Source organism: Parafannyhessea sp. LCP19S3_B1, assembly GCF_052121955.1.
Lineage (GTDB): Bacteria > Actinomycetota > Coriobacteriia > Coriobacteriales > Atopobiaceae > Parafannyhessea.
In genome coordinates this window covers 53,325-141,323 of the sequence record NZ_JBQKDH010000008.1, presented here as the reverse complement: position 1 = coordinate 141,323, position 87,999 = coordinate 53,325, and the positions used below count along the sequence as shown (strand labels likewise).

The 87,999-nt window shown below is 66.8% G+C and carries 69 protein-coding genes and 1 riboswitch (1 of these 70 cut by a window edge); of the genes, 41 read left to right on the top strand and 28 right to left on the bottom strand.

Going from position 1 to position 87,999, the window contains the following annotated elements; all coding sequences use genetic code 11:
- Nucleotides 1-223: 223 nt before the first annotated feature.
- From ACTQWE_RS05930 to ACTQWE_RS05905, 6 genes are all read left to right on the top strand, one after another.
- Nucleotides 224-1,837: a peptide chain release factor 3 gene (locus ACTQWE_RS05930; protein ID WP_170103713.1), complete on the top strand. Its 1,614-nt coding sequence runs from the start codon at nucleotides 224-226 to the stop codon at nucleotides 1,835-1,837.
- A 57-nt stretch (nucleotides 1,838-1,894) separates the two neighbouring features.
- Entirely contained in the window at nucleotides 1,895-2,932 is a 1,038-nt protein-coding gene (locus ACTQWE_RS05925; RefSeq protein WP_441857227.1) for a D-2-hydroxyacid dehydrogenase, read from the top strand.
- Between the two features lie 339 nt (nucleotides 2,933-3,271).
- Nucleotides 3,272-4,459 carry an iron-containing alcohol dehydrogenase gene (locus tag ACTQWE_RS05920; RefSeq protein WP_441857229.1) on the top strand — a complete coding sequence of 396 codons (1,188 nt, stop codon included), beginning with the start codon at nucleotides 3,272-3,274 and terminating at the stop codon, nucleotides 4,457-4,459.
- 149 nt (nucleotides 4,460-4,608) lie between these two features.
- The gene (gene larB, locus ACTQWE_RS05915; protein WP_441857231.1) at nucleotides 4,609-5,403 is read left to right on the top strand and encodes a nickel pincer cofactor biosynthesis protein LarB; all 795 of its coding nucleotides are present in this window, start codon (nucleotides 4,609-4,611) and stop codon (nucleotides 5,401-5,403) included.
- A 2-nt stretch (nucleotides 5,404-5,405) separates the two neighbouring features.
- Complete coding sequence (gene larC / locus ACTQWE_RS05910; protein ID WP_441921416.1) at nucleotides 5,406-6,749, top strand: nickel pincer cofactor biosynthesis protein LarC; 1,344 nt, start codon at nucleotides 5,406-5,408, stop codon at nucleotides 6,747-6,749.
- A 2-nt stretch (nucleotides 6,750-6,751) separates the two neighbouring features.
- Nucleotides 6,752-7,429: a class I SAM-dependent methyltransferase gene (locus ACTQWE_RS05905; RefSeq protein ID WP_441856510.1), complete on the top strand. Its 678-nt coding sequence runs from the start codon at nucleotides 6,752-6,754 to the stop codon at nucleotides 7,427-7,429.
- A gap of 135 nt (nucleotides 7,430-7,564) precedes the next feature.
- Here the strand turns inward: ACTQWE_RS05905 and ACTQWE_RS05900 are convergent, their stop codons facing one another.
- Both ACTQWE_RS05900 and ACTQWE_RS05895 read right to left on the bottom strand, forming a co-directional pair.
- Nucleotides 7,565-8,071, bottom strand: coding sequence for a nitroreductase family protein (locus ACTQWE_RS05900; RefSeq protein ID WP_441856508.1), 507 nt, complete (start codon nucleotides 8,069-8,071; stop codon nucleotides 7,565-7,567).
- Between the two features lies 1 nt (nucleotide 8,072).
- Nucleotides 8,073-9,230: a CobW family GTP-binding protein gene (locus tag ACTQWE_RS05895; protein ID WP_441856506.1), complete on the bottom strand. Its 1,158-nt coding sequence runs from the start codon at nucleotides 9,228-9,230 to the stop codon at nucleotides 8,073-8,075.
- Nucleotides 9,231-9,455: 225 nt separating this feature from the next.
- Here ACTQWE_RS05895 and ACTQWE_RS05890 point away from each other — a divergent pair, with 225 nt between their 5' ends.
- The 4 genes from ACTQWE_RS05890 to ACTQWE_RS05875 all read left to right on the top strand — a co-directional run bounded on the left by ACTQWE_RS05890 (nucleotide 9,456) and on the right by ACTQWE_RS05875 (nucleotide 13,728).
- Nucleotides 9,456-11,588, top strand: coding sequence for a cation:proton antiporter (locus tag ACTQWE_RS05890; RefSeq protein ID WP_441921414.1), 2,133 nt, complete (start codon nucleotides 9,456-9,458; stop codon nucleotides 11,586-11,588).
- A gap of 11 nt (nucleotides 11,589-11,599) precedes the next feature.
- Nucleotides 11,600-12,115 (top strand): nitroreductase family protein, encoded by a 516-nt coding sequence (locus ACTQWE_RS05885; protein WP_441856502.1) that lies wholly within the window; start codon nucleotides 11,600-11,602, stop codon nucleotides 12,113-12,115.
- Nucleotides 12,116-12,216: 101 nt separating this feature from the next.
- Nucleotides 12,217-12,975 carry a lysoplasmalogenase family protein gene (locus ACTQWE_RS05880; protein ID WP_441856501.1) on the top strand — a complete coding sequence of 253 codons (759 nt, stop codon included), beginning with the start codon at nucleotides 12,217-12,219 and terminating at the stop codon, nucleotides 12,973-12,975.
- 57 nt (nucleotides 12,976-13,032) lie between these two features.
- Nucleotides 13,033-13,728, top strand: coding sequence for a 2-phosphosulfolactate phosphatase (locus ACTQWE_RS05875; protein ID WP_441856499.1), 696 nt, complete (start codon nucleotides 13,033-13,035; stop codon nucleotides 13,726-13,728).
- A gap of 911 nt (nucleotides 13,729-14,639) precedes the next feature.
- Here ACTQWE_RS05875 and ACTQWE_RS05870 read toward each other — a convergent pair.
- The 5 genes from ACTQWE_RS05870 to ACTQWE_RS05850 form a co-directional block, all read right to left on the bottom strand.
- A complete protein-coding gene (locus ACTQWE_RS05870) occupies nucleotides 14,640-15,278 on the bottom strand; it encodes an SOS response-associated peptidase family protein (protein WP_441856497.1) in 639 nt (212 codons plus the stop codon).
- Between the two features lie 7 nt (nucleotides 15,279-15,285).
- On the bottom strand, nucleotides 15,286-16,122 hold the full coding sequence (locus ACTQWE_RS05865; protein WP_441856496.1) for a putative ABC transporter permease: 837 nt from the start codon (nucleotides 16,120-16,122) through the stop codon (nucleotides 15,286-15,288).
- Nucleotides 16,123-16,130: 8 nt separating this feature from the next.
- Nucleotides 16,131-16,712 (bottom strand): NUDIX hydrolase, encoded by a 582-nt coding sequence (locus ACTQWE_RS05860; RefSeq protein ID WP_441856494.1) that lies wholly within the window; start codon nucleotides 16,710-16,712, stop codon nucleotides 16,131-16,133.
- A gap of 153 nt (nucleotides 16,713-16,865) precedes the next feature.
- The gene (locus tag ACTQWE_RS05855) at nucleotides 16,866-18,044 is read right to left on the bottom strand and encodes a phosphoribosylaminoimidazolecarboxamide formyltransferase (protein ID WP_441856492.1); all 1,179 of its coding nucleotides are present in this window, start codon (nucleotides 18,042-18,044) and stop codon (nucleotides 16,866-16,868) included.
- Nucleotides 18,045-18,126: 82 nt separating this feature from the next.
- On the bottom strand, nucleotides 18,127-18,777 hold the full coding sequence (locus tag ACTQWE_RS05850) for an IMP cyclohydrolase (RefSeq protein WP_441856490.1): 651 nt from the start codon (nucleotides 18,775-18,777) through the stop codon (nucleotides 18,127-18,129).
- A 74-nt stretch (nucleotides 18,778-18,851) separates the two neighbouring features.
- A riboswitch (ZMP/ZTP riboswitch) is annotated at nucleotides 18,852-18,936 on the bottom strand.
- A 596-nt stretch (nucleotides 18,937-19,532) separates the two neighbouring features.
- On the opposite strand from ACTQWE_RS05850, the gene ACTQWE_RS05845 reads away from it, so the two are divergent.
- The 3 genes from ACTQWE_RS05845 (at nucleotide 19,533) to ACTQWE_RS05835 (ending at nucleotide 25,799) form a co-directional block, all read left to right on the top strand.
- A complete protein-coding gene (locus ACTQWE_RS05845) occupies nucleotides 19,533-22,196 on the top strand; it encodes a DUF7601 domain-containing protein (RefSeq protein ID WP_441856488.1) in 2,664 nt (887 codons plus the stop codon).
- A complete protein-coding gene (locus tag ACTQWE_RS05840) occupies nucleotides 22,183-23,865 on the top strand; it encodes an isopeptide-forming domain-containing fimbrial protein (protein ID WP_441856486.1) in 1,683 nt (560 codons plus the stop codon). The genes ACTQWE_RS05845 and ACTQWE_RS05840 overlap by 14 nt, the downstream gene beginning before the upstream one ends.
- Before the next feature lie 122 nt (nucleotides 23,866-23,987).
- The gene (locus ACTQWE_RS05835) at nucleotides 23,988-25,799 is read left to right on the top strand and encodes a SpaA isopeptide-forming pilin-related protein (RefSeq protein WP_441856484.1); all 1,812 of its coding nucleotides are present in this window, start codon (nucleotides 23,988-23,990) and stop codon (nucleotides 25,797-25,799) included.
- 356 nt (nucleotides 25,800-26,155) lie between these two features.
- On the opposite strand, the gene ACTQWE_RS05830 is transcribed toward ACTQWE_RS05835, so the two are convergent.
- On the bottom strand, nucleotides 26,156-28,762 hold the full coding sequence (locus ACTQWE_RS05830) for a hypothetical protein (RefSeq protein ID WP_441856482.1): 2,607 nt from the start codon (nucleotides 28,760-28,762) through the stop codon (nucleotides 26,156-26,158).
- An 82-nt stretch (nucleotides 28,763-28,844) separates the two neighbouring features.
- A complete protein-coding gene (locus ACTQWE_RS05825; RefSeq protein ID WP_441856480.1) occupies nucleotides 28,845-30,956 on the bottom strand; it encodes an efflux RND transporter permease subunit in 2,112 nt (703 codons plus the stop codon).
- A 247-nt stretch (nucleotides 30,957-31,203) separates the two neighbouring features.
- Between ACTQWE_RS05825 and ACTQWE_RS05820 the strand changes: the two genes are divergently transcribed.
- Together ACTQWE_RS05820 and ACTQWE_RS05815 are read left to right on the top strand one after the other, a co-directional pair.
- Nucleotides 31,204-31,818, top strand: coding sequence for a TetR/AcrR family transcriptional regulator (locus tag ACTQWE_RS05820; protein WP_170103733.1), 615 nt, complete (start codon nucleotides 31,204-31,206; stop codon nucleotides 31,816-31,818).
- 2 nt (nucleotides 31,819-31,820) lie between these two features.
- A complete protein-coding gene (locus tag ACTQWE_RS05815; protein ID WP_441856477.1) occupies nucleotides 31,821-34,169 on the top strand; it encodes a glycoside hydrolase family 3 C-terminal domain-containing protein in 2,349 nt (782 codons plus the stop codon).
- A 26-nt stretch (nucleotides 34,170-34,195) separates the two neighbouring features.
- Here the strand turns inward: ACTQWE_RS05815 and ACTQWE_RS05810 are convergent, their stop codons facing one another.
- On the bottom strand, nucleotides 34,196-34,843 hold the full coding sequence (locus ACTQWE_RS05810) for an HAD family hydrolase (RefSeq protein WP_441856475.1): 648 nt from the start codon (nucleotides 34,841-34,843) through the stop codon (nucleotides 34,196-34,198).
- Between the two features lie 203 nt (nucleotides 34,844-35,046).
- On the opposite strand from ACTQWE_RS05810, the gene ACTQWE_RS05805 reads away from it, so the two are divergent.
- On the top strand, nucleotides 35,047-35,949 hold the full coding sequence (locus tag ACTQWE_RS05805) for an alpha/beta hydrolase (RefSeq protein WP_441856473.1): 903 nt from the start codon (nucleotides 35,047-35,049) through the stop codon (nucleotides 35,947-35,949).
- Between the two features lie 43 nt (nucleotides 35,950-35,992).
- On the opposite strand, the gene ACTQWE_RS05800 is transcribed toward ACTQWE_RS05805, so the two are convergent.
- Entirely contained in the window at nucleotides 35,993-36,568 is a 576-nt protein-coding gene (locus ACTQWE_RS05800; RefSeq protein WP_441921411.1) for a cysteine hydrolase family protein, read from the bottom strand.
- 148 nt (nucleotides 36,569-36,716) lie between these two features.
- On the opposite strand from ACTQWE_RS05800, the gene pepI reads away from it, so the two are divergent.
- Nucleotides 36,717-37,643 (top strand): proline iminopeptidase, encoded by a 927-nt coding sequence (pepI, locus tag ACTQWE_RS05795; RefSeq protein WP_441856470.1) that lies wholly within the window; start codon nucleotides 36,717-36,719, stop codon nucleotides 37,641-37,643.
- A gap of 67 nt (nucleotides 37,644-37,710) precedes the next feature.
- On the opposite strand, the gene glgB is transcribed toward pepI, so the two are convergent.
- The 3 genes from glgB to ACTQWE_RS05780 form a co-directional block, all read right to left on the bottom strand.
- Nucleotides 37,711-39,582: a 1,4-alpha-glucan branching protein GlgB gene (gene glgB, locus ACTQWE_RS05790; protein ID WP_441856468.1), complete on the bottom strand. Its 1,872-nt coding sequence runs from the start codon at nucleotides 39,580-39,582 to the stop codon at nucleotides 37,711-37,713.
- Between the two features lie 59 nt (nucleotides 39,583-39,641).
- On the bottom strand, nucleotides 39,642-40,586 hold the full coding sequence (locus ACTQWE_RS05785) for a DUF434 domain-containing protein (RefSeq protein ID WP_441856466.1): 945 nt from the start codon (nucleotides 40,584-40,586) through the stop codon (nucleotides 39,642-39,644).
- Nucleotides 40,587-40,726: 140 nt separating this feature from the next.
- Nucleotides 40,727-41,431: a tRNA (cytidine(34)-2'-O)-methyltransferase gene (locus ACTQWE_RS05780; RefSeq protein ID WP_441856464.1), complete on the bottom strand. Its 705-nt coding sequence runs from the start codon at nucleotides 41,429-41,431 to the stop codon at nucleotides 40,727-40,729.
- A gap of 104 nt (nucleotides 41,432-41,535) precedes the next feature.
- Between ACTQWE_RS05780 and ACTQWE_RS05775 the strand changes: the two genes are divergently transcribed.
- From ACTQWE_RS05775 to ACTQWE_RS05750, 6 genes are all read left to right on the top strand, one after another.
- Complete coding sequence (locus tag ACTQWE_RS05775; protein ID WP_441856462.1) at nucleotides 41,536-42,384, top strand: HAD family hydrolase; 849 nt, start codon at nucleotides 41,536-41,538, stop codon at nucleotides 42,382-42,384.
- A gap of 81 nt (nucleotides 42,385-42,465) precedes the next feature.
- Nucleotides 42,466-42,885 carry a peptide deformylase gene (locus tag ACTQWE_RS05770; protein WP_441856460.1) on the top strand — a complete coding sequence of 140 codons (420 nt, stop codon included), beginning with the start codon at nucleotides 42,466-42,468 and terminating at the stop codon, nucleotides 42,883-42,885.
- Nucleotides 42,886-42,938: 53 nt separating this feature from the next.
- On the top strand, nucleotides 42,939-43,727 hold the full coding sequence (locus tag ACTQWE_RS05765; protein WP_441856457.1) for a winged helix-turn-helix domain-containing protein: 789 nt from the start codon (nucleotides 42,939-42,941) through the stop codon (nucleotides 43,725-43,727).
- A gap of 68 nt (nucleotides 43,728-43,795) precedes the next feature.
- Complete coding sequence (locus ACTQWE_RS05760) at nucleotides 43,796-44,299, top strand: pyridoxamine 5'-phosphate oxidase family protein (RefSeq protein ID WP_441856455.1); 504 nt, start codon at nucleotides 43,796-43,798, stop codon at nucleotides 44,297-44,299.
- A 344-nt stretch (nucleotides 44,300-44,643) separates the two neighbouring features.
- Nucleotides 44,644-44,913: a hypothetical protein gene (locus ACTQWE_RS05755; RefSeq protein WP_441856453.1), complete on the top strand. Its 270-nt coding sequence runs from the start codon at nucleotides 44,644-44,646 to the stop codon at nucleotides 44,911-44,913.
- A 177-nt stretch (nucleotides 44,914-45,090) separates the two neighbouring features.
- Nucleotides 45,091-46,671 (top strand): aminotransferase class I/II-fold pyridoxal phosphate-dependent enzyme, encoded by a 1,581-nt coding sequence (locus tag ACTQWE_RS05750; RefSeq protein WP_441856452.1) that lies wholly within the window; start codon nucleotides 45,091-45,093, stop codon nucleotides 46,669-46,671.
- A gap of 247 nt (nucleotides 46,672-46,918) precedes the next feature.
- On the opposite strand, the gene ACTQWE_RS05745 is transcribed toward ACTQWE_RS05750, so the two are convergent.
- The 3 genes from ACTQWE_RS05745 to ACTQWE_RS05735 all read right to left on the bottom strand — a co-directional run bounded on the left by ACTQWE_RS05745 (nucleotide 46,919) and on the right by ACTQWE_RS05735 (nucleotide 51,285).
- The gene (locus tag ACTQWE_RS05745; RefSeq protein ID WP_441856451.1) at nucleotides 46,919-47,878 is read right to left on the bottom strand and encodes a PfkB family carbohydrate kinase; all 960 of its coding nucleotides are present in this window, start codon (nucleotides 47,876-47,878) and stop codon (nucleotides 46,919-46,921) included.
- A 111-nt stretch (nucleotides 47,879-47,989) separates the two neighbouring features.
- Nucleotides 47,990-49,942 (bottom strand): glucose PTS transporter subunit IIA, encoded by a 1,953-nt coding sequence (locus ACTQWE_RS05740; RefSeq protein WP_441856449.1) that lies wholly within the window; start codon nucleotides 49,940-49,942, stop codon nucleotides 47,990-47,992.
- Nucleotides 49,943-50,301: 359 nt separating this feature from the next.
- On the bottom strand, nucleotides 50,302-51,285 hold the full coding sequence (locus ACTQWE_RS05735; RefSeq protein ID WP_441856448.1) for a LacI family DNA-binding transcriptional regulator: 984 nt from the start codon (nucleotides 51,283-51,285) through the stop codon (nucleotides 50,302-50,304).
- Between the two features lie 148 nt (nucleotides 51,286-51,433).
- On the opposite strand from ACTQWE_RS05735, the gene ACTQWE_RS05730 reads away from it, so the two are divergent.
- The gene (locus tag ACTQWE_RS05730; protein ID WP_441856446.1) at nucleotides 51,434-52,885 is read left to right on the top strand and encodes a glycoside hydrolase family 32 protein; all 1,452 of its coding nucleotides are present in this window, start codon (nucleotides 51,434-51,436) and stop codon (nucleotides 52,883-52,885) included.
- Nucleotides 52,886-53,017: 132 nt separating this feature from the next.
- Here the strand turns inward: ACTQWE_RS05730 and ACTQWE_RS05725 are convergent, their stop codons facing one another.
- Nucleotides 53,018-53,845 (bottom strand): hypothetical protein, encoded by an 828-nt coding sequence (locus tag ACTQWE_RS05725; protein ID WP_206109792.1) that lies wholly within the window; start codon nucleotides 53,843-53,845, stop codon nucleotides 53,018-53,020.
- A gap of 232 nt (nucleotides 53,846-54,077) precedes the next feature.
- Here ACTQWE_RS05725 and ACTQWE_RS05720 point away from each other — a divergent pair, with 232 nt between their 5' ends.
- Both ACTQWE_RS05720 and ACTQWE_RS05715 read left to right on the top strand, forming a co-directional pair.
- On the top strand, nucleotides 54,078-54,389 hold the full coding sequence (locus ACTQWE_RS05720) for a glutaredoxin family protein (RefSeq protein WP_170103746.1): 312 nt from the start codon (nucleotides 54,078-54,080) through the stop codon (nucleotides 54,387-54,389).
- Between the two features lie 687 nt (nucleotides 54,390-55,076).
- Nucleotides 55,077-55,790, top strand: a complete 714-nt coding sequence (locus ACTQWE_RS05715; protein WP_441856443.1) for a hypothetical protein — start codon at nucleotides 55,077-55,079, stop codon at nucleotides 55,788-55,790.
- Between the two features lie 503 nt (nucleotides 55,791-56,293).
- Here ACTQWE_RS05715 and ACTQWE_RS05710 read toward each other — a convergent pair.
- A complete protein-coding gene (locus ACTQWE_RS05710; RefSeq protein WP_441856441.1) occupies nucleotides 56,294-57,409 on the bottom strand; it encodes an aldo/keto reductase in 1,116 nt (371 codons plus the stop codon).
- Nucleotides 57,410-57,558: 149 nt separating this feature from the next.
- The gene (locus ACTQWE_RS05705) at nucleotides 57,559-58,497 is read right to left on the bottom strand and encodes an HAD hydrolase family protein (protein WP_441856439.1); all 939 of its coding nucleotides are present in this window, start codon (nucleotides 58,495-58,497) and stop codon (nucleotides 57,559-57,561) included.
- 228 nt (nucleotides 58,498-58,725) lie between these two features.
- On the opposite strand from ACTQWE_RS05705, the gene ACTQWE_RS05700 reads away from it, so the two are divergent.
- Nucleotides 58,726-60,285 (top strand): alpha/beta hydrolase-fold protein, encoded by a 1,560-nt coding sequence (locus ACTQWE_RS05700; RefSeq protein ID WP_441856438.1) that lies wholly within the window; start codon nucleotides 58,726-58,728, stop codon nucleotides 60,283-60,285.
- Nucleotides 60,286-60,402: 117 nt separating this feature from the next.
- Here ACTQWE_RS05700 and ACTQWE_RS05695 read toward each other — a convergent pair whose 3' ends face one another.
- Nucleotides 60,403-61,335: an AEC family transporter gene (locus tag ACTQWE_RS05695; RefSeq protein ID WP_441856437.1), complete on the bottom strand. Its 933-nt coding sequence runs from the start codon at nucleotides 61,333-61,335 to the stop codon at nucleotides 60,403-60,405.
- 324 nt (nucleotides 61,336-61,659) lie between these two features.
- Between ACTQWE_RS05695 and ACTQWE_RS05690 the strand changes: the two genes are divergently transcribed.
- The 3 genes from ACTQWE_RS05690 to ACTQWE_RS05680 all read left to right on the top strand — a co-directional run bounded on the left by ACTQWE_RS05690 (nucleotide 61,660) and on the right by ACTQWE_RS05680 (nucleotide 63,128).
- Nucleotides 61,660-61,890, top strand: a complete 231-nt coding sequence (locus ACTQWE_RS05690) for a hypothetical protein (protein ID WP_441856435.1) — start codon at nucleotides 61,660-61,662, stop codon at nucleotides 61,888-61,890.
- Between the two features lie 161 nt (nucleotides 61,891-62,051).
- Nucleotides 62,052-62,531 (top strand): deoxycytidylate deaminase, encoded by a 480-nt coding sequence (locus ACTQWE_RS05685; RefSeq protein ID WP_441856434.1) that lies wholly within the window; start codon nucleotides 62,052-62,054, stop codon nucleotides 62,529-62,531.
- 30 nt (nucleotides 62,532-62,561) lie between these two features.
- The gene (locus ACTQWE_RS05680; RefSeq protein ID WP_441856432.1) at nucleotides 62,562-63,128 is read left to right on the top strand and encodes an SGNH/GDSL hydrolase family protein; all 567 of its coding nucleotides are present in this window, start codon (nucleotides 62,562-62,564) and stop codon (nucleotides 63,126-63,128) included.
- 62 nt (nucleotides 63,129-63,190) lie between these two features.
- On the opposite strand, the gene eno is transcribed toward ACTQWE_RS05680, so the two are convergent.
- A complete protein-coding gene (gene eno, locus ACTQWE_RS05675; protein ID WP_441921409.1) occupies nucleotides 63,191-64,480 on the bottom strand; it encodes a phosphopyruvate hydratase in 1,290 nt (429 codons plus the stop codon).
- Between the two features lie 1,278 nt (nucleotides 64,481-65,758).
- Here eno and ACTQWE_RS05670 point away from each other — a divergent pair.
- The 4 genes from ACTQWE_RS05670 (at nucleotide 65,759) to ACTQWE_RS05655 (ending at nucleotide 73,013) form a co-directional block, all read left to right on the top strand.
- Nucleotides 65,759-68,416: a Spy0128 family protein gene (locus ACTQWE_RS05670; RefSeq protein ID WP_441856428.1), complete on the top strand. Its 2,658-nt coding sequence runs from the start codon at nucleotides 65,759-65,761 to the stop codon at nucleotides 68,414-68,416.
- Between the two features lie 2 nt (nucleotides 68,417-68,418).
- Nucleotides 68,419-70,029 (top strand): isopeptide-forming domain-containing fimbrial protein, encoded by a 1,611-nt coding sequence (locus tag ACTQWE_RS05665; protein ID WP_441856426.1) that lies wholly within the window; start codon nucleotides 68,419-68,421, stop codon nucleotides 70,027-70,029.
- Between the two features lie 128 nt (nucleotides 70,030-70,157).
- The gene (locus tag ACTQWE_RS05660; protein WP_441856424.1) at nucleotides 70,158-71,927 is read left to right on the top strand and encodes a SpaA isopeptide-forming pilin-related protein; all 1,770 of its coding nucleotides are present in this window, start codon (nucleotides 70,158-70,160) and stop codon (nucleotides 71,925-71,927) included.
- Nucleotides 71,928-72,077: 150 nt separating this feature from the next.
- On the top strand, nucleotides 72,078-73,013 hold the full coding sequence (locus ACTQWE_RS05655; RefSeq protein WP_441856422.1) for a class C sortase: 936 nt from the start codon (nucleotides 72,078-72,080) through the stop codon (nucleotides 73,011-73,013).
- Between the two features lie 4 nt (nucleotides 73,014-73,017).
- Here the strand turns inward: ACTQWE_RS05655 and ACTQWE_RS05650 are convergent, their stop codons facing one another.
- The 4 genes from ACTQWE_RS05650 to ACTQWE_RS05635 all read right to left on the bottom strand — a co-directional run bounded on the left by ACTQWE_RS05650 (nucleotide 73,018) and on the right by ACTQWE_RS05635 (nucleotide 80,694).
- Nucleotides 73,018-74,412, bottom strand: a complete 1,395-nt coding sequence (locus ACTQWE_RS05650; protein ID WP_441856420.1) for an ATP-binding protein — start codon at nucleotides 74,410-74,412, stop codon at nucleotides 73,018-73,020.
- Between the two features lie 109 nt (nucleotides 74,413-74,521).
- On the bottom strand, nucleotides 74,522-76,348 hold the full coding sequence (locus ACTQWE_RS05645) for an acyl-CoA dehydratase activase (RefSeq protein ID WP_441856418.1): 1,827 nt from the start codon (nucleotides 76,346-76,348) through the stop codon (nucleotides 74,522-74,524).
- Nucleotides 76,345-77,652 carry a 2-hydroxyacyl-CoA dehydratase subunit D gene (locus ACTQWE_RS05640; protein ID WP_441921407.1) on the bottom strand — a complete coding sequence of 436 codons (1,308 nt, stop codon included), beginning with the start codon at nucleotides 77,650-77,652 and terminating at the stop codon, nucleotides 76,345-76,347. The genes ACTQWE_RS05645 and ACTQWE_RS05640 overlap by 4 nt, the downstream gene beginning before the upstream one ends.
- 3 nt (nucleotides 77,653-77,655) lie before the next feature.
- Nucleotides 77,656-80,694: an insulinase family protein gene (locus tag ACTQWE_RS05635; RefSeq protein ID WP_441921405.1), complete on the bottom strand. Its 3,039-nt coding sequence runs from the start codon at nucleotides 80,692-80,694 to the stop codon at nucleotides 77,656-77,658.
- Between the two features lie 169 nt (nucleotides 80,695-80,863).
- Between ACTQWE_RS05635 and ACTQWE_RS05630 the strand changes: the two genes are divergently transcribed.
- On the top strand, nucleotides 80,864-81,865 hold the full coding sequence (locus ACTQWE_RS05630) for a DMT family transporter (RefSeq protein WP_441856413.1): 1,002 nt from the start codon (nucleotides 80,864-80,866) through the stop codon (nucleotides 81,863-81,865).
- A gap of 122 nt (nucleotides 81,866-81,987) precedes the next feature.
- On the opposite strand, the gene ACTQWE_RS05625 is transcribed toward ACTQWE_RS05630, so the two are convergent.
- Nucleotides 81,988-83,124, bottom strand: a complete 1,137-nt coding sequence (locus ACTQWE_RS05625) for a coiled-coil domain-containing protein (RefSeq protein WP_441856411.1) — start codon at nucleotides 83,122-83,124, stop codon at nucleotides 81,988-81,990.
- Nucleotides 83,125-83,407: 283 nt separating this feature from the next.
- Complete coding sequence (locus tag ACTQWE_RS05620; RefSeq protein WP_373576180.1) at nucleotides 83,408-83,860, bottom strand: universal stress protein; 453 nt, start codon at nucleotides 83,858-83,860, stop codon at nucleotides 83,408-83,410.
- A gap of 285 nt (nucleotides 83,861-84,145) precedes the next feature.
- Here ACTQWE_RS05620 and ACTQWE_RS05615 point away from each other — a divergent pair, with 285 nt between their 5' ends.
- The 6 genes from ACTQWE_RS05615 to ACTQWE_RS05590 form a co-directional block, all read left to right on the top strand.
- Complete coding sequence (locus tag ACTQWE_RS05615) at nucleotides 84,146-85,081, top strand: undecaprenyl-diphosphate phosphatase (RefSeq protein ID WP_441856409.1); 936 nt, start codon at nucleotides 84,146-84,148, stop codon at nucleotides 85,079-85,081.
- A gap of 647 nt (nucleotides 85,082-85,728) precedes the next feature.
- Nucleotides 85,729-86,811, top strand: coding sequence for a hypothetical protein (locus tag ACTQWE_RS05610; RefSeq protein ID WP_441856408.1), 1,083 nt, complete (start codon nucleotides 85,729-85,731; stop codon nucleotides 86,809-86,811).
- Complete coding sequence (locus tag ACTQWE_RS05605) at nucleotides 86,811-87,074, top strand: hypothetical protein (protein ID WP_441856407.1); 264 nt, start codon at nucleotides 86,811-86,813, stop codon at nucleotides 87,072-87,074. Before ACTQWE_RS05610 ends, ACTQWE_RS05605 begins: the two co-directional genes overlap by 1 nt.
- 11 nt (nucleotides 87,075-87,085) lie before the next feature.
- Entirely contained in the window at nucleotides 87,086-87,385 is a 300-nt protein-coding gene (locus ACTQWE_RS05600; RefSeq protein WP_090847160.1) for a BMC domain-containing protein, read from the top strand.
- An 11-nt stretch (nucleotides 87,386-87,396) separates the two neighbouring features.
- Nucleotides 87,397-87,708 (top strand): BMC domain-containing protein, encoded by a 312-nt coding sequence (locus ACTQWE_RS05595; RefSeq protein ID WP_090847162.1) that lies wholly within the window; start codon nucleotides 87,397-87,399, stop codon nucleotides 87,706-87,708.
- A gap of 11 nt (nucleotides 87,709-87,719) precedes the next feature.
- Nucleotides 87,720-87,999: the start of an aldehyde dehydrogenase gene (locus ACTQWE_RS05590; RefSeq protein ID WP_441856405.1), read on the top strand. Its footprint extends 1,256 nt past the window's final position; 280 of the gene's 1,536 nt are visible here — the first part of the coding sequence; it begins with the start codon at nucleotides 87,720-87,722; its stop codon lies beyond the right edge, outside the window.

The window sequence follows — 87,999 nt, the reverse complement described above, 5'->3', positions numbered from 1 at the left end:
GGATTCGTCGGCAGCGTCAGATGTGTATAAGAGACAGCCCTGGCGGCGTGGGGCTTTGGCTGGGTGGTGCCGGCCGCGGCGGGGCTCGCCGTGGGGCTCGCGCTGCACGTGGCGCGTGCGCGCGGCCGCGGCAACGTGCCGTCATTGTGAGAGGCCCGGCTTTCGGGCGGCGGGGGCGGCTCTTCTCGTACAATACGATGGTTACGCCATCTAAGGAGAATGCATGCCAAGCCTGTCCGACCAGATCGCATCGCGGCGAACGTTCGCCATCATCAGTCACCCCGACGCGGGCAAGACCACCCTCACCGAGAAGCTGCTGCTGTACACCGGCAGCATTCAGACCGCAGGCTCGGTGAAGGGCAAGGCGAGCGCGCGCCACGCCGTGTCCGACTGGATGGACATCGAGAAGGAGCGCGGCATCTCGGTCACGTCGTCCGTGCTGCAGTTCACGTACGAGGGCAAATGCGTGAACATTCTTGACACCCCCGGCCACCAGGACTTCTCTGAGGACACGTACCGCACGCTCATGGCGGCGGACGCCGCGGTCATGGTGATCGACGGCGCAAAGGGCGTCGAGGCCCAGACGAAGAAGCTCTTCAAGGTCTGCACGCTGCGCCACATCCCCATCTTCACGTTCATAAACAAGCTGGACCACGACACCCGCGACCCCTTCGACCTCACGGAGGAGATCGAGACGGTGCTGGGCATCGGCACGTACCCCATGAACTGGCCCATCGGCAGCGGCCGCAACTTCCGCGGCGTGTTCGACCGCAACTCTCGCCGCGTGATCGCGTTCGAGGGCGACGGCCACGCCAACGCCACGAAGAAGGTGAGCGAGATCGAGGCCGAGCTGGGCGATCCCGCGCTGGACGAGCTCATCGGCGAGGAGAACCACCGCACCCTGATGGACGACATCGAGCTCTTGGACGGTGCCGACAACGAGTTCGACCTCGAGGCCGTCCGCACCGGCCGCCTGACGCCCGTGTTCTTTGGGTCGGCGCTCACGAACTTTGGCGTGGAGCCGTTCCTGAAGGACTTCCTGCGCCTTGCACCGGAGCCCCTGGCGTACACGGACGTCCTTACGGGCGAGAAGGTCGAGCCCTCCCGGCCCGAGTTCAGCGGCTTCGTGTTCAAGATCCAGGCGAACATGGACCGCCACCACCGCGACCGCATTGCGTTCGTGCGCATCTGCTCTGGCAAGTTCGAGCGCGGCATGAGCGCCTACCACGTGCAGGGCGACCGCACCATCAAGCTCGCGACCGGCACCTCGATGATGGCGGACGACCGCGCCATCGTGGACGAGGCGTACGCCGGCGACATCGTGGGCCTGTTCGACCCGGGCATCTTCTCCATTGGCGACACCGTGTGCGCCGGGAAGCCCCACGTGCAGTTTCCCCAGATCCCCACGTTCGCGCCGGAGCACTTCGCGCGCATCACGCAGGTCGACACCCTCAAGCGCAAGCAGTTCATCAAGGGCGTGGAGGAGCTTGCCCAGGAGGGCGCCATCCAGATCTTCCGCGAGCTTGGCATGGGAATGGAGAGCGTGATCGTCGGCGTCGTGGGCGTGCTGCAGCTCGACGTGCTGGAGCGCCGCCTGAAGAGCGAGTACGGCGTCGCCGTGAGCCGCCACCCGCTGCCGTACCACGAGATCCGCTGGATCATGAACAAGCCGGACGAGCTGGACATGGCGAGCCTGAACCTCTCGCGCGACACCGGTCGCGTGGAGGACATGCGCGGCGGCCGCCTGCTGCTGTTCACGAACGAGTTCAACGTGAACTGGGCGGAGGAGCGCAATCCCGAGCTCAAGCTGTCCGAGTTTGGAAACGTCACGTTCTAGGGGCGCCTGGCGGCCGCGCCGCCCGCGTCCTTCTCGCCCACGTCGTAAGGAGCCGCCATGCCAAGCCTGCTGGTCCTCGTACCGTTTTGCGACGAGCACGTCGCGGCGCTTAGGCGCGCGGCGGGTCCCGGCTGGACGGTGGAGCGCCACGGCCCGGCGGACGCGTCCACGCCGACGGCCGCATGCTCCGGCCGCTACGACCTTTCGGACGACGCGCTGGTGGAAGCCCTCGTGCGGGCGGACGTCGTGATAGGCGAGCCCGCGCCCGCCCTGCTGCGCCGCGCGGCGGACGCCGGCTCGCGCCTGCGCCTGGTGCAGATGACGTGGGCCGGGACGGACAAGTACACCAGGAGCGACGTCGCCTTTCCGGCCGGCGTGAGCCTGTGCTGTGCCGTCGGCGGCTTTGGCCAGCTCATATCGCAGTACGTCGTGGCGCAGGTGCTTGGCCTCATGCAGAACCTGCCGGCGTACCGCGACGAGCAGCGCCTGCACCGCTGGCGCGACCTTGGGCCCGTCGGCTCGCTCGACGGCGCCCGCGTCCTCGTGTTTGGCGCGGGGAACATCGGCGGCTGGGTCGCGCGGCGCCTGCGCGGCTTCGACTGCGAGGTCACCGGCGTCTGCCGCGACGCGTCGCGCCCGCGTCCGGGCTTCGACCGCCTGGTCACGCTCGACGCGGCCGAGGGGGAGCTCGCGAGGGCCGACGTGGTGGTGGGCGCGCTTCCCAACAACGACGCCACGGCAGGCTGGCTGGACGGGCGTCGCCTGCGCCTGATGCGCCCGGGCGCCGTGCTCGTGAACGTGGGCCGCGGCAACTTCGTCGACTGCGACGCCCTTGCCGGCGTGCTCGCGGCCGGGGGCATCCGCGGCGCCGCGCTCGATGTCACGTCGCCGGAGCCGCTGCCCGCGGACCATCCGCTCTGGTCGGAGCCCCGCTGCGCCATCACGCCGCACGTGTCCGGCGGCTCGTTCGGCCGCCACCGCCAGACGGAGGACAACATCTGCGCCATCTGCTGCGACAACCTGCGCGCGCTGCGCACGGGCGCCGCGCTCAGGAACCTGGTGCCCGCATCCGCGTTCGACATCGAGCCACGCTAGTGCCGTGCCGGGGCGGCGCACCGGCCGACCCCACTTCCGGCCAATCCCATTTCGCATATCGCGTTATGCGACGTGGGGTCGATTTGCGTTTGCGCAGGTAGGAGCGTTTTGCTGCCCATCGCATAACGCGATATGCGATCGCGTGTGCCACGGAGGCGCGTGGCCAGCGGCCTTGGCAGCGCCGTCCTCGCGTCACAACTCGAAACACCACAACAAGCTGCCCGAAACCTCGCGTGTCACCTTACGCAACCACGCGCGCCTAGAATGGCCGCAAAAGACGCGCCCGCGCCCCGCCTCGCCCGCGCGCGGCCCCGCACACGCAAGGAAGGACCTGACGCCATGCCCCTGGACAGCTTTAGCCTCTACGCACCCACCCGCGTCCTGTTTGGCCCCGGCCAGCTCGCTCACCTGCACGAGCAGGCCATGCCGGGCAAGACGGCCATGCTCGTCATATCCAACGGCCGCTCCACGCGCGCGAACGGCTACCTCGACCGAACGGCGCACGAGCTCGCGGAGGCCGGCGTGAAGACGGTGCTGTTCGACCGCGTCGGCGCGAACCCCACCAAGGAGGTGGTGGAGGAGGGCGCGGCGCTCGCCCGCAGGTGCCAGGTCGACTTCGTGGTCGCGCTCGGCGGCGGGTCGGTGATGGACGCCGCGAAGGTGATGGCGCTCCTTGCACCGCAGCCCTCCGGCGACCTGTGGGACTACGCCACGGGAAGCACCGGCCGGCACCTGCCGCTCGAGCGGCCCTGCCTGCCGTGGGTCGCCGTCACCACAACGGCGGGCACGGGGTCCGAGGTCGACGCCATCGGCGTGGTGTCCAAGCTGGATACGCACGAGAAGATCGGCATCGGCGCGCCTGACAACTTCGCCCGGATCGCGGTCGTCGACCCTGAGCTCATGCTGAGCGTGCCGCCCAAGTTCACGGCGTACCAGGGCTTCGACGCGCTGTTCCACAACATGGAGGGCTACATCAGCACCAAGACCAACCTGTTTGGCCAGATGGTGCAGCTCGAGGCCATCAGGAGCATCGGCGCGTGGCTGCCCGCGGCCGTGCGCGACGGCGCAAACCTCGAGGCGCGCACGCACGTGGCGTACGCCAACACCATGGGCGGCTACTCCATGGTGGTCTCGTCCAACTGCTCGCAGCACTCCATGGAGCACGCCATGAGCGCCTTCCACCCAAGGCTCCCGCACGGCGCCGGCCTCACCATGCTGAGCCTGGCGTACTTTGGCTTTTGGGCCGAGCGCCACGTGTGCGACGACCGCCTGGTGGCGATGGCGCGCGCCCTGGGCCGCACGGACGCCACGCGCCCGGAGGAGCTTGTGGACGCCCTGCACGACCTGCAGGTGGCGTGCGGCGTGGACGACCTGCGCATGAGCGACTACGGCTTTGCGGGCACGCACGACGAGGCCCTGCTGCTTGCCCGCACCGCGCGCGAGACCATGGCCAGGCTCTTCATGGCAGACCCCGCCCCCACGACGGACGAGGACATCGCATCCATATATATGAAGAGCTTCCGCTAGGGGGCTCCCGCCGGGCGTGCTCCCGTCGGGCAGGCTCCCACCGGGCGAGAAGTGCCTCCGCCGCGGCCGATGCCGCCCCCCGCGCGGCGCCGCCCGCGGGCCCCAAGGGCTATCATGGGACGCGACGACATCGACGAAGAGGTGGCTTTTTGGAGCGAGAAGAGCTGAGGTCGCTGCTTGCGGCCGTGGCGGCGGGCGGTCTGTCCGTGGACGACGCGTGCGCGCGCCTGGGCGAGGCGCAGCTGGCGGGCCCCGGGTTCCGGGACCTGGGCTTTGCGAAGCCGGACGTGGGCCGTGGCGTGCGCCAGGGCGTGTCCGAGGTGATCTACGGCGCCGGCAAGACGGCGGGGCAGATCGCGGGCATCATGCGCGAGCTCGTGCGCTCCGGACAAAAGCGCGTGATCGTGACGCGCCTGGACCCGCAGAAGAGCGACGACCTGCGCGCGCTCCTCATGGCGCAGGGGCTGCGGATGGTGACGGGCTACCGCTACCACGAGGTCGCGCGCATGGGCACGTGGGGCGAGCCGCCCGCGCCCAGCGGCCACGGCTACGTGCTCGTGGCGTGCGCCGGCACCAGCGACCTCTACTGCGCGGAGGAGGCGGCCCTCACGGCAACGATGCTGGGCAGCGAGGTGCGCCGCGCCTACGACGTGGGCGTCGCGGGCATCCACCGCCTGCTCGCCCAGGCGGACCTCATCCAGCGGGCGTCCGTGATCGTGGCCGTCGCCGGCATGGAGGGCGCGCTTGCGAGCGTGGTGGGCGGCCTTGCGGCGTGCCCCGTGATCGCGTGCCCCACGAGCGTGGGCTACGGCGCGTCGCTCGGCGGCGTCTCCGCCCTGCTCAGCATGCTCAACTCCTGCGCAAGCGGCGTGTCCGTCGTGAACATCGATAACGGCTTTGGGGCCGGCTACCAGGCCAGCCTCATCAACCACGTGGGGAGGTAGCGATGCCAAAGTCTCCCATCGCGCCGCGCGGCGCCACGGCGCCTGCCGCGCAGACCCTGTACCTGGAGTGCGAAAGCGGCATAAGCGGCGACATGGTGGTCGCCGCCCTGCTTGACCTTGGCGCGGACGAGAAGGCCATGCGCTCCGCGCTCGCGAGCCTGCCCCTGGACGGCTACAAGATCCGCGTGACGCGCAAGGTGGCGAACGGGATAGACTGCTGCGACTTCGACGTGGTGCTGGATGCGGCCCACGAGAACCACGACCACGACATGGCGTACCTGTACGGCGACCTGGACGGCGCGCACGAGCGCGGGCACGTGCACGGCGAGCACCACCACGAGCACCACCACGAGCACCGCACGCTCGCGGACGTGCTGCGCGTGGTGGACGCCGGCAGCCTGACGCCGGGCGCGAGCGCCATCGCGCATCGCACGTTCGACATCCTGGCCGCGGCGGAGGCGAAGGCGCACGGCGTGCCAGAAGGCGAGGTCCACTTTCACGAGGTGGGCGCCGTCGACTCCATCGTGGACGTCGTGGCCGCGGCCGTGTGCATGGACTCGCTGGGGCCGGCAGACGTCGTGGTGGGGCCGCTGGCAGAGGGGCACGGCCGCGTGCGCACGCAGCACGGTGTGCTGCCCGTGCCGGTGCCGGCCGTGGTGAACATAGCCGCGGCGTGCGGCCTGACGCTCGCGCCGCGCGACGCAAAGGGCGAGCTCGTGACGCCCACGGGCGCGGCGATCGCGGCGGCCGCCCGCACGGCGGGGGCGCTGCCTGCGGCGTATGCCGTGCGGTCCGTGGGCTACGGCTGCGGCAAGCGCGCGTACGAGCCGCGCAGCATGGTGCGGGCGATGCTTCTGGAGGCGCGCGACGCCGCGCCCGCTGCGGCCGGCGGCATGCCGGCGGGTGCGGGCGTGCTCGTGAAGCTCGAGACCGAGGTGGACGACTGCACGGGCGAGGCTCTCGGCAACGCGCTGGGCATGCTCTTCTCGGCCGGCGCGCGCGAGGCCCACTACGTGCCCGTGTACATGAAGAAGAACCGCCCGGCGTACCAGGTGGAGGTGCTGTGCACGCAGGATTTGGTGCCCGCGATGGAGCGCATCCTGTTTGAGCAGACCACCACCATCGGCGTGCGCCGGCACCCGGTGGAGCGCACGGCCCTGCCGCGTCGCATGGCAGAGGTGCAGACGCCGCTGGGGACGGCGCGCGTCAAGGTCGTGACGCTGCCCTCGGGCGCGGAGCGCGCCTACCCGGAGCACGACTCCGTCGTGGCGCTTGCGGAGGCCGCCGGCGTGCCGTACCAAGAGGCGTATCGCGTGGTGCTCGCGGCCGCGCCGGCGGGGGAGTAGCGATGGCGCTCGACCTTCCGGACGGCCTTGCGCTCGAGCGCGTGGACGGCGCGCTGACCCTGGTGGCAACAGACGGCCTTTCCATGTGCGGCGACTTCACGCGCGAGCTCAGGCGCCTGCGCCCGGCGAACGTGTCGCGCGAGCTGCTGGTGCGCGCCGCGCGCGTGCGAGGCTGCGACCACCCGCGCGCCGTGGACGCCACGGCCGGCATGGGCGAGGACTCGCTGCTTTTGGCCGCGGCGGGCTTCGACGTGACGCTGTACGAGCACGACGCCGTGATCGCCGCGCTGCTTGCGGACGCCCTGGAGCGCGCGGCCGCCGTGCCGGAGCTTTCGCCCGTGGTGGCGCGCATGACGCTGGTTCGCGGCGACAGCGTGGCGGCGTTGCGCGCGCTTGCGGACGCGGACGCCTCCGCCCGCCCGGACGTGGTGCTGCTTGACCCCATGTTCCCCGAGCGCCGTAAGAGCGCCTCCGTAAAGAAGAAGGCCCAACTGCTGCAGCGGCTGCAGACGCCCGAGAAGGACGAGGCGTCCATGCTCCGGGCGGCCATTGGGGCGCGGCCGCGCAAGGTGGTCGTGAAGCGCCCGCTCAAGGGTCCGTTCTTGGCCGGGGTAAAGCCGGCGTACCAGATTGCGGGAAAGGCCGTGCGCTACGACGTTCTGGTGCCGGCTCAGCTGTAGGTCGCGCCAAAGAAGCCTCGTGGACTTCGCAACGATGCAAAAGAGAAGGCCATCCCACGCGGATCGCAGCCGTGGGATGGCCTTTGAGGTTGGGGATCGTGAGGGCGGTGCCCGCTCGGGGGTGGGAGGGACCTCCTACACGGCGTGTATGCGCTTCTCGTCGTAGCGCTCCGCGCAGTGGGGTGTGACCGTGCCGTCCGGATGCCCCACCGCGACCATGCAGAACGGCGTGAGGTCCTGCGGCAGATCAAGCGCGGCAGCGACCTTCTCCTCGCGCTCGCGCACGGGGTGGACGCCCATCCACACGGCGCCAAGCCCCAGGTCGACGGCCTCGAGCAGCAGGTTCTGCACCGCGGCGGCCATGTCGAGCGGCGCGCACTCTGGGAAGCGCACGTTCTGCCTGAAGCACGGCACGATCACGAGTGGCGCGCCGGCTGCGGGTGCGGCGTACGGAGAGGCCTGCGCAAGGGACGCGCGGACGTCCTCGCTTGATACGAGGTAGAACTCCCACGGCTGCTGGTTGCCTGCCGAGGGCGCCGCCATCGCGGCGTGGAGAAGAGCCTCCGCCTCGAACGACGTGACCTTCTCGCCCGTGAAGCGCCTGACGCTCGCGCGCCGGTACATGGTGTCGAGGGCGCCCACGCTACTCTCCGTCCTCGGGGTAGTCGTCGTCCTCCGGGACGTAGTCCGTCAGGCACGCGTCCAGCTTTGCGACGATGTCGTCCTTGTCCATGTGGCGGCCGATGATGCAGAGCTTGTTCTCGCGGTCGCCCACCTCGGGGTCCCAGCCGTCCATAATCTCCGGGCTTTCAGCGATGATGCGCTTGAACTCCTCCTCCGGGGCCGTGGCGACCCAGAGGCCGCTCTCGTTCAGGCGAACCTGGTGGCCGGCCTGCTCGAACACGTAGCACATGTCGGGGTTCTGCTGCGCCCAGAACGTGCCCTTCGTGCGGATGATCTCGTCCGGGAAGTTCTGCAGCAGCTCGTTGAACTTGTCCACGTCAAACGGCTTGCGGCGGTGGTACACGAACGTCTCGATGTCGTACTCCAGGACCTCCGGGTCCTCGTGCTCCTCCGGGTGCTCCATCGCGTCGATCCACGCGGCCGAGCCGTAGGCGCGCTCGAAGCTGAAGCGGCCGGTGTTGAGGATCTGGTCCATGGGGACCTCGCCGTTTTCCGCCTCGACGATGACGGCGTCCTTCTGCAGGCTGCGGACGATGGCCTTGAGCTCCGCGATCTGGTCGGGGTTCACGAGGTCGGTCTTGTTGAGGACCAGCGTGGAGCAGAACTCGATCTGCTGGATGAGCAGCGACTCGATGTCGTCCTCGTCGATGTCGTCCTCGAGCAGGTCCTTGCCGCCGTTGAACTCGTCGTACATGCGCGCGCAGTCGACGACGGCCACGATGTTGTCCAGGTCGAGCGGGGCGTTGCCCTCGTACTTGGACTGGTCGCAGAACGCGCTGATGGTGTAGGCGATGGGGATGGGCTCGCAGATTCCGGACGCCTCGATGATGATGTAGTCGAAGTCGCCGGAGGCCGCGATGCCGCCCAGCTGCTTCGCGAGGTCGTCGGAAAGCGTGCAGCAGATGCAGCCGTTCGTGAGCGGGATGAGGCTGTCGGTCTGGTTGAGGCCGCCCTCCTTGATGAGGCTCGCGTCCACGTTGACCTCGCCGATGTCGTTCACGATCACGGCGGCGCGGATGCCCTGGTCGTTTGCCAGGATGTTGTTGAGCATGGTGGTCTTGCCGGCGCCCAGGTAGCCGGTGAGCATCACGATCTTGACGGGTTTGGACTGGGGCATGTGCCCTCCTCGCTTGGGCCCGGCGGCGCCGGGCGGTTTGTTGTCGGTTGCAGTCTAGGGGTTCGTACCCAAAAGGGCGGCCTCGCATGGTGGTTTCACGTTCAATACACGTAACCACCTGCGCCGCGCGCGTGGGCGCCGGCCCGCCTCGTATATAGTTTCCTCAACGGCAGGGCGGCGGGCCGTCCTTCTTCCGGCATGCCGACAAAACGCGTGGGAGGTCCCTTGGAGCAGTTCGAGTTCATATTGGTGGTGCTTGCGTGCGTGGGGCTGTCCTCGGTCCTGGACCACGTGGTGGAGAAGGTCTCGCTTCCCGTGCTGCAGGTGATCTTGAGCCTGGCCGCGTCCGTGCTGGTGCCCGGCGTGCGCGAGGCGCGGGTGGAGTCCGAGCTCTTCCTGGTGCTGTTCATAGCGCCGTTGCTGTTTAACGAGACCCGCGAGGTGGACCCGCGCCGCCTGTGGCAGAGCCGCGGCGACATACTGTCGCTCGCGGTGGGGCTGGTGGTGGCGAGCGTGCTCGCGGTGGGTTACGTGCTGCACTGGCTGGTGCCGAGCATCCCGCTTGCCGCGGCGTTCGCCCTGGGCGGGGCCCTGGGCCCCACGGACGCCGCTGCGGTGACGGCGCTGAAGTCTTCCGTGAACCTGAGCGACCGGCAGACGACGCTCCTCTCGGGCGAGTCGCTCATAAACGACGCGTCCGGCGTCGTCGCGTTCCAGTTTGCCGTCGCGGCCGCGGTGACCGGGTCCTTCTCGCTCGCGAGCGCCGCCGGGACGTTTCTGGTGCTGTTTGCGGGCGGCATCGCGGCGGGCGCGCTGCTTGGGGTGGCGCTCTCTGCCGTCATCAGGCTGCTGGAGGACCTTGGCCTGGAGGACGTGACGTCGCACGCGCTGTACGAGCTGCTGGCGCCGTTTCTGGTGTACCTGGTGGCGGAGGCGCTGCACGTGAGCGGGATACTGGCAGTGGTGGCCGCCGGCATCGTTATGGCTGCGTCGCGTCCGCGCTTTCACTCCACGTTCGAGGCGCGCAGGTCGCTGGTGTCCGGCTCGCTGTGGTCCGTCGTGTCGTTCCTTATAAACGGCACCGTCTTCGTGCTGCTGGGCATGCAGCTGCCGCACGTGGCGGCGCCGGGCCTTGCGGACGGGCTTGTTCCCGCGCAGGTGCTGGGCGTGATCCTGGCCGTCGCGGCCACGAGCGTGCTGTGCCGCCTGCTATGGGTGTACGCGCTTGAGGTTGCGCACCGCAGGCGCGGCGAAAGCCTGTGCGGCCGCAGCGGGTCCGCGCTGCACGACGCGCTGGTGACGACCGTCGCGGGCGCGAAGGGCGCCGTGACGCTCTCCATTGCGATGACGCTGCCTGCGACCGTGGAGGGCGGCGCGCCGTTTGTGGGACGCGACCTTCTGGTGACGCTTGCGGCCGGCGTGATCCTTGTGACGCTTCTGGCCGCGGACGCCGCGCTGCCGCGCCTGGCCCCGCAGCCGGCGGACGACGGCTCGCTTGGGCGGGAGCGCAGGCGCGCCACCATGGCTGTGCTTGAGGGGACCGCGGCGGAGCTCGCGCGCATGCTGGAGGAGGAGCCGGACGCCGACCACGCACCGGCCGTGCGCTTCGTGCTCGACCGCTACCAGATGCGCATGGCGACGGAGCGGCTGGAAGACGCGGACGTGGCGGACGCGAACCGCGCCGTGGAGCGCGAGGAGTTTCGCCGGCAGGCGCAGACGCTCAACCGGCTGCACGCGCGCCACGTGCGGACGCGCTCAGAGCAGGACTGGAAGGAGCACGTACGCTGGCTGCGCTTCGTGCGGCACCTGGTTGGCTACCAGGGGCGCATGGAGGGCGTGGTGCCGCGTGGGCACGCGCTGGGCGCGGCCGCGGCGACGCTCGTGCGGCGATCCGCGCACGTGGCGCGTCCGGACGGGCGTCCGGACGACGAGGAGTTCGCGCGCGTGTTTGGCCAGGCCTGCATCTATGCGATTGAGCTGGAGTACGCGAGCCTGGACTACTTTGACGAGGTGATTGCCACGGGCGACGCGGCGCAGGCAAAGGCGGCGCGCATTCGCAGGGACACGCACGAGCAGCTGCTGCGCTCGCTGTGGAGCTGGCTCAACTACGGTCGCGACGTGCCCGTGGACTCCGACGAGGCGTACGCGCTGCCGTACAATCTGCTTACGCACGAGTTTGCGCCGCGCTTTGGCGAGCACCTTGCGAAGGCCCGCGAGTACGCCCGCGACGTGGACGCGACGGCGCTGAGGATAGAGCTGGACGTGATAGCACGCCTTCAGGCGGAGGGGCAGGTGTCCCGGCACGTGGCGGGCGAGCTGCGCGAGGACGTGTACCTGCTGCAGATGAGCGAGGAATAGGGGAGAAGGGCATGGCGTTTGCGGATCTGGCGCTTCGGCGCTGCAGCATAAGGAAGTACTCGGAGCGACCGGTGGAGCAGGGCAAGCTCGACCAGGTTCTGGAGGCGGCGCGCGTGGCGCCCACCGCGAAGAACCTGCAGCCGTGGCGCGTGCACGCGCTGCGGAGCCCGGAGGCGCTTGCCGCGTTTGACGAGCTGACGACCATGCGCTTTGGCGCGCCCGTGGTGCTGGTCTTCACCTACGACGTGGACGAGGACTGGAAGAACCCCCTGGAGGAGGGCATCCACTCTGGTCAGCAGGACGTGAGCATAGCGGCGACGTACGCCATGCTGCAGGCGACGGAGCTGGGGCTGGGTACGTGCTGGTGCAACTACCTGCCAAACGCGCGCGTCGCCGCGATGCTGGGACTGCCGAAGTCGGAGCGCGTGGTGCTTGCGCTGGACGTGGGCTATCCCGCGGCGGAGGCGCACCCGGCGCACCTGCACTGGAAGCGGAAGCCCCTGGAAGACCTGGTGGACTACCGATAGGGTGCAGCCCCGTCCTTTAGGGTGCCGTCCCGGTGTCGAGCGGGCGCCGATGGCGGAGGCCGTTCTTCTCGCCGGGGCGACGGCCGTTTTTGGGGGATGACGTGACGATCTTGCTGGCTTTTGCCCTGGTGGCGACCGGTGCCGTGCTTCAGGCGCTGTTTGTGCGGGCGGACCGTGCGGGCGCGTATGGGCGCGCCGCGGTGCTTAAGGGCTGTGCGGCGCTGGCGTTTGTGCTGGTGGGCGGCCTGGGACTGAGGGCCGAGCTCGCGCTCGCCGGCCGCGATGCGGCGCGCGTGGCGCCGGCCGCGTCCATGTGCCTGGGGCTTGCGCTGGGCGCGGTGGGCGACGTGCTGCATGCGCTGCGCTTTGTGCTGCCGTCGCGCAAGAGGCTGCTGTTCAACGTGGGCGCGGTGACGTTCTTGCTCGGCCACCTTGCATACCTGGCGGCCGTGGTGCCGGCGTGCGGCTGCCGCACGTGGGGCGCGGCGGCCTCCGTGGCTCTTGCGTTTGCGGTGGACGCGGCCGTGCTGCCAAGGATCCGCGTGCAGAGCGCGGCGGAGCTTGCGGCGGGCGGCGCATACCTTGCGGTGACGTCCGCCGTGGTGGGCTTTACCGCGGCGGGGGCGGTCGCCGGCGTCCCTGGTGGGGCGACGGCCGCGGTGGGCGCGGCTGCGTGGCCGGGTACCGCCGCATCGTGGCTGGCGCTTGCCGTGGGGACGGCGGCGTTTCTCGCCTCCGACGTGATGCTGGCCGTGAACACGTTTGGCGGCCTGGACAGCCCTCGCCTGCGCGCGACGAGCTTGGGCACGTACTACGCGGGGCAGTCGCTCATCGCGCTGAGCCTGGTGCTTGCGGCGTAGCGCACCCGGCGCGGTTGCGCTACAGTACGCTGTGGCAATGGCATGGAGGTGGCCGCAATGGACGTGAGGGTTCTGGAGCTTGTGGACGGCGCGCGTAAGGCGCGGGGGCTCACGGTGGTGATCGACGTGTTCCGCGCGTTCACGCTGGAGTGCTACCTGTTTGCGCAGGGTGCTAAGAAGATCTATCCCATCGGGTCCGTGGAAGAGGCGCGCGCCCTGAAGGCGGCGCACCCCGACTGGCTGTGCTTTGGCGAGCGCGGCGGCTGGCAGGTGGAGGGATTCGACTTTGGCAACTCTCCATCGCAGGTGGCGGGCGTGGACCTGACGGGCAGGACGTGCATCCACACCACGAGCGCCGGCACGCAGGGCATCGTGAACGCGACGGGTGCGGACGAGATCGTGACGGGGAGCCTTGCGAACGCGCGCGCCGTCGCCACGTACATCGGGCGCCGCGACCCGCGCGAGGTCTCCATCGTGGCGATGGGGACGGCTGGCGTCACGAGCGCGGACGAGGACGTGCTGTGCGCACGCTACATAGAGGAGCTGCTGAAGGGGCAGGGCGACGGCTTCGATGTCGCGGCGAAGGCCGCGGCGCTGCGCGACGGCGCGGGCGCGAAGTTCTTCGACCCCGAGCAGCCCCAGTACCCCGCGGCGGACTTTCCGTACTGCGTGGACTGCGACCGCTTTGACTTTGTGATCCGCGTGGGCAAGGACGGCGACGGCCGGCTGGTGAACACGCGGCTTGACCTGTAGGGGCGGGCGCCGGCGTGCGGCGCGGCGTCGGTGCTGGTGCTGCCGGCGGCGCGGGCGGCGGCCGTCGGTGCACGTGAGCCCCGAGTCGACACGCCCGTACACGTCGCGGCCGAGTTTCCTGGGAGCGTGCAAGCTCGCGGCAGACGTGTACCGGGCCGGTACACATGGGCGCGCTTTTGACGAGAATTCGCAAACTCGGGTCAGACGAGTGCCATCATTTGTTGAACCATGTCAGGAACTGTCAGACGTGTACCGGGTCGTTCGTTAAGACTTTGATCGCGCAGCTCATCTACCTCATGTTATGTGGGATTAGACTAATTCCTCATGGTACACGTCTGGCCCGAGTTTGCATTTTCCGGTACACATGGGCGAGTTCCTGCCATGGTTTGATTTCTTATGGCACACGTCGGCCGCGAGTTTGCGGGATCCCGTGCGTTTCTGCCACACGTGTACCGGCGGGGCGTGCCCCCCGTACACATGAGGCCCGAGTTTGCAGGCCTCCCGCGAACTCGGGCCAGGCGTGTACCGCGGGGGCACCTTCCGGTACTCGTCTGGCCCGAGTTTCGTGCAACCGTGCAAACTCGGCACAGGTGTGTACCGGCTCTGGGCGCCACTCGTACTCGTGAGGCCCGAGTTTACGGACCCGCTGCAAACTCGCGGTAGAAGTGTACCGGCTCCGGGCGCCGCCCGTACTCGTGGGGCCCGAGTTTACGCCGCCCCTGCAAACTCGGCCCAGGAGTGTACCGGCGCCGGGCGCCCCGGCACATGTGGGAACCTATGCTGTTGGCCGTGTTCTCTGCCTCGTCATCCCATGGGCGGAAAACCCTCGCGCGATTTCTTTGCGAGCAGCTGGGGAATGCGACCGGTCGCATCTCACTTGCTGGTCAATCGCTCCGACTCCCCGTCCGAAGCTATTCGCACGGCTCGCGATCGAGCCGGATGGCGCTACGGTCGGCAAGGCTCGGCCAATCGCCGCCCAGCCAGACGCTCGACTCGCCAGGCCCCAGCACGAGTGGCATGCGGTTGTGCACGGACGCGACGCTTGCGTTTGGCTCCGTCGTGACCACGGAGAAGCGCTCGCCCTGCCGCACGCACGCGATGAGGAAGATGCGATGCCCGGCCAGCCGGAACGCCACCTGCGGGCGGCGGCCGCGCCTGCCCGGAGCGTCGCCATCCGCGCTGGTACGCGGGGCACCTGGCTGGGTCCACCACTCAAAGAACGCGCGAACGGGCACGATGCAGCGTCCGTGCTCGATGGGCTCCGCCCACATGCCACGTCCGTCCGTCGCCTGACGTAGCGCCGTCTCTATCCGGGTGTTGAACACCGTGCGTCCGCCTTGTGCGGGGGAGGGAAAGCCCCACGTCAGCTGTGCGGCAGAAAGAGACCCGTCGTCGCTGGGGACGAAGAGCGGAACCTGCGAGCCGGGGTACGCGTCCGGCACCACGATGGAGGGGTCGCGCCGCGGTACGTGCGCGCGGCCTGTGACCTGCATGTACTTGAGTCCCTCCTGCAGCTCGCGCAAAAGCAGCGGGGACATCCTGTGGCACATGGCGAGCCTACCTGTCGCCGTGGGTAGGCGTGTTGACTGCGCCGTCCGCGTTGCCCGCGTGCCTGCGGGCGCGGCGCTCGCTCTCGACGCGCGCGACGGCACGGCGCAGGCGCGCGGCCCCCTCCTCGCGGCGCTCGTTGGTGTAGCTGCGGATGCTCTTGAGCGTGCGGCGCTGCACCAGCGACATTTCCTCCGCGGTGCGGTGCGCGGCCGCCTCCAGATCGGCGCCCAGCGGGCGGCGGCCAGAGGCAAGGTCGTCCACGGCCGTCTCCATCACGGCGTCGAAGTCCGCGCGGCTGCGCTCCACGCGCTGCGTCACGTCCGTGAGGGCAGAGAGCGTCAGCGCGAGGTCCGCGCTCATGAGGCCCACGGTGAGAAGAGCGAGGACCTCCCAGGCCGTAAGTGGCAGCGAGACCGAGGCGCCTCCCAGCAGCGGGCACACGAAGTAGTACAGCAGCGTGCCCACAGCGCCGAAGCAGAGCGCGAACGGCAGACAAATGCGGCCGTTGAGGTTGAGCGGAACGTTGGAGTAGTCCCACCAGCGCGCGTGGAAGCACTTCTCCAGCACGTAGGAGGTGGTGTACTCCAGCACGGCGCTGCCGACGGTGGCACATAGGAACACCTGCCACCACGGCACGTTGGAGCTCGTCACGCCAGAGGAGCCAAGGGCCTGCGCCACGATGAGAAGCGCCGAAACGCCAAAGCCGTAGATGGGGCACACCGGCCCAAAGAGGAACCCGCGGTTGTCCCAGCGCTTGGTGCGGATGGCGCAGTAGGTGCACTCGTACACCCAGCCCAGGACGCTGAACAGGCCAAACCATGCCACGTAGCTGCAGATGTCCATGCGGCCCCCTAGGAGCGGTCCTCGGGCGCGGCGGGCGCGGTGGCCGGTGCGCCAAGCGGGGCGGGCGCGGGGGCGCCGTGGGCCTCGGCCGAAAGCGCCTGGCGCAGGCGCTCGTAGTGCAGGAACACGCCCTGGCGCGCAAGCTCGTCCACCTCGGCGCGGGTGGCCAGGCGGCAACCTATGGCCTCGCGCTGCTGCAGGCGTACGTCCCCCTCGTCAAAGTCCAGGTGGAAGTGGTAGATGTCCACGATGTAGTTGTCGCCGCGCGTGAGGTCCACGTTGCGGTAGCGCCACACGGGCGCGAGCGGCTCCGCGGAAACGTCGAGTCCCGTCTCCTCGCGCACCTCGCGCACGACGGCCGCGGCCGATGCCTCGCCGGCCATCACGCCGCCGCCGGTGACCTCCCACCAGCCGGCCGCCCAGCGCTTGTCGCGCGCACGCTGCGTGATGAGGTAGCGACCGGACGCGTTCTCGATGATGGCGAGCACGTACAGCATGTACTCGCCCTCGTGCAGGAACGACCCCTTGCGCGCCATGGTGCGGCCGGTGGGCCTTCCGTCCTCGTCGTAGATGTCGATACGCTCTTCCACGCTCTTCTCGCCTTCGCCGTGCGTTGCCCGTGGCCGGCCGCGCGGGCGGCCACGCCTGTCTGACCAGACATTCTACACTGCGGACGCGCGACGCACGCGGGCAAGAAGCGCACGCGGGCGAGAAGGACGCGCCCTTCTCGCCCGTGGCGTCGCCTAGTGGTGGAACAGCCTCATGTGGGTGAAGCACATGGCCATGCCGTACTTGTCGGCCGTCTCGATCACGTTGTCGTCGCGGATGGAGCCACCGGGCTCCGCGATGTAGCTGACGCCGGACTTGTGCGCGCGCTCCACGTTGTCGCCAAACGGGAAGAACGCGTCGGAGCCCAGGGTCACGCCGGTCTGCGTGGCGATCCAGGCGGCCTTCTCCTCGCGGGTCAGGACCTCCGGCTTCTTGGCAAACCACTTCTGCCACTCGCCCTCGGCCAGGACGTCGTCGTGCTCGTCGCTTATGTAGACGTCGATCGCGTTATCGCGGTTGGCGCGGCGGATGCCGTCCACAAACTTGAGGCCCAGGACCTTGGGGTGCTGGCGCAGGTACCAGGTGTCTGCCTTGTTGCCGGCAAGGCGCGTGCAGTGGACGCGGCTCTGCTGGCCGGCGCCCACGCCGATGGCCTGGCCGTCCTTCACGTAGCACACGGAGTTGGACTGCGTGTACTTAAGGGTGATGAGGCTCACGATCATGTCGATCTTCGCGTCCTCGGGGATGTCCCTGTTCTTGGTGACGACGTCCGTGAGCAGGTCCTTGTTGATGTGGAAGAAGTTGTGGCCCTGCTCGAAGGTGATGCCGAAGACGTCCTTCGTCTCGGTGGGGGCGCACTCGTAGGTGGGGTCGATCTGGACCACGTTGTAGGTGCCCTTCTTCTTCTGGGCAAGGATCTCGAGCGCCTCGGGGCTGTAGCCCGGCGCGATGATGCCGTCGGACACCTCGTGCTTGATGTAGCGCGCCGTGCGGGCGTCGCACGGCTCGGAAAGCGCCGCCCAGTCGCCGTACGAGCTCATGCGGTCCGCGCCGCGTGCGCGGATGTACGCGCACGCGATGGGCGAGAGCTCGCCCTCGTCGTCCACGAAGTAGATCTTCTTGTCGGTCTCGGAAAGCGGCTTGCCCACGGCGGCGCCGGCGGGGCTCACGTGCTTGAACGACGCGGCGGCCGGCATGCCGGTCTCGCGCGAGAGCTCGCGCACCAGCTGCCAAGAGTTGAGCGCGTCCAGGAAGTTGATGTAGCCGGGGCGGCCCTGCAGCACCTTGACGGGCAGGTCCGAGCCGTCCTTCATGAAGATGCGCGCGGGCTTCTGGTTGGGGTTCATGCCGTACTTGAGCTGCAGCTCGTTCATGGTGTTCCTCTCGTTGTGGGGTTGTGCGCCGGCAGGCGCGGGTGCGTCCGGCCGGGCGCGGTGCGGGCCTTGCGTGCGGGGGCTAGTCGCCTAGGTTCTTGTTGAACAGGCGGACGTCGCCGCCCACGTTTGTGTACAGGCTCACCTTGTTGTCCGCGTTCAACGCGGCCCAGACCTCGTCCGGCTCTGGCATGGTCACCTCGACGGGCTCGCCGGCAAAGCTGGGCAGCGGATTGCCGTCGCCCTGGTACGTGCTGATGAAGTAGCCGCGGCCCTCGTCGGCGCCCTCGTACGAGAAGAACTCGCGCACGCAGCGGCCGCCGTCTGCGCTGCCGTGGTCCTCCGCCTTCAGGATGGACAGCTCGAAGCTGCCGTTCGCGTTCACGATGCAGCTGATGCGCGGGGTGAAGTTGGGACCGTCCGGCTCGAACTTGCGCGCCATGCATCCGTCGCGGAAGCTGTTCTTCTCCACTATGGTGTCCGTCTGGTCGCCGTTGGTGACCACCAGCGCGTCGCCCATGGTGCGCACGGGGTGGTAGATGATGAGGCTGGGGTCCTCGAGCTTCGAGGGGTCGTGCGCCTCGGTCATGATGCCGTCGTCGGTCTTGGTGAAGACGCGGTTGCGGCTGTTGGAGCTGCGCCCCATGATCCAGTAGTAGACGCGGCCCTTGCCCACGACGATGCCGCGGCCGGGGTAGGGGTTGTTGCGCAAAAGCTCGAGCAGGTCCTGCATGGTCTCCCTTTCTCTTGGCGCAGTCCAAGGGAGCCAGCCCCAAAACGCACAAGGGCAAGGCACCCCTTTCGGAATGCGCTTGCCCAGACGGTCGGCGGTTTTGTCTCACGCTGCTTCCCCGTGGTAGCCCACGATTATCCGTCAGTAACAGCGCGTTCTTGCCCACTACTGTAGCACGGTGCCGCGGGGGTTGCGCCGCCGGGCTTGCCGTCGCCTGCGATGTCCCGCGGTTTTTCACGAGGGTGGCGACGCCGCCCGGGTCGCCCCTGCCGGTGATTCCCACTATCTGACAGAAGTGCGATCTGTCAGATAGTGACGCCCCGGGAGGCCCTTTTCCCACGTTTTGTCCCACTTGCGCCGCCACTTTCTGACAGAAGTGCAATCTGTCAGAAAGTGGTTCACACATTGATTCTCTAAAGCGAGAAGGGCGAATCGTCGCGCTGTGCTGACTCAGTCCTTGGTGTGCCAAAAAGAGCTGTCGGTGCGCAAATATCAGCTTTATGGATGCCCTGTGCAAAGCAAAGAGTGTTACAGAAAGACAAAAAAGATGACCAAACGCAAAATAACCGATACATACGCACACGTTTAGCCTACGTTCGCAAATTCTATGCACATTTGTGGCAATTTGAAGCAAACGATGTAAAAGCTGAATGTTTCGCGTCTGAAAAGCGAGCTCGAAAGTCACCAACCACCTCCTGTAAAGTACAAAACAAAAATGATTCTTGTTAAGTGTCAATTAGGTGACGGGGCGTGAGATGAAGCGAAGCAGAAGAAGGCTCCTGGCAGTGCTGGCCATCGCGGCAGTGGCGCTCGTTCTGGTTGCGGCGCGCATCGTGCCGGCAGCGGCGCTCGAGACCTCCGGTGCGGACGTCGCGGCCCAGTCTGAGGCCGGCGAAGCGCTCGGCACGGACGGCCCGGCGACGGGTGCCGCGGGGGATGCCGCGGGCGAGAAGGACGAGGCGGCCGTTGCCGACGCCCAAGGCCAGGAAGACAGCTCCTCCTCAGACGGGGACGCATCCGATGGCCAGGGTGACGCAGCCTCCTCTGCGGGTGCGGGCGCGCTGCTGACGGACCTTGCTGCGACGGATCCCGCGGCTGGCGTCCTGCTGGAGCGCATCCAATACGACCCCAAAACCGATATCCACTGGACATATAGCGTGCCGAATGATGACACTTCAAGGCGAATCATCCTTTATTGCATGAACAACCTGTCCCACTGGCCGCACGATACGGGCTCCTTTACGGCGCCTGACTACTACCAGGGCTACCTCACGAAAGACAAGTTCAAGTCAGAGGCGGAGTACGAGGCCTGCATGAACAAACTGCTGGCCATTCTCTATGCGGGCTATCCGTACAACGGTCTCAACATGTATGAAGTCGTGTCCCAGGCAAAGGGCATCTCGGTGGAGGAGTTCAATGCTCTGTTGGACCCGCCCGCATGGCTGCGGTCCGATTTCGCCAGCAGCCTTGGAGACGCGGTCTTCTCGTACAGCGACTATACGAACAACAACACCGTGAACATCAACAGGCTAATCACGTTCATACAGGACGAATTCGACTATTACCGCACGGGTAGAAAAACTCCGTCAGGCCATACGTCGAATGACATCAGATCCCTTTCGTTCTACCAGGCCGCCCTGTGTCTCGCGTGGGCCGACACATACCAAACAACCCCGCTCGGGATGTATGACTCAGAGCACTCAGGCGAGTACTACGTAACGGAAAAGCAGGCATACGATGCGACACAGTATGCCGTGTGGGCGGTGCTTGGCGACTATGGCATCGAGAACAATAACCTCAAGAGCGACAGTTCTGATGTGCTGGGCAAAAGACTTGCGCTCAAGCTCCTGAACTATGCGACGGCGGACCAGGTCCTGCGCGCCGAGCCCGATGCCGGCGTCGTCAGCATATCCGGCGACGTCGGGTTTGCGTACGACCCGCAGACCGACAAGTGGAAGACCGGGGCCCTCGTGGTGAGCGAGGGGGCAAACTTCAACGGCCGCTATGCGATCACCGTGCCTGCCGGCATCTCCGCGCAGACGGCGAACGGCACACCCGCGTCCGTCGTGACGGCGGGTACGGAGTTCTACCTTGTGGCCGACGCGTATCCCACAAAGGACGTCATGGTCACGGCAAAGGCGACCCTCACGTGGCTGGAGGAGTACCGTCAATACACGCCGAACCCCGAGAACGGCACGGCGTCCGACGGCAAGAAGTTCCAGCACATGATCGGCGCGGTCATCGACACGACGAACGTCTCTGCGTCGACAACCGCGAGGCGCGCGAAGGAGGGCACGCTCGAGGTCAAGAAGACGGTCAAGGGCGAGAAGAACCCCTCCGCGAGCTTCGAGTTCACCGTGACGCTCACGGGCGCTGGCGCGAAGCTCAACGGCACGTACGGCGACATGACATTCAACGACGGCGTGGCGACCTTCTCGCTCGCGGATGGCGCGACAAAGACCGCGCTCCACCTTCCCAACGACACCACGTACGACGTGACGGAAGAGGCGTATGACAACTATGCCGCTGCCAAGGAAGGCGACACCGGGACCATCGAGACTGACAAGACCTCAACTGCGACGTTCACGAACACCAGGCTGTATGGCCTGACGGTGCAGAAGACGGTCGTGGGGAAAGCCGCAGACAAGGACAAGAAGTTCCCCGTCACCATCACGCTGAAGGAGGCGGACGGCAAAGCGGCCTCCGGAAGCTACAAGTACACGGGCTCCGTCGCAAGCGACGCGACCGGCGTGCAGGCGCCTGCGAGCGGCACGCTCAAGTTCGAGGACGGCACCGCAACGGTCAAGCTCGCACACGGTCAGCGCATCACGGTCGCGGGCGTCCCGTCCGGCTACAAATACACAGTGGCCGAGGGTGAGCACGATGGCTACGACGTTTCGTATGGGAGCGAGTCCGGCACACTCGACCATGACGGCGCGAGCGCGACGGTCACGAACAAGCTCCGCACGGGCTCGCTCAAGATTACGAAGCGCGTCAACGGCGAGAAGCACGACCCCAGCCGCAAGTTCACCTTCACGGTGAAGCTCACGGGCGCGGGCGAGAAGATCAACGGCACGTATGGCGACCTCACCTTCAAGGACGGCGTCGCCACGGTGCAGCTGGGCAAGGACGAAAGTGCGACCGCCACGGACCTGCCCGAGGGCACGGGCTACACCGTGACCGAGGAGGTGGCGTCCGGCTACGAGTCCAGCTTTAAGAACGCGACCGGCGCCATCGAGCACAACAAGACCGCCGAGGTCACGTTCACGAACACGCTGCGAACCATCACGCTGCCGCTCACCGGCGAGGGCGGCGTGGGCGCCACGTATGCGATAGGCGCGACGCTGCTTGCGCTTGCGGCCGGATACCTGCACGTTCGCAGGGTGGCCGCCGGGAAGGGGGGCGATGGCCGTGACTAGGAGGATGACTCGTGCGGCCGTGGTCATGCTGGCTGCCCTGGTGGCCGCGACCTTCTCGCTCGCGGCGCCCGGACGGGCGCTTGCGGCAGGGCAGACCGGAAGCCTCGAGGTGAGCGCGACGGACGGCGCGTCGACGGCGCTGAGGGCGTACCAGCTGTTTGACGCGGACGTGAGTGACGGGGCAGACGGCAAGGTGGTCTCGAACGTCGCGTGGGCGAGCGCCGACGCGAAGGCGGCCGTCGAGGGCGCCATTGCGTCCGCGGACGCGTCCTATGCCGGAGCCACCGCCCAGGACGCGGCCGACTGGCTGCACGACCACGTGACGGGCGACGCCGGCGCGGTGCCCTCCGCGGGAAGCGTGCCGGCCGTCGTGGCGGCCAGGCTTGCCGCTGCCGGCGCGGACTTTAGCCCCGTCACGGCGGGCAAGAGCGCGAGGCTTGCCGCGGGCTACTGGCTGGTGATGGGTGACCCCGAAGCTGTGGGCGCCGGCCAGGCCGCCTCCGCCGCGATCCTGGTGGCGGTGGGCGGCGGCAAGGCGACCGCCACCACGAAGGCCGCGGTTCCCACCGTCGAGAAGAGCGTGCTTGAGGACTCGGACGACGTCTGGGGCAAGGTGGCGGACGCCACGGTGGGAGACGCGCTCGACTGGCGCCTGGAGGCGCACGTGCCGGCCATCGCGTTGGCGTACGACAGCTACCACGTGACGTTTCACGACACTCTGGCCGCAGGCATCAGCAAGCCGGAGGACGTGCGCGTCTATGTTGCGTCGTCGGGCGCCGAGGCGTGGCGCAAGGGCGCGGAGCCTGGCGCCGCAAGCGGTTGGGCGAGGCTGGACGCGGGCGAGTTCGCCTGCGACTACGTCGCGGCTGCCGACGGCGCGGCCACGCTGGACGTGAGGGTGACAGACGTGCTGGGCTCTGCGGCGAGGCACGGCGTGAGCGCGGACGGTGGGCTTTCCGTGTTCGTGACGTACGACGCGCCGCTGGACTCCGACGCCGGGCACGGCGCGGCGGGCGGCAACCTGAACGTCACGACCCTGCACTACCCGAGCTCCCCGCATGCGGAGGGGGAGGGCGAGACCACGGAGGCGCGTGCCATCGCGTACTGCTGGGACGTTCGGCTAGTGAAGCGCGACTCCGCGAGCGGCAGGGCGCTTTCCGGCGCGGTGCTGCGCGTGATGGATGACCGCGGACGGCACCTGACCCAGGACGGCACGTGGACCATGGACGACGCGACCGTCACGACGGGAAGCGACGGCACGGTCACGGCCTCCGGCGTGGACGGCGGGACGTTTGCGGTAGAGGAGGTGTCCGCTCCCAAGGGGCACACGCCCTTCTCGGGTATGCGAAGGCTGGTGCTGAAGGTGACGGGCCTCGACGTGGATCAGGTTACCAGCGCACACCCCGTGCTGACCGTGAGCGCACAGAACCCGCTGCGCGCGGACGGCGTTGCGGAGGACACGTCGCTTGCGACCGTGTCCGTGCTGAACGACGGCGTGCCCGGCACGACTGGCGGCAGCACGAATGGCGGCCGCACGATCGGTGGTTTGCTTGGGCTGCCGAAGACCGGCGACACCGCTCCGCTTGCTCTGGCGGCGGCCTTTGCCGTGGCGGGCGTGGCCCTTGTTGCGGCGTCACGCCGGCGCGGAAGGCGCGGGGATCGCAAGTGACGCCGTACACAAATCAGAAGTGAAACCTTGCGGGTGAGAGGCGTCGCCTTCGCCCGCGTGTGAAAGCAGGAAAGCCGACGTTCGACAAAAAACGACGGGCGTCTGACGACAAGGAGAAAAGCATGAACAAGCACACCATCGCACGCGCCGCGGCCTCCGCGGGACTCGCCGTCGCAATGACCCTGGGCTCCGTCGCGCCTGCGACCATGGCGTGGGCGGCCGACGGGGGCACCACGACGACTGCCCCGAAAGACAGCATCACCATCAAGAACGCTACCGGCAACACCACGAGCTTCAAGGGCTACAAGATCTTCGCCGCTACCGTGACCGATGACTCCACGTCTGGAACCGGGAAGAAGGAGTCCGATATCTCCTGGGCCAGCACCGAAATGCAGACCGCGGTCGTGAACTACCTGAATACCCTGAAGGACTCGGATGGCAAAGTCATCTACACGGGGAAGACCGCCCAGGATGCGGCGGACTTCATCTCCAACCACATCACGAGTGACAGCGCCTCGAGCGTCGCTGCCGGCACCGGCACCCGAGTGGACTCCACGACCTTCGCAAACGGCCTCGCCAAGGCCATCGAGGCGGCCGGGCTGACCGCCGACGTTACCGTCTCGCCCAACACGGCAACTACTCCTGCCAGAGGAAACGGCTACTACCTCTTCGTGACCGACCAAGACACCGTGAACGAGGAAACCACCAAGGGCGAGGACGCAACGTCGCCGATCTTTGCCGTGGTTGGCGGCTCCGCGGTGACCGTCACGGAGAAGACCAGCGTCCCCACCGTCGACAAGAAGATTGTCTCCGACGCAACAGGCAAAGAGGGCGACGTGGCAGACTCCCAGCTGGGTCAGAACGTAACCTACAAGCTGTACGGCACCGTGGCCGACAACGTCGCGACGTACGACACCTACTACTACGAGTTCAGCGATAGCATCACCAAGGGCCTTGACCTCAATACGACTTCGGGTTCCACGACCGACAGCCCGAAGTACGACGTCCACGTGACTTTGTACGACAGCACGACCGATGCCCAGAGTGGCACCAACGGAACCGATGTGACTGGCAAGTTCACCACTGCCTACGCCGCGGATGCCGACGCGAGCAACCCGAACGGCCACGTCCTCACTGTGAAGATTGGCAACCTCAAGGGCATGAAGGACTCCGACGGCAACCCCATCAACATCACCAAGGACTCTTGCATCGTCGTGTCCTACACCGCGCATATCAACTCCAGCGCAGTCATCGGCAGCACCGGCAACCCCAACACCGTCAAGCTGGTCTACTCCAGCAACCCGCACACGGAGGACCACGGCGAGACCACGCCCGACACCGTCCGCGACTACACCTACAAGCTCGTGCTCCACAAGGTCGACCGCACGACCGAGAAGGACCTCAAGGGCGCCAAGTTCACCATCCAGGCGACCACGCCCGACGACACCGCGTCCGCGAACAAGTACGTCCAGGAGAACGGCTCCCTGGGCGACACGGCCTACGAGTTTACCACGGACGAAAACGGCCAGATAAGCGTCGAGGGCCTGGACGCCGGCACCTACACCGTGAAAGAGACTACCGCACCGACTGGCTACTCGAAGACCGACGACTTCACCTTCCAGATCAAGCCGACCTACGGCGGCACCGACGGCCAGGAGCTCACGAAGCTCGAGAACGTGCTGACCGCGACCGACTCCGCCATTGCCGGCGACACTGATGGCGACACCTCCGACAACGTTCTTAGGGCAGGTGGTAAGAACGCCGCAGACGCCAACACCGGCACCGTCAAGGTCACCATCGGCGACGTGAAGTCCGTCGGCCTGCCGCTGACCGGCCAGGCGGGCATCGGCGTGACGCTCGCGGCGGGAGGCGCCGTCCTCGCGCTCGGCGTGTACCGCGTCGTGCGCAGCCGCAGGGAGCAGGACGCCGAGTAGCGCGGTCCTGCCACGCCTGTGATTGACGAGATAGGCTCGTCGTATCGCATGTAGGGATGCCTCACAATCTGACGGAATGCATTCGTGTCAGATTGTGGGGCGCTTTCTTGTAGGAGCGGTCATCTGGGAGTCTCCGAGTTGCTCACTTTCCGACAGGAGTGCGACCTGTCAGATAGTGGTGACTCAGAACTTCTCACTATCTGACAGGAACGCGACCTGTCAGATAGTGATTCAACTAGTGATGCACCTACGCAGAAGGGCGGGCCACCGTTTACGCGATGACCCGCCGTGTGCTCTCTGGTTCCTCTCAGCGGACTGAAGGTGCGCCCGCGATTGCGCTGGCAGGCGAGTGCCGCTCACTCGCCCTTGCGCTTGCCTGCCGAGAAGAGCGCGCCCAGCCGGTCGACGAACGACCCGCTCTTCGTGGCGCTGTCGCCCTTGGAGCTCTTGGACTCGGACTTCGAGCCGCCCTTGGAGCCGCCGCTCTTCTCGCCCGTGGACTTCGCCTCCTTCACGCCATCCACCACGTAGACAAACTGCACCTCGCTCACGTTGGTGTTCGACGGGTCCACAAACGAGTGCAGCTGGTAGTCCTGGCCAAGCTTCTGCCTGATGGTCTCCTCGAGCTTGTCGATGACCTTCTGGTCGATGCCGTCGGTGGAGGACCTCAGCGTGTCGAGGCCATCCGCGAGCGTGGCCGAGCCGTCCTGCGCCTTCGACGCGCCGCTCGCAAGCGTCTTCAGGCCGCCGTCGAGCGTGCGCGCGCCGGAGGCAAGTTGCGCGGCGCCGCCGTCGAGCTTCGTGGCGCCGGAGTCCAGCGTGTCGAGGCCGCCCTTGAGCTGCGACGCTCCTCCCGCGACCTGGCTCGCGCCGGATGCCGCGGCCGCCGCGCCACCGTCCAGCTGGCCGGCACCGCTCGCGATGCCAGACACCGCGCCGCCGATAGTGGAGGTGCCGCTCGTGGCCTTGAGCGAACCCACGAGCGTGCTCACGCCGGAGGATACCTGCGCCGCGCCGTCGGCCAGCTGCTTGAGCTGGCCAAGGTCGATGGCGCCCAGCTGCTGCTGTGTCTTGCCCACAAGGGCCTGCGAGCCATCGAGAGCCTTCTGCGAGCTGGCCAGCACGTCCGCGGACTCGCCGGTGACGTCCTTGATGCCGCCTTGCATCTGCGAGAGCGTGCCCTTGAGCGCCTCGGCGTCCTTCTGGAGCTTTGCGCCCGTCGCCTGCATGCCTTGCAGAGAAGTGCCAAGGCCCTTGATCGTGGTAAGAGCGCTGCCGGAATCGTCCGCCGCCTTGCCGGCGTACGTCGATGCTTTGGCGGCGTAGCCCGATGCCGTGGTCGCGCCCTTCTCGGCGGCCTTTGCCTGATCGTCTGCGGCCTGGACCTTCGCGCGCTGGTCGGGGGTGAGCGAGGCGTCCGCCAGGAGCGCGTCCAGCTGCTGGCTTGCGGAGCCCGCGCTTGCCGCGGCCTCGTCCGCGAACTGCTTTGCGCCGCCCGCCGCCTGCTTGGAGCCCGTGGCCTCTGCCTGCGCGGTGCCGGCGGACGTGCCCGCCTGCTGCAGCGCGGTCGTGAGGCCGCCCGTGCCCTGCTCGATGGTCGTGAGGTCGCTCTTTACGGCCTCCGCCTGGCCGATGGCGGCCTGCGCCGCGGTGGACATGGAGCCCGCCTGAGACTTGATGCCCTCGAGCTTCTGCTGAATGCCGTCGAGCGTGGCGCGCGTCTGGCTGAGGCCTTGGTTGACGGTGAGGAGCTGCTGGGGCAGGGTGGCGGAAAGCGCCTGGTAGAGCTGCTGCGTGCCGCCGGAGACCTGCTTTGCGCCGGAGTCGAGCCTGTCGAACGTGCCGCTCTGGCTGCGCAGGGTGTCGCGCAGGGCGCCGGCGCCCTGGCTAAGCTGCCGTGCACCCGCGGCCAGCCTCGCGTTGCCGCTGCTGAGGCTCGCACTGCCAGACGCGAGCGTTCCCGCGCCGGCGGCAAGCCTGCCGGTGCCCGCTTTTGCCGCTCTGGTGCCCGCGGCAAGCTGGTCGGCGCCCGTGGAGAGCGCGCCCGCGCCCGCGGCCGCCTGTCCGGCGCCGTTGGAGAGAAGCCCCAGGGCGTCGCGCAGCCTTGCACCGCCGGCGTCCAGCCGGCCAATGCCGTCCTGCAGCCTGGCCGTGGCGTTCGTGAGCCCGGACGTGTCGATCTTGCTGGTGTCGAGGCTCAGGTCAAGCGGCATCGCGGCGATCTGCCAGCCGCTGTACGTGAAGTCGTGCGCGTCGCCGGTGATGTGCCAGTCGCCGTTCTGTCCCGGGATGAGCACGTACGTCAGCACGGTGTTGCTGCCGCTGGTGGCGATGGTGGCGTTGGTCGCGCTGTCCAGCTTGAAGTTCTGGTTGGGGAACGTGCCCTGCGCCTGCAGCAGGAAGCTCTTGGCGAAGTCTGCCGTGGCGGAGTCGTCGCCAAGACCGTCCACCTTGAGCTCGATGTCGAGCCTGCCGTCCTTTCCGGCAAGCTCGCTGGGCTTCACGACCTTGCCATCCAGCCTGTACGTTATCTGCACCGTCCAGGGGAGCTTGGTGTCCTTGCTCAGGTTGCCCTGGTAGTAGAACGGCTCTCCCGCCACGGTCGTGAGGTCGACGGAGCCGTCCCTCTGCTCCAGCTTCTTGGAGGAGGTGAGGTTCGTGACCTTCTGGTACGTGCCGGGGTCCTTTATGTCCACCTTGTCCGGCGTCTCGAACGCGTTCACCACGTACGAGCCGCTGGAGGCGCCCGTGGCGTCGGTCTTCGTGTACACCACCTCGCGCTTTGCCGTAGAGGCGGTGCTGGCACCGTGCGCCACGCTCTTCTCGCCCGTGGCGCCGGATTCGGCCGCGATGGCCTGCGTGGCGCCAAACGGGATGGTCATGCTGAAGCTGAGCACCGCGCCGATGGCGCCTGCCGCGACCCTCTTTGCGAGGGGGATGGTTGATGCGTTCGTCTTGCTCATGTCTGTCACTCCGTTCGTGAGGATGTGCGTTGGATGCGCGCCGTGGCCGTTACGCCGTGCGGCGTTGGTACCGCTGCGGCCGCTAGGCGGTCTGGCCCTGCCCGCCGTCCGCGGGCTGCGGATCGCCGCGATAGAAGCCGATCTTGTAGCTGGTGACGCGCACGAAGCCGTCAAGCAGCGTGAAGAGCAGCGGCAGCACGAAGAAGATCAGGATGACGCTGATGAGGGCGCCACGTGCGATGAGCATGCCCACCTGCTGGATCATGGGGCTGGACACGCTGAAGTAGATGCCGAGGCACGCCAGGATCAGGATGGAGCTCGACGTCATGATGGGCTGCGCGGTCTTCTCGATGGACTGGATGGACGCGTCCGCCTTGGGCATGCGCCTGCGGCGCGCCAGGTACTCCTCCGTGAAGATGATGGCGTAGTCCACAGCGGCGCCCAGCTGCACGGCGTCTATCACGAGGAACGCGACGAAGTTGATGGTCTGTCCCATGAGGTAGGGGACGGCCTCGTTCATCCAGATGGAGACCTCGATCGCCAGGATGAGTATGACGGGGATCGAGACGGACCTGAACATCACGAGCAGCACGGCGCCGATGGCCAGGATCGAGGCGAGCTTCACCGTGGTGGAGTCCACGGACGTGACCGCCTTGATGTCCGCGTAGCTCACGGCGTTGCCCACGAGGCGATACCTGTTGCCGTAGCGCGCCCTGCACAGGCCGCGCACCCTCTTCACCAGGTCGAACGCCTGCCGGGACTCGTCCGGGATGCGCGACGTCAGCACGATGCGACTGTACCCGCCGCTGAAGAGCTGCTTAATCTGGCTCTTGTCCGCCAGCTGGCGGGGCAGGGCCGAGCTCGCGATGGTGGAGTACGAGAGCACGCTCTTGGTGGTGGGGAGCTTCTGCAAGTCTTCCACCAGGGCGTTCTCGTCTCCCCAGTGCTCCGCGGGCACCATGATGGCCCAGGTCTGCGACTTGCCAAACGCCTTGTCGATCACGTCGCCGTCCAGCTTGACCTGCGAGGTGGGCGACATGTTCGCCGCGGACCCGTACGTGAAGCTCACGGACTGCGATGCCAAAAGCGCCGGCACGGCCAGCACCGCCGCGATCACGAGCGCGGGCACGGCCCCGGCGTGGCACACCTTCGCCATGCGGTGGAACCCGCGGAAGAACGGCTTGTGCATGGTCTTTTCCACGAGCCCGCGCATGTTGTACAGGATGCACGGCATGAGGAGCGTGATGGAGAAGAACGAGCACACGATGCCCTTGGCCAGTGCTATGCCCATGTCCGCGCCGATCAGGAACTGCATGGCGCCGAGAGAGAGGAAGCCGAAGAACGTGACGGCCGCGGAGCTGAGGATGACGGGGAACGACTTCGTCATGGCAGCCACCATGGCCTCGAACTGGTCGTCGGTCTCCTGCTGCGCGCGGCCGAAGTTCGTGAGCAGCACGATGGAGTAGTCCATGGAGACCGCGAGCTGCAGCACGCTTGCCACGAGCTGCGTGATGGAGGATATGGTGCCGCGGAAGATGTTCGTGCCCATGTTGAGCACGATCGCGACGCCAATGGTGAGCAGCATCACGATGGGGTGCAGGTAGCTGGTGGTGTTGAGCGCGACCACCACGAGCACCACCACGACGGCGATCGTCATGATCTTGCCCATGTCCGTGTTGATGGTAGCCATGTTGGCCGCGTCGTCCGCGGCGGACCCGTCGATCGCGACCTTCCTCGCGCCGGGCACCGCCTTCGCGAGCGCGCGGATGTGGTCTATCTGGCTCTGCTTCACGCCGGACTTCAGCACGGCCTGGAACAGGTAGCCCTTGCCGTCGTACCAGTCGGCTATCGTGTCCGCGTCCTGGGTCTCGAGCGGCTGGTCCACGTCCACCTCATCGCCGAGCCACGTGACCGAGATGACGTCCTTCTCGCCCTTCAGGCGCCTGTCGAGCGCCTTGGCCTGCGGCAGGCTGATCCCCGTGACGTAGACGCGCGCGTTTGCGATGTCGTTGCCGTAGATGCGCTTCATGGCGTCCAGGTCCTGCGACGACTTTGCCGTGGGCGGCAGGTAGTCGCTCATGTTCGCATCTATCTTTACCTGCGGGACCAGGCATGCGCAGACGGCGGCCAGCACCACGAACACGCCGATGACCACCCTGCGGTGCCTGAGGACCCCGCGAAACAGCCTCTCCATCCTCCCAGGCGCTCCTTTCGATCGCGTTCGCCGGCACGTCGCGCCGCTCCGGTCGAACATCCGTCCTAAGACGCTCACATGTGGTAGAACATACACATGTTGAAAAATACCCAAGCACCTGGTGGGCACACGGCAGACGGGCTTTTTGGACAGCATTTCGAATCATGTTTAAAACCCGACAGAGCGCCGCACAGGTGTGCGAGAGGAACGTGGCGCCGTCTTGGCGTCGAGGCACGTGGGAGGTAGCGTGGAAGCCATCAGAAACCGCAACGCGCAGAGGTCCGTCCGCCTTCTTGAGGAGGCCCTGACCCTGCTCATCGCCGAGAAGCCGTACGACAAGATCACCGTATCTGACATCACGCGCCGCGCAGACCTCAACCGCGGCACGTTCTACGCGCACTTCGACAGCGTGGACCAGCTGATGCGCCAGACGATGGACGACCTGACCGAGAAGGTCTCCGCCTCCATAGACCCGCTGGTCACGAACTCGTTCTTCCAGGACCCCATGCCGTTTCTGCGCCAGATAAGCGACTTTGTGTGCGACAACCTGGCACTGACCCGCAAGCTCGTGGACAACGACCGCCTGGGGCCGTTCCTGGGCGCGCTCATGGACCGCATAGAGCGCCACCTGCACGACATCGCCCGCAGCGAGGACCCGGAAGGCGGCAACTTCCCGCTCGAGACGGTGGACTTCCTCTTGGGCGGCATCCGCAACGCCTACGCGTCGTGGCTGGAGGGCGCGTACGGGAACGAGGGGATAGAGGACCTCAACCAGAGCCTGTGCGCGTTCATCAAGGCGGTCGGCGTGGTGCTGGAGCGGCGCAGGCGCGAGCGCGCCGGCGGCGAGGGCGGGGAGGACTAGCGATGGATGCGAGGTACGCGGACGCGGCCGAGAAGATCGTGGCCAAGCTTGACCGCGACCGCCTGCTTGACCTGGGCGTCGGCGCGGACTTCTGGCACACGAGGGCGTACCCCGAGGCGGGCGTGCCGGCGCTTGCCGTGAGCGACGGGCCGTCGGGGCTGCGCCACCAGAGGCCTGGCGCGCGGGACATGGCGGACTCCGAGCCCGCCACGTGCTTCCCGGCGCTGGCGACGGCGGCGGCCACGTGGGACCCGGAGCTCGTGGAGCGGATGGGCGCCGCCATCGGGAGCGAGGCCCGCGCGCAGGGCGTGGGCGTGGTGCTGGGGCCGGGGCTCAACATCAAGAGGAGCCCGCTCTGCGGCCGAAACTTCGAGTACTTCTCGGAGGACCCCCTGCTTGCGGGCACCCTCGCCACGAGCCACGTGCGCGGCGTGCAGTCCACGGGCACGGGCTCGTGCATCAAGCACTTTGCCGTGAACTCGCAGGAGTACAGGCGCTTCAGCAACGACAGCGTCGTGGACGAGCGCACCCTGCGCGAGATATACCTGCGCGCCTTCGAGATGGTGGTGCGCGACGCGAGGCCGCAGATGGTGATGAGCGCCTACGTGATGCTGAACGGCGTCTATTGCAGCGACAACCGCCACCTCCTGCGCGATATCCTGCGCGACGAGTGGGGCTTCGACGGCGTGGTGGTGACGGACTGGGGCGGCATGCACGACCGCGCGGCCGCGTACGAGGCCGGCTGCGACCTGGCCATGCCGGGTGGCGGCAAGCACCTGCAGAGGCAGGCGGCGACGGCGCTGGATTCCGGCACGCTGCGCGAGGGGCGCGTGCGCGAGAGCGCCTGCAGGCTCGTGGCCCTTGCGATGGCGCATGCCGGCAGAGCCGAGCCCGCCGCAACGGACGTCGCGGCAAACCGCGAGGTCGCGCGGCACGTGGCCGCCGAGGGCCACGTGCTTCTGGCCAACGACGGCACGCTGCCGCTTGCGGCGGGCGCCCGCGTGGCGCTCATTGGCCAGATGGCGGAGCGGCCCCGCTACCAGGGAGGCGGCTCCAGCCACATCAACGCGCGGCGCGTCGCGACCATGCGCGGGCTGCGTCCCGGCTGGGCGTACGCCGCCGGCTACGACGCGCGCACCGGCAGGACCACGCGGGCGCGCGTGGAGGAGGCCGTGCGCGTGGCGCGCGAGGCGGACGTGGCCGTGGTGGTCGTGGGGCTTCCCGAGGCCATCGAGTCCGAGGGCTACGACCGCGCGGACATGCGCCTGCCAGGGGGCATGAACCGCCTGGTGGCCGCCGTGGCCCAGGCAAACCCGCGCACCGTGGTGGTGCTGCAGTGCGGAAGCCCCGTAGAGCTGCCATGGGAGAAGGACGTGGCTGCGGTGCTGTGCGCGGGCCTTGGCGGCGAGGCCGGCGCCGAGGCGACGGTCGACGTGCTGGAGGGCGCGGTCAACCCATCGGGAAAGCTGCCGGAGACCTGGCCGCTGCACGCCGAGGACGCGCCGTGCGCGGGGTGCTGGGGCGAGCCGCACCGTCAGTCGCAGTACCGCGAGGGTGTCTTCGTGGGATACCGCTACTACCAGACGGCGGGCGTGCCGGTGGCGCACTGCTTTGGGCACGGGCTTTCCTACACCAGCTTCGCGTACGGCGCGCTTGCGGTGGATGCGCCCAGCCGTACGGTGAGCTTCGACGTCACAAACGTGGGTGGCGTCGCGGGCGCGGAGGTGGCCCAGGTGTACGTGGAGCCGCCCGCCGGCGGGCTTCCGCACCCGCGCGTGCAGCTTGCCGGCTTCGCGCGCGTGGAGCTTGCCCCCGGCGAGACGCGTCGCGTGAGCGTGGCGCTGGACGAGAAGAGCCTCTCCGCGTGGGACGGCGCGTGGAAGCTTGTGGGCGGCACCTACCAGGTGCTCGTGGGCTCCTCGGTGGAGGACGTGCGCCTGCGCGGCACGCTGGACGTTGCCGGCAAGGGCATCGCCGCGCCTGGCAAGTTCGCGGGCACGTGGTACCGCTCGCTGGAGGGAAGGCCCACGGAGCAGGACTTCCGCGCCCTTCTCGGCAGGCCCGTCCCCCCGGAGGCGCACCACGCCAGGGGGACGTACGACGAGACGGACTCGCTGCTAGAGATGGCACAGACCTCCGCCGCGTGCCGCTTCGTGGCAAACCGAATCAAGGGCTCGGTGGAGCGGCAGTACGGCGACCCGATGGACCCGCAGTGCCGCATGTCGATTGCGTCGAGCGTGGGCTGCGCGCTGTTTGGCCTGGTGAACTGCTCTGGCGGCGCCTTGCCCGCAGGCGTTGCGCGGGCGCTCCTCAACCTTGCGAACGGCCGCGCGCCGTGGCACCGGGACTGACGGGGCGCCGGGGCTGACGCGTGGCGCTAGAGCTGCAGCAGCTCGAAGGACGAGAAGAGCTCGTCCGCGGCAGAGAGGTCCTGCGGGACGCTCGATCCCGTGTACCCAAGCGTGTGGACGCCAGCGGCCTGCGCGGACGCCACGCCGGAGGGGGAGTCCTCGAACGCGACGGCCTCGCGCGCCGCCGTGCCAAGCGCCTCGAGCGCACGGGCGTACGGCTCTGGGTGCGGCTTGTGGCGCGCGACGTCGTCGCCGCCCACGACGAGGTCCACCAGGTCAAGAAGGCCTATGCGCCGCAGCGCCGTCACGACGAGGCGGTGCTGCGTGGTCGAGACGACGGCCACGCGCGTGCCGCCCGCGCGCAGGCTCCCCATGAGCTCGCGGGCGCCGGGCGACGCCTCCAGCGGCATCTCCTCGTAGATCACGTCGCTGGGACGTCGGTGCGCGAAGAACTCCTGCGCGCTCACGTCCATGCCGTGTGCCCGGAAGAGGGCCGGGATCGACTCCAGGCCGTCGGTCCCGGCGAGCGAGTTCTTCTCGCCCTGCGTGGGCGTGATGCCAAAGTGGGCGTAGGCCTCCTCGTCGAGCTCGATGCCAAAGCGCTCCGTGTCCGCGAGCGTGCCGTCGAAGTCGAAGAGCGCCGCCCGGATGCGCGACGGCCGTGGTGTTGCCATGGTGCCTCCCGTGGGTGTGGTGCCGATGTGGTGGCGTCCATTGTAGCGTGGCGACGAGTTTTGCTTGGGAGTGGCAAGTCGTGATGCGTGCGCTCTATATTTCGACTTATGGATTAAGTCGAAATATAGATAGCTCATAATTTGAGTTGTGTCGTAAGTCATGACATAAGGGGTAGCGGCGTCGCCGCGAGTGAGGAGGGGCAGTGCCCAGCGAGTACGCAGAGCTCATGAACGCGATATTCAGGGACAGGCCGTGGGACGCGTCCCCAGAGGCGCACGTGCACGACGGCGATGGCGACGCCCGCGCCAGGCGGCTGCCGCGCACGCCCAAGGGCGTGACGGTTGGGGAGGTCGACCTCAATGGGCTGGGAGGCGAGTGCCTGACGAAGCGGGGCAACGCGGGCTGGGTGCTCTACGTGCACGGCGGCGGGTACATGTCCGGGTCTGCGCGCGAGCGCCGCGAGGTGTGCCAGCACATCGCGGACGTGCACGGCCGCAACGTGATGAGCTGCAACTACCGCCTTGCCCCCGAGCACCTGTGGCCCGCGCAAATCGACGACACGCTCGCGGCGTGGGAGGGCGTGCTCGCGCGGGGCATCGACCCCGCGGACGTGATCGTTGCCGGGGAGTCCGCGGGCGGCACGCTGGCCCTCTCGCTTGCCTTCGTGCTCAAGGGGCGCGGCATGGCGCAGCCGGGCGGCATCATGGCGCTGTCGCCCTCCGTCACGCAGGCGGAGAGCCTCCCGTCGCACTCCGCAAACGTCGCCACGGACTACCTGCTGCGCGACGCGGTCGAGAAGGGCGCCCTCCGCATGGTGTACGGCGGACCCGCCTGCACGGAGGGGTTCCTGCGCGACCCGGTGGTGTCGCCGCTGTACGGCGACTTCTCTGACCTGCCGCCGGTCTTTCTCTCCGCGTCTGACACGGAGTGCCTGGTGGACGACGCGCGCGTGCTCTACCAGCGGCTTCGCGAGGCGGGACACCCCGCGGCGCTCGACATCCAGCACGGGTGCCCCCACGCCTTCCAGATGTTTCCCCGCATGCCCGAGGCGCGCGACGCCCTTGCCGCCGGCTTTGCGTTCTTCGCGCGGCAGGCGCGGGCGTAGCGTCTTCGGGCGCGCCGCGAGCAGAGCGCCTGCCGCGGGGCGGCTACAGGCCCTGGATCTGGCAGGAGCGCATGGTCTCGAGCGCGGCCTCGTGCTTCTGCGGCGCGACGCCGGCGCAGCATGCGGGGTCGACGGAGACGCGGACCTCCGGCAGCACGGCCTTCAGCAAGAGCGCGTTCGACACGACACAGATGTCCGTGCACAGGCCCACGAGCTCCACCTCGAGCTCGTCCTCCTCGGCCATCTGCCGCACGGCGCGCGCGAGGTCCGTCGAGCCAAACGTGGGCTTGTCGAACACGTGGTCCGCCGACACGAGCTCCGCGACCTCAGGGCGCAGCCGCCAGCCGTCCGTCCCCTTGATGCAGTGGGGGACGGGCAGGTACGTGCCCTCCTGCGTGGAGAGGTAGTCCGCGGGGTGCGTGTCGCGCGTGGCGAACACGTCGCGCGCCGGGTACGAGCGGATCTTCCGCACGACGGCCGGGACAATGGCCCGCGCCTCCGGCGTGCCGAGCGCGCCGTCGATGAAGTCGTTCTGCATGTCGATCACGATCAGGATCTTGCGCATGGTGCCTCCCTCTGCGAGCGGGCCGCCGTGGCCCGCGCCCGTTCCCACCTGCATGCTACCGCGTATCGCGCGGCCGCGTGCCGCACGGCCGCGGCGCCGGGGCTTCTCGGCCGCGCCGGCCGTGACGCCGGGCCGGCAGGCGGCTACAATTGCCTCGCGCGGGCGTTCATGGGGGGCGCCGCGACGGCGTGAGGGGGCTGGCGTGTCTGACGATGTTGCCGCAAGGGCGGACGTGAAGGTGAGCGAGGGCTACATGCCCTTTGGCGAGTGGCGGACGTACTATCGCATCGCGGGCGACGTGCAGGCGGGGCTTGCCGCGGGCAAGGCGCCGCTCGTGTGCCTGCACGGGGGCCCGGGCTCCACGCACAACTACATGGAGCTGCTTGACCCGCTGGCCACGGACGGCCGCGCCGTCATTAGCTACGACCAGCTGGGCTGCGGCAACTCGTACGTGGAGGGGCACCCGGAGCTGTGGCACGCGAAGACCTGGGTGGACGAGCTCGAGGCGCTCGTGGCGTACCTGGGGCTCGCGCGCTTCCACCTGCTGGGGCAGTCTTGGGGCGGCATGCTCGAGATAACGTACCTGGTGGAGCGCCAGCCCGCCGGCGTGCTGAGCGCCACGCTCAGCAGCACGCTGCCGTCCTCGCAGCTGTGGGGGCGCGAGCAGCACCGCATGGCGCGGATGCTTCCCGAGCCAGAGTGGCGCGCGCTCGAGCGCGCGGAGGAGACCGGCGACTTCCGGGGCGAGGCCTACCAGCGCGCGATCGACCACTACATGCAGCTGCACTGCGCGGACCTCACGTTTGGGCCGGACGCGCCGGAGTGCCTGCGCCGCCCGAAGCGCAGCGGCACGGAGTCGTACGTGACGGCGTGGGGCCCCAACGAGCTCACGCCCGCCGGCACGCTGCGCGACTGGGACTACACGGACCGTCTGGGCCAGATCCACGTGCCCACCCTGGTGGTGAGCGGCACGGACGACCTGTGCACGCCGCTCGTGGCCAAGACCATGGCGGACGGCATCCCCGGCGCGCGCTGGGAGCTGTTCGAGGGGTGCCGCCACATGTGTTATGCGGACGACACCCCTCGCTACCTGCGCATGATGCGCTCGTGGCTTGCCACAAACGACTAGCGGCCCAAAGCACGCGGCCGCGCGCCTTGGGCCTGAGTGAGGCCGCCGGCCGCGGCAGCGCCGCGCGCTACTCCACGCGCAGGATCACGGTCGCGAACGGCGGCAGCGTGCACGTGAGCACGTGCGTGCCCGCGTCCAGCGCCACGGCCTCGTCGCCGCGCGGCGTGGTGCCGGCGTACACGTCCCAGTCGCTGTCGAGAAGGACCTCGGCCCTCGTCGCGCCGGGCACCTCGACCTCGTAGTCCTCCTGGGTCGCGCCGGAGAGGTTCAGCACCGCGACGATGCGCTCGCCCGCGGCCGGCTGCGCGGACGCGCCCGCGTCCTTCTCGCCCGCGGGCGCCTGCGCGCCGTCGTCCGCCGCGGCGGAGCGGCGCTCGATGGCATAGGTGCAGCGCTCCGTGGAGGCGACGTCCAGCCACTGGAAGCCGTGCTCGGCGTAGTCCTCCTGCCACAGGGCCGGGTGGTCCAGGTACAGGTGGTTGAGGTCCGTGCAGAAGCGGTAGAACGCGTCGTGCTTGGGGAACTTGCGCATGAACCAGTCCTGCTCGCGGCGCTCGTCCCACTCGCGCAGCTGCGCCACCTCCGATCCCATGAAGTTGAGCTTCTTGCCGGGGTGAACCATCATGTAGCAGTACAGCGAGCGCGCCTGCGGGAACTTGAGGTCGCCCTCGCCCCACATCTTCTGGGCGATGGTGGCCTTGCCGTGCACCACCTCGTCGTGCGAGAGCGGCAGCAGATAGCGCTCGTTTCTGAAGTACATCATGCTGAAGCTGAGCTTGTGGTAGTTGCCGCTGCGGAAGTACGGGTCAAGCTGGAAGTAGCTCAGCGTGTCATGCATCCAGCCCATGTCCCACTTGTAGTCGAAGCCCAGGCCGCCCTGCTCCACGGGGCGCGTGGTGCCCTCGTAGTCCGTGGAGTCCTCCGCGATGGTGAACGTGCCCGGGTTGAGCGACTTCACGCCGGAGTTCAGGCGCTTCATGAACTCGACGTTCTGGTTGTTCACGCCGCGCTTCTCGTCACCCTGCCAGTAGATGATGCGGCTGATGGCGTCCATGCGCACCGCGTCGAAGTGGTAGCAGCCGAGCCAGAAGTTCACGGACGACTGCATGAAGCTGCACGACTCGCCGCGGCTGTACATGAAGTTGTGGCTGCCCCACTCGCTCACGCCCACGGCCTCGTTGGGGTACTCGAACAGCGGCGTGCCGTCGTAGTCCGCAAGGCCCCATGCGTCCGTGGCAAAGTGCACGGGCACCACGTCCAGGATGCAGCCGATGCCGGCCTGGTGCAGCGCGTCCACCAGGCGCATGAGCTGCTGCGGCGTGCCGTAGCGGCTGGTGGGGCTGAAGAAGCCCGTCGGCTGGTAGCCCCACGAGCCGTCGAACGGGTACTCGCACAGCGGCATGAACTCCACGTAGTTGTAGCCGGTCTTCGTGAGGTACTCCACCAGCGGCTCGGCCAGCTCCTCGTAGGTGTACCAATCCGCCGGGTCGTCCGAGGGCTCGTCGCCGGAGCGCTTGCGCCACGACCCCACGTGCATCTCGTACACGTTCAGCGGGCCGTCCAGCTGGCGGTTGCGCCGCGCGTGGCCGGCCACCCACTCGGCATCGCCCCACTCGTAGGAGAGGTCCCACACGATGGAGCGGTGGTCTGGCCTCAGCTCGGACGCGAACGCGTACGGGTCCGCATGGTCCACGTAGCCGCCGCCGTGGTAGATGCGGTACTCGTAGTGGTCGCCCGCCTTGGCGCCCGGGACCTCCGCCTCCCAGAAGTTGCCGTCCTGCGCACGGTGCATCTCGTGCGGGCCGTCGTCCATAAGCACCACGATGCCGTCCGCCGCGGGCGCGAACGTCCGGAAGGTGACGCCTTCGGGCGTGGTGTGCGCGCCCAGGTGGTCCTGCGCATAGAACTCAGTGCCGCGATAGAAGTTCTGGATGTCCATGCTCTTCCTTCCTTACGGGGCCCCATGCAAGGGGGCGTGTCTTGTGGCGGGCGCGTCTCTTACGAGAGGAACGTGTCTCCCGGGTCCTGGACGCTTATGGGGATCGTCGGTATGCGGCTTGCGGGGCCCTTGTCGTCGGCCGCGGCGCTCGTGCCGAAGGTGGAAGCGTCCGCCTCCAGGATGTCGCGCGCGGGGTCCGGGTACAGCGGGTCCTCGTCCGGCGCGATGGCGTCCAGCACCCACGCGTCGTCCACGCGGTCGAGCGCCGCGGCGTCCAGGCTCACCCAGCTCTGGCAGTGGTCGATCACCGCGCTGTCGTTCGTGGCCACGTACGCGCGGCCCGCAAGCTCGTTGTCCACGTTGTCCACAAGGGCCGCCTGCACCTTGGGCAGGCTGGGCTGGATGTTCGCCAGGGCGCGCACGTAGTCCGCTATCGTCTTCGCAAGGCGGCCGGAGTTGCGCACCGGGCGGTCAAAGTAGAACGTGGCCGATGCCACCTGCGCCTCGGTCAGCAGGTCAAGCACCAGGTCGATCGCCTGCATCGTCTGCTCCACGGAGCGGTACGTGCCGTTGATGCCCGCAAGGTCGCGAATGGCGCCGTCCTGCGCGCGGATGAGCGGGGAGCGCACGAGCGCCACCTCGAGCGGCACGATCACGTTGAAGCCATCTATGCACACGTCGCGGCCGCGCAGGTCCTCGAGCTTCAGGTGCTTCGCGGCGCGCGCGGCCCGCTTCGCCTCGCCGCTCACGCCGCGGTTCAGAAACAGGCGCTGCCGCGTGGTGAACTGGTAGCGGTTGCCCACGAACTCCACGGCCGTCTCGCGCGGGTAGTCGCGGTCGAGCAGGAACGACAGCTCGGCCGCCGCGCGTTGCAGGGTCTCCATCGACTTCGTGCCAAAGTCCTTCTCGTCCGAGGGCTGGTACCCGCGGCGAGGCGCGGCCGCACCGTCCGTCAGGGTGCCGTCGCTTGCGTTTTCGTTGCTATGGGTGATGTCGTAAGACATGGGATGCTCCTTGGTTTGCCGGCGTTTCGCACGGATACCCCTAGTCTACCCATCGTGCGCCCGCGCGTGTGCCATGGCGCAACATCTCACACGCCGCCCGGCGGGCGTCCGCGCCTGGCGCGAACCGCCGCGAGCGCCGCCTACGCGCCGCCGCCCATGCCCGCAAATCCCGTCTGCCGCAGCGCCTCGTACAGCACGACGGCGACCGCGTTCGAGAGGTTGAGCGCGCTTATGCGCCAGTCGTCCACGTTCACGAAGTTGCCGCAGATGTCCGGCCGCAGAAGGGGAGAGGCGCCGGCCCCCGCGCTTGCGGCCGCGTCGCCCAGCGACTCCTCGTGCGCGGCCCACGCGTCGCGGTTGGAAAGCGACGCCGCGTCCGGCAGCATGGGGATGCGCTCGCAGCTTGCGGGGTGCGCGGCGAGCACTTGCTCTGGTATGCCGGTGCTCTCGGAGCCAAACACCAGGTAGTCGCCGTCGCGGTACGTGGACTCCGAGTACGTGCGCCGCGCCTTCTTCGTCAGCAGGTGCAGCCGGGGCGCGCCCGCCGCGCCTGCCAGGCCGTTCTGCCGCAGGAACTCCTCCCAGCCGGCGTAGCGCGTCACGTCCAGGTTTGGCCAGAAGCCAAGGCCGGCGCGGCGCAGCATGCGGTCGTCCAGGCTAAACCCCAGGGGCTCCACCAGGTGCAGGCGCGATCCCGTGAGCACGCACGTGCGCCCTATGTTTCCCGTGTTCGCCGGGATCTCCGGCGCGTACAGCACGATGTTGAACACCTGCGATGCCTCCCGTCCCCCGCGGAGCGCCAAGCCCGGCGCGCCCGCGACCATGCCCGTGGGTCCGTGGCCCACGCGTCCGCCCCAGCATCATAGGCCCATCTTGCCCCCGGCGCGCCCGCGGCGCCGCAGTGGTATCGTGACGTGACGGCAGTGGCCTGCGCGGCAGGGGAGGCACCATGATCAGGCTCTTCGCATCGGACCTCGACGGCACCCTCCTCAACGCGCTGCACCGCACGGACCCGGTGGTGCTGCGCTCGATCGCCCTCGTGCGCCATGCGGGCCTCAACTTCTCGCTCGCCACGGGACGCACGCTCAGGAGCGGGCGTCAGATGGGCTTTGCGGGCAACGTGTGCGTGGTGTGCGCAAACGGCGCCATCGTACTGGACGAGTGCGGCGCCCCCATACGCACCCGCAGCCTCGACCCCGCGTTCGTGCAGGAGCTCGCCGCGGCGTTTCCCACGGCGCCGCTCGAGTTCGTGACGGTCCGCCACACCTACCACCTGCAGAGCCTGGAGCAGCACCGCGCGTCGTTCGGCAACGCGCCGCTCGTCCGGCGCATGCTCATGCGCGCACCGGGGCTCGTCGGACCTCCGGAGCACGTGTACGACGTCACGCCCGCGCAGCTCGCGTCGCTCGACGTGCTGAAGGTGAACGCCCACCTCCAGGGGCCGGGCCTCGCCCAGGACGTCCACGCGTTTCTCGCCCGGCACGCCGACGTGGCTACCAACGCCCCGTTCGACCCGTGTATGTTCGAGATCACGGCCGCCGGTGTCAACAAGGGGGAGGCCCTCGCGTGGCTGGCCGCGCGCCTGGGCATCGCGGAGGACGAGGTGGCCGTCTACGGCGACGGCGGAAACGACGTGGTTATGCTGGGGCGCTTCTCGCACGCGTACGCCACGGCAAACGGCTCGCCCGCGGCCAAGCGCGCCGCCGGCACCGTCATCGGGCCGTGCGCCGCGTACGCCGTGCCGCGCCACGTGGTGCGGACGCTTCGTGCGCAGGGCTCGCTTCGCGCCGCCCGCTAGCGCCAACGGATATACTGTCGGGACGTACACGGCGCCGCACGGGCGCCTTGGGGCCGCGGACGCGGCCGGGAAGGAGCCCACATGATCAAGGAACTCTGCAAGGACGAAGCGATCCTCTCCAAGAGGTGCGAGCGCGCCACGGCGCAGGACGCGCCCATCGCGCAGGACCTCGTCGACACCATGCACTCGCTCGAGGACTGCGGCTGCCTCGCCGCAAACCAGATCGGCGTCACGAAGGCCGTCGTCGTGTTCCAGGACGATTCCGGCGCGGACCACGTGATGTACAACCCCCGCATCATGATGGGCCTGCGCGCCGCGAAGATGGTCGAGGGCTGCATGACGCGCGACGAGCCGTCCAAGGTCACGCGCTACCAGAAGGTGAAGGTCAGCTTCGACGAGCTGGTCGACGGCGAGCTCAAGCCGCGCCGCCGCGACTACACGGGCTTCGAGGCCCAGATGATCCAGCACATGTGCGACCACTGCCAGGGCAAGCTGGTCTAGCGGTCCGCACGGGGCCGTCCCACGGGCCCCGCAAAGCGCCAAGGGAGAAGAACGTGCCATCCTCAGTCGCGGACGCCAACGAGCGTGCGATCTACTCGCTCATCTGCAGCGAGGACGGCGTGAGGGCGCGCGACGTGGCCCGCAGGCTCGGCATCGACCGCACGACGGTCAACCGCTACCTGTACGCGTCGCCGTTCGTGCGGGACCTCTGCTATCGCGACGACGCCTACCTGTGGTACGGCCTCATCGGGCAGACGGTCCCGCACCACGGCCTGGGCGAGTTCTGCGGCTGGTACGGCACGGTGGGGGAGTTCCTCGCGCAGGACCTCGACGCGTGGCTTGGGGAGCTCAAGCGCGGCTGCGCGCGCATCGGGCGCAACCTCAACGACACGCGCGGCCTCTTCCACTCGTTTCTGGACACGCACGACGCCATGGCCTCGCTCTTCTCGGACCTTCGCCAGCTGGGGGCGCCGGACCCCACCGACTGGGAGCTCTGCTTCGAGCTGCGCATACGTCGCGCGCGCCACGTGCGCATCTACGCGGATGTGCTGCTGCTGGTGCCGCCGGCGCCCGCGCCCGCGCGGCCGGGCTACGCGTTCAGCCTGGAGTTCAAGATGAAGGACGCCATCGACCAGGCGGAGGTTGACCAGGCAGCAAAGTACGTGCCGTACCTAGAGGTGGTGCTGGGCCCCACGTTCAACGTCGTCGCGGCGCTCGTGCTCACGTCTGCCCGCGACCTGTACACCCATGCGCGCATCTCGCGCAGCACGGCGGAGGTGTCCGTCGCCTCCGGTGATATGCTGTTCAATGTGCTCGACGAGTACCTGGGCTTCCTGTCCTAGGTCCCAGGCGCGTGCAGTCGCCGGGCAGCGTCTGTCGCAACCACGTCAAGAGTCACCGGGAGGTTCCCATGCAGGCAATGCGCAGGAAAGACCGCTTGGTCACCGACCCTGTCAAGATCGAGCGCATCCTTATGGAGGCGCGCATCGTGCACCTGGGCCTTGTGGATGACGGCCGCCCGTACGTGGTGCCGCTGCACTACTGCTACGAGTACGCGGGCGCGGACCTCACGCTGTACATGCACTCTGCGCTGAGCGGCCGCAAGATAGACGTGATAGGCGGGGGCGCCCCGTGCTTTGTCGAGCTCGAGTGCGACGTCAATCTGGACGACGGCGGTAGCACCCCCTACAAGCTGGCCTGCAAGTACGGCTCGTTCTACTCCAGCGTCATGGGCGAGGGCACGGCCTCCCTGGTCACGGACGCGGACGAGAAGGTCCATGCCCTCAAGCTCCTCATGCGCCAGCAGACGGGTCGCGACTTCCCGATCACCCGGCTCATGGCCAAGCCCGTCGCTGTCATTCGCGTGCGCGTACGCGCAGGCTCGCTCACCGCAAAGGCCCACATGCGCAAGTAGGCGCTCGCCGGACCAGACAACAACCGGCGAGAAGAGCAGCAACCATAATCGAACCATCGTGCGGTCTGGCTGTCGCCAGCCGCTTGCGGCTCCGCAGCTGCCGTTGGCGGCTGCGGAGCAGGCTGTCCATGCCTGGAAAAGCAAGGTCGGTGGCTTTTGCCATCCCATATCAGCAGGTCAGGGCGGCGAGTCGGCGCGTGTATGCAAGCATTTAAAAGATATATATATGACATAGAATAATAAGATACGAAAGTTCTAAACTGTTTTCAGTATTTGCCTGCGCGAGGCACAATTTCGTCGACGTAGTCCTAGCTTTGAATCGACATACATTGGAAGTGAATGCCATGAGTGACGGTCTAGGGAAGCAAGGCTCGAATGACACCGCGGAACGCAAGCTCAACGCGTTGTTCTGGGTCGCGGCCATAGCCGGGTCGGCAGTGTGGTCCTTCCAGGAGGTGCTGTCCTGGAACGTGTGCTTCGTCGTGAGCGGCCTGCTCGACGCAGTGATGTGGGTCACGATCCTCGTGCATCACCCCTCATCCAAGAAGGGGAAAATCGCCATCGCCGCGGTCGTCCTCGCGTTCTCGATACTCACCGCCCTTCCAATGTCCTGACGGAGCGGGGAGTTGCGCATCTCCTTCGGAATGCCACCCTTCAAATCTGACGGCATCGTGTCAATAAAATTGAACCCATGAGTTCAAAATCGTTGTGCTAGAGTGTCCGTAGTTCAATTTGCAAATTGAACTACGGACATCTGAGTTAGATTGAAATTGAACTACGAAAGGTCGGACATGTCCCAGAACCTCTTCAGCGACCGGCTTGCGGAAGCGATGGAGAAGAGCGACCTCCGCCAGTCGGACCTCATCCGCATCGCGGCGGAGCAGGGCCACAAGCTCGGCAAGAGCCAGCTGAGCCAGTACCTCAGCGGCAAGGTGACACCTCGGGCCCAGGCGGTGGTCATTCTCGCCCAGGCGCTGGGCGTGAGCGAGGAGTGGCTCGCGGAGGGCGAGGTTGCGTCGCAGCGGGATGGTTCCGCTCCGGCCGAAGTCCAGCCGGCACCATGTGAGGATGCGGGAAGCGAGCAAGACTCGGGCTCGAAGGGTACCAACGCTATGAGGAAGGGCACTGCCACCGGCAGGCAAGGGGAAGGAAGCTCCATGCGCCAGTTCACGAAGTCTCACAAGCTCGACAACGTCCTGTACGACATCCGCGGGCCCGTCCTGGACGAGGCCTACCGCATGGAGGACCAGGGCATCCACGTGCTGAAGCTCAACATCGGCAACCCCGCGCCGTTTGGCTTCCGCACGCCGGACGAGGTCGTGAAGGACATGCAGGATCAGCTGACGGAGTGCGAGGGCTACTCCAACAGCCGCGGCCTGTTCGCGGCGCGCAAGGCCATCATGCAGTATGACCAGCTCAAGGGCATCCCCAACGTGGACGTGGAAGACATCTACACCGGCAACGGCGCGTCCGAGCTCATCCAGCTCGCGATGAACGCGTTCATGGACGAGGGTGACGAGATCCTGGTCCCGAGCCCGGACTACCCGCTGTGGACCGCGTGCGCCACCCTCGCCGGCGGCACCGCCGTGCACTACGTCTGCGACGAGAAGGCAAACTGGTACCCCGACATCGACGACATCAAAAGCAAGGTCACGCCGCGCACCAAGGGCATCGTCGTGATCAACCCCAACAACCCCACGGGCGCCCTGTACCCGCGCGAGGTGCTGCAAGAGATTGTGGACGTGGCGCGCGAGCACCAGCTGGTGATCTTCGCCGATGAGATCTACGACCGCCTGGTTATGGACGGCAAGCAGCACGTCTCCATCGCGAGCCTCGCGCCCGACCTGTTCTGCATCACGTTCAACGGCCTCTCCAAGAGTCACATGGTCGCGGGCTACCGCATCGGCTGGATGAGCCTCTCCGGCAACAAGCGCATCGCGAAGGACCTGATTGACGGCATCAACATGCTGTCCAACATGCGCCTGTGCTCCAACGTGCCGGCCCAGTCCATCGTGCAGACGTGCCTGGGCGGCATCCAGCGCAGCCAGAACCTGCTGGTGCCGGGCGGCCGCATCTTTGAGCAGCGCGAGTACGTGTACGACAGGCTCTCGCACATGGACGGCGTGACCGTCACCAAGCCCGAGGCCGCGTTCTACATCTTCCCGCGCCTGGACCCGGAGAAGTTCCACATCACGGACGACGACCAGTTCGCGCTCGACCTGCTCAAGGACAAGCACGTGCTCGTGACGGCCGGCAAGGGCTTCAACTGGGAGACCCCCGGCTATTTCCGCATCGTCTACCTGCCACGCAAGCACACGCTGCACGAGGCGATGGACGCCCTCGAGGACTTCCTCAGCTACTACCACCAGTAGGTTCCGACGGGATGCAGCCAATCGAGCGCCATGTCCTGCCGGACATGGCGCTCTTCTTTCCCCACGAAGAACCGAATGAATTAGGCGTACGAAAATATTTCATGTAACAAAACCGAACAGAACGGGCACTCGGATTTGCCAACAGAGGACTAACGCATAAAAGGCGGGCGAGAAGGACATGGCCTTGTCCTTCTCGCCCGCTTGGCGTGTAGGTGAAGCGCGGCTGGTGGGGGAGCCGTGCGACGCGCTAGGCGTTCGCCGCGAGCACCTCCTCGACTGCGTCGCGCGATGGCATGGCGGGGATGGCGCCCCTTTCCCGCACGCAGAGGGAGGCGACGGCGTTGCCGAAGCGCGCAAACGAGGCCGCGTCGTCCAGCGTGAGCGCGCGGACGTCCTTGCCGGAGTCGAGCAGCGCGCACAGGAAGCCGCCCCAGAACGAGTCGCCGGCGCCGGTGGTGTCCGTCGCATTCACGCGGAAGCTCGGCACCGTGCGCGCGCCCTCTGGCGTGACGACCATGGCGCCGTCCGCGTCGAGCGTTACCACGACGACCTTTGGTCCCTGCGCAAGGATCTTGCGCGCCGCCTCGTTCGGGTCGGACTCGTCCGTGAGGAGGGTGGTTTCCTCCGCGGAGATCTTTACCAGGTCCATCATGCCCACGACGGAGCGCATCTGCTGCGCGGCGACCTCGGCGGACGGCCAGAGCGAGGCGCGGTAGTTGGGGTCGTACGAGAGGATCGCCCCGGCGTCGCGCGCGATCCGCAGGGCCTCGAGCGTCGCAGAGCGGGCGGGCTCGTCTGTGAGCGAGAGCGAGCCCACGTGCAGCACGCGCGTGTTCTGCAGCACGTCGCGATTGAGCTCGTCCGGGCGCAGCTGGGTGTCCGCGCCGGGCTTCCGCGCGAACGAGAACGTGCGCTCGCCGGTGGGGTCGAGCGCCACGAACGCGAGCGTGGTGAAGTAGTCCGGGTCGCTCACGAGGCCGGAGCAGTCGACGTCGTTCTCCTCGAGCGTCTGCCGCAGGAAGGCGCCGTGCATGTCGCACCCGACCTTGCCCACGAACGCCGTGGAGTGGCCGAGCCTCTGCAGTGCCACCAGGACGTTTGCGGGGGCGCCGCCGGGATTGCGCTCGAACACCTTCTGCCCGGCGGGTGATGTCCCGGCATCCGTAAAGTCGATCAGCAGCTCGCCCAACGCGGTTACGTCGTACATGCCCAGGTCCTTTCTGTCTGCGCCGACCGGTCGCAACGTCGCGACTGACCGTAAGGATATGCCATGCCGCGCGCCCGTGGCGGGACGCGCGCCATGGACTTGGATGAGCGGTTACTTGGAGAGCTTCACCAGGGAGGCGCCGGCAACGACCTTGCCGGAGATTCCCTCGATCGACTTGAAGTCGTCGGAGTTGGTGACGATGACCATGGTGGTCGCGGCCTTGCCGGCCGCCTTGATCTGGTCGAGGTCGGCCTCCATCAGGAGCTGTCCCGCCTTCACGTGGTCGCCAGCGCTGACGTGTGCCGTGAACGGCGCACCCTTCAGCTCGACCGTGTCGATGCCAATGTGGAGAAGGACCTCGCACCCGGCGTCAGACATCATGCCGAGCGCATGGCCGGTGTTGGCCACGAGCGTGACCTCGCCGTCGCACGGCGCGTAGATGGCGCCGTCGGTGGGCTCGACGGCAGCGCCCTTGCCCATGGACTCGCTGGCGAAGACGGGGTCGCTCACCTGCGAGAGGGGAAGCGCGGTGCCGGTCATGGGCGAGACGAGCGTGGCAGCGTCTGCCGCGGAGGCGTCGACCTGCGGGGCGACCATGGCCTTGGGCTCGCTGTCCTTCGGGGCGTCGGACTTCTTGGCGGCCTTCGCCTTGTCCTCGTCCTTGTAGATGGTGCTGGTGATGCCGAACGCGACGCCGAAGGCGACGGCGAACATGATGGCGTACTGGACGGGCTGGGCGATGCAGAGCAGGATGCCGAAGATGCCGGTGACGCCGGTGCCGGAGGCGGCGAGGTTGAAGACGTAGCAGCACAGGGCGCCGCACGCGGAGCCGATCATGCCTGCGACGAACGGCTTGATTTTAGGCAGGTTCACGCCGAAGATCGCGGGCTCGGTGATGCCGAGCAGGCAGGAGATGCCGGAGGGAACCGCGAGGGACTTCGTCTTCTCGGACTTGGTGCGAAGCGCCACGGCGAGGCAGGCGCCGCCCTGGGCGATGTTTGCCGCGGACGCGATGGGCAGCCAGTAGGTCACGCCGTACTTCGCGAGCATGGAGACGTCGATGGCGGTGTACATCTGGTGCAGGCCGGTGACGACGGACGGGCTGTAGATGAGGCCGATGATGATGTAGCCGATGCCCAGGGGCACCTTGAGGAGGAACATGAGCAGGCCGAGGATGGAGTTCTCGAGCCAGACGAAGATCGGGCCGATGAAGAGGATCGTGATGTAGGCTGCGAGGGAGACGGAGACGAGCGGCGTCACGAAGAGGTCGAACATCTCGGGCACGGCCTTGTGGAGGCGTTTCTCGAAGAAGCAGAGTATCCATACGCCGACGAGGATGGGGATGACGTGGCCCTGGTAGCCGACCCAGTCGATGCTGTAGAGGCCGGGGATGACGTCGAGCGTGATCATGGTGTGCTTGGCAATGGCGTCGCTCGCGCTATACGCATTGATGAAGTCGCTGCTGATGAGCAGAGCGCCGAACGATGCGCCGAGGTAGGGGTTGCCGCCGAAGACCGTCGCGGCGCTGAAGCCGAGCAGGATCTGCAGGTTCGCGAGGGCGCAGGCGTTGATGAGCTTCGCGATGCGCCACCAGACGGTGTTCTGGTCGAGCATGAAGAAGCCGGCGCCGCCGTCCGCGACGGGGGTGCCCATGTAGCTGAGGGCGCCCATGATGCCCATGAGCATGCCGGACGCGACGATGGCGGGGATGATGGGAACGAAGACGTCGGAGAGGACCTTGATGGCGCGCTGGAAGGCGTTGCCCTGCTTGGCCGCCTCCTCCTTCGCCTCGGCCTTGCTGACGGCGGTGATGCCGCCCTGGCGTATGAACTCGTCGTACACCTTGTCGACGGTGCCGGTGCCGTAGATGATCTGCAGCTGGCCGGCGGCCTCGAAGTTGCCCTTCGCGCCGAGGGCGTCCTCGAGCTTGTCCTTGTCGATCTTGCCGTTGTCTGCGATCACGAGGCGCAGGCGGGTGGCGCAGTGCGCCGCGGAGACGACGTTGTCAGCCCCTCCCACGGCCTCGAGCGCCTGGCGCGCGGCTTCCTTGTAGTCCAGTGCCATGGTTCCCTCCCAAGTTTGCCTGGTACCCATCGTCGATTCCACGTGCCCCGGGAGCGACCCCGGCTCCCGAAAGGTGGCATGGCATGTGAAATCGTTCTCACACACTCACTATGAAACGACTTGGCGAGTCGAAAGCCCCCTGAATCAGGGTTCGGGGCGGACGAACGGTATGAAAACATCGGCGTACGGCACTGTTTTCGTGGCGAGCCTGTGAAGGCGAGGATTTGCGCGCCCTTCTCGCCCGGCGCGACGGGACGGCGGCCGCGCCGAGGGATATGGGATAGATTTCATAGCGTTTTTCATGCACGGGGCGTGTGGGGCCTCGCGGGGGGCGGCGTGCGGCGGGGGCGGGGCGGGCGCTAGCGCGTGGAGTTGCGCATCATGATGCCGTAGGACATGCGAATCTCTCGAGGGACGACGTCCTTGCTGGTCATGGCCTCGACCAAGAGCTTGGCGGCCTCGCGGCCGGACGTCTGGTAGTGGTGGTGGATCGAGGTGAGGGTGGGGGTGACGACGCGCGTGAGCTCGCTGTCGCCGACGCCGGTGACCTGTACGTCCTCTGGCACGCGGCGGCCGTACTCGCGCGCGCACGTGAGCGCGCCGAACGCGATGACGTCCGTGGCGCACACGAACGTGTCGAGCTCCGGGTGGCGGGACATGATGGCCTCCGCGCACTCGTAGCCGCCGTCGAGGGAGAACGGGCTCGTGCCCATGGCGTCCTCCGGCACGTCGAGCCCGAGCTCCGAGCAGGCGTCCAGGAAGCCGCGACGACGCTCCTGGCCTGCGGAGACGTCTTCCTGCGTCACGCCGATGTACGCGGGGTGCGCGCTGTTTTGCAGCACCTTGCGGCACAGCTGGAACATGGAGCGGTAGTCGTCGTTGAAGACGGAGGAGTAGCCCTGCATGTCCTGGCCGAGGATGACGACGGGCACGCGCAGCGCGTCGAGCGCGCGACGGTGCTCCTGGTCGAGCACGGTCGCGATGAGGATGATGCCGTCCACCTGGTTGCCCTCCGCGAAGAGCTGCAGGTACGAGACCTCGGTCTCCTTGTTGTTGTTTGTGTTGGCGAGCAGCGTCTGGTAGTGGGCGTCGTTGAACTCGAGCGTCATGCCGGAGAGCATGCGCGAGACCGCGTGCGAGTTGACCTTGGGGAGTATGACGCCGACGATGTTTGTCTTGCCGGTGCGCAGCGTCTGGGCCTGCTGCGACGGGACGTAGCCGGTCTCCTTTATGACGCGGGCGATGACCTTGCGCTTCTCGGCGGAGACGTAGCCGTCGTTGAGGTAGCGCGACACCGTGGCGCGCGAGACGCCTGCGAGCTTGGCTATGGAGTTGATGTCCACGGGCCCTCCTTCCGCGCCGGGGGACGTGCCGTGACGGGGGCGTGGCGCCCTTGGCCGCGGCGATTCTCGCCCACAATGTGAGACCGATACCAGTATCATGTGACATCAAGGTGGCTCCTGTCAAAGTCGATTGCGAGGAGGAACACACATGTCCAACGCTCTTGAGCGCGACCTCGACGCGCTGCGAATTGGCGCGGAGGGGGCGGCGAGGCATGGCCGCTACGCGCAGGGGTTCCACCTGATGCCGCCCGTGGGCTGGCTGAACGACCCGAACGGGCTGTGCCAGGTGGACGGGACGTTCCACGCGTTCTTTCAGTATGCGCCGTTCAACGTGGACGGCGGGGTGAAGATGTGGGGGCACTCCACGTCCGACGACCTGCTGACGTGGGACTACCATGGCGTGACGCTCTATCCCGACCAGCCGTCGGACTGCTCGGGCGTGTACTCCGGGAGCGCCCTGGTGCGCGAGGCGGGCGGCCGAAGGCGGATGGAGCTGTTCTATACCGGCAACGTGAAGCTCGAGGACGCGGACGGCTACGACTACGTGCGCACGGGCCGCGAGGCTAACACCGTGTGGGTGACGACGGAGGACGGCGACGCGCACGGTCCGAAGCGCGTGGTGATGAGGAACGCGGACTATCCCGCGGACGACACCTGCCACGTGCGCGACCCGAAGGTGTGGGAGGGCGACGGCCGCTACCTGATGGTGCAGGGCGCCCGCCGCGACGACGACTGGGGCGAGGTGCTGGTGTTTGGCTCCGACGACCTGGCGCGCTGGGAGCTTTTGAACCGCGTGACCACGCCGACGCGCTTTGGCTACATGTGGGAGTGCCCGGACTACTTCGAGCTGTCCGACGGAAAGGGGGGCTCTGCCAAGGTGCTGAGCGTTTCTCCCCAGGGGCTCGAGGGCGGCGACTGGGACCGCAGGAACGTGTACCAGTCCGGCTACTTCATGCTGGAGGGCGACATCGCGGGCTCGTGCGAGCTGGGCGACTTTGCCCTGTGGGACGCCGGCTTCGACTTCTATGCGCCGCAGACGTTTGCCGCGGAGGACGGCCGGCGCATCCTGATTGGCTGGATGGGGATTCCGGACGAGCCGACGTACGGCAACGACCCGACGGTCGCGGCCGGCTGGCAGCACTGCTTCACGATTCCGCGTGAGGTGACGCTTGCGGGCGGGCGCGTGCGGCAGGCCCCGGTGCGCGAGCTGGACGCGCGTCGCGCGGACGCGGCGCGATCTGTGGGCGGAGCACTGGACGTGGAGGGCCGCACGGCGTTTGACCTGGTGCTGGACGCGAGCGCCTGCACGGCGGGCGTGCGCGTGACCCTGGCGGACGAGCTGGCGCTGACGTGGCGCGACGGCCGTCTGAGCATGGCGTTTGGGCGCACGGCGCGCTCCGACGCGGGCTGCGGGCGCACGGAGCGCTGGGAGCCGCTGCCGGAGCTGCGCAACCTTCGCGTGGTGGGCGACGCGTCCTCCGTGGAGGTGTTCGCGAACGACGGCGAGCTGTGCATGTCGACGCGCTACTATCCCCGCCGCTACCACGTGCAGGTGGACGCGCCCGGCGCGGATGCGACGCTTTGGGGTCTTGAGGCCTAGGCCCTCAAGCGGCCCGCGGGGTCGCGGCGGCGGGGCTGGTGCCATGAAGGACGGGCGAGAAGGGCGTGGGTGCGCTCTTCTCGCCCGTTGGCGTGCGTGGGGAGTACGTGGCCGAATGGGTGGCCGCGTGGGCTACTTGCTGCGCTCGTCCCCGCGGCTTGGGTTGGGGTCGAGGTTTGCGTCCGCGCCGGCGTGCGTGCCGTGGAACAGCTCGAAGAAGTCGTGCACGGCGTCGCGGCTGGTATCCGACGTGCGGAAGTGGAACTCTGGGTTCTTGGTCTTGAGCTGGCGGTACTCTGCCATCATGTCGCCGAAGATGTGCGCGTTCGAGGGCGGCGTGTACACGATGGAGTTTGCGCCGGCCTGGATGGTCTCTTGTATGGACTCGTCCGTACGGCCGCCCGTGGCGATGATGGGCACGGTGGGGAAGTCCTTGCGGATGTTGCGCACGACCTCGGCCGTCTTGGAGCCGGCGGCGACGTTGAGGATGGTGACGCCCGCGTCGAGGCGCGCCTGCACGTCTTCGTCGCCGGTGGCGATGGTCGCGATGATGGGGATGTCGATGACGCGGCGGATGAGGCGGATGTTGGAGTTGCTCATGGGTGAGTTCACGACCACGGCGAACGCGCCCTGCGCCTCTGCGTCCTGCGCGATTACGACGGAGCGCATGCCGCGCGTGGTGCCGCCGCCGACGCCGACGAAGACGGGGCTGACTGCGGCGCTGATGACGGCCTGCGAGATGGCCTGCTGCGGCGTGAACGGGTAGACGGCGAGCACGGCGTCCGCGTTGCAGTTGCGGATGATGGCGACGTCCGTGGAGAAGACGATGGACTTGATGCGGCGCCCCATGATGACCATGCCCTTGGCCTGGTAGATCACCTCTGGGACCTGAATGGAGTGCGCTCGCAGCGTGCCGGTGATGCGTGGGACGTGGTCTTCGTCCTGGGTTGTGGTGACCATGCGTTTACCTTCCCTTCAGGTGTAGGGGCGTCGCCGCCTGTGTGGCGGCGGTCCCGCCGACGTGACTATGGGGGTTAGGATATCCGTTTTTACGGGGTGTCAAACATTCATTTTTGACGAACGACGTTTGGCCACGTTTGCCCCCGCGGGGTTCTGGGTAGACGTTCTGCAGGAAACGAACCGCCGTCCGCGGGGAGCGTGGGCGGCACGAACGAATGATGGGAGGCCCCCCATGGCCAGCTTTGACGACCTGAAGCTCTACGTCCTGCCCGGATGCCCCTTCTGCGCGAAGGTGGACGCGTTCTTGGACGAGCACGACATTGAGATCGAGCACCTGGACGTGACCCAGGGCACGAACGGCGACGACCTTGTGCGCATTGGCGGCAAGAGGCAGTGCCCGTGCCTGCTGATTGACGGCAAGCCGATGTACGAGAGCGGCGACATCATCGACTACCTGGCCGATCGCATTGGCGCGGACGCGCCGACGCACGAGGGCGGCGGCGCATGCCACTTTGTTCCCGGCGGCGGCCACGTGTGCGACTAGCGCGGGTTTGCGGCCGGTGCGGCACCGGTGACATCGACTGGTTTGGCGGGCGGGCTCCGTTGGGGGTCCGCCCGCCTTGCTGTGCCGCTCGCCGTTTGGGGGAGAAGGGCGGCCCTTCTCGGCAGGGGAGGAAGGAATCTGGAAGATGACGCGGTTGGTCCGTGGTTGCGCTCGGCTATTGCGGCGGAGAGGGTTGCTCTTGGGAGCGAGAGGGCCCGGATCGCGCGAGTTCGCGCGCAGAGATGTGGAAGTCGGCGTTCGGTCCGGGGTGACGCTCGCGGAAAGCGTGCGGGGCGCGTGCGGTCCGGGGGATACCATGCCGACATGTCGATTGTGGTCGTGGGACATATCTCGAGCATCGAGGCGCGTGACCTTGGCCTTCTGAGTGCCGCGGGCGTGAAGCCGCCGGCGGGGATGAAAGGTGACGCGATGGATGCGGTCGGACTTCGAGTCGAGGCCTTGCGCGTGACGCCACCTGCGAGCATGATGCCCGACGTCGCCGCGTTGTTGGCGAGGACGGGGCTACCCGCGCCCGTGCACATGCTTGTTCCCGCCAGGGCGGATGCGTTTGCCTCGCGCTGCGCCATACCCCACGGTTGGTCGTTCTGCCAGCCACGGGACGACTTGGCAGAGATCGACGTCGCATGCCCTGCCAGCGTGTTTGCATGTCCTCCCGAAATGGCTTTGATGCAGATGGTCAGGGGCCTTGGCGAGGCAAGGACGGCACTGCTTGTTGACCAGGTGCTGGGGACGTACAGGACCTGCAGGCGGGAGTCGGTTGGCTCGTACGGCCAGCTTGATGGTGTGTCTCTGGATGAGTGTACCGACGATTGCGGGACTACCACGGCATACGGGCTTGCGCCGCTGACGACGATAAATAGATTGTCAAACTATTTGGATGCGATGGCGGGCGCTCCCGGGGCAAGGGCGGTCAGAAGGGCGCTTCCGCTGGTGGTCGAGGGCCTGGCATCTCCGCTCGAGGCTCAGACGTATGCCTTGGCGTTCTGCTCTCGTCACACGGGCAGCCTTGGTCTGCCAAAGCCACTCGTGAACCACCGGATCGAGGTCCCCGTTGAGGCGAGTGGCTGCTTTGGGTCTGCGACCATTCGGCCGGACTTCTGGTGGCCCGAGCAGCGCGTGGCGCTTGAGGTTCTGGGCGTTCGCTGGCATGGCGGTGCGAAGGGAATCACCCAGACCTCTCTGAGGGAAAAGGGGTACTACGCCATGGGGGCTTCCTGCATCACGATTACTGAAAGGGAGATACGGATGCTCTCGAGCTTCGAGTCCGCGATGGCGGTGCTGGCGAAGCTCCTGGGAGTGAGGCTTCGGCAGCCCACCAGGGCGTTCGCGAAGGCGAGGGGCCGACTGCGCACCGAGGTGCTGGACGTTCGGCCCGCGTAGCATACGAGTTGGGTGCCGGAGTGAGAGCGCCGACCGAGCGAGCTTGCCTGGTGCGCTTGCCTGGTGCGTGGAAATCCTAGGTATCGGCAAGACCGGAGATCGCACTACCTGACAGATTACGCTCCTGTCAGATAGCGGTGACTTTGGACGTATCACTTTCTGACAGATTGCGTTTCTGTCAGGTAGTGGTGGCGTACGAGGCACGAAACGCGGGAAAGGGGTCTCTTGGAGTCCCACTTTCTGACAGGTCGCCCTCCTGTCAGAAAGTGGGGCTCACTATCCGACAGATCGCACTCCTGTCAGAAAGTGGGGCTCACTATCCGACAGATCGAACTCCTGTCAGAAAGTGGGGCTCACTATCCGACAGATCGAACTCCTGTCAGAAAGTGGGCGGTTCGCGTAGTGCGAAGTGCCCCTTTTCATGCAAATACGCCCCACAACCTGACAGTTTGTGCTTGTGTCAGATTGTGGGGCGCTACGTTTGCTCCGCCATCCGCCTCGCGCTACTCCAGCGTGGCAGCCGCCTCTTCCAGCAGGCTTACGATGGGCAGGTGCTGCGGGCACGCCTGCTCGCACTGGCCGCACTGGATGCACTCGGACGCCAGCGTGTCGCCTGCGCGGCGCACGTAGTCCTTGCGCGAGCGCTCCAGGTTGCCAAAGAGCTTGTACTCGTTCATGGTACGGAAGATGTCCGGAATGTGCATGTGCACGGGACAACCGCCCGTGCAGTAGTGGCACGAGGTGCATGCGATGCGGTCGATGGCGTCGAACGCGCGACGGACCTCGTCCACCGTTGCCGACTCCTCCTTCGAAAGCGGCCTGAAGTCGCGCATGAAGCTCAGGTTGTCCGCCATCTGCTCCGGGGTCGACATGCCGCTCAGCACCATCATCACGTTCGGGAGCGACGCCACGAAGCGGATGGCCCACTGCGCGGGCGAGGCCGTCGCGTCCGCGGACCGAAAGATCTCTGCGACCGCGGGCGGAAGCGCGGCCAGCGTGCCGCCCTTCACGGGCTCCATCACCACCACGGGGACGTCGTGCGCCACCGCGACCTCGTAGTTTGCGCGAGACTGCACCACGGGGTCCTCCCAGTCGGCGTAGTTCAGCTGCAGCTGCACAAACTCCACCTCGGGGTGCTCCGTCAGCAGGCGGTCCAGCAGCTCCGGCCCGTCGTGGAACGAGAATCCCATGTGCCGCACCAGCCCGCGCGCCTTCAGGTCGCGCACGTACTCCCAGATGCCATACGAGTCGTACAGTCCCACGTTGTCGCTAGACAGCGCGTGCAGCAGGTAGAAGTCAAAGTAGCCGGCGCCGGTGCGCTCCAGGCTCTGCTCGAACTCCGCCTTCGCCGCGGCCTCGTCCTTCGCGGCCCACTCGCCGGCGTTCAGCTTCGTCGCAAGGTAGTACGAGTCGCGCGGATGGCGCTCCACCAGAGCCTGTCGAACGGCGTCCTCCGACCCCTCGTACACAAAGGCGGTGTCCACGTACCTGCCGCCCGCCGCAAGGAACTCGTCCACCATCTGCGCGGTCGTCCCCACGTCGATGGTACCGTCCTCGCGCTTCGGCAGGCGCATCATGCCAAATCCCAGCTTGATGCAGTCAGGTGCAAGGGTCCTCATGGCAGCCTCCAGCTCGCTCGTCGCGGTCGCATCACCCACCCATTGTGCACCAATGGGCGTGTCGCGCGCGCTTTGCATCGTCGCGCCGCGCCATACTTTCCGCCGTCGGCGCCGGGCGAGAAGAGCCGCCCCCTTCGCAGACGCCCGGCCTATGCTCGCGGCGTGAAGTACGGCAGCGACTCCACCTTCCGGTCGCCGGCCGGCCTCGCGCGCATGGCAAGGCCGCGCTCGTTTGCCGGCTCGCACATGAAGTCCGGCATGCGGCCCTCCGCGCTCGCGCGGGCGATGTCCCAGATCGCGTCCGCCACGGCGTCGTCCGCGCTCGCCCCAATGTGCCAGCGCGCCGCGCTCGCCACCTCGGGCACGGCGTTCGCGACGGCGACGGAGTTCGGATAGAACCCCAGAAGCTCCAGGTCGTTCTCCGCGTCGCCAAACGCGGCCACCTCGTCCACGCCAATGCCAAGGTGCCGACGCAGCAGCTCAGCGCCCTTCGCCTTAGACCATCCCTCCGGCGCAACGTCGAACATGGGCACCTGCGGCCCGGGCGACATCAGCCTGATGCCGGGGCACAGCGCCTCCAGCCGCGCGCGAACCTCGCCCATCCGCTCAAGGCCGCCCATGACGTGGATGTTCGACTTCACCAGAGGCCCGTCCGGCAGGTGGTCCATCACCACCACGTCGTCGCTGTCCGCGCGAAACGCGTGCCCGGCCGCGTCGGGGTCGTCGCTCACGATCACGCGCACGGGCTCCATGGTCTCGGCGCGCGTGATTACGTTCAGCATGAAGTCGCGGTCGCCCACCAGCTCCTGCGCCAGGCGCTCCATGCCCTCGCGGCACAGCTCGACCTGGCCAATGAGCTGCCCGTCCGCAAGCACGAGCTGGCCGTTGCTCATCACGGCGGACCGCGTGCACTCGCGCGCGAAGCCAAACGCCGCGCACGCGCCCTGGCGGATCCTCCCCGTCGTGGCGGCAAACGTGACACCGGCGGCCTCCGCGCGCCTGATGGCGGCGATGGCGTTGTCGGTCGCGCGCGCGAGTCCAAAGTGAATCAGCGTCTCGTCCAGGTCGGTCAGGATGAGCTTAATCAAATGTCTTCCCATCTGCGATGCCGTGCCACGGGGCCGGCGGCGTGCGTTCCCAGGGCAACCATTATGCACGACGCTTGTGGTCTCCCCGTGTATGGCCCGCGCGGTCCGCACCTTGCGGGCGCTGCGGCAACGCCCGCTCAAATCTTGCGCGCCCACCCGCCCGCGTGACGCATAATTGGAACGGAAAAGCACCGCCCCGGCGATCATCCGTCGTAAGGAGACCATGGCATGAACAGCACGCACGCGACCCTGCAGAGCAACGACCTCTCCCGCGCCATCGAGGTGGAGGTGTACGGTGACGCGGGTCAGCCCGTCATCGTGCTGCCCGAGGGCGACTCCTCGTTCGCCAGCTGGTCGGAGGGCGGCATGATCGATGCGCTCGCCCCGCTCGTCGACTCTGGCATGATGCGCCTGGTCTGCACGGACTCAGTCGACCTCATGGGCTGGTACTCGCGCTACGCCGTGCCGGAGTATCGCCTGTCAAACATCAAGAACTTCTTCAAGTTCGTCGAGAAGGACCTGCTGCCCTTCGTCGCAAGCACGTGCGGGGACGATCGTCCGCCCGTGCTTGCGGGCGCGGGCATGGGCGCGCTGAACGCGTGCGTGCTCATGCTGTCCCGGCCGCAGCTCTTCGGCGGGCTCCTCGCGCTGTCGGGCACGTACGACGCGCGCCGCTTCGTCGTGGGAGAGCTCCCGGAGGGCTGGGAGGACGTCTCCCCGGTCGACATGGTCCCCGCGCTTCCCCAGCGCGGCAAGGCGGTCCGCCTGCTCAGCGGCCTGCCGCTCGCGTTTGTCTGCGGCCAGGACGCAAGCGAGGACGGCATCGACACCCAGCGCGCGCTGGAGCAGGCGTTTGAAGACCGCGGCATCGACGCCACGTTCGAGTACTGGGGCTACGACGTCCGTCACGACTGGGAGTGGTGGCGCAAGGAGGCCGCCGAGATGCTCCCCGCGGTGCTCTCGCCGGAGGGTCTCGCAGACCGCAGGCTCAGCGCGTCGCTCGCCTACGCGGAGCGCGAGGCAAAGCACGCGGCCGCGCAGCTTGCTGACGCACAGGCACGCCTTTCCGCGGCGAACGACGCGCTGAAGATCGCGAAGCACGACCTCGACGTCACCGCCAGGCGCGCAAAGCAGGAGGAGAAGAGCGTGACCACGTGCGGCGAGGCCGAGGCGGAGCTCGTGAAGGCCGCCCGCGTCGCATGGGCGGAGCGCGACCGCGTGGCGAAGCTCCTGCACGAGGCGGACTCCGCGGCAAACGATGCCCAGGCGAAGGCCGACGCAGCCACTAAGTCCCGCCGCGACGCGGAGTGGATCCTGGGCGAGGCGCGCGCGGCCGCATCGGCAGCCAGGGCCAACAACGAGGCCGCGCAGGAGTCCGTCGTGGCGTGCGAGGAGGAGGCCGCGGCTGCCACCAGGGAGGATGCGCTCGCACGCCAGCGCCTGGAGGACACCCGCGCCCTCATCGAGGAGGAGCGCTCCAAGGCGAAGGCCGCGGCGGAGCATGCGCTCGAGCTTGCGCAGAAGCCAGCTACGAAGACGACCGCCGCGAAGACGCCCGCCGCTAAGAAGCCAGCCGCCAAGAGGACCACGGCATCCAGGAAGCCGGCGGCGACCAAGAAGCCGGCAGCCGCCAAGAAGCCGGCGGCCACGAGGTCCGCGGCAACCAAGGCGCCTGCAACCAAGAAGTCGGTCGCGAAGAGCGTGCCCGCTCCGGCGAAGAGCGCGTCCGCTCCCGCGAAGAAGGCGTCCGTCCCCGCTGGGAAGCCGGCCATCAAGCCCGCGGAGTAGCCCTTCTCGCCCAGCGCGCCATCCGGCCAACTATCTGCGCAAACGCATGCCCAAGCGCACCGTCCCGCGGGTCGACCTGCGGGACGGCGTCGTGCGTCGCTGGGCCCTGCGGCCGGTCTACAGCCAGACCAGGTTCGCGAGCCCCACCACCAGGGGCACGGTCACGATGGAGAGCAGCACGGACACCACGACGGTCTCGACGGCGTACGCGTAGTCCGCGTCGTGCAGCTGCGCGTACACGGCGACGTTTGCGCCCACGGGGCACGCCGCCGCGATCAGCAGGGCCATGCGCATCTGGTACGGCATGCCCGGAATGACGGAAAGCAGCGCGAGCGAGAAGAGCGGCGACACCACGATGCGCGCCAGCGCCACGCGGTAGTTTGCCACGCGCGCAAGCATGCGGCGCACGTCCGTCTGCGCAAGGTAGACGCCGATCATGAACATGGCGAGCGGCGTGTTGAGCGCCGCCACGTCGTCGAGGCAGGTGGTGACGACGTCCGGCAGGGGAGGCTGCGTGCAGAACAGGGCGATGCCCACGAGAGACGCGATCATGAACGGCGCGGTCGCCACGTCGTGCAGCACCTGGCGCGGCGTGGGTGAGGGCTCCCCGTTCTGGCGGGTCAGGAGCGACACGCCGTACGTCCACTGCCCAATGTTCATGAGCGCGATGAACCCCACGTTATAGAACACGCTCTTAGCGCCGACCGTCGCGACCACGAGCGGTATGCCAAAGAAGCTCGGGTTGCTGAACGTGCCCGCGAAGTTGCCTATCGCGTCCCTGCCGCAGACCACGCGCGCCACCACCGCCGCCAGCACAAGCAGCGCGAACGCGACCGCCGTGCCCATCGCCAGCGCAAGCGCGTGCTCCGGCGTGCGCTCCACCATGAAGCTCTTGACGATGACCGCGGGAAGCGACAGGTAGATGAGCACGTTGCCGATGACCCGGTTTCCCTCCATCGATATCTTGCGTGCCCTGAACATCGCGAAGCCCACGCCCACCAGCACAAACATTACGAGCACCTGCTTCGCGAGCACGATCGACATCTGCATGGGCGGTTCCCTCCGTTGGGCGCGCGGCGCCTGATCACCAACGCCCACACATGATAGGACGGCGGGCGCGCCCGGGGTGCCGCGGGGATGGTCGCATGCAGAACGAACGTCCTTCCATGCGGAATGTAAGATGCAGTATTAGGCCAACTTGTACTCTATTTATAAGACATTTCGCTACTTACCGATTATTTAACCTGCAGGTATCCCGTATTAATTGAATATCTGCAGTAAAATGTCTAACATTCCCAAAAAGCGGCAGCCGCACACCGCGGGGCGGGTGCGGTCGCCGCGCCGCAAGGCGTATAGGATCGATTGGAGCCCACCATGCGCAAGACCAAGACCTTCGAGGGCAAGCGCCACGTGTACGACACCGACAAGGCGGAGGAGTGCGGGCACCGTGCCTTCGGCGCGTTCGGCGACCCGGACGGCTACGAGGAGACCCTCTACAAGACGAAGGGCGGGCTGTACTTCGTGCTGGGCACGGGCGGCGAGGCCTCCCCGTATCCCGCGCAGGACATCAGGCCGCTCACTGCCGTGGAGGCAAAGCGGTTCTAGCCTGGCGGCCTCGGCCACACAAGCATGGGGCGGCGCCGGCAAGACCCGCCCCTCTATATATACACGGTTCGGTCCTTGCAATGCGGCACGGGTTGCTTCATCGTTGATGTCGTGCGCGGGCGTGCCCCGCGTTCCGCAATCCCAAGGCTGGAGGCAGCAACATGGCAGAGCAGCGCAGCGACGTGATTTCCTGGGACGAGTTCTTCATGCGGGTGGCATTTGCCGCCAAGCTCCGCAGCAAGGACCCCAACACCCAGGTCGGCGCCTGCATAGCCGATACCGACCATCGCATACTCTCCGTGGGCTACAACGGCACGCCGCATGCCATAACGGACGAGGCCTTCCCCTGGGGCGACAGCGACGACCCCCTGAACGACAAGCACAGCTACGTCATCCACGCGGAGGCCAACGCCATCCTCAACTTCCGCGGAAGCCTGAAGGACATGCAGGGCGCCACGGTCTACGTCACGCTCTTCCCGTGCCACGAGTGCGCGAAGCTCCTGGTCCAGGCCGGCGTTGGCGAGGTCGTCTACCTGGACGACAAGTACGCCGGCACCATGGACAACCTCATCAGCAAGCGCACGCTGGACTCCTGCGGCGTCACGTACCGCAAGGTGCACATGCCCCACGGCCTTGCCTAGGCCCTCCGGGCGAGAAGGGCGCGGCGCACCATGCGCATCCTCATGTTGGGCAACAGCCTCACCACGGCCCATGGGCTTCCGGACGCCCTCGCGCACGAGCTTGGCGCCGAGGTGCGCGTGCACGCCCGCGGCGGGGCGCGCCTTGCAGAGCACCTCAACCCCAAGACCAGGAACGGCGCCCGCACGCTCGCGGCGCTTGCAAACGAGACCTGGGACTTCGTGGTGCTGCAGGAGATGTCCCACGCCCCCGCGACCACGCCCGCGGCATACCTCGCAAGCGCTTCTCGCCTGTGCGCGCTTTCGCACGCGGCCGGTGCCGCGCCCGTCGTGTACGCCACGTGGGCGTATCGCGACGGATGCCCTAAGCTGGAACGCCTGGGCATGACGTACTCCCAGATGCACGCCGCCATGCACAATGCGTTCGCGCGGGCGGCGTGCCAGGGCGACGCGCTCTTGGCAGACGCCTGCGACGCGTTCTGGGGCGCGGCGGACCCCGCGGCCCTCTATGCTCCGGATGGCGTGCATCCCAGCGAGGCCGGCGCACTTCTCGCCGTGCGCGTGCTCGCAGAAACAATGAGGTCCGCGGGGTCCGTATAGCAGGTGCTTCGCGCGATGCGTGGTGGCGGGGTGGCGCCACGTGATGCTGGTGGCGCCGCGTGCTACTTCACGTTATAGAACGCGTTCCTCCCCAGGAACTCGGCGGAGTCGCCCAGCCGGTCCTCGATCCTCAGCAGCTGGTTGTACTTGGCAACGCGGTCGGTGCGGGCGGGCGCGCCGCTCTTGATCTGGCCGGCGTTCGTGGCAACGGCCAGGTCCGCGATGGTGGTGTCCTCGGTCTCGCCGGAGCGGTGGCTCACCACGGCGGCATAGCCGGCGCGCTTCGCCATCTCGATTGCCTCCAGCGTCTCGGTCAGGCTGCCAATCTGGTTCACCTTGATCAGGATCGCGTTCGCGGCGCCCAGCTCGATGCCCTTCTTCAGGCAGGCGGTGTTCGTCACAAACAGGTCGTCGCCCACAAGCTGGACCTTCCTGCTCAGGCGCTCCGTCAGCTTCACCCAGCCGTCCCAGTCCTCCTCGGCAAGGCCGTCCTCGATGGAGACGATGGGGTAGCGGTCCACGAGCTCCTCCCAGTAGTCGATCATCTGGTCGGTCGTGAGGCTCCTGCCCTCGCCCTTCAGCTCGTACAGGCCGGTCTCCTTGTCGTACAGCTCGCTCGTGGCGGGGTCCATCGCAAACGCGAAGTCGCGGCCCGGCTCGAAGCCTGCCTCGCGCACGGCGCGCATCAGGTACTCAAAGGGCTCGGCGTTCGTCTTCAGGTCGGGGGCAAAGCCGCCCTCGTCGCCCACGCCGGTGGAAAGGCCGGCCTTGCGCAGCACGTCCTTCAGGGTGTGGTACACCTGGCTCGACCAGCGCAGCGCGGTCTTGAAGTCGGGCGCGCCAACCGCCATGATCATGAACTCCTGGAAGTCCACGTTGTTGTCCGCGTGGACGCCACCGTTCAGCACGTTCATCATCGGCACGGGCAGGGTGTGGCCGTTCGCGCCGCCCAGGTACTCGTACAGCGGCAGGTTCGCGCTCGCGGCTGCGGCGCGCGCCACGGCAAGCGACGCGCCCAGGATGGCGTTTGCGCCCAGGCGACCCTTGTTGGGGGTGCCGTCCGCCGCGATCATCGCGCGGTCCACGGCGCGCTGGTCGGTCGCCTCCATGCCAACCAGAAGCTCGCGAATCTGGCCGTTCACGTTCGCGACGGCATTGAGCACGCCCTTGCCAAGGTAGCGGTCCTTCTCGCCGTCGCGCAGCTCAACGGCCTCGAACTCGCCGGTCGACGCGCCGGAGGGAACGATGGCGCGGCCAAACGACCCGTCCTCGAGCGTCACCTCCACCTCGACGGTCGGGTTGGCGCGAGAATCCAGCACCTCGCGTGCGTATACGTTCTTGATCTTGCTCATGTCGGTCTCCTTACCGATTGTTTCCTCCATTAACTCTCACAACCTCATAATACCCTCCATTAGGTAGGAATTACATCGGTTGAAAAAATGAAGGCAGGCTGCTGGTTCGTGTACAAGTGCCGTGCGCCAAGCCAAGCGCAGGGCGAGAAGGGCAGAGGAAATCACTTGAGGGTCACAATGAGTTTCTAGTCTTAAGTTGCATGATGGGTTGCTGCTGAAATCGCAATTGCATAGGTACGTCATTCGTACCAAATAATCTGTCGTTCGTGTACCACAAACAAATTGAAAAATAAATAGCAAGTCGCGCAACATCACGCTCGCAGCGAAAAATCAACCGCTCGCATATTAAATACGTATTGCATGCAGCAATCTAAAGGGCTTACGAAGTCCTGACGTAAACTGCTGTCAGCTTCTTGGAAACGTTTTCAGCGGTCTCCTCCTGGTTGGAAACGTTTCCGTTACAACGGCTCGATCAGATATCGATGTGTATTTGGCATCCTGTACGGCATGGAGAGGCATGGCAAGAGCCCGCAAGTGCCTGTCAAGTGACGGGAAACTACGCTTAACGTTCCCTTCGTCATGGTTCTACAGTCCGCGCGTATGCCTAAACTCACGTCGCTAGTTTGACGTTTTTGATACAGAAGGTATGTAAGGCGGATTGGAAGGCACGAGAACTTATGAATAGGGATGCATCTAAAGAGCATGCACGTCCCCATAGCAGGAGGAGTATCCAAAAGAGCCAGAAGTTTCATGCGCTGGAGCTTACGGCTACCTGCTTCAGTGCGCTGCTTATAACGCTCTCGCTCGTGCTTCCCGCCTTTGCGTCCGGCGTGTCAAGTGACCAGTCGCGATCATCCGACATCGCCGTCCAGACTGACGACAGCTCAAGCTCGTCTCAGGATTCTTCCTCCAGCGAAAATAGTCTCGGGGGGGGGGTCGCTCACTGAAGCCTCTAGCGGTTCTGCTGCAAATACATCTGCGGATTCATCGTCCTCTAGTTCCAAGATTGCACCCGATACAGTTGTAAAAAGAAGCCAATCCAAACAATCCAGTTCTTTAAGTAACCCATCGGGTACGCCGATCGACGGCTCGAACATCTCGACTCTTTTCAAGAACAGCAACGGCGGCACGTACTATCTCACCGACCGTGTTACGACCTCGGACCCCATCTACATTAAGGGCAACACCACCCTCGACCTTAACGGCCACGGACTCGAGTACAAAGGCTCTGAAAGCAGCCCCACCTTCATCTTTGTCCAGAACGGTGCCACCCTTACGGTGACCGACTCCAAGCCCGGCACAACGGTCGAGACAAACCCCGGTACTTCCGACGTAACCGGCCACGTGGCAACGCTCAACTGGAACGGCAACAATCCCTCCTCGCTAACGTACTACGTAACGAAGTCCGACCCCAATTCCGAGGGGCTCGGAACGACCGAAACGCTTTATCAGGAGCAGTACACCCCCGGTGGGTTCATCGTTGCCGGCTCTAGCAAAGCGAGCGCGGTCGTAAACGTTGCGTCTGGTTCGACCTTCAACCTGAAGAGTGGGCTTCTTACCCTTAAGAATGCGTACACCGCGGCTACCAGCAACATTTATCCGCAGGTCGTTTACAACGAGGGTACTTTCAACATGAGTGGTGGCTGCCTCGCAGGCGTTACCACTTCCTATCGTGGCGGCGGCGTGCGCAGCGTCTCGGGTAGCACCATGAACATGTCCGGTGGCGTAATTGCGGACAACACCGCAGTGTCCGGCGGCGGCGTGTACATGGATAGCGGCACCCTCAACATCTCGGGAGGGACCATCTCGGGAAACTCCGTGAGCGCAGCAACCTACTCCACCCAAGCCGAGGACGGCTATGGTGCGGGAGTCTTCGCCATTGGCTCGTCCGTAACCGTGAGTGGCGGCTACATAACCAACAACAGGCTCAACGCCCAATACTCCATACAGGGAGAAGGACTTATTGGCGGCGGCGGAATGGCCGTATTCGGGAAGAACTCCGCAGGCGCCCTCACCATTTCCGGTGGCTATATTACGGGCAATTACTCCCAGGCAGCCGGCGGTGGCGTGTATGCCGGTCGTTATGGTGTGGGACTCGGTTCGTTTAGCGTAACCGGAGGCACCGTCGCCGCAAACGTTGCGCAAACGGGCGAAGGCGGCGGAATCCGCGTTTCGTCGGGCACCACGGGGACCTTCGTTGTAAGCGCTGGCCAAAAGGCATACGTCACGAACAACAAGTGCAACTCCACGTATGACTGGGGCGGCGGCGGTGTGTTCGTGCAGCAGGGCGGCACGCTCGTGGTGAAGAACTCGCTCATCACCAATAACACCGCCGGCGGCTACGGCGGAGGCGTGGCGGCCTGCCCTACGGGCCAAACGGTCGTGACCCACGTAAACGGAACAGCAATCTATGGGAATACGGATGCGGGATCTTCGGAGAGCGCCCACATGTCCAGCGGCGGCCACGGCAAGAACATGGACTCAACCGTTGCGTATGACAGCCCCGCGTTCCGCACACACGGCCATGCTGACTACTTCCTGGTGAGGGCACGCACCAACACCGATTACATCGCGGCCATCACGGGCCAAATGCTTGGGAACGGCGCGGCCAACTGGTCGGGCTCCATCGATGGCACGCCCACGTCCATCGATCCGACTTCCGGTGCCGAGGCCAAGTACATGGTGGGTCTTACCGCCAGCCCCGACGACGACGCCAAGGCTGCCGCGAAGACTGCGGCAACCATAATCTTCAGCGGAAACTACTCGTATAACCACGGCGGAGCCATTATGACCAACGGTGGCCTCACGCTGGGAGAAGTTTCCGAGGTCAAGATTTACCCGGCCATGACGTTGGACGCGACCAAGTCGCTTAAGCAGGACGGTAGCACTGCAACCCTTTCGAATCGCGAGTTTACGTTCGAGCTGCTCCGCGCCACGAGTGATTCCCAGAAGCCCTCTTGGAATGCGGATGGAACGCTGAACGCCGGTGGGTGCATCGTGTCCAGCGAGGTGACCAACGACGAAAACGGAAACATCCACTTCGAGGTGGGCGAGGACTACGCTGCGGGCAGCTACATGTATTACCTGGTAGAGGTACCTACCTCAGCGTCTGACATCACGTTCGACAAGACAATCTACCGCATTGACGCAACGGTAAGCGAGAACACCAGAAAGCAGTTCAAGCTGCTAGGAATTACTTTCAAATATTATGAGGTCACGAATCTGAGCGTAACGAAGTACACGTACACAAACGAAGGCAGCGAAACAAGCGAGACCTTCTCGCCAACGTACACGGTTGAGAACAACACCGTTGGGCTCGCGTTGTATGGCAGCCAGAGTGGCACCGCGGCGACCTTCTCGAACGTAAAGGCACCGTATGAGTCCACGGGCTCGTTCACGCCGCGCGTTACCAAGGCAGTAACCGGCGGCGACATGAAGGAGTTCACCTTCGAGCTCTTCACGAAGGACTCGGCGGGCAACGAGACGCAGGTAGAGACTGCCACCAACGACTCCGATGGCAACGTGAACTTTGCGGCCCTTAACAAGAAGGCCGGCGTTACGGCCGGCGCCGGGCGCGTGGCGCTAACTGGCGGCAAGCGTGGATACACGACTGACACCTACTACATTCGCGAAAAGAACGATAAGAAGACCGGATACACCTACGACACCACTGTCTACAAGGTGAACGTTACCTGGCAAGACGACGGCAACGGCAAGCTTACGCCGATGGCGACGTACAAGAAGCTCGACTCGGATGGGAACGAGACGAGCGAGGCCGGCAACAACCCCACGTTCAACAACAAATACGCCATCACTCTCCCGAGCGCCGGACAAGCTGGCATCACCATCGCGTACATCGCGGGTGCTGTGGTTCTGGCCTACGGCGTGTGGAGGCTGGTCAAGGCCCGCGGAAAGTCCCGCAGGGGAGGTGAGTGACGATGACGAGAAGAACGAGCCACCTTGTCAGCGTCATTCGCGCCATCGCGAGCGCGATCGTGGCCCTGGGCTGCATGGCCGCCCTCGTTGCCGCGGCCCCGGCACCGGCGGGTGCGGCCGAGGTCATCGTCACCGGTGACAACGCCACCCACTACCTGGCATACAAGGTCTTCTCGGCCAACGTGTCCGGCGGCAAGGCCACAAACGTCGCCTGGGGTTCGGACGCTGCGCGCAAGGCCGCGGAGCAGGCCGGCGCCCCCACGCAGACGGCGCAGGACGCCGCGGAGTGGATGGGACGGAACATCTCGGACGGCAGCGCCGCTGCGTATGCGCTTGCGCGCGCCCTCATGGCGTCCGATGCCGGCGCCATGCACGTGACGGCGGGAGAGCCCGTGACGCTCTCTGCCGGCTACTGGCTGATAGTCGCGGACGAGTCCCGGCTCGGCGAGTCGCAGTCTGGCACGGCGCCCGTCTTCGTGCTGCTGGGCAAGGGCGACAGCAAGGCAATCGCGCCAAAGTCCGCCGTCCCCACCGTCACGAAGCACGTGCAGGAAAACAGTACCTCCGCGTGGCAGAAGGCAGCGGACGCCACCGTGGGCGACAACGTCTGGTGGAGGCTCGAGGCGACCGTGCCCGCGGGCACGCAGGGCTACTCCGCCTACGACGTCGAGTTCGTGGACCAGATGTCCGCGGGGCTAGCGGCTGGCAAGGTTGCGTCGACGGCCCGCGTGTACGCCAAGGCGGGCACGGGCTCCGCGTGGGCCGCGTCCACGGATGCGGCGGACACCACGGCCAAGGGCTGGACGGACGTGACCTCCTCGTGCACGATCGAGGTATCCGGCCAGAGATTTACGGTAAAGTCCCCGGACCTCGTGTCCCTGCTGGGGGCGGATGTGTTTGCGTCCAAGGGCGCGCAGGTGTGCGTCGTCTATAGCGCCTCGCTCAACCAGCGGTGCAACCACGGCGCCGCCAAGGGCAACCCCAACGAGGTCTACCTGCGCTATCCCGCGTCGCCGCTCGGTCATGGCAGCTACCTCAGCACCCCTAAGGACGATGCGACTGCCTACACCTGGGACGTGCGCCTGACCAAGCGCTCCTCCTCTGGCGACGAGCCGCTCTCCGGCGCCGTGCTTAGCGTGACGGACCCGCAGGGACGCCACCTTGCACAGGACGGCGGCTGGTCCAAGGCGGCCTCGACCGTCACGACGGACGGCAACGGCCGCGTGACCCTCAGCGGCGTCGACTCCGGCACCTACAAGGTGGTCGAGGTGCAGGCCCCCAAGGGCTACCAGCGCATCGAGGGCACCCGCAAGCTCGTGCTCAAGGTGGATGGCCTCGACGTCGCGCAGGTAGCCTCCGCTCACCCCACGCTCACGATCACGGCGGAAAGCCCGCTGCGCGCGGACTCCGTCGACACCTCCACCAGTCTCGCCCATGCGAGCCTCATCGACACCCCCACGCCCCCGGGCGTCACCCCGCCCGGCGGAACGGCCGTCGTCAAGACGGGAGACCCCAACAACCTCGCGATCGCCGTTGCGGCGACGCTCGTGGGATGCGGATTGGTGGTGATGGGCCTGAAGGTTAGGAGCAAGAGGCAGGAAGGCCATCGCTAGCGAGAAGGACGCGGCGTCCCGATTTAAGGCGGGCCACAGGACCAAGCCCCACCAACACCCAAGGCGGGGACCATCACCCAGAGCTAGGTAATCATGCGGATGCGTCCGCTGACAGAAAGGAAACGAACATGAACAAGCACACCATCGCACGCGCGGCCGTCTCGGCCGGACTCGCCGTCGCAATGACCCTGGGCTCCGTCGCTCCGGCGACCATGGCGTGGGCGGACGAGGCAGTCGGCCCGAACGACAGCATCACCATCACGAACGATGCAAGCAACACAACCTCGTACGACGGCTTCCAGATTCTTACCGCCACGGTGAATCCGGACGGTACTGCATCCAACCTCGCTTGGAACGATGCATACAAGGCGACCGTCCTCAGCGTTCTTCATGAATATGGTTTCGATGCCAATGACTCGAACGCGCAGGACGCCGTCGAGTTCATGAACAGGTACTTCAACAGCTCGAAGGCTGAGATTGATGCCAAGACGCCGTCCCCGTTCACCGGCGACAGGACTAAACTCGGCAGCGGCACCCTCGGCGAGGCCATTGCTACCGCCCTGAAGGACGCCACCCCCACCAAGCGGAGCTTCACCGGGAACTCCGGTGTCCTTTCCCAGGGCTGGTGGCTCTTCCTTACCGATGCTAACACGGTGAAGAAGGACTCGGATACCACGACGGACAAGACGCCCGGCGAGACCTTCACGTCTCCTATCTTTGCGCTGGTGGGCGGTACCGCGAAGACGGTTGACGAAAAGACGAACGTTCCTACCGTAACGAAGCGGGTCAAGAACGATGCGTCCCGTAGCGACTGGAGCTACTACGCGGACTCCCAGATGGGCCAGCAGATCGACTACAAGCTCGAGGGTACCGTCGCGAGCAACATCGCTACCTACGACAAATACTTCTACAAATTCACGGACTCGCTGAGCGCCGGCCTCACCGCTGATACGAACAGCGTCAAAGTCTATGCGGTGAACAACGGCACCGAGACCGAGATCGACCCGTCGAGCTACACCAAAGACTACGACACGGCCACGAACGTCCTCACCGTGTCTTTCACGGACCTGAAGAGCGCGTTCGTAAAGGGCTCCACCACCGAGAAGGCCACGATTAACGCTGACACTACCGTGCGCGTTACCTACCAGGCAAAGCTCGACACCGACAAGGCGTCCAAGGTCGTGGTCGGCGGCAAGGGCAACCGCAACGAGGTCACGCTGACGTACTCCAACAATCCGCAGTCGACTGGTACTGGCACCTCCGTGCCCAGCAAGGTCCGCGACTACACCTACAAGCTCAACCTCCTGAAGGTGGACCAGGGCACCGAGAGGGCGCTCCAGGGCGCGAAGTTCTACATTACGGCGAGCACGCCAGACGAGGGAGCAGGCACGACGCCCCAGTACGTGCAGGCAAACGGATCGCTTGACGCTACTGAGCATGATTTTGAGACTAACGCCACTGGCTACATCAATGTTTCTGGCCTGGACGCCGGCACCTATACCGTGCACGAGGTAAGCGCTCCTTCGAGGGACTACTCCACCGTTCCCGACTTCACCTTCACGATTTCGGCAACCGCTCCTAGCGAGCAGGATGCAGACTCGACCAACGTCTCGGTGACCACGAGTGTTGCTGCTGCCAGCAGCTCGAACAGCATCACTGGTCAGGTTATTGCCGGTACCCTGGATGGAAACGCGGGTGACAACACGCTTAGCGCCGCAACGAATAGCGCCACCACTAACGACGGTACCGTGAACGTGGTCGTCGGCAACAAGAAGTCCGTCGGCCTGCCGCTGACCGGCCAGGCGGGCATCGGCGTGACGCTTGCGGTAGGTGGCGTCGTCCTCGCGCTCGGCGTGTACCGCGTCGTGCGCAGCCGCAGGGAGCAGGACGCAGAGTAGATTCAAGTAAACTTTCCTAGCGGAGAAGGGCGATCTTCTCGGTAGTATTGAGGGACCCTGCGAAGGCGGGGTCCCTTTTGCGAGGGGGGCGGGGCCCGTGTGGGCTCCGCCGGACGGACGGCGGCCGAAAGGTCGCGTTGGGGGGATGCGATGGCTGAGCACCTTGCGGCAGACGGCAAGGCCAAGGGGCGGAAGGGCCGCGGCGGGCGGCGCAAGAGGCTGCCGCGCTGGGCGGACCGGCTGATAACCGTGGTGATCATCCTGATCGGTGCGGGGCTCTTGGTGTGGCCGTGGGTGGCGGATAGGCTCCAAGAGTCGGGCGTGTTCAACCAGATCACGACGGTATCCGGCAACATCGACGCCATGAGCAAGGAGGAGCGGGCGCGCTACCTGTCGCAGGCGCGCGCGTACAACGCGGTGCTGGCCGGCCAGACGCCAAAGATTCCCGCGGACCAGATTCTGCCGTACGCGCAGCAGCTCACGTTTGACCGCGACCCCATGATGAGCTGGGTGGAGATCCCCTCCATCAACGTGAGCATGCCCATCTACCACGGGACGAGCGAATCCGCGCTGATGGCGGGCGTGGGACACCTGGAGGGGACGAGCCTGCCCGTGGGCGGGAAGTCTACGCACTGCGTGCTGACGGCCCACAGCGGCATGAGGAACCTGAGCATGTTCGACGACATCCGCGAGCTGGAGCCGGGCGACCTGGTGCTCTTGCATACCATGGGGCGGACGCTGGCGTACAAGATGGTGGACTCGGAGGTGGTGTGGCCGGACGAGGTGGGCTCGCTGGGGATAGAGCAGGGGGCCGACAAGGTGACGCTGGTGACGTGCACCCCGTACGGCGTGAACGACCACAGGCTGCTGGTGCACTGCGTGCGCACGAAGTACGTGCCGAAGCAGGCCGACGCGCAGCGTAGCATCGCGCACAGGCACTGGGGCAGGCGCGAGATCGCCGCGGCGCTGGTGGCGGGAACGCTCGCTGTGGTGGGGTTGGACGTGGTGGTGCACCGCGCGCGGAAGAGGCGCAAAGCCGCTCGGAAGGCGGCGCGTGCGGCCGGCGCGGGCGCTGGCGGTGCGTAGGCGTTTACGGTCTCTTGAGGAACCACTTCCACGCGGGGACGACCGAGACGGTACCGTTTTTGGTATCGATGTCCTGCTCCTCGCGAAGCGTCACGATGGAGCCATGGGGGAGGCGCGTGCGCTGCATGGCGGCGTCGAGCGACTCGACCTCGCGTCGCCTCGTGCGTTGGGACTCGATCGAGACGGACACCTGAAGGAGCTCGTACGGCTGGCTGGGCTGCCCTTCTCCCGCATAGGCCTCGCCAACGAGGAAGTCGACCTTGCGACCGCGCGTGCCGGGTTCCGTGTACGAGGTTATGGAATCAGTGCGGGTGCCTGCCAGCCGTCGCCTGAGCTCAAGGTAGACGGCGGTCTCGAGGCGCTTGTCCACATCCTCCTGGCTTGCGCGTGACACGGCGAGCGCAAGGCCGGGGTCGATTGCGTACAGCTTGGGAGGGTTGCCGGTGCCAGGCAGCAGCTCGCGGCTGTACTCGAACACCTCGAAGTAGAGGTAGGCCTGCCTGAAGAGCTGTGCCATCTGGCTCGTGCGCTCCCAGCCGATGGTGTTGCCGGCGTCCTTGAGGGTCTGCATGATGCCGTTTACGGACATCTCGCACGAGGTGTTGCGGAGGATGAGAAGGGCCATCTGGTTTGCGAGCGGGATGGAGGGGCGGGAGAGCCTGTCTGCCACGTCGCGTGCGACGACGTCGCGAACGTAGCCCTGGAGGACCTCGATGCGCGTGGGCGCGGAATCGCCCTGGATGCCAGGAAAGCCTCCGGTGACGAGGTAACGGTCGAACAGGCCCTCGAGCGCGGTGCGTTCCCGTGGCGAGGCGGCGTCAGCCTGTACGTGGCCTACGCAGGCGTCTGCGGCATCTGGAAGAGCGTCTTGGTGAAAGCGCAGGTATTCCGCAAACGAGAGGGGCAGCATCTCGTGCGTGTGGGAGCGCCCGCGGAAGTTGGTCGCTATCTCCTCCGAGGAGACCTTGGAGCTTGAGCCTGTGACGCAGAGCGTCACGCGCTCGTTTTCTGCCACGCGACGGCAGGAGCTCTGCCAGCTGGGGCAGTCCTGAACCTCGTCGAGGAAGAGGTACGCGCCCTCCGTGCGGGCCTGGGGAACCTGGCGCCAGTACTCGTCGAGCACTGCGTCGATTGCGCGAAAGCCATCGCGCTCCTGCGGCAGGCGGTCATCCGAAAAGTCGAAGTAGAGCATGCGGTCGCGCGGCACGCCGGAGCGAAGGAGCCCGGCCATGACCTGGAAGAGATAGAAGGTCTTACCGCACCTGCGCATGCCTGTGATGATTTGGACCCGGTTGAAGCGCTGCGGGGAGGGAGGCTCCTCCATGATGGGGTCGCGTTCGACGACGGGGGGAATCTCCTGCTGCATGCGCTCTGCGACGAGCTCCCGAATGACGTCCATGTGTATCCTCCTCTTCTGGTGTAGAAGAGATTATACCCATATATCTTCTGCTGCAGAAGAGTATGAACGCAAATGTCTTCTGCTGAAGGAGAAGTGAGCCTAGGGCACCCTAGCGCGAGAGGCGGCGGATGCCGAGCACGGCCGCGCCGATGGCGCCGCACAGCTGCGAGTCCTCGTGCGTGGCCACGGGGGCGCCCAGCACGTCCGAAAGCGCGCGGACCACGCCCTCGTTGTTGGCGACGCCGCCGGTCATGAGGTACGGCGGCTCGCCGCCCACGCGGCGCGCGAGCGCGGCCGTCTTGCGGGCGACGCTCACGTCCAGCCCGTGGATGATGTCTGGCGTGGGCGTGTCGTCTGCGATGAGCGAGACCACCTCTGACTCCGCGAACACGGTGCACATGCTGGAGATGGTGACGTCGTGCTTCCACTCGAGCCCCTGGCGCGACAGCTCCTCGATCGGCATCTGCAGCGTGCGGGCCATGGCCTCGAGGAAGCGCCCCGTGCCCGCGGCGCACTTGTCGTTCATCACGAAGTTCTGCACCGTGCCGTCCGCGTTGAGGTGGATGACCTTGGAGTCCTGCCCGCCGATGTCGATGACGGTGCGGGCCTCGGGCGCCAGGTGGTGCGCGCCGGCCGCGTGGCAGGTGATCTCTGTGATGGCGACGTCCATGTTGGGGATGGCGTCGCGGCCGTAGCCGGTGGCGACGCTGGTGGCAAGGTCGTCCGCGGTGATCCCGGCCTTCCGCAGCACGGCGTCGACTACGGCGGCCGCGCCGCGCGACGCCTTTGCGCCCGTCGCGCCTATGACGGAGGCGACGATGGTGCCGTCGAGCTCCATCACGACGGCGTCCGTGCTGGTGGATCCGGAGTCCACGCCGAGGACGTAGTGCTTGCTTGGCTCTTGCTGGGCCATGGGGGCCTCCTTCTGGGTAGTGGGTGCGGTGGCGTGGGGCGCGTCCTTCTCGCCCGCGGGGGTGGTGGGCGAGAAGGACGGGGCGTCGCGCCTTGCGGCGGCCGCGGCATCCGTGCGCAGGGTCTCGTCGAAGGCCTCGATACGGGTGCGGAGCTGGCCGGCGCTCTGGCGGGTGCCGTCGGTCTCGAGCTTGAGGACGGGCGTCGCGGCGTTGCCGGCGAGGTCCGCGTACTCGAAGCCGTAGTAGTCGCAGAACTTCATGGTGTGGTACACGATGCCGGCGTGGTCGCCGGAGGTGAGGCCGGAGCGGCCGCCGACCTCGTCCATGCGCATGCACGGCGTCTGGTCCAGAAGCGCGCCCGCGTACCACTCGACGAAGCGGTCGAACGTGGAGGCGTTGCGCCCCGTGCCCGCGATGTCCGACGTGGTGCAGCGGCCGCAGCCCGCGGACTCCGCGCGTGCGAGCTCGATGGGCGGCTGGGCGAGCACGCGCGCGCCCGTGCAGGTGTGGTTCACGACGGGAAGCGCGAGCTCGTGGTCGAGCTCGTCCAGAAGCGACTGAGGTGCGTGGGCGCCCACGAGCGCGACCGAGCCTGGCTTGGGCGCGGGCGGCACCTGGATGGCGGCGAGCGCGCGACCCACCTCGAAGCTGCGGCCGCTGAACTGGGCGTACGCGCGGGCGAGGTCGCGGAGCTGCGCCTGCAGCAGGCGGCGCTCCGCCGGCCCGGTGCGGTGGGGGAGGTCCACCATCCACAGGAAGTCGAGGCAGCCCTGGGCCTTGAGCACGTCGTACGCGCGGCGCATGACGTCGCAGCACGTGGTGAGCACCATCTGGTGCACGGACGGGTCGAGGCCGCACGCGAGCACGGACTTGCCATAGCCGCACAGGTTGCCGTGGGCCAGGCGCTCCGCCACCTCGAAGCTTTCCGGCTCCGCCATGACGAGGCGGGCGTCGGCCCCGAAGCCCGCGAGCAGCTCTATGGGCGCGTACTTGCAGCCATAGCAGACGACGTTGGTTTTCATGATCTTCTCCCCGACTGAAGCATCTCGAGGTAGGCCTGCACGCGCGTGGCCACCTGCCCCTCCGGCATGTTGCGGCGGGCGCAGCCGTCGCCGTCGAGCACGAGGGTGGGGAACCCCGCCTCCTCGAGCCCGGCCTTCATGAGCTGCGACGCGCCGAGGGTCTCCTTGCAGCCCCAGTGGCAGAACACGACGGCACCGTCCGCGTGGGTCTTTTGGGCAAGGTCCACCAGGCGCGCGACGCGGCGCTCCGCCGGGCCGTTGTAGCTGTTGTACACCAGGCGCTCGGCCATGGAGAGGTACGGCTCGTCCGCGCCGTGGCGCCAGCCGTCCGGGCGCCACTGGTCGAAGCACATCTCGCTCGCGACTATCTGCGCAAGGGGCGAGTGGTCAACCGCCTTCTGCAGCGGCACGCTGAAGTACGGCATGGAGTGGCACCACAGGAGGTTCAGGCCCGCAAACGGGCGCGTCTGGGAGGGGATTTCCGCCTGCACCAGGTCCATGAGGGCGTCCACCTGCGGCGTGCCCAAGAGCATGTGCATGGAGCACGAGCGCATCATCTCGACGGTCATGCTCGTCTGCATGGCACGGCCGCGGCGCAGGGGCAGGCTCTTCTCCATCACGTCGAGCGCGCGCAGGCTGCGGCCGACGCACGCGCGCAGGGCGTCCTCGTTGAGCCTGCGGCCAAACGCGTCCTGCGTTGCGGACGCGAGCTCGCGAAGCTCTTCCGCCACGTAGCGGACGGCGTCCTCGGATGGGTCGTACGGCACGTCCACGTACACGTGGGGCGCGTCCAGCCGCCGCGCAAGCCACTTGAACGTGAGGTTGTTGGCGTCGCAAGCGACGGAGCAGTTTGCGATGAGCCGGGGCGCCGCGATGACGCCGGCGGCCGTGGCCCCCACGAGCACCTTGTGGTAGCTGCAGTAGGACTCTGGTATGGAGCGCTCCTCCGCCGCGGTCACGAAGCCCTGCTCCGCCTGGGCGCCGCTGAAGAAGTCGCCGATGGCCTCCGCGATCACGGGGTAGAGCCCCATGGCGTGGAAGATCTCGCTCGGCATGAACATGGACGTGAGCACCATCTGGTTGGGATGCTCGAGGGCGCCGACCACGCCCTCGAGCGTCAGGCGGTTGTCAAGCCGGCCGGAGGGAAGGAGCTCGCGGTGTGGCAGCACGCGCGTGCGCAGGCGCTCCGCCTTGAACGCGGCCAAAAGCATCCTGCGGGCGCGCAGGGGGTTCTTCTCTATCTGGTCGTCCACCAGCTGGCCAAAGCGGCCTATGAGCTGGGCGCCGCGGGAGTCGTCCGGCATGGGCTACTCCCCGCCCTCGCCCGCGTCGTCCGCGGGCTGCGGGTCCATGAGGTCCACGACCTCGAAGTCGAGCCCGGACTCCGCCGCCTTCTGCCTGGGGCCAAACACGACGACTGCGTGGTCTGCCGCAAGCTGGCGCATGGACGGCGCAAGCGCGCGCACGTCGTCTGCCGTGACGGCAAGCTCCTGGGCGCGCACCTCGTCGCGCCACGTCGCGGGCCTGGCCGAGAAGAACTCGCCGTCCTGCCTGCGGGCGATCGAGTGGGACTTTGCGGGGGCGTCGTGGCTGGCGACGACGCTCACGACATAGCCGTCGAGCTCGTCTGCCGTGCCGGGCCAGCCGGCCATCCAGCTGGCAGCGCCCTCGTAGCGCCGAAGCGTGCCGACGATGCCCGGGTCGCGGAACGACCAGTACTGCTGCAGACCCGTGGTGGTGTGACGGAACCCCGTGCCGTACGCGCCGCCCTTGACGCGGACCTCGTTCCACAGGTAGTCGAAGCTCAGCATGCGCGAGGCGACGGTCCACGCGCCCACGGTGCCGCGGTCGAGGGCGGACGGCGCCGTGCCCTCCGCCACGAAGCACACGTTGGAGGGGATGGAGAAGAACAGGTTCCTGGGCCGCGGGTCTGGGATCAAGAGCCGCCGCGTCGCGGTTGCGTCCGGCGCGGGCTGAAGGCCGAGCGTGCCGGCCTCCTGCCAGAAGCGCTCGCAGTCCTCGCGCGGGCCCGTGAAGCTCACGTGCACGTTGTCCGCGCTGAACACCTTGCGCGCGATGCGCCCCAGGCGTTCGGAAAGCTCTGCCTTGCGCTCGTCCCAGTGGGCAAGGAGATCCTTGAGGAACAGGTAGTACTCCACGCCGCCCATGGCGTTCGTGGCGACGGACACCTTGGAATACAGGCCCGTGAGCTGCGCCATCGCGCTGGAGTGGCCGCTGTTCACGAAGCGCTGCGCCAGCAGGATGCGTCGCTGCGTCAGGATGGCGAGCATGCGGTCCGCGTCCGCGAAGCTCGTGCGCGACCACACCTCCGGCGCGATGGTCGCGAGTGCGGCCACGTTCTCGGAAAGCGCGCTCTCTGCCACCACGAGCTTGGGGTCCGCAAACGCAAGGTCGTCGTCGTGGCCGTACGTCTCTGCGAAGAAGTCCAGGTTGCCCAGGTTCGCCTCGATGAGCGTGTCGAGCTCGCTCGCCGTGTGGTCAGCCGTGTCGAGCTTGCCCAGCAGGTCCGTGAGCACGCCGACGTACGGAAGGTCAGCAAAGTCGAGCGCGCCGAGGTCGAAGTACAGGTACGCGTAGTCGATCCGGTGCGTGGGCAGGTCGTGGTACAGGCAGGGGAGAGGGGCGTCCATCCGCTGCAGCGGCGCGTCCGTGGGCGCGGGGCCGATGTCGGCCGTGGTGAGGCGCGGCAGCGTGGCCAGGGCCTCCGGGCTGTCCGGTGCCTCCTGCTCGCGGCGCAGCGCCTCGACCTCGCGCCCCACGGCCGCGAGGTCCTCTGGCGCCATGGCGCGCTGGCGGGCAAGGAGCTCGTCCTTCTCGGCCGTGTCCGCGCCCTGCGTCTTTGGCACCAGCTCGACCTCGCAGCTGTGGGGCGAGTCGCACACGAGCTCGCGCAGCAGGCGCTCGAAGTAGCCGCTGTCCAGGCCGGCGCGCATGTGGGCCATCTCGTCCTCGTAGCGCAGGTAGTCCACGGGGCGGGCGTCATCGTACAGCCAGCTGGACATCGCCTGCATGGACAGCGCCACGCCGTCCGCGTACGAGCCCCAGTCGCCCTCGCGCAGGTTGAACTCGCCCTGGGCAAGGGATGCCTCGAGCTTCGTGCGATCGATACCGTCTGCCGCGAGCCGTGCGCACGTGTCCTCCACCAGCTGGCGGAAGCGCGCCGCCACGCCGGGCTTTGCGCCCTTAAGCTGAAGCAGCACCTGCGGCTGCAGCTCGCCGTCCACGAGGGTCGCCGTGAAGTCGTCGCCGAGGTCCGCGTCGAGCACCGCGCGCTTGAGCGGCGCCTCGTTCGAGCCCGCGAGCGCGTCCAGCAGCACGTCCGTCGCGAGCACGCGCTCGCGGTCCGCCGCGCAGCCGATGACGTACGCAAGGCCCACGCTGGCGTTCTCCGGCGCGGTGGCCATGGTGACCTGCCTGAGCGGCGCGCGCACGGGCGCCTGCAGCGGCAGCGGGTTTGGCGCGCCGGCATGGCGGTCCGTCGCCGCGTCAAAGCGGCTGCCCACGAACTCGAGCATGTCCTCTATGTCAAGGTTGCCGTACAGGATGGTGTAGCTGTTCGCCAGGTTGTAGTGGCGCGCGTGCGTGTCGATGAACTCCTGGTACGAAAGCTCCGGAATGTGGCGCGGGTCTCCGCCGGACTCGAAGCGGTACGGCGTGTCCGGAAACAGGCTCTGGTTCACGGCCTCGAACAGCACCTCGTCCGGGTCGCTCAGGGCGCCCTTCATCTCGTTGAAGACGACGCCGTTGTACGCAAGGCGCACGTCGGGGTCTGCCGGGTCGGCCGGGTTTCCGTCCGCGTCCAGCAGCTCCAGGTGCCAGCCCTCCTGCTCGAAGATGCGCGGCCGCTGGTAGATGGCGGGGTGCAGCACCGCGTCCAGGTACACGTCCACCAGGTTCTTCAAGTCCGCGGCGTTCGTGGACGCCACGGGGTACATCGTCTTGTCCGGAAACGTCAGCGCGTTCAAGAACGTCTGCATGGACGTCTTCAGCAGGTTCACGAACGGCTCCTTCACCGGGAAGCGCTCGCTGCCGCACAGGACGGAGTGCTCCAGGATGTGGAACACGCCCGTGCTGTTGGCGGGCGGCGTCTTGAACGCTATGGAGAAGGACTTCTCGTTGTCGTCGACGGCGATCCACATGGCCCGGGCGCCCGTTGCGTCGTGGCGCATGACGTAGGCGGTGCCGGCAAGCTCGGGCAGCGGCAGCACGTCCGTTACGGTGAAGCCCGAGTGGCGCGTGCCGGGCGCCAGGCTGGGGTCGGCCTTGGTGTAGGGTGCCACGGCCCCGCTTCCGGGCGTGGCGGCGTTCTTCTCTTCTTGCGACATGGCATCTCCCGTTGTGTCAAATATCTAACGAGGTAACTCTACCCCTCTTCAGCGCGCCTGATGCCTGCGTTGGTGCTATCGTGCTGAAAGTCGCGTGCGCTTTGCGCGCGCACGGCGCCCGGCGCTTGCGCGGCGCGCGCGAATGCGTTTCCCTAGTGACAGGAGAGTTGTGGCACGGCACGGCATGGTCCCCTCTGGGCAGGTGGACGAGGACATACAGCAGGGCGGCGTCCGCGCGGTCGCGCGCAGGGCGCTCGGACGGGCGGCCTCCGCACGGTCGCGCGCGGGCGAGAAGGGCTCCGGCCTTGGCCGCGGCATCGCGCTTGCGCTCATGGGCGCCACGCTCTGGGGCGTCAACGGCACGCTGTCGAAGGTGCTCATGGGCCGCTACGGGGTGGACCCGCTGTGGTTTGCGTGCGTGAGGGAGCTCACGGCGTGCTGGCTGTTCCTGGGCATGGCCTTCGCCACGTCGCCCAACCGGCTGAGGGGCGTGCTGCACGATGGCCGGTCGCTCCTGTCCATCGCGGGCATCGCCATAGGGTCCATCCTGTTCTCGCAGGTGGCGTACCTCGAGGCGATCGACTGGACAAACTCCGCCACCGCCACCATCCTGCAGAGCCTGTGCACCGTGCTCGTGATGGCGTACGTGTGCGTCGTCAACAGGAGGGGCCCGCGCCGCAGGGAGGTCGCGGGGCTGGTGCTTGCCATCGCCGGCACGTACCTGGTGGCCACCGGCGGAAACCCCGCCGCGCTCGCGCTGCCGCCCCAGGGCCTGGCGTGGGGCCTTGGCTGCGCGCTCGCCGCGGCGATCCTGGCCATCCAGCCCATCAGGATGATTGCGCGCTGGGGCAACTTCGCCGTGAACGGCCTGGCGTTCCTCATGTCCGGCCTCGTGCTGAGCATCGCGTACCAGCCGTGGAACCACATGCCCGTGCTGGACGCGTTTGGCGTGCTGCTCCTTGCGGCGTCCGTCGTGTTCGGCACGTTTGGCGCGTACGCGCTCTACCTGCAGGGCGTGAAGGAGGTGGGGTCCGTCCGCGGCGCGATGCTCGGGACCATGGAGCCGGTCATGGCCACGGTCACGTCCGTCGCGTTCCTGGGGGCGCACTTTTCGCCCATGGACCTTCTGGGATTTGCCATGATCATCGTGATGGTGTTCCTCACGGCGTAGCGGCCCTGCCCATCGCGGGAAGCTCAACGCGGGCGCAACAGCCCGTAACAACGAAGGCCGGGCTCCCAACGGGGATCCCGGCCCTGCCCATGCGTGGCGTGCGTGCTGCGTGCTGCATCGCGCTAGATGCTGTTCATGTTGCTCAGCACCGCGGAGTACCAGAACTGCCAGTTGGGCGGGCAGTACTTCTTCGCGACGGAGACGCTCACGGTGTAGCCGTAGCCAGACGCGAGCCCCGCCACGTGGTCGCGGATGGCGGAGTCCCAGTCGCCCCAGCCAGAGCTGCCCCAGCCCCACGCGTTGTGCGGCTTGAAGCAGTACAGGCCCTTGCTCGACTCCACGTTCGCGATGGCGGGCGAGAAGCGCGGGTCGACGCCGTTGTCATACGCCGCCTCGGCAAACGTCTTGCCGTGCCCGGCCATGGGCGAGCCCGCGAGGTACGCGTCGATGCGACCCGACCACTTCTTCACGAACTCGTCGCGCGCAGACCACGTCACGGCGCCCGTGTTCGGGGTGCTCGGCGACGGGTTGTTCTGCTTCTGCGCGTCGGTGCTCGGGCTTGCGTTGCCGTCGCTCTTCTGCGGGGCCTGCGGGGTGGATATGGTCGCCGTGTTCCCGGACTCGGTCTTGAACGTGGTCTGGCCGTCCTTCTCGGCCTTTTCCGCGTCCTCCACGGCCTTCTGCGCCTCGGCCTTCTGCGCCGCAAGCTCCTTCGCGGCCCTCTGCTGCGCCTCCTTGCGCGCCGCGATGGCGTCGTTCATGGCGTCCTCGGCCTTCGCCTGCGCGGTCTGCGCCTCGGTCTTCTGCGCGGCGAGCTTGTCCTGCGTCTCCTGCGCCTGCTCGCGCGCCTCGACCAGGCGGTCGATCGCCTGGTAGTTCTTGCCCGCGATGATGTCCAGGTAGTTCATGGCGCTTATCAGGTCGTTGAAGTTCTCTGCGGACAGCAGCATGTCGATGAGGCCGTTGCTCGACTGCGAGAGCTTGTACGACGAGTTGATGGAGCTCGCGGCCTCGCGCTTCAGCTCCGGCATCTTCGCGTTCAGGTCGTCCAGCCTCTGCTGGTTCGCGTCGATGTCCGCCTGCACGTCCTTCAGGTGCCTCGTTGCGGCGTTGTAGTCCTTGCTGGTCTGCTCTACCTTCGCCTGCAGGTCAGAGGCCTCGTCCGCCTGTGCGGTCGCGGGAAGCGCGTTCGCCCCGACGCCAAACAGCAGCCCGGCAACCAGGACGGTCGCCGCAAGTCGCATCGGCCTTCGTGTCATGAATCCCCCAACTTTCGTCAGTCGTCGCGTCGCGTCATAACTGCTCTATTTTACCTAGACGGCGCGATTTACATGCTCCCTTCATAACCGCGTTCGGCAAGCGCCCCGTGGCGGACCCTCCGCGCCCCGTGCCATGTGCCAACGCCCCGCGTGCCGCATGCGCGCCCGCGGGGGAGAAGAGCGTCCCGCCCGGGTTGCACCCCAGACGGGACGAGTCTCAATCCATGTTCCTGCCGCCACCCGGGCCGCAGACGTCAGCTGCGGCCGTCGGCAACTCCATACGCTACTTCAGCACCAGCGTGTCGCACTTGGCGTTCCTGGTCAAAAACGTGCTGATCGATCCCAGCAGCGCGTACTTGATGGAGGAAAGCCCGCGCGCCCCGCAGATGATGAGGTCCGGCTCGATCACGTCAATCATGTCGTCCTTCAGCGTCTCGCGAATGCGCCCGGCCTTCACGATCACCTCGACCTTCTTGATGCTGTCGATGCCGCGCGCGGCCTCCACCTGGTCCTCTATGGAGTCGCGGAAGTCCTTCTCGAGGCTTGCCACCAGGTCAACGGGGTAGGTCCCGGCGGTCTCCAGCGCCGTGGAGTCGATCACGTGCCCAATGTAGAGCTCAGAGTTGTTGTTCGCCGCGACAATGATCGCGCGGTGCAGGACCTCGTCCTGCTGGTCCGTTCCGTCCAGCGCCACAAGAATCCTGTTGTAGCCCAGATCCTGATACTTGGTAACCATGAGGCACCTCCCGTGCTCTAAGACCTGTCAGCCCCGCGGGCGCCCGTGCGCGTCGGCGCGCGGCCCCCGCATGTGTCGAGTCTACCCATGACAGCCACGATCGTTCGCGCGCGCCCGCCGAGCGGCGCATGATTCTCTTGTGGCGTTGCGTCGCGCGCCCGTCCAAAACGTCATGATAGAGTCCGCTTCGGCCGCGCCGCCCCAGGGAAGGGCGCGTCCACGCAGCCGAGAAGGGCGCGGGCACGTCGCCGGGACGGGCCCGCCGTACGCGAGGGGAGATTGCGCTTGAACATCGTCGAACTTCTGAAGGCGGCCCTGTACGGGCTGGTCGAGGGCATCACGGAGTGGCTGCCCGTCTCGAGCACGGGCCACATGCTCCTGCTCAAGCAGTTCGTGACGCTGGACGTCACCAAGGACTTCTGGGACATGTTCCTCGTCGTCATCCAGCTCGGCGCCATCCTCGCCGTGTGCGTCATGTTCTTCGGCGCGCTGAACCCGTTCTCCAAGGCGAAGTCCACTCAGGAGCGCAAGGGAACCTGGAGGCTGTGGGGCCAGATCATCGTGGCGTGCCTGCCCGCGGCCGTCATCGGCATCCCGCTGGACGATTGGATGGAGGATCACCTCGGCAGCCCGTTCGTGATCGCGGCCGCTCTCGTCGCCTACGGCATCGCGTTCATCGCGATCGAGACCGCGCGCGAGCACAAGGCGGAGCGCATTGCGATCGAGAGGTCGTTCAAGGCCCGCCCGCAGCACTTCAAGCCCAACTCGCAGCCCATCGCGCCCAGCAAGGCCGCGCTGGCAGACGTCGACGCCCGCGTCCAGAGCATAGGCGAGCTCGGTTGGGGCACGGCCATCGGCATCGGCATCTTCCAGGTGCTGTCCATGGTGCCGGGCACCTCGCGCTCCGGCTCCACCATCATCGGCGGCCTTCTGCTCGGCTGCTCTCGCACCGTCGCGGCCGAGTTCACGTTCTACCTCGCGATTCCCGTCATGGTGGGCGCCTCGGGGCTCCGCCTCGTGAAGTTCTTCCTCAAGGGCAACGCGTTCACGTCCATGGAGCTCGCCATCCTCGGCGTCGGCTGCCTCGTCGCGTTCGTCGTCTCGATCCTGGTCATCAGGTTCCTCATGGGCTTCATCAAGAAGCACGACTTCAAGCCCTTCGGCTGGTACCGCATCATCCTCGGCGTCGCCGTCGTCGCGTACTTCCTCCTCGCCCGCTAGCACCAGGAGCGCCGTCCGCGCTCGCGGCCAGCGTCCGCACCGCTTCCCCAGGCCCGCGATTGGCAGCATCCCTGCCGTCGCGGGCCTTTCTCGTGCACAATTGATGCCAAAGATATAACAATTGATGCGCGACGTCCTTTCGCAGCGCAATGCTTTGTCAAATTGCATAGACAGAACCAAAGACAGCAACCTCGAACATTGCGTCAATGTTTCGCGCGCGTGTGAGAAAAACGTCCACTTTTTACGTTCAGATTTCTTAACGGGTCCATCGTCTGCGGTCATGGGATGAGGACATCATTGTCTACCTCGTACGACACGAATGGTTACGAGGGGGATGCAATGGGACCTCATAACATGTACTTTGGAATCCAAACCGGTCTATGCATGTGCGGACCGTTCTCCCCAGATGGGTTATATATCCAATAACTCCGAGCTCATTATTGATAGAAACGTTTCCAGAAAAAGTTAGACGGGGTACAGAAACCACTGGCCGAGAAACAAAATCCGCTTGGCGGGCCGTTTAGTACCGCTTGCCAGCTTTGTTCGCCGCGCCCTTGAAATCCTTTGCATTCACCCAACGGAAGCCTTGCAGCATCTTTGACCAACGCGTCCATTGGAAATTCCTATGTGGTCTGGAGGGTGAAGGCATGCAAGAGGCATCCGCTGTCAGCGTGGCTACGCAGAAGAAGAGGGAGCTCGACTCCAGCTTCTTCAAGAAGGGCATCATGGTCGCCCTTTTCTCGAGTCTTATGTACGGCTTCTACACCGCGTTCGTTACCGCGGGTCAGAACTCGCAGCTCTGGACCAGCTGGACCAGCGCGCTCAACCCGACCGCCTTCCTCGCGGTCTTCATCATCCCCACCGTCGCGAGCGCCATCAACGACTCTTGCAGCGCCATCTGGGCCCTCGCCATCACCGCGAAGCAGGGCAAGCTCGGCGACTTCGGTCGCACCATCAACACGAAGCCCGGCGTCATCCTGATGCTCTCCGCGCTCGTCGGCGGCCCCATCGCCACGGTTGCGTACATCATTGCCCTCTCCCAGGCCGGCACCATCGTCGTTCCCATCGCGGCGCTCAACCCCGCCATCGGATCCATCCTCTCCCGCATCCTGTACAAGCAGGAGCTCGGTCCCCGCAAGCTCGCCGGCATCGGAATCTGCGTCCTCGCGGGCCTCATGATCGGCACCGCGAGCCTCACGGGCGACTCCTCCTCCAACATGGTCCTCGGCCTCGCCCTCGCGTTCATCGCGGCGCTCGGCTGGGGTGCCGAGGGATGCATCGCCGGCTATGCCTCCTGCATGATTGACACCCAGATCGGCATCACCATCCGCCAGTGCGTCTCCGGCCTGGTCGAGCTTCTCGTCGTCCTGCCGGTCCTGTCCCTCGTCGGCGGCGTCTCCCTCGGGCAGTCCTTCGGGTACGTGGGCGCGGCGATCACCGACCTCCCCACCATCCTCTGCTTCGTCGTCGCCGGCTTCTCCGCCTACAAGTCGTTCGCCAGCTGGTATCGCGGCAACTCCATGTGCGGCACCGCCCTCGGCATGGCCTGCAACGGCACGTACACCTTCGTCGCGCCGCTCGTCACCTGGATCGTCGTCGGCCTGATCATGGGCATCCCCGGCTACGCGCTCCCGCCAATCGCCTGGATCGCCGCCCTCGTCATGATCTGCGGCATCGTCGTCATCGCGGTTGACCCCAAGGAGCTCTTCGGAAAGAAGGAGGAGGCATAATGCGCCCGCTCAACTACGTAATGCTCAAGTACTTCACGACGGTCGACGAGGCAAGCGTCGACGACGTGATGGAGAATCTCAAGGCCGACTACTCCACCTTCACGGCGTTCAACCGCGACAGGATGCAGGAGGCCCTCATGACCGCCGAGAAGAACGGGCTCATCAGCGAGACCCGCGTCGACCTCGACGACAACGGCGATCTTCGCGTGTTCTACGGCGCGGACGCCGAGCAGCGCGACACCATCAATTCCTACATCAAGTAAGGGGGTCCGTCATGCGCTACAGGGGAGAGGAGGCCATCGGCCTCATCGAGACCATCGGCATGGTCCCCGCAATCTACGCGGCCGACGCGATGCTGAAGGCAGGCGACACCGAGCTCGTCAGCTACGAGAACGTCGGCTCCACGCTCGTCACCATCATCGTCAAGGGCGACGTCGCGGCGTGCGAGGCCGCCGTCAAGGCCGGCAAGGAGGCCGCCTCCAGCATCGGCAAGCTCACTGCCGCGAACGTGATGAAGAGGCCCGTCCCGCCCATCGGTGATGTCGTCTCCGTCCACGACGTCGACTACAACTAGGAGGTTGGACTATGGCAAGTGAGGGCATGAACGCGCTTGGCGCCATCGAGACCTTTGGCCTCGTGTGGGTCCTCGAGGCCGGCGACGCCATGTGCAAGGCGGGCGACGTCGAGCTCATCGGCTACGAGAACACCGCCTCCGGCTACATCTCCATCCTCGTCCAGGGCGACGTCGCGGCATGCAAGGCCGCGGTCGAGGCCGGCGTGAAGGCGGTCGAGGCTCTTGGCGCCGAGGTCTACAGCTCCGTCGTCATCGCAAGGCCTCACCCCGATCTCAAGAAGATCACCGACAAGTACACCGTCGAGAAGCTCCTGCCCTACTAGGGAGGTGTCGAATGTCTCTCATCGATAACGACCTTCTCTCGATTCAGGAGGCGCGCATTCTCCTGGAGCATGCGGCCGAGTCCGCGGAGGTCCTCGAGGGGCTGCCGGCATCGCTGGTCGACGACTTCCTGACACACCTGCGCGAGCGAATCCTGCCCAAGGCGCGCGAGTACGCTGAGGCGTCCTTTGCGGAGAGCGACTACTGCTCGCCCGAGGACGAGTCCGAGCTCACGAAGTGGGTCCTCGGAGACCTGTTGGACGACGTGCGCGCGCAGACCCCGGTGCAGAAGA

Bases quoted from the DNA above. Each gene is read 5' to 3' on its own strand.
- ACTQWE_RS05930 (WP_170103713.1), top strand. From the start codon at position 224: ATGCCAAGCCTGTCCGACCAGATCGCATCGCGGCGAACGTTCGCCATC.
- ACTQWE_RS05925 (WP_441857227.1), top strand. From the start codon at position 1,895: ATGCCAAGCCTGCTGGTCCTCGTACCGTTTTGCGACGAGCACGTCGCG.
- ACTQWE_RS05920 (WP_441857229.1), top strand. From the start codon at position 3,272: ATGCCCCTGGACAGCTTTAGCCTCTACGCACCCACCCGCGTCCTGTTT.
- larC (WP_441921416.1), top strand. From the start codon at position 5,406: ATGCCAAAGTCTCCCATCGCGCCGCGCGGCGCCACGGCGCCTGCCGCG.
- ACTQWE_RS05905 (WP_441856510.1), top strand. From the start codon at position 6,752: ATGGCGCTCGACCTTCCGGACGGCCTTGCGCTCGAGCGCGTGGACGGC.
- ACTQWE_RS05895 (WP_441856506.1), bottom strand. From the start codon at position 9,230: ATGCCCCAGTCCAAACCCGTCAAGATCGTGATGCTCACCGGCTACCTG.
- ACTQWE_RS05885 (WP_441856502.1), top strand. From the start codon at position 11,600: ATGGCGTTTGCGGATCTGGCGCTTCGGCGCTGCAGCATAAGGAAGTAC.
- ACTQWE_RS05875 (WP_441856499.1), top strand. From the start codon at position 13,033: ATGGACGTGAGGGTTCTGGAGCTTGTGGACGGCGCGCGTAAGGCGCGG.
- ACTQWE_RS05870 (WP_441856497.1), bottom strand. From the start codon at position 15,278: ATGTGCCACAGGATGTCCCCGCTGCTTTTGCGCGAGCTGCAGGAGGGA.
- ACTQWE_RS05865 (WP_441856496.1), bottom strand. From the start codon at position 16,122: ATGGACATCTGCAGCTACGTGGCATGGTTTGGCCTGTTCAGCGTCCTG.
- ACTQWE_RS05855 (WP_441856492.1), bottom strand. From the start codon at position 18,044: ATGAACGAGCTGCAGCTCAAGTACGGCATGAACCCCAACCAGAAGCCC.
- ACTQWE_RS05850 (WP_441856490.1), bottom strand. From the start codon at position 18,777: ATGCAGGACCTGCTCGAGCTTTTGCGCAACAACCCCTACCCCGGCCGC.
- ACTQWE_RS05845 (WP_441856488.1), top strand. From the start codon at position 19,533: ATGAAGCGAAGCAGAAGAAGGCTCCTGGCAGTGCTGGCCATCGCGGCA.
- ACTQWE_RS05840 (WP_441856486.1), top strand. From the start codon at position 22,183: ATGGCCGTGACTAGGAGGATGACTCGTGCGGCCGTGGTCATGCTGGCT.
- ACTQWE_RS05835 (WP_441856484.1), top strand. From the start codon at position 23,988: ATGAACAAGCACACCATCGCACGCGCCGCGGCCTCCGCGGGACTCGCC.
- ACTQWE_RS05830 (WP_441856482.1), bottom strand. From the start codon at position 28,762: ATGAGCAAGACGAACGCATCAACCATCCCCCTCGCAAAGAGGGTCGCG.
- ACTQWE_RS05825 (WP_441856480.1), bottom strand. From the start codon at position 30,956: ATGGAGAGGCTGTTTCGCGGGGTCCTCAGGCACCGCAGGGTGGTCATC.
- ACTQWE_RS05815 (WP_441856477.1), top strand. From the start codon at position 31,821: ATGGATGCGAGGTACGCGGACGCGGCCGAGAAGATCGTGGCCAAGCTT.
- ACTQWE_RS05810 (WP_441856475.1), bottom strand. From the start codon at position 34,843: ATGGCAACACCACGGCCGTCGCGCATCCGGGCGGCGCTCTTCGACTTC.
- ACTQWE_RS05800 (WP_441921411.1), bottom strand. From the start codon at position 36,568: ATGCAGGTGGGAACGGGCGCGGGCCACGGCGGCCCGCTCGCAGAGGGA.
- glgB (WP_441856468.1), bottom strand. From the start codon at position 39,582: ATGGACATCCAGAACTTCTATCGCGGCACTGAGTTCTATGCGCAGGAC.
- ACTQWE_RS05785 (WP_441856466.1), bottom strand. From the start codon at position 40,586: ATGTCTTACGACATCACCCATAGCAACGAAAACGCAAGCGACGGCACC.
- ACTQWE_RS05775 (WP_441856462.1), top strand. From the start codon at position 41,536: ATGATCAGGCTCTTCGCATCGGACCTCGACGGCACCCTCCTCAACGCG.
- ACTQWE_RS05770 (WP_441856460.1), top strand. From the start codon at position 42,466: ATGATCAAGGAACTCTGCAAGGACGAAGCGATCCTCTCCAAGAGGTGC.
- ACTQWE_RS05760 (WP_441856455.1), top strand. From the start codon at position 43,796: ATGCAGGCAATGCGCAGGAAAGACCGCTTGGTCACCGACCCTGTCAAG.
- ACTQWE_RS05755 (WP_441856453.1), top strand. From the start codon at position 44,644: ATGAGTGACGGTCTAGGGAAGCAAGGCTCGAATGACACCGCGGAACGC.
- ACTQWE_RS05750 (WP_441856452.1), top strand. From the start codon at position 45,091: ATGTCCCAGAACCTCTTCAGCGACCGGCTTGCGGAAGCGATGGAGAAG.
- ACTQWE_RS05745 (WP_441856451.1), bottom strand. From the start codon at position 47,878: ATGTACGACGTAACCGCGTTGGGCGAGCTGCTGATCGACTTTACGGAT.
- ACTQWE_RS05740 (WP_441856449.1), bottom strand. From the start codon at position 49,942: ATGGCACTGGACTACAAGGAAGCCGCGCGCCAGGCGCTCGAGGCCGTG.
- ACTQWE_RS05730 (WP_441856446.1), top strand. From the start codon at position 51,434: ATGTCCAACGCTCTTGAGCGCGACCTCGACGCGCTGCGAATTGGCGCG.
- ACTQWE_RS05725 (WP_206109792.1), bottom strand. From the start codon at position 53,845: ATGGTCACCACAACCCAGGACGAAGACCACGTCCCACGCATCACCGGC.
- ACTQWE_RS05720 (WP_170103746.1), top strand. From the start codon at position 54,078: ATGGCCAGCTTTGACGACCTGAAGCTCTACGTCCTGCCCGGATGCCCC.
- ACTQWE_RS05715 (WP_441856443.1), top strand. From the start codon at position 55,077: ATGCAGATGGTCAGGGGCCTTGGCGAGGCAAGGACGGCACTGCTTGTT.
- ACTQWE_RS05710 (WP_441856441.1), bottom strand. From the start codon at position 57,409: ATGAGGACCCTTGCACCTGACTGCATCAAGCTGGGATTTGGCATGATG.
- ACTQWE_RS05700 (WP_441856438.1), top strand. From the start codon at position 58,726: ATGAACAGCACGCACGCGACCCTGCAGAGCAACGACCTCTCCCGCGCC.
- ACTQWE_RS05695 (WP_441856437.1), bottom strand. From the start codon at position 61,335: ATGCAGATGTCGATCGTGCTCGCGAAGCAGGTGCTCGTAATGTTTGTG.
- ACTQWE_RS05690 (WP_441856435.1), top strand. From the start codon at position 61,660: ATGCGCAAGACCAAGACCTTCGAGGGCAAGCGCCACGTGTACGACACC.
- ACTQWE_RS05685 (WP_441856434.1), top strand. From the start codon at position 62,052: ATGGCAGAGCAGCGCAGCGACGTGATTTCCTGGGACGAGTTCTTCATG.
- ACTQWE_RS05680 (WP_441856432.1), top strand. From the start codon at position 62,562: ATGCGCATCCTCATGTTGGGCAACAGCCTCACCACGGCCCATGGGCTT.
- eno (WP_441921409.1), bottom strand. From the start codon at position 64,480: ATGAGCAAGATCAAGAACGTATACGCACGCGAGGTGCTGGATTCTCGC.
- ACTQWE_RS05665 (WP_441856426.1), top strand. From the start codon at position 68,419: ATGACGAGAAGAACGAGCCACCTTGTCAGCGTCATTCGCGCCATCGCG.
- ACTQWE_RS05660 (WP_441856424.1), top strand. From the start codon at position 70,158: ATGAACAAGCACACCATCGCACGCGCGGCCGTCTCGGCCGGACTCGCC.
- ACTQWE_RS05655 (WP_441856422.1), top strand. From the start codon at position 72,078: ATGGCTGAGCACCTTGCGGCAGACGGCAAGGCCAAGGGGCGGAAGGGC.
- ACTQWE_RS05650 (WP_441856420.1), bottom strand. From the start codon at position 74,412: ATGGACGTCATTCGGGAGCTCGTCGCAGAGCGCATGCAGCAGGAGATT.
- ACTQWE_RS05645 (WP_441856418.1), bottom strand. From the start codon at position 76,348: ATGAAAACCAACGTCGTCTGCTATGGCTGCAAGTACGCGCCCATAGAG.
- ACTQWE_RS05640 (WP_441921407.1), bottom strand. From the start codon at position 77,652: ATGCCGGACGACTCCCGCGGCGCCCAGCTCATAGGCCGCTTTGGCCAG.
- ACTQWE_RS05635 (WP_441921405.1), bottom strand. From the start codon at position 80,694: ATGTCGCAAGAAGAGAAGAACGCCGCCACGCCCGGAAGCGGGGCCGTG.
- ACTQWE_RS05625 (WP_441856411.1), bottom strand. From the start codon at position 83,124: ATGACACGAAGGCCGATGCGACTTGCGGCGACCGTCCTGGTTGCCGGG.
- ACTQWE_RS05620 (WP_373576180.1), bottom strand. From the start codon at position 83,860: ATGGTTACCAAGTATCAGGATCTGGGCTACAACAGGATTCTTGTGGCG.
- ACTQWE_RS05610 (WP_441856408.1), top strand. From the start codon at position 85,729: ATGCAAGAGGCATCCGCTGTCAGCGTGGCTACGCAGAAGAAGAGGGAG.
- ACTQWE_RS05605 (WP_441856407.1), top strand. From the start codon at position 86,811: ATGCGCCCGCTCAACTACGTAATGCTCAAGTACTTCACGACGGTCGAC.
- ACTQWE_RS05600 (WP_090847160.1), top strand. From the start codon at position 87,086: ATGCGCTACAGGGGAGAGGAGGCCATCGGCCTCATCGAGACCATCGGC.
- ACTQWE_RS05595 (WP_090847162.1), top strand. From the start codon at position 87,397: ATGGCAAGTGAGGGCATGAACGCGCTTGGCGCCATCGAGACCTTTGGC.